The organism is Streptomyces hypolithicus (genome assembly GCF_052934925.1).
The window spans coordinates 1,707,491-1,820,473 of sequence record NZ_CM128811.1 but is presented as its reverse complement, the minus strand read 5'-3'; the positions used below and the strand labels follow the sequence as shown (position 1 = coordinate 1,820,473).

The 112,983-nt window shown below is 70.6% G+C and carries 101 protein-coding genes, 2 tRNA genes, 2 pseudogenes and 1 riboswitch (1 of these 106 running past the window's edge); of the genes and pseudogenes, 62 read left to right on the top strand and 43 right to left on the bottom strand.

What is annotated here, in order from left to right:
• Positions 1 to 7: 7 nt before the first annotated feature.
• A complete protein-coding gene (locus ACU6WZ_RS08335; protein WP_447032479.1) occupies positions 8 to 1,351 on the bottom strand; it encodes a magnesium transporter MgtE N-terminal domain-containing protein in 1,344 nt (447 codons plus the stop codon).
• A gap of 186 nt (positions 1,352 to 1,537) precedes the next feature.
• Between ACU6WZ_RS08335 and ACU6WZ_RS08330 the strand changes: the two genes are divergently transcribed.
• Positions 1,538 to 2,305: a hypothetical protein gene (locus ACU6WZ_RS08330; RefSeq protein ID WP_447032478.1), complete on the top strand. Its 768-nt coding sequence runs from the start codon at positions 1,538 to 1,540 to the stop codon at positions 2,303 to 2,305.
• A gap of 57 nt (positions 2,306 to 2,362) precedes the next feature.
• Here the strand turns inward: ACU6WZ_RS08330 and ACU6WZ_RS08325 are convergent, their stop codons facing one another.
• Positions 2,363 to 2,905 carry a hypothetical protein gene (locus tag ACU6WZ_RS08325; RefSeq protein WP_447032477.1) on the bottom strand — a complete coding sequence of 181 codons (543 nt, stop codon included), beginning with the start codon at positions 2,903 to 2,905 and terminating at the stop codon, positions 2,363 to 2,365.
• Between the two features lie 77 nt (positions 2,906 to 2,982).
• On the opposite strand from ACU6WZ_RS08325, the gene ACU6WZ_RS08320 reads away from it, so the two are divergent.
• A complete protein-coding gene (locus ACU6WZ_RS08320; RefSeq protein ID WP_447032476.1) occupies positions 2,983 to 3,927 on the top strand; it encodes a DMT family transporter in 945 nt (314 codons plus the stop codon).
• On the opposite strand, the gene ACU6WZ_RS08315 is transcribed toward ACU6WZ_RS08320, so the two are convergent.
• Complete coding sequence (locus ACU6WZ_RS08315) at positions 3,905 to 5,020, bottom strand: magnesium and cobalt transport protein CorA (RefSeq protein WP_447032475.1); 1,116 nt, start codon at positions 5,018 to 5,020, stop codon at positions 3,905 to 3,907. The genes ACU6WZ_RS08320 and ACU6WZ_RS08315 overlap by 23 nt on opposite strands.
• A gap of 460 nt (positions 5,021 to 5,480) precedes the next feature.
• Here ACU6WZ_RS08315 and ACU6WZ_RS08310 point away from each other — a divergent pair, with 460 nt between their 5' ends.
• A complete protein-coding gene (locus ACU6WZ_RS08310; protein WP_447032474.1) occupies positions 5,481 to 6,065 on the top strand; it encodes a suppressor of fused domain protein in 585 nt (194 codons plus the stop codon).
• Positions 6,066 to 6,073: 8 nt separating this feature from the next.
• On the opposite strand, the pseudogene ACU6WZ_RS08305 reads toward ACU6WZ_RS08310, so the two are convergent.
• A pseudogene (locus tag ACU6WZ_RS08305) lies at positions 6,074 to 7,048 on the bottom strand (MFS transporter); the annotation flags it as partial.
• Between the two features lie 122 nt (positions 7,049 to 7,170).
• Here ACU6WZ_RS08305 and ACU6WZ_RS08300 point away from each other — a divergent pair.
• The 3 genes from ACU6WZ_RS08300 to ACU6WZ_RS08290 all read left to right on the top strand — a co-directional run bounded on the left by ACU6WZ_RS08300 (position 7,171) and on the right by ACU6WZ_RS08290 (position 9,474).
• Positions 7,171 to 7,809: a DUF6758 family protein gene (locus tag ACU6WZ_RS08300; RefSeq protein WP_447032473.1), complete on the top strand. Its 639-nt coding sequence runs from the start codon at positions 7,171 to 7,173 to the stop codon at positions 7,807 to 7,809.
• Positions 7,810 to 7,959: 150 nt separating this feature from the next.
• Positions 7,960 to 8,823, top strand: coding sequence for a PHP domain-containing protein (locus ACU6WZ_RS08295; protein WP_447032472.1), 864 nt, complete (start codon positions 7,960 to 7,962; stop codon positions 8,821 to 8,823).
• 45 nt (positions 8,824 to 8,868) lie between these two features.
• The gene (locus ACU6WZ_RS08290; protein ID WP_447032471.1) at positions 8,869 to 9,474 is read left to right on the top strand and encodes a MarC family protein; all 606 of its coding nucleotides are present in this window, start codon (positions 8,869 to 8,871) and stop codon (positions 9,472 to 9,474) included.
• A 47-nt stretch (positions 9,475 to 9,521) separates the two neighbouring features.
• Here ACU6WZ_RS08290 and ACU6WZ_RS08285 read toward each other — a convergent pair whose 3' ends face one another.
• Positions 9,522 to 9,674, bottom strand: a complete 153-nt coding sequence (locus tag ACU6WZ_RS08285; protein ID WP_447032470.1) for a DUF8834 family protein — start codon at positions 9,672 to 9,674, stop codon at positions 9,522 to 9,524.
• A gap of 207 nt (positions 9,675 to 9,881) precedes the next feature.
• On the opposite strand from ACU6WZ_RS08285, the gene ACU6WZ_RS08280 reads away from it, so the two are divergent.
• Complete coding sequence (locus tag ACU6WZ_RS08280) at positions 9,882 to 10,799, top strand: NYN domain-containing protein (protein ID WP_447032469.1); 918 nt, start codon at positions 9,882 to 9,884, stop codon at positions 10,797 to 10,799.
• Between the two features lie 26 nt (positions 10,800 to 10,825).
• On the opposite strand, the gene ACU6WZ_RS08275 is transcribed toward ACU6WZ_RS08280, so the two are convergent.
• Together ACU6WZ_RS08275 and ACU6WZ_RS08270 are read right to left on the bottom strand one after the other, a co-directional pair.
• Complete coding sequence (locus tag ACU6WZ_RS08275) at positions 10,826 to 11,668, bottom strand: alpha/beta fold hydrolase (protein WP_447032468.1); 843 nt, start codon at positions 11,666 to 11,668, stop codon at positions 10,826 to 10,828.
• 267 nt (positions 11,669 to 11,935) lie between these two features.
• Positions 11,936 to 13,450: a DEAD/DEAH box helicase gene (locus ACU6WZ_RS08270; RefSeq protein WP_447032467.1), complete on the bottom strand. Its 1,515-nt coding sequence runs from the start codon at positions 13,448 to 13,450 to the stop codon at positions 11,936 to 11,938.
• A gap of 458 nt (positions 13,451 to 13,908) precedes the next feature.
• On the opposite strand from ACU6WZ_RS08270, the gene ACU6WZ_RS08265 reads away from it, so the two are divergent.
• On the top strand, positions 13,909 to 14,649 hold the full coding sequence (locus ACU6WZ_RS08265; RefSeq protein ID WP_447032466.1) for a ferritin-like fold-containing protein: 741 nt from the start codon (positions 13,909 to 13,911) through the stop codon (positions 14,647 to 14,649).
• A 176-nt stretch (positions 14,650 to 14,825) separates the two neighbouring features.
• On the opposite strand, the gene ACU6WZ_RS08260 is transcribed toward ACU6WZ_RS08265, so the two are convergent.
• The 4 genes from ACU6WZ_RS08260 to ACU6WZ_RS08245 form a co-directional block, all read right to left on the bottom strand.
• Positions 14,826 to 15,092 (bottom strand): hypothetical protein, encoded by a 267-nt coding sequence (locus tag ACU6WZ_RS08260; protein ID WP_447032465.1) that lies wholly within the window; start codon positions 15,090 to 15,092, stop codon positions 14,826 to 14,828.
• Between the two features lie 180 nt (positions 15,093 to 15,272).
• Positions 15,273 to 15,500, bottom strand: a complete 228-nt coding sequence (locus tag ACU6WZ_RS08255) for a DUF3107 domain-containing protein (RefSeq protein ID WP_189715631.1) — start codon at positions 15,498 to 15,500, stop codon at positions 15,273 to 15,275.
• Positions 15,501 to 15,668: 168 nt separating this feature from the next.
• Entirely contained in the window at positions 15,669 to 16,328 is a 660-nt protein-coding gene (locus ACU6WZ_RS08250; protein WP_447032464.1) for a TetR/AcrR family transcriptional regulator, read from the bottom strand.
• A gap of 157 nt (positions 16,329 to 16,485) precedes the next feature.
• Positions 16,486 to 16,722, bottom strand: coding sequence for a hypothetical protein (locus ACU6WZ_RS08245; protein ID WP_447032463.1), 237 nt, complete (start codon positions 16,720 to 16,722; stop codon positions 16,486 to 16,488).
• 123 nt (positions 16,723 to 16,845) lie between these two features.
• Here ACU6WZ_RS08245 and ACU6WZ_RS08240 point away from each other — a divergent pair, with 123 nt between their 5' ends.
• From ACU6WZ_RS08240 to moeZ, 7 genes are all read left to right on the top strand, one after another.
• Positions 16,846 to 17,808, top strand: coding sequence for an alpha/beta fold hydrolase (locus ACU6WZ_RS08240; protein ID WP_447032462.1), 963 nt, complete (start codon positions 16,846 to 16,848; stop codon positions 17,806 to 17,808).
• 8 nt (positions 17,809 to 17,816) lie between these two features.
• Entirely contained in the window at positions 17,817 to 19,193 is a 1,377-nt protein-coding gene (locus ACU6WZ_RS08235; RefSeq protein ID WP_447032461.1) for a DUF3152 domain-containing protein, read from the top strand.
• Positions 19,194 to 19,411: 218 nt separating this feature from the next.
• Entirely contained in the window at positions 19,412 to 21,271 is a 1,860-nt protein-coding gene (locus tag ACU6WZ_RS08230; protein WP_447032460.1) for a DUF3492 domain-containing protein, read from the top strand.
• A gap of 156 nt (positions 21,272 to 21,427) precedes the next feature.
• On the top strand, positions 21,428 to 22,819 hold the full coding sequence (locus ACU6WZ_RS08225) for a hypothetical protein (protein ID WP_447032459.1): 1,392 nt from the start codon (positions 21,428 to 21,430) through the stop codon (positions 22,817 to 22,819).
• A gap of 189 nt (positions 22,820 to 23,008) precedes the next feature.
• Positions 23,009 to 24,019 carry an SDR family oxidoreductase gene (locus ACU6WZ_RS08220; protein ID WP_447032458.1) on the top strand — a complete coding sequence of 337 codons (1,011 nt, stop codon included), beginning with the start codon at positions 23,009 to 23,011 and terminating at the stop codon, positions 24,017 to 24,019.
• Complete coding sequence (locus tag ACU6WZ_RS08215) at positions 24,007 to 24,762, top strand: spherulation-specific family 4 protein (RefSeq protein WP_447032457.1); 756 nt, start codon at positions 24,007 to 24,009, stop codon at positions 24,760 to 24,762. The genes ACU6WZ_RS08220 and ACU6WZ_RS08215 overlap by 13 nt, the downstream gene beginning before the upstream one ends.
• Before the next feature lie 63 nt (positions 24,763 to 24,825).
• Positions 24,826 to 26,004, top strand: a complete 1,179-nt coding sequence (gene moeZ / locus ACU6WZ_RS08210) for an adenylyltransferase/sulfurtransferase MoeZ (RefSeq protein WP_447032456.1) — start codon at positions 24,826 to 24,828, stop codon at positions 26,002 to 26,004.
• Positions 26,005 to 26,092: 88 nt separating this feature from the next.
• Here moeZ and ACU6WZ_RS08205 read toward each other — a convergent pair whose 3' ends face one another.
• From ACU6WZ_RS08205 to ACU6WZ_RS08185, 5 genes are all read right to left on the bottom strand, one after another.
• A complete protein-coding gene (locus ACU6WZ_RS08205) occupies positions 26,093 to 26,983 on the bottom strand; it encodes a ParB/RepB/Spo0J family partition protein (RefSeq protein WP_447032455.1) in 891 nt (296 codons plus the stop codon).
• Positions 26,983 to 27,750, bottom strand: coding sequence for a nucleotide-binding protein (locus ACU6WZ_RS08200; RefSeq protein WP_447032454.1), 768 nt, complete (start codon positions 27,748 to 27,750; stop codon positions 26,983 to 26,985). The genes ACU6WZ_RS08205 and ACU6WZ_RS08200 overlap by 1 nt, the downstream gene beginning before the upstream one ends.
• Before the next feature lie 45 nt (positions 27,751 to 27,795).
• On the bottom strand, positions 27,796 to 28,356 hold the full coding sequence (locus ACU6WZ_RS08195; RefSeq protein WP_447032453.1) for an alpha/beta hydrolase: 561 nt from the start codon (positions 28,354 to 28,356) through the stop codon (positions 27,796 to 27,798).
• Positions 28,284 to 29,849, bottom strand: coding sequence for an alpha/beta hydrolase (locus tag ACU6WZ_RS08190; RefSeq protein WP_447032452.1), 1,566 nt, complete (start codon positions 29,847 to 29,849; stop codon positions 28,284 to 28,286). Before ACU6WZ_RS08190 ends, ACU6WZ_RS08195 begins: the two co-directional genes overlap by 73 nt.
• Positions 29,850 to 29,949: 100 nt before the next feature.
• A complete protein-coding gene (locus tag ACU6WZ_RS08185; protein WP_447032451.1) occupies positions 29,950 to 32,622 on the bottom strand; it encodes a lysylphosphatidylglycerol synthase transmembrane domain-containing protein in 2,673 nt (890 codons plus the stop codon).
• Positions 32,623 to 32,789: 167 nt separating this feature from the next.
• Here ACU6WZ_RS08185 and ACU6WZ_RS08180 point away from each other — a divergent pair, with 167 nt between their 5' ends.
• The 5 genes from ACU6WZ_RS08180 (at position 32,790) to nudC (ending at position 43,032) form a co-directional block, all read left to right on the top strand.
• Entirely contained in the window at positions 32,790 to 33,176 is a 387-nt protein-coding gene (locus tag ACU6WZ_RS08180) for an MGMT family protein (protein ID WP_447033928.1), read from the top strand.
• 442 nt (positions 33,177 to 33,618) lie between these two features.
• Positions 33,619 to 36,852 (top strand): ATP-dependent helicase, encoded by a 3,234-nt coding sequence (locus ACU6WZ_RS08175; RefSeq protein ID WP_447032450.1) that lies wholly within the window; start codon positions 33,619 to 33,621, stop codon positions 36,850 to 36,852.
• A gap of 99 nt (positions 36,853 to 36,951) precedes the next feature.
• Positions 36,952 to 40,563: an ATP-dependent helicase gene (locus ACU6WZ_RS08170; protein ID WP_447032449.1), complete on the top strand. Its 3,612-nt coding sequence runs from the start codon at positions 36,952 to 36,954 to the stop codon at positions 40,561 to 40,563.
• Between the two features lie 10 nt (positions 40,564 to 40,573).
• Positions 40,574 to 42,019: a dipeptidase gene (locus ACU6WZ_RS08165; protein WP_447032448.1), complete on the top strand. Its 1,446-nt coding sequence runs from the start codon at positions 40,574 to 40,576 to the stop codon at positions 42,017 to 42,019.
• A 56-nt stretch (positions 42,020 to 42,075) separates the two neighbouring features.
• The gene (gene nudC / locus ACU6WZ_RS08160) at positions 42,076 to 43,032 is read left to right on the top strand and encodes an NAD(+) diphosphatase (RefSeq protein WP_447032447.1); all 957 of its coding nucleotides are present in this window, start codon (positions 42,076 to 42,078) and stop codon (positions 43,030 to 43,032) included.
• Positions 43,033 to 43,186: 154 nt separating this feature from the next.
• On the opposite strand, the gene ACU6WZ_RS08155 is transcribed toward nudC, so the two are convergent.
• The gene (locus tag ACU6WZ_RS08155; RefSeq protein ID WP_447032446.1) at positions 43,187 to 43,441 is read right to left on the bottom strand and encodes a mycoredoxin; all 255 of its coding nucleotides are present in this window, start codon (positions 43,439 to 43,441) and stop codon (positions 43,187 to 43,189) included.
• 175 nt (positions 43,442 to 43,616) lie between these two features.
• Between ACU6WZ_RS08155 and ACU6WZ_RS08150 the strand changes: the two genes are divergently transcribed.
• The 5 genes from ACU6WZ_RS08150 to ACU6WZ_RS08130 all read left to right on the top strand — a co-directional run bounded on the left by ACU6WZ_RS08150 (position 43,617) and on the right by ACU6WZ_RS08130 (position 47,531).
• On the top strand, positions 43,617 to 45,824 hold the full coding sequence (locus tag ACU6WZ_RS08150) for an ATP-dependent DNA helicase UvrD2 (RefSeq protein ID WP_447032445.1): 2,208 nt from the start codon (positions 43,617 to 43,619) through the stop codon (positions 45,822 to 45,824).
• Between the two features lie 113 nt (positions 45,825 to 45,937).
• Positions 45,938 to 46,303 carry a hypothetical protein gene (locus tag ACU6WZ_RS08145; protein ID WP_447032444.1) on the top strand — a complete coding sequence of 122 codons (366 nt, stop codon included), beginning with the start codon at positions 45,938 to 45,940 and terminating at the stop codon, positions 46,301 to 46,303.
• Positions 46,304 to 46,461: 158 nt separating this feature from the next.
• The gene (locus ACU6WZ_RS08140) at positions 46,462 to 46,830 is read left to right on the top strand and encodes a WhiB family transcriptional regulator (RefSeq protein ID WP_447032443.1); all 369 of its coding nucleotides are present in this window, start codon (positions 46,462 to 46,464) and stop codon (positions 46,828 to 46,830) included.
• Positions 46,827 to 47,150, top strand: a complete 324-nt coding sequence (locus tag ACU6WZ_RS08135; RefSeq protein ID WP_447032442.1) for a putative WhiB-interacting protein — start codon at positions 46,827 to 46,829, stop codon at positions 47,148 to 47,150. The genes ACU6WZ_RS08140 and ACU6WZ_RS08135 overlap by 4 nt, the downstream gene beginning before the upstream one ends.
• Positions 47,151 to 47,297: 147 nt before the next feature.
• A complete protein-coding gene (locus tag ACU6WZ_RS08130) occupies positions 47,298 to 47,531 on the top strand; it encodes a hypothetical protein (RefSeq protein WP_447032441.1) in 234 nt (77 codons plus the stop codon).
• 9 nt (positions 47,532 to 47,540) lie between these two features.
• On the opposite strand, the gene ACU6WZ_RS08125 is transcribed toward ACU6WZ_RS08130, so the two are convergent.
• Both ACU6WZ_RS08125 and ACU6WZ_RS08120 read right to left on the bottom strand, forming a co-directional pair.
• Positions 47,541 to 48,959, bottom strand: a complete 1,419-nt coding sequence (locus tag ACU6WZ_RS08125) for an ABC1 kinase family protein (RefSeq protein ID WP_447032440.1) — start codon at positions 48,957 to 48,959, stop codon at positions 47,541 to 47,543.
• 41 nt (positions 48,960 to 49,000) lie between these two features.
• On the bottom strand, positions 49,001 to 50,152 hold the full coding sequence (locus ACU6WZ_RS08120) for a ThiF family adenylyltransferase (protein WP_447032439.1): 1,152 nt from the start codon (positions 50,150 to 50,152) through the stop codon (positions 49,001 to 49,003).
• A 224-nt stretch (positions 50,153 to 50,376) separates the two neighbouring features.
• Here ACU6WZ_RS08120 and ACU6WZ_RS08115 point away from each other — a divergent pair, with 224 nt between their 5' ends.
• The 4 genes from ACU6WZ_RS08115 to ACU6WZ_RS08100 all read left to right on the top strand — a co-directional run bounded on the left by ACU6WZ_RS08115 (position 50,377) and on the right by ACU6WZ_RS08100 (position 54,179).
• On the top strand, positions 50,377 to 50,955 hold the full coding sequence (locus tag ACU6WZ_RS08115; protein WP_447032438.1) for a M48 metallopeptidase family protein: 579 nt from the start codon (positions 50,377 to 50,379) through the stop codon (positions 50,953 to 50,955).
• 107 nt (positions 50,956 to 51,062) lie between these two features.
• Positions 51,063 to 52,712, top strand: a complete 1,650-nt coding sequence (locus ACU6WZ_RS08110; RefSeq protein WP_447032437.1) for a TerD family protein — start codon at positions 51,063 to 51,065, stop codon at positions 52,710 to 52,712.
• Positions 52,713 to 52,723: 11 nt separating this feature from the next.
• Complete coding sequence (locus ACU6WZ_RS08105) at positions 52,724 to 53,404, top strand: AIM24 family protein (RefSeq protein ID WP_447032436.1); 681 nt, start codon at positions 52,724 to 52,726, stop codon at positions 53,402 to 53,404.
• A 19-nt stretch (positions 53,405 to 53,423) separates the two neighbouring features.
• Positions 53,424 to 54,179 (top strand): AIM24 family protein, encoded by a 756-nt coding sequence (locus tag ACU6WZ_RS08100; protein ID WP_447032435.1) that lies wholly within the window; start codon positions 53,424 to 53,426, stop codon positions 54,177 to 54,179.
• Positions 54,180 to 54,260: 81 nt separating this feature from the next.
• Here ACU6WZ_RS08100 and ACU6WZ_RS08095 read toward each other — a convergent pair whose 3' ends face one another.
• Together ACU6WZ_RS08095 and ACU6WZ_RS08090 are read right to left on the bottom strand one after the other, a co-directional pair.
• Complete coding sequence (locus ACU6WZ_RS08095) at positions 54,261 to 54,782, bottom strand: NUDIX hydrolase (protein ID WP_447032434.1); 522 nt, start codon at positions 54,780 to 54,782, stop codon at positions 54,261 to 54,263.
• Positions 54,779 to 56,263 (bottom strand): zinc-dependent metalloprotease, encoded by a 1,485-nt coding sequence (locus ACU6WZ_RS08090; protein WP_447032433.1) that lies wholly within the window; start codon positions 56,261 to 56,263, stop codon positions 54,779 to 54,781. Before ACU6WZ_RS08090 ends, ACU6WZ_RS08095 begins: the two co-directional genes overlap by 4 nt.
• Before the next feature lie 191 nt (positions 56,264 to 56,454).
• On the opposite strand from ACU6WZ_RS08090, the gene ACU6WZ_RS08085 reads away from it, so the two are divergent.
• From ACU6WZ_RS08085 to ACU6WZ_RS08075, 3 genes are all read left to right on the top strand, one after another.
• Positions 56,455 to 57,588, top strand: a complete 1,134-nt coding sequence (locus ACU6WZ_RS08085) for an SDR family oxidoreductase (RefSeq protein WP_447032432.1) — start codon at positions 56,455 to 56,457, stop codon at positions 57,586 to 57,588.
• A gap of 80 nt (positions 57,589 to 57,668) precedes the next feature.
• Positions 57,669 to 58,127, top strand: coding sequence for a molybdenum cofactor biosynthesis protein MoaE (locus ACU6WZ_RS08080; RefSeq protein WP_447033926.1), 459 nt, complete (start codon positions 57,669 to 57,671; stop codon positions 58,125 to 58,127).
• A gap of 399 nt (positions 58,128 to 58,526) precedes the next feature.
• On the top strand, positions 58,527 to 59,615 hold the full coding sequence (locus ACU6WZ_RS08075; protein WP_447032431.1) for a YlbL family protein: 1,089 nt from the start codon (positions 58,527 to 58,529) through the stop codon (positions 59,613 to 59,615).
• A gap of 131 nt (positions 59,616 to 59,746) precedes the next feature.
• On the opposite strand, the gene ACU6WZ_RS08070 is transcribed toward ACU6WZ_RS08075, so the two are convergent.
• Positions 59,747 to 60,313, bottom strand: a complete 567-nt coding sequence (locus ACU6WZ_RS08070) for a PPA1309 family protein (protein ID WP_447032430.1) — start codon at positions 60,311 to 60,313, stop codon at positions 59,747 to 59,749.
• Positions 60,314 to 60,440: 127 nt separating this feature from the next.
• Here ACU6WZ_RS08070 and ACU6WZ_RS08065 point away from each other — a divergent pair, with 127 nt between their 5' ends.
• The 4 genes from ACU6WZ_RS08065 to ACU6WZ_RS08050 all read left to right on the top strand — a co-directional run bounded on the left by ACU6WZ_RS08065 (position 60,441) and on the right by ACU6WZ_RS08050 (position 66,127).
• Positions 60,441 to 63,380: a UPF0182 family membrane protein gene (locus ACU6WZ_RS08065; protein WP_447033925.1), complete on the top strand. Its 2,940-nt coding sequence runs from the start codon at positions 60,441 to 60,443 to the stop codon at positions 63,378 to 63,380.
• 42 nt (positions 63,381 to 63,422) lie between these two features.
• Positions 63,423 to 63,496, top strand: a tRNA-Met gene (locus ACU6WZ_RS08060).
• 213 nt (positions 63,497 to 63,709) lie between these two features.
• On the top strand, positions 63,710 to 65,941 hold the full coding sequence (locus tag ACU6WZ_RS08055) for a tetratricopeptide repeat protein (RefSeq protein WP_447032429.1): 2,232 nt from the start codon (positions 63,710 to 63,712) through the stop codon (positions 65,939 to 65,941).
• Positions 65,942 to 66,053: 112 nt separating this feature from the next.
• A tRNA-Met gene (locus ACU6WZ_RS08050) sits at positions 66,054 to 66,127 on the top strand.
• 151 nt (positions 66,128 to 66,278) lie between these two features.
• Here the strand turns inward: ACU6WZ_RS08050 and ACU6WZ_RS08045 are convergent.
• Positions 66,279 to 66,695 (bottom strand): Fur family transcriptional regulator, encoded by a 417-nt coding sequence (locus tag ACU6WZ_RS08045; protein ID WP_447032428.1) that lies wholly within the window; start codon positions 66,693 to 66,695, stop codon positions 66,279 to 66,281.
• A 126-nt stretch (positions 66,696 to 66,821) separates the two neighbouring features.
• Between ACU6WZ_RS08045 and ACU6WZ_RS08040 the strand changes: the two genes are divergently transcribed.
• Positions 66,822 to 68,291 carry a catalase gene (locus tag ACU6WZ_RS08040; protein ID WP_447032427.1) on the top strand — a complete coding sequence of 490 codons (1,470 nt, stop codon included), beginning with the start codon at positions 66,822 to 66,824 and terminating at the stop codon, positions 68,289 to 68,291.
• A 64-nt stretch (positions 68,292 to 68,355) separates the two neighbouring features.
• On the opposite strand, the gene ACU6WZ_RS08035 is transcribed toward ACU6WZ_RS08040, so the two are convergent.
• Together ACU6WZ_RS08035 and hisN are read right to left on the bottom strand one after the other, a co-directional pair.
• Complete coding sequence (locus tag ACU6WZ_RS08035; protein WP_447032426.1) at positions 68,356 to 68,757, bottom strand: CBS domain-containing protein; 402 nt, start codon at positions 68,755 to 68,757, stop codon at positions 68,356 to 68,358.
• Positions 68,758 to 68,893: 136 nt separating this feature from the next.
• Positions 68,894 to 69,688 (bottom strand): histidinol-phosphatase, encoded by a 795-nt coding sequence (gene hisN / locus ACU6WZ_RS08030; RefSeq protein ID WP_447032425.1) that lies wholly within the window; start codon positions 69,686 to 69,688, stop codon positions 68,894 to 68,896.
• Positions 69,689 to 69,904: 216 nt separating this feature from the next.
• Between hisN and ACU6WZ_RS08025 the strand changes: the two genes are divergently transcribed.
• Positions 69,905 to 70,588 carry a TetR/AcrR family transcriptional regulator gene (locus ACU6WZ_RS08025; RefSeq protein WP_447032424.1) on the top strand — a complete coding sequence of 228 codons (684 nt, stop codon included), beginning with the start codon at positions 69,905 to 69,907 and terminating at the stop codon, positions 70,586 to 70,588.
• On the opposite strand, the gene ACU6WZ_RS08020 is transcribed toward ACU6WZ_RS08025, so the two are convergent.
• The 4 genes from ACU6WZ_RS08020 to ACU6WZ_RS08005 form a co-directional block, all read right to left on the bottom strand.
• Positions 70,554 to 70,877, bottom strand: coding sequence for a DMT family transporter (locus ACU6WZ_RS08020; protein WP_447032423.1), 324 nt, complete (start codon positions 70,875 to 70,877; stop codon positions 70,554 to 70,556). The genes ACU6WZ_RS08025 and ACU6WZ_RS08020 overlap by 35 nt on opposite strands.
• Positions 70,878 to 70,970: 93 nt before the next feature.
• Complete coding sequence (rsgA, locus tag ACU6WZ_RS08015; protein ID WP_447032422.1) at positions 70,971 to 71,981, bottom strand: ribosome small subunit-dependent GTPase A; 1,011 nt, start codon at positions 71,979 to 71,981, stop codon at positions 70,971 to 70,973.
• A gap of 12 nt (positions 71,982 to 71,993) precedes the next feature.
• The gene (gene aroA, locus ACU6WZ_RS08010; RefSeq protein WP_447032421.1) at positions 71,994 to 73,337 is read right to left on the bottom strand and encodes a 3-phosphoshikimate 1-carboxyvinyltransferase; all 1,344 of its coding nucleotides are present in this window, start codon (positions 73,335 to 73,337) and stop codon (positions 71,994 to 71,996) included.
• 94 nt (positions 73,338 to 73,431) lie between these two features.
• A complete protein-coding gene (locus tag ACU6WZ_RS08005) occupies positions 73,432 to 74,145 on the bottom strand; it encodes a M50 family metallopeptidase (protein ID WP_447032420.1) in 714 nt (237 codons plus the stop codon).
• Positions 74,146 to 74,194: 49 nt separating this feature from the next.
• Between ACU6WZ_RS08005 and ACU6WZ_RS08000 the strand changes: the two genes are divergently transcribed.
• The 9 genes from ACU6WZ_RS08000 to ACU6WZ_RS07960 all read left to right on the top strand — a co-directional run bounded on the left by ACU6WZ_RS08000 (position 74,195) and on the right by ACU6WZ_RS07960 (position 82,671).
• Positions 74,195 to 75,010 carry an SOS response-associated peptidase gene (locus tag ACU6WZ_RS08000; protein ID WP_447032419.1) on the top strand — a complete coding sequence of 272 codons (816 nt, stop codon included), beginning with the start codon at positions 74,195 to 74,197 and terminating at the stop codon, positions 75,008 to 75,010.
• Between the two features lie 25 nt (positions 75,011 to 75,035).
• The gene (locus ACU6WZ_RS07995) at positions 75,036 to 75,668 is read left to right on the top strand and encodes an alpha/beta hydrolase family protein (RefSeq protein ID WP_447032418.1); all 633 of its coding nucleotides are present in this window, start codon (positions 75,036 to 75,038) and stop codon (positions 75,666 to 75,668) included.
• 259 nt (positions 75,669 to 75,927) lie between these two features.
• Entirely contained in the window at positions 75,928 to 76,587 is a 660-nt protein-coding gene (locus ACU6WZ_RS07990) for a sigma-70 family RNA polymerase sigma factor (protein WP_447033923.1), read from the top strand.
• Complete coding sequence (gene rsrA, locus ACU6WZ_RS07985) at positions 76,584 to 76,910, top strand: mycothiol system anti-sigma-R factor (RefSeq protein ID WP_447032417.1); 327 nt, start codon at positions 76,584 to 76,586, stop codon at positions 76,908 to 76,910. The genes ACU6WZ_RS07990 and rsrA overlap by 4 nt, the downstream gene beginning before the upstream one ends.
• A gap of 149 nt (positions 76,911 to 77,059) precedes the next feature.
• The gene (locus ACU6WZ_RS07980) at positions 77,060 to 78,475 is read left to right on the top strand and encodes an HD-GYP domain-containing protein (RefSeq protein WP_447032416.1); all 1,416 of its coding nucleotides are present in this window, start codon (positions 77,060 to 77,062) and stop codon (positions 78,473 to 78,475) included.
• Positions 78,476 to 78,596: 121 nt separating this feature from the next.
• The gene (locus ACU6WZ_RS07975; RefSeq protein WP_447033922.1) at positions 78,597 to 79,886 is read left to right on the top strand and encodes an HD-GYP domain-containing protein; all 1,290 of its coding nucleotides are present in this window, start codon (positions 78,597 to 78,599) and stop codon (positions 79,884 to 79,886) included.
• Positions 79,887 to 80,001: 115 nt separating this feature from the next.
• Positions 80,002 to 80,988, top strand: a complete 987-nt coding sequence (locus ACU6WZ_RS07970; RefSeq protein ID WP_447032415.1) for a tetratricopeptide repeat protein — start codon at positions 80,002 to 80,004, stop codon at positions 80,986 to 80,988.
• Between the two features lie 91 nt (positions 80,989 to 81,079).
• Complete coding sequence (def, locus tag ACU6WZ_RS07965) at positions 81,080 to 81,712, top strand: peptide deformylase (protein WP_447032414.1); 633 nt, start codon at positions 81,080 to 81,082, stop codon at positions 81,710 to 81,712.
• A 218-nt stretch (positions 81,713 to 81,930) separates the two neighbouring features.
• Positions 81,931 to 82,671: a D-Ala-D-Ala carboxypeptidase family metallohydrolase gene (locus ACU6WZ_RS07960; protein ID WP_447032413.1), complete on the top strand. Its 741-nt coding sequence runs from the start codon at positions 81,931 to 81,933 to the stop codon at positions 82,669 to 82,671.
• A gap of 34 nt (positions 82,672 to 82,705) precedes the next feature.
• Here ACU6WZ_RS07960 and ACU6WZ_RS07955 read toward each other — a convergent pair whose 3' ends face one another.
• Entirely contained in the window at positions 82,706 to 83,674 is a 969-nt protein-coding gene (locus ACU6WZ_RS07955; protein ID WP_447032412.1) for a helix-turn-helix domain-containing protein, read from the bottom strand.
• Between the two features lie 81 nt (positions 83,675 to 83,755).
• Here ACU6WZ_RS07955 and ACU6WZ_RS07950 point away from each other — a divergent pair, with 81 nt between their 5' ends.
• Complete coding sequence (locus tag ACU6WZ_RS07950) at positions 83,756 to 83,959, top strand: hypothetical protein (protein ID WP_447032411.1); 204 nt, start codon at positions 83,756 to 83,758, stop codon at positions 83,957 to 83,959.
• A gap of 315 nt (positions 83,960 to 84,274) precedes the next feature.
• Here the strand turns inward: ACU6WZ_RS07950 and ACU6WZ_RS07945 are convergent, their stop codons facing one another.
• The gene (locus ACU6WZ_RS07945; RefSeq protein ID WP_447032410.1) at positions 84,275 to 85,288 is read right to left on the bottom strand and encodes a ribonucleotide-diphosphate reductase subunit beta; all 1,014 of its coding nucleotides are present in this window, start codon (positions 85,286 to 85,288) and stop codon (positions 84,275 to 84,277) included.
• Positions 85,288 to 87,714 carry a ribonucleoside-diphosphate reductase subunit alpha gene (locus ACU6WZ_RS07940; RefSeq protein ID WP_447032409.1) on the bottom strand — a complete coding sequence of 809 codons (2,427 nt, stop codon included), beginning with the start codon at positions 87,712 to 87,714 and terminating at the stop codon, positions 85,288 to 85,290. Before ACU6WZ_RS07940 ends, ACU6WZ_RS07945 begins: the two co-directional genes overlap by 1 nt.
• 142 nt (positions 87,715 to 87,856) lie before the next feature.
• Positions 87,857 to 87,980: riboswitch (cobalamin riboswitch) on the bottom strand.
• Between the two features lie 113 nt (positions 87,981 to 88,093).
• Between ACU6WZ_RS07940 and ACU6WZ_RS07935 the strand changes: the two genes are divergently transcribed.
• Positions 88,094 to 88,531, top strand: a complete 438-nt coding sequence (locus ACU6WZ_RS07935; protein ID WP_447032408.1) for a hypothetical protein — start codon at positions 88,094 to 88,096, stop codon at positions 88,529 to 88,531.
• Positions 88,532 to 88,671: 140 nt separating this feature from the next.
• A pseudogene (locus ACU6WZ_RS07930) lies at positions 88,672 to 89,037 on the top strand (Uma2 family endonuclease); the annotation flags it as partial.
• A gap of 54 nt (positions 89,038 to 89,091) precedes the next feature.
• Here the strand turns inward: ACU6WZ_RS07930 and ACU6WZ_RS07925 are convergent.
• From ACU6WZ_RS07925 to ACU6WZ_RS07915, 3 genes are all read right to left on the bottom strand, one after another.
• The gene (locus ACU6WZ_RS07925) at positions 89,092 to 89,295 is read right to left on the bottom strand and encodes a YbdD/YjiX family protein (protein ID WP_447032407.1); all 204 of its coding nucleotides are present in this window, start codon (positions 89,293 to 89,295) and stop codon (positions 89,092 to 89,094) included.
• Positions 89,292 to 91,514, bottom strand: a complete 2,223-nt coding sequence (locus tag ACU6WZ_RS07920; protein WP_447032406.1) for a carbon starvation CstA family protein — start codon at positions 91,512 to 91,514, stop codon at positions 89,292 to 89,294. The genes ACU6WZ_RS07925 and ACU6WZ_RS07920 overlap by 4 nt, the downstream gene beginning before the upstream one ends.
• Positions 91,515 to 91,896: 382 nt before the next feature.
• Complete coding sequence (locus ACU6WZ_RS07915; protein WP_447032405.1) at positions 91,897 to 92,664, bottom strand: GntR family transcriptional regulator; 768 nt, start codon at positions 92,662 to 92,664, stop codon at positions 91,897 to 91,899.
• 284 nt (positions 92,665 to 92,948) lie between these two features.
• Between ACU6WZ_RS07915 and ACU6WZ_RS07910 the strand changes: the two genes are divergently transcribed.
• The 4 genes from ACU6WZ_RS07910 to ACU6WZ_RS07895 all read left to right on the top strand — a co-directional run bounded on the left by ACU6WZ_RS07910 (position 92,949) and on the right by ACU6WZ_RS07895 (position 97,773).
• On the top strand, positions 92,949 to 94,235 hold the full coding sequence (locus ACU6WZ_RS07910) for an extracellular solute-binding protein (protein WP_447032404.1): 1,287 nt from the start codon (positions 92,949 to 92,951) through the stop codon (positions 94,233 to 94,235).
• 128 nt (positions 94,236 to 94,363) lie between these two features.
• A complete protein-coding gene (locus tag ACU6WZ_RS07905) occupies positions 94,364 to 95,386 on the top strand; it encodes a carbohydrate ABC transporter permease (RefSeq protein ID WP_447032403.1) in 1,023 nt (340 codons plus the stop codon).
• A 5-nt stretch (positions 95,387 to 95,391) separates the two neighbouring features.
• On the top strand, positions 95,392 to 96,243 hold the full coding sequence (locus ACU6WZ_RS07900; RefSeq protein ID WP_447032402.1) for a carbohydrate ABC transporter permease: 852 nt from the start codon (positions 95,392 to 95,394) through the stop codon (positions 96,241 to 96,243).
• A gap of 9 nt (positions 96,244 to 96,252) precedes the next feature.
• A complete protein-coding gene (locus ACU6WZ_RS07895; RefSeq protein ID WP_447032401.1) occupies positions 96,253 to 97,773 on the top strand; it encodes a glycoside hydrolase family 3 protein in 1,521 nt (506 codons plus the stop codon).
• 79 nt (positions 97,774 to 97,852) lie between these two features.
• On the opposite strand, the gene nagB is transcribed toward ACU6WZ_RS07895, so the two are convergent.
• A complete protein-coding gene (gene nagB / locus ACU6WZ_RS07890; protein WP_447032400.1) occupies positions 97,853 to 98,638 on the bottom strand; it encodes a glucosamine-6-phosphate deaminase in 786 nt (261 codons plus the stop codon).
• Positions 98,639 to 99,050: 412 nt separating this feature from the next.
• On the opposite strand from nagB, the gene ACU6WZ_RS07885 reads away from it, so the two are divergent.
• On the top strand, positions 99,051 to 100,517 hold the full coding sequence (locus ACU6WZ_RS07885) for a sensor histidine kinase (protein ID WP_447033920.1): 1,467 nt from the start codon (positions 99,051 to 99,053) through the stop codon (positions 100,515 to 100,517).
• Positions 100,518 to 100,761: 244 nt separating this feature from the next.
• Here the strand turns inward: ACU6WZ_RS07885 and ACU6WZ_RS07880 are convergent, their stop codons facing one another.
• Both ACU6WZ_RS07880 and ACU6WZ_RS07875 read right to left on the bottom strand, forming a co-directional pair.
• Positions 100,762 to 101,019, bottom strand: a complete 258-nt coding sequence (locus tag ACU6WZ_RS07880) for a WhiB family transcriptional regulator (protein WP_004937597.1) — start codon at positions 101,017 to 101,019, stop codon at positions 100,762 to 100,764.
• 318 nt (positions 101,020 to 101,337) lie between these two features.
• Positions 101,338 to 102,306, bottom strand: coding sequence for a diacylglycerol/lipid kinase family protein (locus ACU6WZ_RS07875; RefSeq protein ID WP_447032399.1), 969 nt, complete (start codon positions 102,304 to 102,306; stop codon positions 101,338 to 101,340).
• 113 nt (positions 102,307 to 102,419) lie between these two features.
• On the opposite strand from ACU6WZ_RS07875, the gene ACU6WZ_RS07870 reads away from it, so the two are divergent.
• Positions 102,420 to 102,860 carry a hypothetical protein gene (locus ACU6WZ_RS07870; RefSeq protein ID WP_447032398.1) on the top strand — a complete coding sequence of 147 codons (441 nt, stop codon included), beginning with the start codon at positions 102,420 to 102,422 and terminating at the stop codon, positions 102,858 to 102,860.
• Between the two features lie 50 nt (positions 102,861 to 102,910).
• On the opposite strand, the gene ACU6WZ_RS07865 is transcribed toward ACU6WZ_RS07870, so the two are convergent.
• The 3 genes from ACU6WZ_RS07865 to ACU6WZ_RS07855 form a co-directional block, all read right to left on the bottom strand.
• Entirely contained in the window at positions 102,911 to 103,969 is a 1,059-nt protein-coding gene (locus ACU6WZ_RS07865; RefSeq protein WP_447032397.1) for an RNA polymerase sigma factor SigF, read from the bottom strand.
• Complete coding sequence (locus ACU6WZ_RS07860) at positions 103,966 to 104,379, bottom strand: ATP-binding protein (protein ID WP_447032396.1); 414 nt, start codon at positions 104,377 to 104,379, stop codon at positions 103,966 to 103,968. The genes ACU6WZ_RS07865 and ACU6WZ_RS07860 overlap by 4 nt, the downstream gene beginning before the upstream one ends.
• A 226-nt stretch (positions 104,380 to 104,605) precedes the next feature.
• Positions 104,606 to 104,866: a UBP-type zinc finger domain-containing protein gene (locus ACU6WZ_RS07855; RefSeq protein ID WP_447032395.1), complete on the bottom strand. Its 261-nt coding sequence runs from the start codon at positions 104,864 to 104,866 to the stop codon at positions 104,606 to 104,608.
• 47 nt (positions 104,867 to 104,913) lie between these two features.
• Here ACU6WZ_RS07855 and ACU6WZ_RS07850 point away from each other — a divergent pair, with 47 nt between their 5' ends.
• Complete coding sequence (locus tag ACU6WZ_RS07850; protein WP_447032394.1) at positions 104,914 to 106,512, top strand: Na+/H+ antiporter; 1,599 nt, start codon at positions 104,914 to 104,916, stop codon at positions 106,510 to 106,512.
• Here the strand turns inward: ACU6WZ_RS07850 and ACU6WZ_RS07845 are convergent.
• Both ACU6WZ_RS07845 and ACU6WZ_RS07840 read right to left on the bottom strand, forming a co-directional pair.
• A complete protein-coding gene (locus ACU6WZ_RS07845; RefSeq protein ID WP_447032393.1) occupies positions 106,491 to 107,462 on the bottom strand; it encodes a 1-aminocyclopropane-1-carboxylate deaminase/D-cysteine desulfhydrase in 972 nt (323 codons plus the stop codon). The two genes, ACU6WZ_RS07850 and ACU6WZ_RS07845, sit on opposite strands and share 22 nt — an antisense overlap.
• A 22-nt stretch (positions 107,463 to 107,484) precedes the next feature.
• The gene (locus ACU6WZ_RS07840) at positions 107,485 to 108,075 is read right to left on the bottom strand and encodes an N-acetylmuramoyl-L-alanine amidase (protein WP_447032392.1); all 591 of its coding nucleotides are present in this window, start codon (positions 108,073 to 108,075) and stop codon (positions 107,485 to 107,487) included.
• A 215-nt stretch (positions 108,076 to 108,290) separates the two neighbouring features.
• On the opposite strand from ACU6WZ_RS07840, the gene ACU6WZ_RS07835 reads away from it, so the two are divergent.
• The 5 genes from ACU6WZ_RS07835 to ACU6WZ_RS07815 form a co-directional block, all read left to right on the top strand.
• Complete coding sequence (locus ACU6WZ_RS07835) at positions 108,291 to 109,703, top strand: family 2B encapsulin nanocompartment shell protein (RefSeq protein WP_447032391.1); 1,413 nt, start codon at positions 108,291 to 108,293, stop codon at positions 109,701 to 109,703.
• 139 nt (positions 109,704 to 109,842) lie between these two features.
• On the top strand, positions 109,843 to 110,886 hold the full coding sequence (locus tag ACU6WZ_RS07830) for a family 2 encapsulin nanocompartment cargo protein polyprenyl transferase (protein ID WP_447033919.1): 1,044 nt from the start codon (positions 109,843 to 109,845) through the stop codon (positions 110,884 to 110,886).
• A gap of 172 nt (positions 110,887 to 111,058) precedes the next feature.
• Positions 111,059 to 111,655, top strand: a complete 597-nt coding sequence (locus ACU6WZ_RS07825) for a GNAT family N-acetyltransferase (RefSeq protein WP_447032390.1) — start codon at positions 111,059 to 111,061, stop codon at positions 111,653 to 111,655.
• A 128-nt stretch (positions 111,656 to 111,783) separates the two neighbouring features.
• A complete protein-coding gene (locus tag ACU6WZ_RS07820) occupies positions 111,784 to 112,362 on the top strand; it encodes a dihydrofolate reductase family protein (protein WP_447032389.1) in 579 nt (192 codons plus the stop codon).
• Between the two features lie 64 nt (positions 112,363 to 112,426).
• On the top strand, positions 112,427 to 112,983 hold the 5' portion of the coding sequence (locus tag ACU6WZ_RS07815; RefSeq protein WP_447032388.1) for a DUF6304 family protein. 46 nt of this gene lie beyond the right edge of the window; the window shows 557 of its 603 coding nt (coding positions 1-557); the start codon lies at positions 112,427 to 112,429; its stop codon lies beyond the right edge, outside the window.

The window sequence follows — 112,983 nt, the reverse complement described above, 5'->3', positions numbered from 1 at the left end:
CCCCTTGTCACTGCCCACGGACGCCCTCCCCTTCCCGCTCCGGACCCTGCTCGGCACCCTGTTCTTGCTCGGCGCCGTGTTCCAGCTCGTGCGGGCCGGGCCGCTCGTGGAACTCCGTCTCGCGCCAGTCGTCGGGCAGCAGGTGGTCGAGCACGTCGTCGACGGTCACCGCGCCGAGCAGCGAGCCGCCCGCGTCCACTACCGGGGCGGCGACCAGGTTGTACGCCGCGAGGTAGCTGGTCAGGGTCGGCAGCGCGGTGCCCGGCGACAGCGGCGGCAGGTCGGACTCCACGACCGAGCCGACGAGCGTGCCGGGCGGCTCCCGCAGCATCCGCTGGAAGTGGACCATCCCGAGGTACTTGCCGGTCGGCGTCTCGTCGGGCGGCCGGCACACGTACACCTGCGCGGCCAGCGCGGGGGACAGGTCCTGCTGTCGTACGCGGGCCAGCGCGTCCGCGACCGTGGCGTCCGGCCGCAGCACGATCGGCTCAGTCGTCATCAGGCCGCCGGCCGTCCGCTCCTCGTACGACAGCAGCCGCCGCACATCGGCCGCGTCGTCCGGCCTCATCAGCGCCAGCAGCCGCTCCTTGTCCTCCTCGGGCAGCTCGGAGAGCAGGTCGGCGGCGTCGTCCGGGTCCATCGCCTCCAGCACGTCGGCGGCCCGCTCCTCCTTGAGCTTGCTGAGGATCTCCACCTGATCGTCGTCGGGCAGCTCTTCGAGTACGTCGGCCAGCCGGTCGTCGTCCAGCGCCGCGGCCACTTCGGCGCGGCGCTTGGGCGTCAGATGGTGCAGCGCGTTCGCGAGGTCGGCCGGGCGCAGCTGCTCGAAGGTGGCCAGCAGGCTCTCCGCGCCCTGGCCGTGCTCCTCCAGCGAGAAGCCGCTGACCGCTGACCACTCCACGGTCAGGGTCTCCCCGCGGCGCCGCAGCGCGCCGCTCTTGCCCTTGCGTACGAAGACCTTGTCGATCTCCCAGTCGCGGCGGGCGGGCAGCTGCGACACCGACACGTCGAGGACGGTGACCTCCTCGTCGCTGCCCGTCAGGCGCACCCGGCGGTCCAGGAGTTCGCCGAGGACCAGGCGTTCGGTGGGGCGCTGCTCGAAGCGGCGCATGTTGACCACGCCGGTCGTGATGACCTGTCCCGACTCGACGCCCGTCACGCGCGTCATGGGCAGGAAGATGCGCCGCCGGCTCACCACCTCCACGACCAGGCCGAGCAGTCGCGGCGGCCTGTTTCCCACCCGTAGCATCGCCACCAGGTCGCGCACCCGGCCCACCTGGTCGCCGCCGGGGTCGAACACGGCGACGCCCGCTAGGTGCGAGACGAAGACCCGGGGGGCGCCTGAGGCCATGGGATGCGCCTTACTTTTCGTGAGCAATTCGTGAGCAAACAGCGGCCGACAACGGGTTCAGGCTAGCCCGTGCCGGTCCGGGCCGCCGCCATGGGACGTCCGGACGGCTCTCTGCCGGGCGGCCCGGAAGGCACAGGTACGCTGCCTGCTGCCACCCCGGACACCCGTATGAGAGGCAGTGCGCTTGTGACTGCATTTCCCCCGGCCGCCCGAGCCCGCCGGGCCGCCCTGCTCGGCGTCGTGTGCGTCGGGCTGACCGCGGCGCTCACCGCGTGCGGTGAGGAGCCGCCGCCACCCGATCCGGACCGGGGGACGAACGGCGTGGGGAAGCTCTCCGCCAAGGCCATCGAGGCCAAGGCGCTGGGTGCGGCGCGCGGGGCGCAGGCGGTGCGGCTGTCGGGCACCGTGGTCAGCAAGGGGCGCTCGTACAAGCTCGACATGCGGCTCAAGGAGGACGGCGCCGCGGGCTCCGTGACGTCCAAGGGCAGCGAGTTCGAGCTGCTGCGCATCGGCGACGCGCTCTTCATGAAGGCCGGGGCCGACTTCTGGGACCACGAGGCCGAGCCGACGAAGTCCGACGAGACGGCGGCGGGCAAGCTGGAGGACAAGTACGTCAAGGTCCCGGACGGCGACGCGTCGTACGGTCAGCTGCGTGGATTCACGGAGATGAACGTCCTCCTCGACGGCCTGCTGGGGCTGCACGGTGAGCTGGGCAAGGGCGAGCGCGCCGAGGTCGGCGGCGTCCGCACGATCGAGGTCACCGGGGGCAAGGGCGCGGGCGGCAGCCTCGCGGTCTCGCTGCTCGGTACGCCGTATCCGCTGAAGCTGGAGAGGGCGGGGGGCGCGGGGGTGGTGCGGCTGGCCGACTGGGACGAGGAGTTCGCGCTGCGGGCGCCGGGCAAGGACGAGACGGTGGACTACGGCGGGCAGTTGCCGAGGTCTTCTGGCGGTTGAGTGTCCGGCGGGGCGGGGCGGGGGCGCGGTCCGGGGCGGAGGGCGGAGCCCCGAGCGCTACCGCTTGCGGCCACGCTTCAGCAATAGACGGGGGAGCGCCGCCGGGGCCGGCCGGCGGGTCGTGGCCGGCGTGGGCAGCGGGGCCGCGGCCAGCGACCCGTCCGGCAGCGACGTCGTCACCGCACGCGGAGCCAGCCGCACCACCCGGCACTCCCGCCCCCACCGCTCCGTCATCCGCTCCCCGTCCGGCGCGTTCAGGCGCTTGCCCTTGAGCTCGGCCACTGCCGCCTCCCACGCCTCGGACCCCGCCGCCAGCTCGGTGACCGCCGCCGTCCAGGCGACGAGCCGGCCGCCCTTGTCCTTGCTGCGTACGGTGACTTCCGCGCTCCCGCCGTCGGCCAGCCCGGGGAAGGGCTGCTCTCCCGGCCCGTCCCCGACGACGTATGCCGCGCCCTCGTGCCACACATGCCACAGCGTCCTGGCGGGGCCCGTGCCCCGCACCCAGATGAGCCCGGACTTCTTGGTGGCTTCCTCGACCAGCGCCCGGTCGAGCAGGGCGTCACAAGAGGAGCCGGGAGAGGTCTGCGTGATGGCCGTCATGGCCAAAGGGTAGGCCCCGCGCGCGCCGCCCGAGAATGACAGTTCCATAACCGGCGTACGGGCCTTACATTGAGCGGGTGCCCGCAACAGCCCGCCGCCGCACGGACGGCGAAACCAGCCCCATCGCCGCGCCGCCCCCGCACCCCGGCCTGCACGCCGCGCCCCGCATCGACCTCGTGCTGCTCGGCGTCGCCGTCGCCGCCGTGTCGTTCTCAGCGCCGCTCATCGCCGCGACCGCCGCCCCCGCGCTCGCCATCGCGTTCTGGCGCAACGCCATGGCGGTCGGCGTGCTGGCGCCGGTGGCGCTGCTGAGGCACCGCACCGAGCTGCGCCGCATCGGCCGCAGGCCGCTGCTGCTCGCCGTCGCCGCCGGGGCCCTGCTCGCCCTGCACTTCGGGCTCTGGCTGCCCAGCCTGCGGATGACCTCGGTCGCCTCCTCCACCGCGCTGTGCACCACCACACCCATCTGGACGACTCTCCTGCTGCGCATGCGGGGCCACCGCCCGCCCCGCACGGTGTGGGCGGGCACCATGCTGGCCGTCGTCGGCGTCGTCATCCTGACCGGCGTCGACCTGACGCTGTCCCCCCGCGCCCTCGCCGGTGACGCGCTGGCGCTCGGCGGTGGCATGGCGGCCGCCGGCTACGTGCTGCTCGGGGCCGAGGTGCGGCGCACGGTGAGCACCACGGCGTACACCTTCGTCTGCTACTCGACGACCGCGCTGGTCCTGCTGGTGACCTGCCTGGCCTCGGGCGCCGAGCTCGGCGGATACGACGCCACGACCTGGCTGATGCTCGCCGCGCTCACCGCCTCCGCCCAGCTCCTCGGGCACTCCCTGCTCAACCGCGTCGTGAGCACCCTCGGCCCCTCCGTCACCTCGACCGCGATCCTGCTGGAGACGCCGGGCGCCGCCCTGATCGCGGCGCTCTGGCTTGGGCAGCAGCCGCCCCTGGGCGCTTACCCCGCCCTGCTGGTGATCATGGCCGGGCTGGCGCTCGTCGTCAGAGCCAGCCGTTCCGCTTGAGCGTGCGGTGGATGCTGACACAGACGACGACGATGCTCGCGAGGACCAGCGGATAGCCGTAACGCCATTTCAATTCGGGCATGTGGTCGAAGTTCATGCCGTAGACACCACAGATCATCGTTGGTACGGCGATGATCGCCGCCCAGGACGTGATCTTGCGCATGTCCTCGTTCTGGGCGACGGTCGCCTGCGCGAGATTGGCCTGGAGGATGGAGTTCAGCAATTCGTCGAATCCCACGACCTCTTCGTGCACCCGCGCGAGGTGGTCGGCGACGTCACGGAAGTAGTTCTGGATGTCCGGGTCGATGAGCCGCATCGGCCGCTCACTGAGCTGCTGCATCGGCCGCAGCAGCGGCGCGACCGCCCGCTTGAACTCCAGCACCTCACGCTTGAGCTGATAGATCCGCCCCGGGTCCGAGCCCCGCGAGCTCCCCTTGGCGGGCGCCGAGAAGACATCGATCTCGACCTCGTCGATGTCGTCCTGGACGGCCGCGGCGACCGCGATGTACCCGTCGACGACATGGTCGGAGATCGAGTGCAGCACCGCCGACGGCCCCTTGGCGAGCAACTCCGGGTCGTCCTCAAGCCGGTGGCGCAGGGCACGCAGGGAGCCCTTGCCGCCGTGCCGCACGGTGATGACGAAGTCCTTGCCGGTGAAGCACATCACCTCACCGGTCTCCACGACCTCGCTGGTGGCGGTCAGTTCGGTGTGGTCGACGTAGTGGATCGTCTTGAAGACGGTGAAGAGGGTCTCGTCGTACCGCTCCAGCTTGGGCCGCTGATGCGCGTGCACGGCGTCCTCGACGGCCAGCGGGTGCAGCCCGAACTCGGCGGCGATACCGGCGAACTCGGCCTCGGTCGGCTCGTGCAGACCGATCCAGGCGAAGCCGCCGCCCTCCCGGACGCGGGTCATCGCCTGGTGCGGGGTCAGCGACTCCGAGTCCTTGAGCCGGCGTCCGTTGCGGTAGACCGCGCAGTCGACGACCGCGCTGCTCGCGGACGGGTCACGGGTGGGGTCGTAGCTGCTGTACGCGGCGCTGCTCTTGCGCAGGGACGGACGGACCGCTGCGCGCAGGTCACGGATCATCGACATGGCAGGCTCCTTCACGGAGAAGCCGTCCTGCGGGGCGTGGCACTGCCCGGAATGGAGACGTGCGGGCCACAACGACGGGGCGCGTACGTCGGCAAAGCGGGCGGCACCGCGGGGACGCGGTGACGGCGTTCGCTCAGACACGGATCAGGCAAAAACGAAGTGCTCTTCCGTCGTGCGAAATGCCGTGATCCCCTGAGGTTTCACCGGTTGGCGGCCGGGTACGAAGGGCTTCAGGCCCCGGGGAACACTGACGGTGCGAAAGAGCGGTTGGTACTGCCGGGACGACTTCGATCCATCGCAGCCCCACCTCCTCCGGCCGGTCCCCCGTGGGGGACGACGTGATGTCGGGGCTCGAAAGCCACGCTTCTGCGTGCTGCCCTGACCAGCGGCCAAGACTATCAGCCCACCGGTGTGTCAAGCGCTCTCTTTGCGCCATCCGTACGCGTCCTATGCTCACGGCATGGGAGATGTTCTTGCGCTGGTCGAAGCCCGGTTGCGTACGACGCTGGGCGAACCGGACGCGCGCGCCGCGGTCACGTTCCTCGGTACGGACCGCATGGAGGTACTGCGTTTCGTCGACGGCGACGTCGTGCGCTACGCCACACTCGGCATGTCGGCCCAGCCGATGGCCGACCCGACCGCGGCCCTCGCCGACCCGGTGAAGGGGCCCCGCGCCGAACTGGTGCTGTCCGTAAGGGCCGGGGCGGCCGACACCGACAAGGTGCTGCGCCCGCTCGCGGTCCTCGCCGCGTCCCCGCAGGTCGAGGGCGTGATCGTGGCCTCGGGGGCGTCGCTGGACGTGGGGGAGCCGCTGTGGCCGGGGGCGCCGTACAGCTCCGTACTGGTCGCGGAGTCCGGCGGTCTGATCGAGGACCTGGAGCTGGACGCTCCCATGGACCCCGTGTGCTTCCTGCCACTGCTGCCCATGACGCCGAACGAGGCGGCGTTCAAGCGGGTCAAGGGCGCGCAGGAACTCCAGGAACGCTGGCTCGCGCACGGCACGGACCTGCGCGACCCGCTGCGCGTGTCCGTGCCCCTGGACTGAGCCCGACGTCAGTTGGCGAAGGCGGAGACCCCGTCCTCGGTGGCGTGGACGGGCTCCAGCTCCTCGGCCCGGTGGACCAGCGACGTACGCCGCACCCCTACGACGAGGGCCCCGGCGAGCGCGGCGACGGCGGCCACCACGAACGGGATGTGGATGTCGCTCCACTCCTCGATCTTCGGGGCGAGGAAGGGCGCGGCGGCCGCGGCGAACCAGCGCACGAAGTTGTAGTCGGCGCTGGCGACCGGGCGCGGGGCGTCCGAGACACCCAGGGCGAGCTCGGTGTAGACGGTGTTGTTCATGCCGATGAAGGCACCCGAGACGATCGTGGCGACCACGGCCACCGTGTGGTTCCCGTACCCGAGGACCAGCAGGTCGGCTGCGAGCAGCAGCAGTGAGCCGCCGAGCACCTTGAGGGAGCCGAGGCGCTGCTGCAGGCGCGGGGCGACGAGCACCGAGAAGACGGCGAGCAGCAGGCCCCAGGCGAAGAAGACCGCGCCCGACGTGTACGGCGTCATGTCCAGCACGAACGGGGTGAAGGCCAGCACCGTGAAGAACGCGTAGTTGTAGAAGAACGCGGACGCCGCGACGGAGGCGAGCCCGCTGTGTCCGAGTGCCTTGACCGGATCGAGAATCGATGTCTTGCGGGCCGGTGTGGGCTGTTCCTTCAGGAAGACGGCGATGGCGATGAAACCGACGGCCATCAGTGCGGCCGTGCCGAAGAAGGGGTAGCGCCAGCTCGCGTTGCCGAGCACCGCGCCCAGCAGCGGGCCGCAGGCCATGCCGAGGCCGAGCGCCGACTCGTACAGCAGGATCGCGGCCGCGCTGCCGCCGGCCGCGGCGCCGACGATGACGGCGAGCGCGGTCGAGACGAAGAGCGCGTTGCCCAGCCCCCAGCCGGCCCGGAAGCCGACGAGTTCGCCGACCGATCCGGAGGTGCCGGACAGGGCGGCGAAGACGACGACCAGGGCGAGGCCGGCGAGGAGGGCACAGAATAAGTTAGAGATGCTAATAACTGCAAACTACACTTACATTGCTCAGGTCAGGCGCACACCGGACGGGTGATCGTCCTTGACGCGGGGACGGCCGGGGAGGACCGTGGAGCCCTATGAGGGGCGAACCCAGTTGCCCGAAGTGCGGTGGCCGGGTCAGGGCGCCCGGTCTGTTCGCCGACGCCTGGCAGTGCGACCTGCACGGCACCGTGCACCCGCTGCAACCGGTGATCCCGCCCAGCGTCGAGGCCCTCACGGTCGCGGTGAAGCGCGCCAAAGTCCCGGTGTGGATGCCGTGGCCGCTGCCCGTCGGCTGGCTCTACACCGGCGTGGCCTGCGCGGGCGATGATCGCGGCGGCGCCCGCTCGGTCGCCGTGGCCTGCTCGGGCCCCGGTCCGCTCGGGGGCCTCGGAGAACTGATCCTGGTGGCCGAGGAGCTGGGTGTCGGCCTCGGTGCGCGCTACGCGGGCGTGGACGGCCCCGACCCCGGGACGTACATCAGCGTGGACAAACCGCCGCAGGCCAAGGTCCACGCGGCCGGCCGGCCCACGCCGCTGTGGCATGTCGCCGCCGCCCCGGCCGACCGGGCGGTCTTCGCGGGCGAGGCCCGCGGGCTGTGGCTGTGGGCGATCGTCTGGCCGGAACAGACCGGCCTGCTGATGTACGACGAACTGGTCCTGACGGATCTGCGCGAGGCGGGCGCCGAAGTGGACCTTGTGCCGTGCGGCGCGCTGTCCCCGCGGATCCTGTCCTGAACCGGACCGGCAGTAGGGGACCGGCAGCAGTGGAGCGGCAGTACCGGACCGGCAGCAGGGGAGCGGCGCCGCGGGTTCTGAACCGGACAAGTTCGATTCCCCGTTATCCTGGACCGATCCCCGTCCCGCCGAGCCCCGGAGTCAAGCAGCGTGCGCATCGACCTGCACACCCACTCCACGGCATCGGACGGCACGGACACCCCCGCCGAGCTGGTGCGGGCCGCCGCCGCGGCCGGACTCGACGTCGTGGCGCTCACCGACCACGACTCGACGCGCGGCCACCCCGAGGCGCTCGCCGCGCTTCCCGAGGGCCTGACGCTGGTGACAGGCGCCGAGCTCTCCTGCCGCCTCGACGGCATCGGCCTGCACATGCTGGCGTACCTCTTCGACCCGGACGAGCCCGAGCTGGCGCGCGAACGCGAGCTGGTGCGTGACGACCGGGTGCCCCGGGCGCAGGCCATGGTCGTCAAGCTCCGGGCGCTGGGCGTACCGATCGAGTGGGACCAGGTGGCCCGTATCGCCGGCGACGGCTCGGTCGGCCGCCCGCACATCGCGTCCGCCCTGATGGAACTCGGCGTCGTCGAGACGGTCTCCGACGCCTTCACGCCCGACTGGCTGGCCAACGGCGGACGGGCGTACGTCGACAAGCACGAGCTCGATCCGTTCGACGCGATCCGCCTGGTCAAGGCGGCAGGAGGCGTCGCCGTCTTCGCGCACCCCGGTGCCTCCAAGCGGGGCGAGACCGTCCCGGAGCGCGCGATCGGGGAACTCGCCGCTGCGGGCCTCGACGGCATCGAGATCGACCACATGGACCACGACGGCCCCACCCGCGCCCGCCTGCGCGCCCTCGCGGGGGACCTCTCCCTGCTGCCCACCGGATCCAGCGACTACCACGGCAGCCGCAAGGCCGTACGGCTCGGCGAGTTCACCACCGACCCCGAGATCTACGGCGAGATCACCCGACGCGCGACCGGTGCGTTCCCGGTGCCGGGCGCGGGCGGACGCCGCCCGTAACGCCGCCTGCCCTCCGTACGACCCCTCTTCTCGCAAGGCCACACTGTGCTCGACTTCGCCGTTTTCGGATCCCTCTTTCTCACGCTTTTCGTGATTATGGACCCCCCGGGGATCACCCCGATCTTCCTCGCCCTGACCTCGGGCCGACCCGCCAAGGTGCAGCGCCGGATGGCCTGGCAGGCCGTCGCCGTCGCGTTCGGCGTGATCGCGGTCTTCGGCCTCCTCGGCCAGCAGATCCTCGACTACCTGCACGTGTCGGTCCCGGCCCTGATGATCGCGGGTGGCCTGCTGCTCCTGCTGATCGCGCTCGACCTCCTCACCGGCAAGACCGATGAGCCGACGCAGACCAAGGACGTCAACGTCGCCCTGGTACCCCTGGGCATGCCGCTGCTCGCGGGTCCGGGTGCGATCGTCTCCGTGATCCTGGCCGTCCAGCACGCCGAGACGGCGACCATGCAGGTCTCCGTCTGGGCCGCGATCGTGGCGATGCACGTCGTCCTGTGGCTGACCATGCGCTACTCGCTGCTGATCATCCGCGTCATCAGGGATGGCGGCGTCGTTCTGGTGACGCGGCTGGCGGGCATGATGCTGTCCGCGATCGCGGTGCAGCAGATCATCAACGGCGTCACCCAGGTGATCCAGGGCTCCTGACACACTGATGCCCCCGCACACCGGGTGCGGGGGCATCTCACTGACCCCTACACGGCCGAGCTTTCGGCCGGGCGGATGTAGATGCGTCGGCCGACGGCGGCGGCCTGCTGCACCATCCGGTTGACGGAGGCGGCGTCCACGACGGTGCGGTCAACGGCGGAGCCGTCGACGTCGTCCAGGCGCATGATTTCGAAGCGCAAGGCTTCTCCCTTCGTCTGATCCTCCTGGTGGAGAACTGGTGTGTCTGTCTCTCGTTCAACGGGCTGCACCCGCAAATCATTCCCTAAGCTAAGGAAAATTTTCGACTGGCTAACGGCCTGGTCCGCGATAGGGGACCAGGCCGTAAATACTCGCTGAAGTCGGACCGGTTGTGCCCGCCCCGTCACGCCACGGACAATGGCATCCGTATGGACGACGCACAGCCTTCGGGCCTCACCGACATCGCCAGGATCGAAGCCCGCCTGGGCCGCACCAACGACCTCCTCCAGCGGATGCTCGTCGAGGTGGCGAAGACCCCTTCCACCCACGCGATCTTCGTCGACGCCGGATACGTGTACGCGGCGGCCGGTCTCCTCGTCACGGGAACCGAGGACCGCAGGTCCTTCGACCTCGACGCTGAGGGGATCATCGAGGCCTTCATCGACATGGCCCGCAAGATCTTCGCCGACAGCCGGCTCCTGCGCGTCTACTGGTACGACGGGGCCAGGCGCCGCATCCACACCACCGAGCAGCAGTCGATCGCGGAGCTGCCCGACGTCAAGGTGCGCCTCGGCAACCTCAACGCCAACAACCAGCAGAAGGGCGTCGACTCCCTGATCCGCACCGACCTGGAATCACTCGCCCGCCACCGCGCGATCAGCGACGCGGCGCTCGTGGGCGGCGACGAGGACCTGGTCTCCGCGGTCGAGGCCGCCCAGGGCTACGGCGCGCGCGTCCACCTGTGGGGCATCGAAGCGGGCGAGGGCCGCAACCAGGCGGAACCGCTCCTGTGGGAGGTCGACAGCCAGCGCACCTTCGACCTCGACTTCTGCAAGCCGTACGTCACACGGCGCCCGGTGACGACGTACGAGAACGAGGGCGCCCCCCGCCCCACCCGCGAAGACGTCCGCTTCATCGGCGCGCAGATCGCGGCGACGTGGCTGGGTGCCCGTGGCCGCGACTCGCTGGCCGACCTGCTGCCGAGCCACCCCTATCTGCCGGGTTCGGTGGACCAGGAGCTCCTCGTCGAGGCCGAACGCCTCCTCCAGCGCTCCCTGCGCGGCCACGCGGACCTCCGCCGGGCCCTGCGCGACGGCTTCTGGCAGCACCTCCAGGCCCAGTACTGAGACCGACGCGGTCTTCTGAACCAGGCCTATGGGGCCAAGCCCTCCCAGAACCCCACCAGCGCCTTCACGGTCTCCAACGGCCGGTCGGTGTTCGGGGAATGCTGGGCACCTTCGATCACCGACCGCCGGGCGCCCAGCCGCTCGGCCATCGAATCCAGCAACGGCACCGGCCATGTGTCGTCCACCGCCCCCGACACCACATGAACTGGCAGCGCAAGCGCGGCCAGTTCACCCACGCGATCCGGCTCACTCCTCAACTGCTCGCCAGTTGCGACGAGTTGAGCCGGGCTGTGTCGCAACCAACGCGCTCGCAGCGAGGCGCCGTCGAGGTCGGTGTCCTCCGGCGGATCGAAAGCCTGCATGGCCTCCCACACCCGCCCCATCGTCATGATGCCAAGCGCCTCGGTCAGCAGCCCGATCTTCTCCCGCTGCGCATCGGACACTTCGGCCGGCCCGGACGACATGAGCGTCAACGAAACGAACGGCCCGGCGTCGAGCAGAACGGCGGCCCGGGCGATCTGCCCCCCGAGCGAGTGCCCGACCAGATGCACCGGCGCCCCGGCGCTCTCCGCCTGCGCCAGCACATCGCGGGCCAACTCCTCCCGCGCGTAGGCCTCCTGCCGCAGGGGCCCGTCCGACTCGTACTGCCCGCGCCCATCCACGGCGACTGCGCGATAACCGGCGTCCGCCAACGGGCGGAGCATCGCGATGAAGTCCTCTTTGCTCCCGGTGTATCCGGGCAGCAGCAGCGCGGTACCCCGCCGCTCCCCTCGCGGCTCGGCTTCGAGGGCGGCGAACACACCCCGCGCCGTGTCCAGAGCGATGGGCTGGGTGCCGGGTGGCGGACTGAAGGTGGGCGGCCGACTCATGCCCAGAGGCTAACGGCCTGGTGCGCGATAGGGGGCGGATCAGCCCGCGGCGTCGGATGCGGTGCATCGCAAGGCGGCGGAGCGTCCTCATAGCGGAGCTATTAAGGAGTTTCGCCAACGCGGCGAGGTGCCGTAGCCGGCGTCGCGGGCCCGTCCCCTATCGCGCACCAGGCCGTAACCCCTGCCTACGCACCCACGCCCGCCGGCGGGAACGCCGCCGGCCCGGCCCCGCGACGCGGGACCGGGCCGGAAGGAAACCAGCGTCAATCAGCTGTCCGGCTGCGAAGCCTTGGTCCGCGTCCGCCGCCGCCGCCGAGGCGCACGCACCTCCGCCGCAGCCTCGGCCGACGCCTCAGCCTGAACCGGCGCCTCCGCACCCGACGTCACGGCCGCAGCCGCAGTCTCGTCCGCACCCACCGGCGCCCCGTTGCGCATACGCCGCCGCTGCCGAGGCGCCCGCGTCCGAGCCGGCCGCTCCTCCGCAGCCGCAGCCGCAGGCCCCGCCGCCGCACCGGCAGAAGCCGCCGCACCCGCAGAAGCCGCGGAACCCTTGCGCCCGCGCCCGCCGGTCTCGCCGAGGTCTTCGACCTCCTCGGCCCGAAGACCCGCACGCGTCCGGTCGGCCCGGGGCAGTATCCCCTTCGTACCGGCGGGGATGCTCAGGATCTCGTACAGGTGAGACGAAGTGGAGTACGTCTCCTCGGGCTCGTCGAACGGCAGATCCAGCGCCTTGTTGATGAGCTTCCAGCGGGGAATGTCGTCCCAGTCGACCAGCGTGACGGCAATACCCTTGGCCCCCGCGCGACCGGTACGGCCGACGCGGTGCAGGTACGTCTTCTCGTCCTCGGGCGACTGGTAGTTGATGACGTGCGTCACGCCCTCGACATCGATTCCACGAGCGGCGACATCGGTACAGACGAGCACATCGACCTTGCCGTTGCGGAACGCCCGCAGCGCCTGCTCACGCGCCCCCTGCCCAAGGTCACCGTGCACCGCGCCCGAGGCGAAGCCACGCCGCTCCAGCTGCTCGGCGATGTCCGCCGCCGTCCGCTTCGTACGGCAGAAGATCATCGCCAGCCCACGGCCGTCGGCCTGAAGGATGCGGGAGACGAGCTCGGGCTTGTCCATGGAGTGCGCACGGAAGACGTGCTGCGTGATGTTGGCGACGGTGGCGCCCGAGTCGTCGGGCGACGTGGCGCTGATGTGCGTCGGCTGTGACATGTACCGGCGGGCAAGACCGATGACGGCGCCCGGCATGGTCGCCGAGAACAGCATGGTCTGGCGCTTCGGCGGCAGCATGTTCATGATCTTCTCGACGTCGGGCAGGAAGCCCAGGTCGAGCATCTCGTCGGCCTCGTCGAGGACGAGCGACCGCACATGCGAAAGGTCGAGCTTCTTCTGGCCGGCGAGGTCGAGCAACCGCCCCGGCGTGCCGACGATGATGTCGACACCCTTCTTGAGCGCCTCGACCTGCGGCTCGTACGCCCGGCCGCCGTAGATGGCGAGGACGCGGACGTTGCGGACCTTGCCGGCGGTCAGCAGGTCGTTGGTGACCTGCTGGCACAGCTCACGGGTGGGTACGACGACGAGCGCCTGCGGAGCCTCGGTGAGCTTGTCGGCCTTGGCGCGCCCGGCTTCCACGTCGGCCGTGACGGTGACGCGCTCCAGCAGGGGCAGGCCGAAGCCGAGCGTCTTGCCGGTGCCGGTCTTGGCCTGGCCGATGACGTCGCTGCCGGAAAGCGCGACGGGGAGCGTCATCTCCTGGATCGGAAAGGGGGACATGATGCCGACGGCCTCAAGGGCCTCGGCGGTCTCGGGCAGGATGCCGAGCTCTCGGAACGTAGTCAGGGTGCTGCCTCTTCTGTGAGACGCGACGCGACGCGAACGAAGGGGGTCGTACCGTGCCTGTTTCTCGTCCGGCCGCTGATGGGCCGGGTGGCGCGGGACCACGTGCCGTCGCTCAAGCGCTCATGCCGCTGAGGGGGTCCCTCATCTTGCGGTCGTACGCCTTGGTACGCCCCGCGTGGAGGGCTGTCAGGTCGGAGCCGATCGGGCCACCGACCGGGCATCCTCATTCAATCGCGCCGCACATACCCCGGATATACCCGAGTACTCTGCAGGCGCATTACCACTGTACCCCGGAATCGCGCATGTGTGTTGGGACGATTCCCCGGATCGGTGTGACAGGGGTGCCCGACCAGGCCCTTACGTCCCCGGGCGAGCGGGCTATTGTGCGCTTCATGGAGACGCCTGACAACGCCACTGCCCCCGAAGAAACCCCCAGGACCGGCATCGCCGCCCAGGACTGGGACACGGCGTCCGCCGAGCCCGACTACCGCGCCGCCGTCGTGGATCTGCTGGGCGCGCTCGCCTACGGAGAGCTGGCAGCCTTCGAGCGCCTCGCCGAGGACGCCAAACTTGCGCCGACGCTCGGCGACAAGGCCGAGCTGGCGCACATGGCGTCGGCGGAGTTCCACCACTTCGAGCAGCTGCGCGACCGGCTGGCGGCCATCGACGAGGAGCCGACCGCCGCGATGGAGCCCTTCGCGAAGGCGCTGGACGACTTCCACCGCCAGACCGCGCCGTCGGACTGGCTGGAGGGCCTGGTCAAGGCGTACGTCGGCGACTCGATCGCCAGCGACTTCTACCGCGAGGTCGCGGCCCGCCTGGACTCCGACACCCGTGGGCTGGTGCTCGGTGTGCTCGACGACACAGGCCACGGGAACTTCGCCGTGGAGAAGGTGCGCGCCGCGATCGAGGCGGATCCGCGCTGCGGCGGCCGGCTGGCGCTGTGGGCGCGCAGGCTGATGGGTGAGGCGCTGTCGCAGGCACAGCGGGTCGTCGCGGACCGGGACGCGCTCTCCACGATGCTTGTGGGCGGCGTCGCGGACGGCTTCGACCTGGCCGAGGTCGGGCGGATGTTCTCGCGGATCACCGAGGCGCACACCAAGAGGATGGCGGCGCTGGGCCTCGCGGCCTGACGCCGGGGCGGCTTGGCTGCCCTTACGGCCTGGTGCGCGATAGGGGGCGGATCAAGCCCGCGGCGTATCGCAAGGCGGCGGAGCGTCCTCATAGCGGAGCTATCAGGGCGTTTCGCCAACGCGGCGAGGTGCCGTAGCCGGCGTCGCGGGCCCGTCCCCTATCGCGCACCAGGCCGTTACGCCGCCGAGGGGCGATGGATGCGGCCCCTGGGGCGGATGAGAAGCGAGAGCAGCACCGCTGCCACCGACACCGCACCGATCAGCGTCGCGACGACATGCCCGGGGCCCAGTGCGACATGTGTCACGTACGCCCCGAAGAGCGCAGCGAGTGGACCGGCCGTCAGAACCCGCTGTCGTGAAGGCAGCCGGTCGGCGAGCCGGTGGTCGGCCGCCCAGGCAAGGGCGAGGCCGAGGGCAATGGAGCCGAGAGCTTCCCAGATCACTTGGTGTCCTCCCGCGCAGCTCGGGTGCAAATGGGTCGTAGCCCGTCCTACCCCCGCCTCCCGGCACGCAACCATGCGCCCACAGAGGGAACCGGCAGATGGAACCCACAGATGGGACCGGCCCGGTGGGATCTCCCACCGGGCCGGTTCCATCTGTGGTGTTACCTGTGCCGCCGACGCCTAGAGTGCGCCGAAGCCCACCCTGCGCGTCGCCGGCTCACCGATCTCCACGTAGGCGATGCGGTCAGCGGGAACGAGGACCGTACGGCCCTTGTCGTCCTTCAGGCTGAGCAGCTGCGCCTTGCCGGCCAGCGCGTCGGATACCGCGCGCTCGACCTCCTCGGCGGACTGCCCGCTCTCCAGAACGATCTCCCGGGGTGCGTGCTGCACGCCGATCTTGACCTCCACGGCTATGTCCCTCCGACGGTCGGTGCTTCGGTGCGACGCTCGCCGCGCCGTACGCAGCACACATTAGCCCGGTGAGGGGACACCGATCGCGCCGACGCCGCACGCCCGCAGCGAACACGGTCCGGGAACCCGGGAACACCGCCTCGTCAGCCCCTCGACAGCACCTCGTCAGATCTCGCCTGCCGGGCGGTCGTGCTCGGTGCCGTGCAGCGGGAAGCCCGCGATGCCACGCCAGGCGAGCGACGTGAGCAGCTGCACCGCCGTGTCGCGCGGAATGGTGCTGCCACTGGAGAGCCAGTAGCGGGCGACCACCTGCGACACCCCGCCGAGCCCGACGGCCAGCAGCATCGACTCGTCCTTGGACAGGCCGGTGTCCTCGGCGATCACCTCACTGATCGCCTCGGCGCACTGGAGCGAGACCCGGTCGACGCGCTCACGCACGGCGGGCTCGTTCGTCAGGTCCGACTCGAAGACGAGTCGGAACGCGCCGCCCTCGTCCTGCACGTACGCGAAATAGGCGTCCATCGTCGCCGCCACGCGCAGCTTGTTGTCCGTCGTCGAGGCGAGGGCCGTGCGCACCGACTGGAGCAGCGACTCGCAGTGCTGGTCCAAAAGCGCGAGGTAAAGCTCCAGCTTGCCCGGGAAGTGCTGGTAGAGGACGGGCTTGCTCACCCCCGCGCGCTCGGCGATGTCGTCCATCGCCGCCGCGTGGTACCCCTGTGCGACAAAGACCTCCTGCGCCGCGCCCAGGAGCTGATTGCGTCGGGCTCGGCGGGGCAGGCGCGTGCCCCTTGGGCGTGCCGCCTCTGTCTGCTCGGTGGCTGTCACGCCGCCTCCCATGTCTTTCAGTGTCGCGGCCCTTCAACAGCACGGCCGTTCCGTGCGCCGGGTGCGCCGCGCCCGCCATCGTACTTTTGGGTAACCCGGCTGTGCGCGGTGCGGACGCAGAATTTCACGGACCGGACGGCGTGGGAAGGCCGACCGGTCATCGGTAGTCGTCTTCGTCGAGGGCGACGACGCGGGCCTGCTCGGCGGCGTCCGCCTCGTTCGCGGCGCCGGGATCGATGCCGGTCAGCGGGGCGTCGTGACGTTGCTGCCACTGCGTGCGCTGTTCGGCCGCGTCCGCTTCGGTGGCGTCCTCTTCGAGCGCGCCGGGTTCGAAGTCTCCGTCCAGGGGCGCTTCCTCTTCGAAGGTGTCCGGGTCGGTGGGATCGACTGGCATCGTGGCTCCCTGTGTGGGGATTCCGGGAAATCTGGGGACGGGCTCGCGTGCCCCATGCTCCGAGGGTAGATCTGTGACGGCGAACACACGATCCAGCGCGTGATCGTCTCGTAACATTGCCGCATGTCTTCGACCGAACTGCCCGGATCCAGCGTCGTCGCCGCCCCGGTGCCCCGGGTCAGCGCCGTGCGGGTCGCCGCCGGGGAGAAGCTGCGTTCGGTGGCGCTGCCGGGACTGACGCTCAATGTGCGTGCCCGGCCCCCGGCGCGTACGGGACTCGCGCCCGCTCTGTACGTACACGGCCTCGGTGGGTCCTCGCAGAACTGGTCGGCGTTGATGCAGCTGCTCGACACCCACGTCGACGGCGAGGCGGTCGACCTGCCCGGCTTCGGCGACTCGCCGCCGCCCGACGACGGCAACTACTCGATCACCGGCCACGCGCGCGCGTGCATCCGTCTGCTCGACGCCGGCGGGCGCGGTCCCGTGCACCTCTTCGGGAACTCGTTGGGCGGCGCCGTCGCCACCCGGGTCGCCGCCGCCAGGCCCGACCTGGTGCGTACCCTCACGCTGGTCTCGCCCGCACTCCCGGAGTTCCGGGTGCAGCGCTCGGCCGTGCCGACCGGGCTGCTCGCGGTGCCGGGCGTCGCCTCGCTGTTCGCCCGGCTCAGCAAGGACTGGACGGCGGAGCAGCGCACCCTCGGCGTGACGGCGCTGTGTTACGGCGATCCGGACTCGGTGTCGCCCGAGGCGTTGCAGCATGCGGTGGAGGAGATGGAGCGGCGGTTGCAACTGCCTCATTTCTGGGACGCCATGACGCGTTCGGCGCGGGGCATCGTCAATGCGTACACACTGGGGGGACAGCACGGTCTGTGGCGGCAGGCGGAGCGGGTGCTCGCGCCGACACTGCTGGTGTACGGAGGGCGGGATCAGCTGGTGTCGTACCGTATGGCGCGCAGGGCGGCGACGGCGTTCCACGGTGCGCGGCTGCTGACGCTGCCCGACGCCGGGCACGTGGCGATGATGGAATACCCCGAGACGGTCGCCGCGGCCGTCCGGGAACTGATCGATGACAGCGGTAGGAGCTGATCCGGCGCGTGGGACGTCACAGTCGCCGAGGCCCCGCAGCAAAGGGGGCCGCCAAGGCCCCAGGTCCGCAGGCACCGGGCGAGAGCAGCGCTGCACGGGCGGACGCGGGAGACGGGCGCCGCACGCGCGGCGCGGACACGGCGGTGCCGGTGTCCCAGCAGGCGGGGCGGTCACGCGAGCCACAGCAGACGTATCAGGCGCAACCGCCCCACGGTCGCCCCGAGCGGGATCAGCAGTACGGCGGCACTCCGGCTCGCGGGGTGCCGCAGGTGCGCGGCGGGCACCCCGAGCAGTGCGAGCCGGGGCGTTTCTCGGGCGGCGCGCGCATTCCGGGGCCCCGGCAGGAATTCGTCGAGGCCTTCGACCACCCCGACAGGCCGGACGGGTGCGACGTGTTCGACGGGTTCGACGAGTCCGGCGCGTGCAGCACCAAGACCGGCAACGGTCGGCCGGTCGATGCCGGTCGCGACCGCGACGTACACCGCCCGGGGGCCGTTGTTCCGGGCGAGGACGGTCCGAACGGAACTGACGGTCCGGGCGGACCCGGCGGTCCCGGAGACGACGGGCCTCCGGCCAAGACGGGCAGGGCCCGCTCCTTCACGGGGATCGTCGCGGCCGCGGTGACGACGGTGCTCGCTGTCGTCGTGGCCGGGCAGGTCGTGCAGGGCGGCGACCAGGACACGGCCTCGGCCCCGGCCGCCGGGGGTCGCAGCACCGCCGAGAGCGACGCGTCGCGTTCCGACGCCCGGCCCACGCCGTCCCGTCAGGCGGGCGCGGCCCCTTCGACGTACACGCAGGCGATGGCCAGGACGTACGCGGTCGACCCGAAACTGACGGCCGACGGCGACTTCGAGGCGATCGGCGGCTTCGACAAGGCGCCCGGCCGCGGGCAGAAGTTCTCCTACCGGGTGGATGTCGAGAAGGGGCTCGGCCTCGACGGCGCGCTCTTCGCCCGCGCGGTCCAGGAAACCCTCAACGACGACCGGAGCTGGGCACACAACGGCGCCAAGACGTTCGAGCGGATCTCATCGGGCCGCGCCGACTTCGTCATCACGCTCGCGAGCCCCGGGACCACGGGAGTGTGGTGCGCGAAGTCCGGTCTGGACACGCTCTCCGGGAACGTCTCGTGCGATTCGGCGGCGACCGAACGCATCATGATCAACGCTTACCGGTGGGCGCAGGGCGCGGAGTCGTTCGGTAAGGAAAAAATGTTCGCCTACCGGCAGATGCTCATCAACCACGAGGTCGGACACCGCCTCGGGCACGGGCACAAGAACTGCGAGACGCCGGGCGCGCTCGCGCCGATCATGCAGCAGCAGACCAAGTCGCTGGACATCGCCGGGATCAAGTGCAAGCCCAATCCGTGGGTATTTCCCGGTCGTTGAGGCCCGCAGGTTGCTGGCCGCAGCTTGACTCTCCGTAACGCAAAGGCCCTGTAGCGCGACAGAACGCTACAGGGGGGCGAAAGTTACGCGTGTTCACCCCTTCTGGTGGTGCGATGGACAACCGTCCGTCGCACCGCCGTCATGTCCGCATACGGTCGGTCCGCTGCGAGTCGCCGGACCAACGGCGGCCGCCGACAAGGGAGATCGGGGGTGTACTCGTGCGGATCGGACTGCTCACGGAGGGTGGCTACCCGTATGCGACAGGTGAATTCAGGCTCTGGTGCGACCGGCTCGTGCGGGGGCTCGCCCAGCACGAGTTCGACATCTACGCCCTGAGCCGCAGTGCGGGCCAGGAGGCGCAGGGCTGGATTCCGCTGCCGCCCCAGGTGCAGCGCGTGCGTACCGCGCCGCTGTGGGCACCGGAAGACGACGGCAGCACGTACGGCAGGCGCGAACGGCGTCGCTTCGCAGCGCACTTCAGGGAGCTGACCGCCGCGATCTGCGCGCCGGGCGGGGGCGGCGGAGGCGACCGGGGTGACGGGGGCGCTGCGGGCGGTGCGGGTGCTGCGGGCGAGGCTGGCAGCGGCGGTCCGAGCGAGGATTTCGCCGCCGGCCTGTACGGACTCGCCGAGCTGGCCCGGGAGCGCGGTGGTCTGCATGCCGCCCTCCGCTCCGAAATCGCCGTACGCGCCCTGGAATCCGCCTGCCGGGCGCGCGGCGCGAACCGCGCGGTGCACGCTGCCACCGTGCCCGACTACCTCGACTTCGTCGACCTGCTGGAGCGCGCCCTGCGGCCGCTGTCCCTCGACTGGTACGACGAGGAGAGCCTCGGCGCCGTCGACCTGTGCCACGCCGCTTCGGGCGGGTCCGCCGCTCTGCCCGGGCTGCTGGCCAAACGCTTCTTCGGGGTTCCGCTGCTGGTCACCGAGTACGGCGTACAACTGCGCGCCCACTACCTGGCCACCGGGGACACGCCCCGCAGCGCGCCGGTTCGGGCGCTGACCGCCGCCTTCCACGGCAGGCTCGCTGCCGAGGTGTACGAGCAGGCCACCCTCATCACCCCCGGCAATACACACGCCCGGCGGTGGCAGGAGCGGTGCGGCGCCGACCGCGCCAAGCTGCGGACGGTCTACCCCGGCATGGACGGCAGCCGGTTCGCCGCGGTGGGGGAGTGGGCGGACGGGCCGGTGGGGGAGCGGCGCGGCGGCGGTGACGCTGCGCCCACGCTGGTCTGGGTGGGCCGCGTCGAGCCCGCGAAGGACCTGATCTCGCTGCTGCACGCGTTCGCGGGCGTACGCAAGGAGGAGCCGACGGCCCGGCTCCGTGTCGTCCACAGCGCCCAGGGTCAGGGAGCAGGCGCGGCGGCGTACCTCGCCCACTGCAAGGGGCTCGCGGCCCAGCTCTTCCCTGACGAGGCGGCCGACGCACACGCCGTCGGCGACAATCCCGTCTCCTTCGAGGAGGTCGGCGGCCCCGAGGCGCCGGATCTGGCCGAGGTGTATGCGGCGGGCAGCGTGGTCGTGCTGTCCAGCGTCGTCGAGGGCTTCCCGGTCAGCCTGGTCGAAGCGATGTTCTGCGGACGCGCCACCGTTTCGACGGACGTGGGGGCGGTCGTCGAAGTCATCGGGGGTACGGGCCTGGTGGTCCCGCCGCGCAACCCGCGCGCCCTGGCCGATGCCTGTGTGGCCCTGCTGCGCGACCGGCAGCGGCGCGAACGGCTGGGCGCGGCGGCGCGGGCGCGGGCGCTCGAACTGTTCACCGTCGAGCAGAACCTCGCGGCATTTCGTGGCATCTACCTGGAGCTGATCTCGCACTGCCCGGTACGCCGTGAAGCGCTCGGCGCCGACGGCGTACCGCTGCCCTTCGCACACCCGGCCGAGGCGCACGTGCGGGGGGCCTGGGCGCGCGGTGGTGCGCGGGGCGTATCGGGGATCGCGTCCGCGTCGGTAGCTCTTTCCGGGGGGTCTTCGGGCCGCGCCGGGCCGTCTGTGCCCGGCTGGGCGGATGGGGCGGGTGGGTCGGCGGCGCGGGTTGGCGTCGGCTCGAACCGGGGGCCGGGAGGCCGCGATGCCTCCTGAGCCGTGCAACCGACCGTGCCACCGAGCGGACCCTGCGAGACCCCGGGCATCTGCCCCAACGCATATGGCCACGACTTCCACCGCCACTTCCACCGCCACTTCCACCGTGACTTCCGCCGCCACTTCCACCGCAACCGTCAGCGCAGGAGGCATGCCATGAGCGCATCCCGTACGCCGGCCGCCCCCGGCGGCCCCGCGCTGGACACCACCTCCACCGAGGCCCTCGGCGCCGCCGGTCAGGCGGCGGACGCGCCCCGCACGCCCGACAGCCCGGGGGGCTGGGACGACGCCCCGTGGGACCTGGGGACCGGGTCGGCGCAGGGTAAGGGCCGCGGGGGTGCGACTGCCGCAAGCCGGTACGCGGGTGTTGCCGCGCCCCCGGCCGCCGTCGCTGCCCCGACGCCGTCCGGAGACGGACGGGCCGGCTCCGCCCCGGCGCGGCGTGGCCCCGCCGACCCCGTGCGCGCGCTCATGCACCGGCACCGGGAGCTGTGCGAACGGGCCGTCGATCCGCTGGAGATCGCCGCCGGGCTGGAGGCGCACGGGGTGACCGACAGGACCGCCGCGCGCTTCCGCCACCGCGATGTCTTCGCGCTCGCCGAGGAGCTCTACGCGCGGGTGCCCCGCGTGGGGGAGTCGGGGAACGCCGGCCACACCGGCGGCCCGGCCGGCGAGCCCCCGGCGTACAAGTCGTCCGTACGCCTCGTACGCCCCGCGCGCACGGCGTACGCGCTGCTGCCGGGCGCCGCCTGCGCGCTGACCGCAGCCGGGCTCGAACTCACCGCGGGTGAGGCGCGGGCGGCCGTCGCTGCCGCGGGCGTCGTCGTCGTCGCTGTCGCACTCGCCGTATGCCTGCGGCACGGCCCCCTGCGCGTGGAGGGGCGTACGTCGCCGACCGCACGGCTGGCCGTGGCTTGGCTGCTCGCATACGCCGTGTTCGGTGACGTACTGCTCGGCCGGCTCGTCCAGGGTGGCCCCCAGGCGCCCTGGGCAGCGGTCACAGCCGCAGCGACCGCGGTGGCCCTCGCCGCCGCCCTGGCCCCCGCCACCTGGTGTGCCCACCTCTTCGCCGTGCGGGGGCGCCGCAAACTCGCCACGAGCCGCGGCACCGAGGAGTTCGCAGGCGCCCTGAGGCCGCTGCTGGCAGGAGTCACCGGACTGTTCGTGGCCGTACTCCTGTGTCTGCGTCTCGCGGCCGGCGGCGTGGTCGGCGGGGGAGCGGGGGCCGCCCTCGCGGGCGGTGTCGCCCTCGGCGCCCTGCTCTTCATCGCCAGGCTGCTCGCCGTCCACGGCTTCCCCGAACCTGCCCGCGCCGGCCTCCTGGCGGCAACTGCCTTACAGGTAGGCGCACTTGGGGTGCTACTGGTGGCTCGCCTGCCCGGCTGCGGCTTCCTCGCCGGGCCCGTCGAGGCACTCGTAGCGGTCCTCGTCGAGGCTGGCGGCGCGGGCGCCGTCACCTGCGCCGTGGCCGCCCTCGGCCTGTTCGTCCACGCCACCGCCGCCCTCTCCCGTTCCTCCGCGCACGGGGCCCGGCCCGGCTGTCAGTGAGCTTCGGCCATCGAGGTCCGGCTATCAGTGAGGTCCGGCCATCAGTGAGGTCCGAAGGGCCCCAGAACCTCCCGCGGAGCCGACGCCGCGGGCGTACACCGCAGCACTCACCGCAACATCCCCGAAGGAGAACGTGACCATGACCCCCCAACCCCCAACTTCCGCCGGTCGGCACCGAGGGGACGCACTATGAGGGTGCTGCTGCTGGGTGCCAACGGCTATCTCGGCCGGTTCGTCGCCGACCGCTTGCTCGCCGACCCCGCCGTCCAACTGACCGCCCTCGGACGCGGCGACGACGCCGACGTACGGTTCGACCTCGCCTCCGGCAGCCCCGGCGCGCTGACGCGCTTCCTGGACGCCGTCCACCCCGGGGTCGTCATCAACTGCGCCGGAGCCACTCGGGGCGGCGCCCGCGACCTGACCCGGCACAACACCGTCGCCGTCGCCACCGTCTGCGAGGCCCTGCGCCGCAGCGGCTGCGGGGCGCGGCTCGTACAGCTGGGGTGCGCCGCCGAGTACGGGCCCTCGCAGCACGGTTCGTCGACCGCCGAGGACGCGGTACCCCGCCCCGGCGGCCCGTATGGCGTGAGCAAGCTCGCCGCCACCGAACTGGTGCTCGGCTCCGGGCTCGACGCCGTCGTGCTCCGGGTCTTCTCCCCGGTCGGTCCCGGTACGCCGGCGGGCTCCCCGCTCGGCCGGCTCGCCGAGGCCATGCGGCGCGCGATGCAGTCGGGGGACGGCGAGCTCAAGCTCAGCGGCCTCGGTGTGCAGCGCGACTTCGTCGACGTGCGCGACGTGGCACGCGCCGTGCACGCCGCCTCGCTCTCCGCCGCGCAGGGCGCCGTCAACATCGGCACCGGCCGCGCGGTCCGGCTGCGCGACGCCGCCGCCGTCCTGGCCAGGGTCGCGGGCTACGGCGGCGCCCTCCACGAACTCGACGCCCCGTCCGGATACGCCCCGCCGACCGCCGCGGCGGTGGCCCGCAACGGCGGAGTGGGCGGCGTACTCGCCTCGGTGGGCGCCCCCCGCAGCGAGATGGCGCCCGAGCACGCAGGGACCCCGTACCCCTACCCGGACGGCTGCGGCAGCTGGCAGCAGGCGGACGTACGCACCGCCCGCGACCGGCTGGGGTGGCGTCCGCGGATCGCCCTGGAGGAGTCGCTCGCCGACATCTGGATGGAGGCGGCATGTCGCATCTGACCACGCCACGGCCGCAGTCGGCGGCCACCGCCGCCGACCGCATGGGCTTCGGCGTACCCGGCTACGCGCACCCTCTCGTCGCACCCGTCGAATGGGGCGAGCTCACCCGTCCGGGTACGCCACTGCACTGGGTGGCGCTCAACGTCGCCAACGGTCCCGGTGCCCGCCCCGACCCGCAGTGCCTGGAGGCCGCGGGCCGACTGCGCAACGCGGGTGTGTGGGTCCTCGGCCGGCTCGATGTGGCGTACGGGGCGAGGGCCTTCGCGGAACTGCTCTCCGACGCACACCGGTTCCGTGACTGGTACCGGGTGGACGGCTTCTATCTGGACCGCTGTCCCACAGAGCGGTCACATCTGTCCGAGGTGCGGCGGCTGTGCGGCAGCCTGTCGGGGCTTAGCGAGGGCGACGCCCATCTGGTGCTCGGCCACGGCACACACCCCCACCCGGGCTACGCCGAGACCGCCGACCAGCTGGTGACGTTCTCCGGTCCGTGGACGGACTACCGCTGGTCACAAGTGGCCGAGTGGACCGCGGACTACCCGCCGGAGCGCTTCTGTCACCTCGTGCACGGCCTGCCGCGCACGCATCTGGACGAGGCGGTGCGGATCGCCCGGTGGCAGGGCGCGGGGACGGTGTTCCTCACCGACCACAGCGACCGCGACGGACATACCGATCCATTTGAGGCGCTGCCCGGCTACTGGGACGAAATCGTCTCGCGGATCGGACCGGGTGTCTCGGAATGAGGAGGGGCGTGGCAGTGTTACGCGGAGAACAACCGTACTGATTGACCGACCTACGGAGTCCCCGTGTCGCTGCCACCCCTGGTCGAGCCCGCTTCGGAGCTCACCGTCGACGAGGTTCGCAGGTACTCCCGCCACCTGATCATCCCGGATGTCGGGATGGACGGGCAGAAGCGGCTGAAGAACGCCAAGGTGCTCGCCGTGGGCGCCGGTGGCCTCGGTTCGCCCGCGCTGATGTACCTCGCGGCGGCCGGCGTCGGCACCCTCGGCATCGTGGAGTTCGACGAGGTCGACGAGTCGAACCTGCAGCGCCAGATCATTCACAGTCAGGCCGACATCGGCCGCTCGAAGGCCGAGTCGGCCCGTGACTCGGTCCTCGGGATCAACCCGTACGTGAACGTCGTCCTGCACGAAGAGCGGCTCGAAGCCGAGAACGTGATGGAGATCTTCTCCCAGTACGACCTGATCGTCGACGGCACCGACAACTTCGCGACCCGCTACCTGGTCAACGACGCGTGCGTGCTGCTGAACAAGCCATATGTCTGGGGCTCGATCTACCGCTTCGACGGCCAGGCATCCGTGTTCTGGTCCGAGCACGGGCCCTGCTACCGCTGCCTCTACCCCGAGCCCCCGCCGCCCGGCATGGTCCCGTCCTGCGCGGAGGGCGGCGTGCTGGGTGTGCTCTGCGCGTCCATCGGGTCGATTCAGGTCACCGAAGCGATCAAGGTTCTTACCGGCGTGGGTGACGCGCTGGTCGGGCGCCTGATGATTTACGACGCCCTGGAGATGCAGTACCGCCAGGTCAAGGTCCGCAAGGACCCCGACTGTGCGGTCTGCGGAGAGAACCCGACCGTCACCGAGCTCATCGACTACGAGGCCTTCTGCGGCGTCGTGTCCGAAGAGGCCCAGGAGGCGGCGCTCGGCTCGACGATCACTCCCAAGCAGCTCAAGGAGTGGATCGACGCCGACGAGAAGATCGAGATCATCGACGTCCGTGAGGTCAACGAGTACGAGATCGTCTCGATCCCGGGCGCCAAGCTGATCCCGAAGAACGAGTTCCTGATGGGCACCGCCCTCCAGGACCTGCCGCAGGACAAGCGCATCGTCCTGCACTGCAAGACGGGTGTCCGCAGCGCTGAGGTCCTCGCGGTGCTGAAGTCCGCGGGCTTCGCGGACGCGGTGCACGTCGGCGGCGGAGTCATCGGCTGGGTCCACCAGATCGAGCCGGAGAAGCCGATCTACTAGGGCTTGCCGCATTGGGCTTGTCGAATGCGCGAAGGGGCCGACCCGCCACAGCTGTGGCGGGTCGGCCCCTTCGCGCGGTCCGGTCCGGTCAGCGGCCCCCGGCCAGCAGCTCGGCCACTCTTTCGAGCGCCGCGGGTGAAAGGTTGCGGCGCAGCGCCTCGACCAGTTCCTCCGGCGTGCCCCGGCTGTCGAGGGTGATTACACCGTAATCGCGGCGGCGCGCCTTGGGTACGGGTGCGAGCGCTGCCTCTGTGCTGCCCGGCAGCTGCTGCTGATCGTGCGGCAGCCGGGCGATCCGGCGGGCGTCCTCGACCGAGACCCGGCCGTCGGCCAGCGCCTCCTGAAGATCCTCGCGGAGCTTCATCAGCGACAGCCGTTGTGAGACGAAGCCCTGGGTCTTGCCGATGCGGGCGGCCACCTGGCGCTGCGAGTAGCCATACGAGGTGATCAGGCCCTGGATGGCCTGCGCCTGTTCCAGCTCGGTGAGATCGTCGCGCTGGACGTTCTCGATGAGTGCGTCTTCGTCGGTGCGGGTTGCGTCCTCGCGTACCAGGACCGGTACTTCGTGCAGCCCTGCGAGCTTGGCCGCCGCGAGCCTGCGGTGGCCGTGCAGTACGACGTAGGGGGCGCTGCCCACCGCCTCCTCGTGCTGGGGATGGGCGGCGAGGAACGCGCTGCGGGAGACGACGCCCAGTGCCTGGAGCACCCCGCGCTCGCGCACCGTCCCGGCCAGGCCGTCGAGGTCGCGCAGCTCGCGGCGCGGGTTGTCGGGGTTCTCGGCAAGGTCCGAGAGAGGGACGGTCAGCTGGTACGTATCGCGTTCGGTGCGCGGGGCCGGGGCTGAGCCGGAGGTCGCGGCCGGGGCCGCGGTGGTGGCCGTGGCCGTGACCGTGGCCTTGGTCGAGTCTGGGCCTTGGGTACCTTGGGTGCCCTGGGTGTCCTGTGTGAGGAGAGTCGCGAGGTCGATGCGGCGTCCCATCAGCGTGCCACCGCCTTCTTGCTCCTGCGGCGCGGACGCCTGGGTCCCGCGGGCGCCGGGATCACCGCGAGGCCGACCTCGAGGGCCAGTCGGAAGAAGTCCTCGCGGGCCTGGAGTGCGACCCGGTTGGCGCCGTACTGCGTGACGACAAGACCGTCGGCCGAGGCGCGGGTGTGCAGCTTGTAGTGGCGGACGACGGTGCGGGCGAGCGGCCAGCCCTGCGCTTCGACGAACGCCCGGGTCTGGTCCAGGTCCGCTTTGCCGTCACGCGGGTCCCAGTTGTTGATGACCACGCGGAACGGCAGTCCGCGCGGTTTCACGACCCGCTCGATCGTGCGCTGCGTGGGCTGGAAACCGAGGGGCTCGGGCTCGATCGGCACGATCACGTCGTGCGCGCTGTCGAGCACGGCGCGCAGCGCGTCGGCCGCGGCGCCCTTGCCGAGCGGGTCCTCGGCGTCGGTCTCCGCGAGGTCCAGCCAGCCCGGAGTGTCGACGAAGACGTGCTGGGCGGACGGGATGCGGGGGAGCGCGGTCAGCCCGTCGAGGTCATCATGCGCCTGTACGAAGTCGAACGGCAGCCCGTCGCCCACTCGTTCCGACCACCAGACTGCGGAGCCCTGCGGGTCGATCGACACAGCGACGACCGGCGACTGCTCGCCCTCGCGGCCGGCACCGAGCACATCGGCTGTGACGGCGGCGAGGTTGACGGCCAGCGTGGATTTGCCCACGCCACCCTTCTGATTGAGGATCACATGTACGTGTGCCACGACCACTCTCCCTGATTAACGCAAATCGGACATTCGGGATGTGTGTCACTGTGACAGCGGTCCGCGGGCCCATGGCGCGTACACGCCGGTAGAGCGGCCCCGATCCGCGCGAGCGGCGTTACGAACGAGTGCGCTACGGCAGCTCGTGTCGTTCGACGGGACTTCGCCGTCGAGGAAGTACGGGTCGACCGCGACGGTTCTGCAGGCGTTGCCCGTGAGGCGCGCGCCGTGGCCGCCGCCCCCGTAGGTGATCTGCACGCCCACTCCCTCGCCCAGCTCCTCGACTATCCGCACCGAATCCTCGTACGGCGTGGCCGAGACGCCCGTGCCGCCGATGGCCAGGAGCCGCGCCCGTCGGGGCGACCTCGGGGGTCTCGTGCTCGTCGGCGCCCACCCGTCGCCCGGAGTCCGCGCAGGATGTGGCGCGCTGGGCGTCGTGCGCCGTGCCGTAACGGCCCTTCGCGTCCCGGTGAGTGAGCGGTCCGTATCGGTCGGCAGCGGCTTCGGCAGTCCGCCTGACAGCCCGGCCCGGGCTATCCGCAGACTGTCCCGTCGGCCGGAATCTTGCCGTCCAGCAGATACGCGTTCACGGCGCGCTGGACGCACTTGTCACCGCCGTTATATGCGCCGTGGCCCTCGCCTTCGAACGTCAGCTCGACGCCTACGCCCTTGCCCAGTTCGTCGGCCATCTTCTTCGCGCCCTCGAACGGCGTAGCCGGGTCGCCGGTGGTGCCGACGACGAGGATGGGTGCCGAGCCGGGTGCGCTGACATCCGGGGTTTCCCACTCGCCGGGCACCGGCCACTTCGAGCAGCCCATCAGACCCCAGCCAAGGTAGTCGCCGAAGACGGGCGAGACCTTGCGGAACTCGGGCAGCCTCGCCTTGGTCTGCGCCATGTCGGTGCGCGCCTTGGTGTCGACGCAGTTGATGGCCGCGTTGGCCGCTCCGATGTTGCTGTACGAGCCGTCGGGGTTGCGGCCGTTGAGGGAGTCGGAAAGCGTCAGCAGAAGCTCGCCGTTGCCGCCGTCCGCCTCGTCAAGGCCCTGCTCCAGGTACGGCCAGTACTCCCGGGAGTACAGCGTCTGGGCGATGCCACTGGTGGCGTGGGTCTGGGTCAGCTCCCGGTCGCCGATGCCCTTGATCGGCTTCTTGTCGAGCTTCTTGAGCAGGTCGACGACGAAGTCCTCGATCTCCTTCACGGTGGCGCCGGGCAGCGGGCACTCGTCGCCGCGGTCGACGCAGTCCTTGGCGAAGTTGTCGAGCGCGCGCTGGAAACCCTCGGCCTGGCCGAGCAGGCTCTCCTCCGAGGGCTCGGTGGGGTCGACGACGGCGTCGAAGACGGCCCGGCCGACCTTCTTGGGGAACAGGTGTGCGTATACGCCGCCCAGTTCGGTACCGTACGAGATCCCGAAGTAGTACAGCTTGTCGTCGCCGAGCACCTGGCGCATCAGGTCCATGTCGCGGGCGGCGTTGGTGGTGCCGACGTACGGAAGTTCGTCGCCCGAGTTCTCCTTGCAGGCGTCGGCGTACGTGACGAGTCCGTCCGCGAAGACGTCCTCCTCGGCTTCGTCGTCCGGGGTGCTGTCCTCGGCGTAGTACGCGTCGAGCTGCTTGTCGTCCAGACACTGGACGCCCACGCTGCGGCCGACGCCCCGCGGGTCGAAGCTCACCAGGTCGTAGCGCGAGCGCAGCCGCTCGAAATCGCCCCCGAACGACGGCAGACCGGTGACGCCGGAGCCACCCGGGCCGCCGAAGTTGAAGATCAGGGAGCCGATGCGCCGGTCCGTGTCGCGGGCCTTCGCGCGGATCAGCGCCAGCTCGATCGTCTCGCCACCTGGCTCGTCGTAGTCGCGCGGGACGTCCATGTACGCGCACTGCCAGGTAGTGCCGCCGGCCAGGGGGGAGGGCGAGGCGCCGCCGCCCTCCGCGGCGGACGGGGCGGGACAGGCCTTCCAGTCCAGTTTCTGGGCGGCGAGCTCCTGTGCCGCGTTCGCGTTCGCGTCTTCGTCGTTGGGGGCGCTGTCGGAACAGCCGGCGAGGGACACGAGAAGGACTGCGGAGAGAGCGGCCGTGGCGCGCAGGGTGGCGGAAGTCGGCATGGTTCCATCGTGTGCCGGGGCGCCGGAGCGTGCGCCTCGGGAGCGCCATTCGAGAGGCCGTCCGCTCGGCGTGACCGACCTGCCGGGCCCCGCCGGCCTGCTAGAGCTCGCCCTTGCGGGTCAGGTGGTTGAAGCACAGCCAGCCGGGCAGCACCGGCAGCCAGAACGTCAGCAGCCGGTACAGCAGCACCGCCGGGGTAGCGATCTGGGTGTCCAGTCCCGCGACCGACAGCGCGGCGATGAGCGCACCCTCGACCGCGCCGATGCCACCGGGCGTCGGCACCGCGGAACCGAGCGCGTTGGCCGTCAGGAAGACCACTGCCACGGTCGCGTAGCTCAGCTGTGTGTCGCTCTCACCGCCGAACGCGCGGATCGAGGCGTCCAGGCACATCACGAACACGGCCGTCAGCAGCAGCATCCCGCCGATGCCGGTGACCAGCTTTTTGGGGCGCTGGAGTACGTCGAGCATGCGCGGCACGACACCCGCGAACAGTGACCGCACCCGGGTGACCACGAACTTGCGCAGGAACGGCACCGCTGTCACGACCATCGCCAGGACCGCCGCGGTCAGCAGACCGGCGATCACCGTCCTGGACGGGGAGACCGAAGGCGTCCTTTCGGTGCCGGTCACATAGCCGAAGACCAGCAGCAGCGCGATATGGCTCCCGAGACCGAAGAGCTGCGAGGCGCCGACACTGGCCACCGCGAGCCCCGGACGTACCCCGGCACGCTGGAGGAAGCGAGTGTTCAGGGCCACTCCGCCGATCGCGGCGGGCGCGACCAGCTTCACGAACGAACCTGCCACCTGCGCCTGCACCGTGCGCCAGAACGACACCTTCTCGGGAACGAACCCGAGCAGGCTCATCGCAGCGGCCGGATAACTCAGTGCGGAGAACAGTGCGGCCACCCCGACCCAGCTCCACTGCGCCTGTGCGATGGCTTCATTAAGAGGGTTCTGGAGAAGCGTCGAGACCAGGAAGTACGCGGCGAACGCACCCGCGATCAGACTCACCAGGGTGCGTGCCTTGATGCGCTCCAGGCGGGCGGGCTCGACAGGCGCCTGCGGGCGGATGAGCAGCACCTCGTGGCGGATCTGCGTCAGCAGGTCCTCCTCGCGCGCCTCCTCGATCGCCTCGTCGATGGCTTCCTTCTCCGCCTTCTTCTCCGCGCGTACCGCCTTGCGGCCCGCTGCGGCGGCCTCGGTGGCGGTGGCGCACTCCTCGTCGGGCTGGGCCGCCTTCGCGTCGTGGGACGCGTCGATGACCGCCTCGCGCTCGCGCTGCGAGCGTTCACGGGCGAGCTTGCGCAGCGTGGCGCGGGTGGAGCGGCTGAGCGCGATCGGCTGGAGCAGCGGCAGGCTGTCGGCGACCGCGTCGGGGCCCATGACGTCCACGGCGGAGGCCACAGCCCGCTCCGCTCCCGCGCGCAGCCCGAGCGTGGTGAGGAGCTGCGCGACGTCCATGCGCAGGACGACGTCGCCTGCGGCGATCTCACCGCCGCGCAGATCCGTGACGATCACCCTGCCGGAACGATCCACCAAGATCGCGTCGCCGACGAGTCTGCGGTGCGCGATGCGACGCGACTGGAGCGCCTTCACCTGGCGCCAGCTGCCGCGCAGCAGCTCGTCGGTGATCTCGTCGTCCGGTAGCGAATCCAGCGAGCGGCCACCCAGGTGCTCGTACACGAGCATCACGGCGTCGGGGCCGAGCTCGGAGGTGGCGATCAGCTTCGGGGCGTTCGCGCCGGCGGCGATGGCCGCGTACGCGAGCAGCGCCTCCTGCTCCAGAGCCTGGCGCAGCGACTGGATCGAGCGCCGCTGGGTGATGCCCCGCAAGGTCACCTGGCGCCACACCCGGTAGAAGAACCCCTGCGCCTGCTGCTCGCGGTCGACGACGGTGACGTCGAGGGGCGAACCCTCCTCCAGCGCTACGAGGTAGCGCCGCCCCCGGTCGCCCTGTTCCGCGGAGTCGGGGGAGTCCTCCGCGCGCATGGCGGTCACGGGACGGAAACCGACGTGCCGCAGTCCGGCGAGGAGGGTCTGGCCGGTGGGCCTTACGTTCGGGGAGCCGACGGCGTACAGCGTCCCGTAGGCGACGGTCCAGCCGATCAGCACCGTGACGATGATCGAGAACGGTGTGGTCTGGCGGCCCACGAGAACCGCGAACGAGTTGAGCAGCAGCACCGCCCACAGAGCCACCCGCCACCGGGGCCTGCGGGCCATCCCCACCGCGGTCATGTAGGCGATGACAGGCGCCAGATAACCGTGCACGGGATCGGTCAGGTCGCCGTTCGCGGTGGACTGGGTGAGGGCCTCTCTGATCGTGTCGGGTGCGGCCTCGGAGACCCACAGGTCGGTGGCGAGAGCGACGCCGTGAGCGAGCACGGCCGCGAGGACGCCGTCGGCGATGCGCAGCCCGTCCCGTTTGACCAGCCGCTCGATCGCGAAGGCGACCGGCAGGATCAGCACGGCGATGCTGGAGACGAGCCCGGCCAGTTTGATGAATACGTCGGGGGTCTGTCCCGTGCCCTTGCTGATGTCCTGCTCGAGGCCGGAGGCCGTGCCGTGGGCGAAGGCCGCGATGCCCAGCACGCAGATGATGCCGAGCACGCCGACGAGCAGCCGCAACAGGTCGGAAGGACGGTGCACGCGCGCGGAGAGCAACGGTTCGTCGCCGGACACGCGGTCGGGTGTTCCAGGGCCGTCCCCGCGCTCCTCGGGCGTGTCAGAGCGTGACTCGGCGCCAGAGGTGCTCGCCGCCGGGGGAGGCTGCACGCCCTGCTCCTTCGTCGTCTCTTCTTGATCTCGTATCACCAGTCACCGCCCGGATGATGGTGGCATGGCCGGAAGAAAGAGGGGGGCATCAGGGTGCATTGCGGGGGCGTGCGGTGTTTTGGGTACGCCCCGTGGAGCAGCCGCCGCTGTCGGTGCCGTGGTGCAGGATGGGCCGGATGAGCGACGAGCAGCACGTCCCCGGACTCCCCGAGTACGCCGAGCGCGTGCTGGAGGTGGCGGAGGCGATCCCGCCCGGCCGGGTGCTGACGTACGGAGACGTCGCCGAGTGGCTGGAGGAGGGCGGACCCCGCCAGGTGGGGCGCGTCATGGCGCTCTACGGCGGCGCCGCGCCGTGGTGGCGCGTGGTGCGCTCCGACGGCGTACTGCTGCCGGGGAGCGAGCTGCGCGCGCTGGGGCACTACCGGGCGGAGGGCACTCCCCTGCGCATCTCCCGGCGGTCCGGGACCAGTGCGCCGCGCCTCGACATGAAGCGGGCACGGTGGGACGGCGGACCCGCGGATACATGTGCACAACCTCACACCGCTCACACCTGACAGCTTCCGCCATGCGGCGACCCGGCGGGCGGCGCGAGGAGCGCACGGGGCATCGGGCGGGGCCGCGCACGGGGTACCAGCCGGACTCGCTGCGTCCCCGCCGCCCACTGGCGTAGCGTCGTCAGCGCGCCGCACGCGCGTCATACCGCTCATCCCGCATCCACCTCGTCCCGTTCGTCCGCTCGTCCCGTTCACCCGTCCGACCCGTTCACCCGTCCGACCCGCTCTTCCGTCCGACCCGCTCTTCCGCTCGACCCGGTCTTCCGTTCGACCGCTCATTCACTCGTCCCGCGGCCCCCGCGCCCCCGTGCGCGGCAGAGCAGGACAACCCGTACACCCACCAGGACCGGCGATCCACGTGAGTTCCTCCACACCCCCAGGTTCCTCCTGGAACCCGCCGCGCCGTCAGGCGCGGCCGCGGACCCCGGGCGCGTACCGCCTTGTGCGTACTCCGCCCGGTCCTGTGGACCCCCCTCTCCTGGACGCACAGCAGCGCGCTGTGGTTGACCATGCGGGCGGCCCGCTGCTGGTCCTCGCGGGGCCGGGCACCGGCAAGTCGACGACGCTGGTCGAGGCCGTCGCCGCCCGCGTCGCCAAGGGCGCCGACCCCGCGCGCATCCTGGTGCTCACCTTCAGCCGCAAGGCCGCAGTGGAACTGCGCGACCGGATGGCGCTGAGGCTCGGCGGCGCGCAGGGGCCGCAGGCGACGACGTTCCACTCCTTTTGCTACGCACTGGTCCGCGCCCATCAGGACAGTGACCTCTTCAGCGAGCCACTGCGGCTGCTGTCGGGCCCCGAACAGGACGTGGCGGTCCGCGACCTGCTGGCCGGCCATGTCGACCTGGAACGCACCGGACTCCCCTCCGGCGTCCGCTGGCCGGACGAGCTGCGCGCCTGTCTGACGACACGCGGCTTCGCCGACGAGGTCCGCGCAGTGCTGGCGCGCAGCCGCGAACTCGGGCTCGGACCGGACTCCCTGGGGGCCTTCGCCCGGCGTACGGGACGGCCCGACTGGCAGGCAGCGGCGGCTTTCCTGGCCGAGTACCTCGACGTACTCGACATGCAGGGTGTCCTGGACTACGCCGAACTCGTGCACCGCGCGGTGCTGCTCGCGGAGCGGGCGCAGACGACGGGCAGGCTCAGCGCGCAGTACGACGCGGTCTTCGTGGACGAGTACCAGGACACCGACCCGGCGCAGGTCCGTCTGCTGCGCGCGCTGGCCGGGTCCGGCCGCACCCTGGTCGCTTTCGGTGACCCGGACCAGTCGATCTACGCGTTCCGCGGTGCGGACGTGGGCGGCATCCTCGACTTCCCCGACACGTTCCCGGGAACGGACCAAAAGCCTTCCCCGGTGGAGGTGCTGACCACGTCGCGCCGTTCCGGAGAACGCCTCCTCGGTGCCACCAGGCAGCTGACGCGCAGGATGCCGCTGACGCGCCTGCCGGCCGAGAAGGTACGGGCGCACCGCGACCTGAACCCGGTCAGGGACGGGGGGGACGCGGAAGTCTTCACGTACCCGACAGCGGGCACGGAACTCGACAACATCGCGGACATCCTGCGTCGCGCCCATCTGGAGGAGGGCGTGCCGTGGAACGAGATGGCGGTACTGGTGCGCGCCGGCGGCCGCACCATACCGGTCGTACGCCGCGCCCTGACCTCGGCCGGCGTCCCCCTGGAGATCGACGGCGACGACGTCCCCCTGCGCCATGAGCCGGCGGTGACGCCCCTCCTGACGGCGTTGCGAGCGGTCGCCCAGGCAGTGACAGCCCCGGCGGCCGGCCCGGACAACCCCGGCGCCGCCTGGCTCCGCACTGACGCCGCCGCCGAACTGCTGGCCTCGCCCCTCGCCGGCATGGACACCGCCGACCTCCGCCGCCTCGGCCGCGCCCTGCGCGACGAGGAGCGTGCGGCGGGCAACCGCCTCCCCGCGCCGTCCGACGAGTTGCTGGCCCGCGCGCTGGCCGAGCCCGAGCGCCTGACCACGCACGACCCGGCGTACGCCCGCGGCGCCCAGCGCCTCGGGGCGCTCCTCGGCCGGACCCGCGCACTCCTGGAAGCGGGCGGCACCGCCGAAGAGGCACTGTGGGAACTGTGGGACGGCACCCCCTGGCCTCAGCGCCTGGAGCGGGCCGCCCTGCGCGGCGGCGCTGCCGGGCGCAACGCGGACCGCGACCTCGACGCCGTCTGCGCGCTCTTCGACACCGCGGCACGGGCCGAGGAGCGCTCCGGCGGCCGCGGCGCCCTCAACTTCCTCGAAGAACTCGAAGCCCAGGACATCGCTGCCGACACCCTCAGCAAGCGCGTGGTGCGCCCCGACGCCGTACGCCTGATGACCGCGCACCGCTCCAAGGGCCTCGAATGGAGCCTCGTCGTCGTCGCGGGCGTACAGGAGGGCCTGTGGCCCGACCTGCGCCGCCGCGGTTCGCTTCTGGAGGCGGACAGGATCGGCCGTGACGGACTCGCCGAACCTCTCACCCCGGGCGCGCTCCTCGCCGAGGAACGACGCCTCTTCTACGTCGCCGCTACCCGTGCCCGCGACCGCCTCGTCGTCACCGCCGTCAAGGCACCCGCCGACGACGGCGACCAGCCGTCCCGTTTCCTCAGCGAGCTGGGCGTCGAACCCAAGGACGTCACCGGCCGCCCACGCCGTCCCCTGGCCGTGGCCGCGCTCGTGGCCGAACTGCGCGCCACCACCGTCGACCCGGCAGCCACCCCCGCACTGCGCGACGCCGCCGCCCGCAGGCTGGCCCGCCTGGCAGCGCTGGCGGACGGCGACGGACAGCCGCTGGTGCCCTCCGCACATCCGTACCGCTGGTGGGGCCTGTACGAGCCGACGCACAGCGGCGTTCCGCTGCGCGACCACGAGCAGCCAGTGGCGCTCTCAGGAAGCGCACTGGACCAGCTCGCGAACACCTGCTCACTCCAGTGGTTCCTGGGACGCGAGGTCAAAGCGGACGCTCCCGCGACCGCCGCCCAGGGCTTCGGCAACGTCGTGCACGTCCTGGCCGACGAGGTCGCGTCCGGCCGTACACCCGCAGATCTCGCCGTGCTGATGGAACGCCTCGACTCGGTCTGGGACGCCCTCGCTTTCGACGCGCCCTGGAAGTCGCAGCAGGAGAAGGAACACGCGCGGGTCGCCCTGGAACGCTTCCTCCAATGGCACGTCATGGACCGGGGAGGGCGTACCCCGGTCGCCACCGAGCACGACTTCGACGTGACCCTCCAAGCGGGCGGATCGTACGAAGTGCGTATCCGCGGCTCGATGGACCGCGTCGAGAAGGACACCGAAGGACGGGCCTACGTCGTCGACTTCAAGACCGGAAAGGTGTCGCCCACGCGTGAGGAGGTCGCCCACCACCCGCAGCTCGCGGTCTACCAGCTCGCCGTACGGGAAGGCGCGGTCGACGAGGCGTTCGGGGGAGCGCGCCCCGAGCCGGGTGGCGCCGAACTCGTGCACCTGCGGCAAGCGGCGGCCAAGAAGGAGGGAGGGGAGGCGCTTCCCAGGACGCAGGCACAGCAGCCGCTCGCCGGAGAGTGGGTCGGCGACCTGCTCGCCACCGCGGCCGGCCGCGTCCTCGACGAACGCTTCAGCCCGGCGACCGGGCAGCACTGCACGCACTGCGCGTTCCGGTCGTCCTGCAGCGCACAGCCTGAGGGCCGCCACATCGTCGAGTAGCGCGGCCGCCACATCGTCGAGGACCCGGGCCGCTACATCCCCGGCAGCCGGAACGGGAGCCGGCCGCCGTTGTCAGTGGGGCCCGTTAGCCTCTCTGGGGTGTCAGCTCGAATCACCGACCCCGAGCAGCTCAAAGAGCTCCTCGGCATTCCGTTCACCCCGGAGCAGATGGCGTGCATCACCGCACCGCCTGCCCCGCAGGTCATCGTGGCCGGAGCCGGCTCGGGCAAGACGACCGTCATGGCAGCCCGCGTGGTGTGGCTGGTCGGCACCGGCCGGGTCGCCCCCGAGCAGGTGCTCGGCCTGACCTTCACCAACAAGGCCGCCGGCGAGCTCGCCGAACGCGTCCGCAAGGCGCTGGTGCGCGCCGGGGTGACCGACCCCGACGCCATCGACCCGGACAACCCGCCCGGCGAGCCCAGGATCTCGACGTACCACGCCTTCGCCGGGCAGCTCCTCACCGACCACGGCCTGCGCATCGGGCTCGAACCGACCGCCCGCCTCCTCGCCGACGCCACCCGCTACCAGCTCGCCGCCCGCGTCCTCCGCGAGGCGCCAGGCCCCTACCCGGCCCTCACCAAATCGTTCCCGTCCCTGGTCAGCGACCTTCTCGCGCTGGACGCCGAGCTGGCCGAGCACCTGGTGAAACCCGCGAGTCTCGCGTCGTACGACGCCGGACTCCTGCGTACGCTCGCGTCCGTCAAGCTCTCCAACGCAGACCTGCGCAAGGTCCCCGAGGCCGCCGCGGGCCGCCTGGAACTGCTCGACCTCACCACCCGCTACCGAGAGGCGAAACGCAGCCGCGACCTCCTCGACTTCGGCGACCAGATCGCCCTCTCCGCCGAGCTCGCGCTCACCAGCGACGAGGCCGGCCGGATCCTGCGCGACCAGTTCAGGGTGGTGCTGCTCGACGAGTACCAGGACACCTCGGTCGCCCAGCGTCTCCTGCTCTCCGGCCTCTTCGGCGGCGGCACCGGGCACGCGGTGACGGCCGTCGGCGACCCCTGCCAGGCCATCTACGGCTGGCGCGGCGCCTCCGTCGCTAACCTCGACGACTTCCCCGCGCACTTTCCATACGCCGACGGGAGCCCGGCGGCCCGCTTCTCGCTCAGCGAGAACCGCCGCAGCGGCGGTCGCCTCCTCGACCTCGCCAACGGCCTCGCCACCGAGCTGCGCGCCATGCACGAAGGCGTCGAAGCGCTGCGCCCGGCGCCCGGCGCGGAGCGCGACGGCATGGTCCGCTGCGCCCTGCTGCCCACCCACGCCGAGGAAATCGGCTGGCTCGCCGATTCGATCGCCCACCTGGTGCGCACCGGCAAGGAGCCCGGTGAGATCGCCGTCCTGTGCCGAACGGCGGGCGACTTCGCCGAGATCCAGGGTGCTCTCGTGGCCCGCGAGGTCCCGGTCGAGGTGGTCGGCCTGTCCGGGCTGCTCCACCTCCCGGAGGTCGCCGACCTCGTCGCGGTCTGCGAAGTCCTTCAGGACCCGGGTGCGAACGCCTCGCTCGTACGCCTCCTCACCGGCCCCCGATGGCGCATTGGCCCGCGCGACCTGGCGCTGCTCGGGCGCCGGGCACGGCTGCTCGTCCACCGCGCGAGCGGCGCCGACCCGGACGCCGACCCCGACGGGAGGCTGGCCGAAGCCGTCGAGGGGGTGGACCCGGCGGAGGTCATTTCCCTGGCGGACGCCCTCGACACGTTCCTCGAATCGGGCGGCGGCCCGGACGACGGCCTGCCCTTCTCGGCAGACGCCCGGGTCCGCTTCGCCCGCCTGGCCACCGAGCTGCGCGACCTGCGCCGCTCCCTCGCGGACCCGCTCATGGACGTGCTCCACCGGGTACTTGCCACCACGGGCCTCGAAGTGGAACTGTCCGCCTCACCGCACGCCCTGGCCGCCCGCCGACGCGAGACGCTGGGCAACTTCCTGGACACTGCGGCGGGCTTCGCCGCGCTCGACGGCGAGACGAACCTGCTGGCCTTCCTCGCCTTCCTGCGTACGGCGGCCCAGTACGAGAAGGGCCTGGACAACGCCCTGCCCGGCGGCGAGAACACCGTCAAGGTCCTGACCGCACACAAGTCCAAGGGCCTGGAGTGGGACGTGGTGGCGGCGCCCGGTCTGGTCGCCGGCCATTTCCCGAGCGAGCAGTCCCGCGAGTCCTGGACCTCGCAGGCCAAAGTCCTGCCGCACGCGCTGCGCGGCGACGCGAAGACACTCCCGGATGTGGGGGAGTGGGACGCCAAGGGCATGAAGGCGTTCAAGGACGACATGAAGGCCCACCAGCACACCGAGGAACTCCGCCTCGGTTACGTCACCTTCACGCGCCCCCGCTCGCTTCTCCTCGGCTCGGGCCACTGGTGGGGCCCGACGCAGAAGAAACCGCGCGGCCCCTCCGGCTTCCTGGCAGCGCTGTACGAACACTGCGAGGCGGGGCTCGGCGAGATCGAGGCCTGGGCCGACGAGCCGGAGCCGGACGCGCAGAACCCGTCCCTGCACAAAGCGGCAGCAGACCACGCCTGGCCGCTGCCCTTGGACGCGACCTCGCTCGCCCGTCGCCGCCGGGCCGCGGAGACGGTCATGGCCCACCTCAAGTCCCTGGCGACGGCTCCGGCCGACGCTGAGCCCCTGGAGGCGGACTTCGAGGAAGAGGTCGGCGAAGTCCTGGACGCCGACCCCGCGGACTGGGAGGCCCTGCTCACGGAACGCCCCGCGGCGGCCCCGGACAGCTCCGCCGCCGAGGAGGCTCGCGGCGCCGTACCCGGACCCCGTACGCACCCGCAACCCGAGCCTGCGGAGATCGCAGCGTCTGTGCCCCAGCACGACCAGTCCGCTCAGCACGACCAGCACGACCAGCACGACCAGCACGACCAGTCCGCTCCCGGCACCCCGGGCCACGGCATCGAGCCTGGGCGCCCCCACCCGACGGACCCGGTCGTGTCCGGCGGGCGCGAGGCAGGGGGGTCTGCTGCACGGTTCCCGGAAGATCCGGGCTACCCAGACTCCGCCCTCCCCCCCGAGGAGGCCCGCGCCATCGCGTCCTGGGACCGTGACCTGGACGCCCTCGCCGGGGAGCTCCGTCGTGCCCGCGCCACCACCCGCGACGTAGCCGTGCCGCCCTCCCTCACCGCCTCGCAGCTGCTGCGCCTCGCCGCCGACCCGGACGGCTTCGCGCAGGAGCTCGCCAGGCCCATGCCCCGCCCGCCCCAGCCGGCCGCCAGGCGCGGCACCCGCTTCCACGCCTGGGTGGAGAGCCGCTTCGAGGAGCTGCCGCTGCCCATGCTCGGCCCCGACGAGCTGCCTGGCGGCGAGGAGAGGGAGACTGACATCGCGGACGAGCGCGACCTGGCCGCGCTCAAGGAGGCGTTCGAGCGCACGCCGTACGCCCGCCGCACCCCGTACCGCATCGAGGAGCCGTTCCATCTCACCCTCGCGGGCCGCGTCATCCGTGGCCGTATCGACGCCGTGTACCGCGACGAGGACACCGGCACGTACGAGATCATCGACTGGAAGACCACCCGCCACCACACCGCCGACCCCCTGCAGCTCGCGATCTACCGGCTCGCCTGGGCCGAACAGCACGACCTGCCGCTCGACTCCGTCGCGGCGGCCTTCCTCTACGTCCGCACCGGCGAGATCGCGCACCCCGCCCGCCTCCCCGGCCGCGCAGAGCTCGAGCGGATCCTGCTGGACGAGCCCGGTTCGGCGGCCGGATAGGCTCAGGGGCATGAGCGACACCCCGGACAGCGTCGTCCGTACGTACATCGACACGCACCGCGCCACCTTCCTTGGCGACCTCGCCGACTGGCTGCGCATCCCGTCCGTGTCGGCCCAGCCCGCCCACGCGGCGGACGTACGGCGCAGCGCGGAATGGCTGTCCGAGAAGCTCAGCGAGACCGGCTTTCCGGTCACCGAGATCTGGCCCACGGACGGCGCCCCCGCCGTCTTCGCCGAGTGGCCGAGCGGCGACCCGGCAGCCCCCACGGTCCTCGTCTACGGACACCACGACGTGCAGCCCGCGGCCCGCGAGGACGGCTGGCACACCGACCCCTTCGAACCCGAGACCGCAGGCGGCCGGCTCTACGCACGTGGGGCCGCCGACGACAAGGGCCAGGTGTTCTTCCACACCCTTGGGGTACGCGCCCACCTCGCCGCCACCGGCCGCACCGCCCCCGCCGTGAACCTCAAACTCCTCATTGAGGGCGAGGAGGAGTCCGGATCCCCGAACTTCCGGGCCCTCGTCGAAGAGCGCGCGTCCCGCCTGGCCGCCGACGCGGTGATCGTCTCCGACACCGGCATGTGGTCCGAGGACACCCCGACCGTCTGCACGGGTATGCGCGGCGTGGCCGACTGCGAGATCGACTTGTACGGGCCCGACCAGGACATCCACTCCGGGTCCTTCGGCGGCGCCGTCCCCAACCCGGCCACCGTCGCCGCCCGCCTCGTCGCGGCACTCCACGACGAGAACGAGCACATCACGATCCCCGGCTTCTACGACGGCGTCGTGCCCCTCACGGACCGCGAGCGCGAGCTGTTCGCCTCGCTCCCGTTCGACGAGGCCCAGTGGCTGCGAACGGCCAAGTCCCGCGCCACCTCGGGGGAGACCGGCCACACAACCCTGGAGCGCGTCTGGGCCCGCCCGACCGCCGAGGTGAACGGCATCGGCGGCGGCTACCAGGGCCCCGGGGGCAAGACGATCGTTCCGTCGTCCGCCCGCCTGAAGCTGTCCTTCCGCCTGGTCGCGGGCCAGGAGCCGGACAAGATCGAGCAGTCCGTACGGGACTGGATCGCGTCCCGCGTCCCGGCCGGGATCCGCCACGAGATCACTTTCGGCGCCGCCACCCGCCCCTGCCTGACGCCCCTGGACCACCCCGCGCTGCAGTCCGTCGTACGGGCGATGGGCCGCGCCTTCGGCCAGGAGATCCGCTTCACGCGGGAGGGCGGCTCGGGTCCCGCGGCCGACCTGCAGGACGTACTCGGCGCACCTGTTCTCTTCCTTGGCATCTCCGTCCCGTCCGACGGCTGGCACGCGCCCAACGAGAAGATCGAGATCGACCTGCTTCTCAAGGGTGTGGAAGCCACCGCCTATCTGTGGGGAGACCTGGCAGCGCACTGGCGCCCCGCCACCACGACGTCAAGCACTTCGACCACCGGCACCACCGGCACCACCTGAATGATCCGGGCCTGCCGGAGAACGTCCGAATCCACCAGGGGGAGTAGGAAGCACCTGTGAGCACCTCGACCGACCACACGGACCTGACCGCGGAGCGGGCGATCGGGCTCACCGCCCCGAGCGGCATCGACCGCGCGGCGAACCACCGTCTCGACGAGGCCTGGCTCGCCGCCGCCTGGAGCCACCCCACGACCCGCGTCTTTGTCGTCTCCGGCGGCCAGGTCCTGATCGACGACACCCCGGACGGGCGCACCGAACTCGTGATGACCCCGGCCTTCGAGGCCCCGGTCACCGAGACGCACCGCTATTTCCTCGGTACGGACGAGGACGGCGTCAGTTACTTCGCGCTCCAGAAGGACGCCCTGCCCGGCCGCATGGACCAGTCCGCGCGCCCCGCGGGCCTCCGCGAGGCGGGCCTCCTGCTGGGACCGCGCGACGCCGGACTGATGGTCCACGCGGTGGCACTGGAGAACTGGCAGCGGCTGCACCGCTTCTGTTCGCGCTGCGGCGAGCGCAGCGTCATCGCGGCGGCCGGTCACATCCGCCGCTGCCAGGCGTGCGGCGCCGAGCACTACCCGCGCACCGACCCTGCTGTGATCATGCTCGTCACCGACGAGGAGGACCGCGCGCTTCTCGGCCGCCAGGTGCACTGGCCGGAGGGCCGGTTCTCGACGCTCGCCGGTTTCGTCGAGCCCGGCGAATCGATCGAGCAGTCGGTGGCCCGAGAGGTCTTCGAAGAGGCCGGCATCACTGTCGGTCAGGTCGAGTACGTGGCCAGCCAGCCATGGCCGTTCCCGTCCAGCCTCATGCTGGGCTTCATGGCCCGCGCTACGTCCTCGGAGATCAACGTCGACGGCGAGGAGATCGAAGAGGCGCGCTGGTTCTCCAGGGACGACCTGCGAACCGCGATCGAGTCCGGCGAGATCCTGTCGCCGTCCGGCATCTCCATCGCGTCCCGCCTGGTGGAGCTCTGGTACGGCAAGGCGCTGCCGAAGCCGCTGCACAATCCGTAGCCGCGACCGCAGGTACCCGTGACAGCGCAAGACTCCCGGGCTCCGTGACAGCGCAAGACTCCCGCGCCCCGTGACAGCGCAAGACCCCCGCGCCCCGTGACAGCGCAAGACCCCCGGGCCGCAGCTCGGGGGTCTGTAGCTTCGGAGTGCCGGATCAGACGGCCAGCGCCTGCTTCACCTGGGCGAGGCTCGGGTTCGTCATGACCGACTGCTCACCGGAGGCAGGGATCACCAGAACGGTGGGGACTGTCTGGTTTCCGCCGTTCGCCTTCTCGACGAAGGCGGCGGACTCCGCGTCGTGCTCGATGTTGATCTCGGTGTACGCGATTCCCTCGCGGTCCATCTGGCTCTTGAGCCGACGGCAGTAGCCGCACCACGTAGTGCTGTACATCGTCACAGTGCCCGGCATGTCGTTGCGCTCCTCTGGTCCTCTGGTTCGCTGGGGATCCGTACTCCCAGTGAGACGAACGTACGAGACCCCACCACCATTCCCGTACGCGTGCGACGCGTATTAGTACGACGAGTGCCCGCACCCTGTGGACGAGCCGACGCATCAGTCACGGCAGACCTGGCAGCATGGCGGGGTGACAGCAGCAACGCACTCCTCTCTCTTCTCACAGGCCCCGGACTCGGCGGACGCTGTGCTCGACGGGCTCGATCCCGAGCAGCGGGCCGTCGCGACGGCCCTGCGCGGCCCGGTGTGTGTGCTGGCAGGAGCGGGCACCGGCAAGACGCGAGCCATCACCCACCGCATCGCGTACGGCGTGCGCGCCGGAATACTGCAGCCCGCCAGTGTGCTTGCCGTCACCTTCACCAACCGCGCCGCCGGCGAGATGCGCGGGCGGCTCCGCCAGCTCGGCGCCGGCGGTGTGCAGGCGCGGACATTCCACTCCGCCGCGTTGCGTCAGCTCCAGTACTTCTGGCCGAAAGCAGTCGGTGGTGATCTGCCCCGGCTCGTGGAGCGGAAAGTGCAGCTGGTCGCCGAGGCCGCCGCGCGCTGTCGCGTCCGCCTCGACCGCAATGAGCTGCGGGACGTGGCCGGCGAGATCGAGTGGGCCAAAGTGACTCAGACCGTTCCCGCGGACTATCCGGCCGCAGCGCACAAGACCGGCCGTGACACTCCCAGGGATCCGGCGGAGATCTCCCAGATCTACGCGATGTACGAGCAGCTCAAGCGCGATCGATCCGTGATCGACTTCGAGGATGTGCTGCTGCTCACCGTCGGCATCCTCCAGGACCGACACGACATCGCCGACCTCGTGCGCAGCCAGTACCAGCACTTCGTGGTCGACGAGTACCAGGACGTCAGCCCCCTACAGCAGCGGCTCCTCGAACTGTGGCTGGGTGACCGGCAGAGCCTGTGCGTCGTCGGCGACGCCAGCCAGACGATCTACTCCTTCACCGGCGCCACCCCCGACCACCTGCTGAACTTCCGCACCCAGCACCCGGACGCCACCGTGGTGAAGCTGATCCGCGACTACCGCTCGACGCCGCAGGTCGTCCACCTGGCCAACGGCCTGCTTGGGCAGGCGCGCGGCCGGGCCGCCGAGCATCGCCTGGAGCTGGTCTCCCAGCGCGAGCCCGGCCCCGAGCCCGTCTACGCGGAGTACGCGGACGAGCCGGCCGAGGCCGAGGGCACCGCCCGGCGCATCCGTGGTCTGATCGCCGCCGGTGTCTCGGCCGGCGAGATCGCCGTGCTGTACCGGATCAACGCCCAGTCGGAGGTGTACGAGCAGGCCCTGGGCGACGCCGGGGTCCCGTACCAGCTCCGCGGCGCGGAGCGGTTCTTCGAGCGCCAGGAGGTGCGCAAGGCCATCGCGGGCCTGCGCAGCGCCGCCCGCTTCGGGGACAACGATCCGCTGCTCGACGACATCGTGGACCTGCCGTCCCAGACCCGCGCCGTACTCAGCGGCAACGGCTGGACCACACAGCCCCCGGCGGGCTCCGGCGCCGTACGGGACCAGTGGGAGTCGCTGGCCTCACTGGTCGGCCTCGCCGAGGACTTCGCCAAGTCCCGCCCGGCCGCGACGCTGGCCGATCTGATCACCGAACTCGACGAGCGCGCAGCCGCCCAGCATGCGCCGACCGTTCAGGGCGTCACTCTCGCCTCGCTGCACTCGGCCAAGGGCCTGGAGTGGGACGCCGTGTTCCTGGTCGGGCTCACCGAGGGCATGATGCCGATCAGCTTCGCCAAGACCGACGAGCAGGTCGAGGAGGAGCGACGCCTGCTGTACGTCGGAGTCACGCGTGCCCGGCAGCACCTTGCCCTGTCCTGGGCGCTCTCCCGTTCGCCCGGCGGCCGGGCCTCCCGGCGCCCGACCCGGTTCCTCAGCGGACTGCGGCCAGGCTCCTCGGTACCGGGCAGCCGGTCCACCGGCGGCGCAGGCGCGGTCGGTGGCGCGGGCGGGGGCGAGCGGGCCGGCGGCAGCCCGGTCGGCGGGGCCAGGCGCAGGCGACGCACTTCGGCCATGTGCCGTGTGTGCGGCAAGACCCTCACCGACGCCGGTGAAGTGAAGCTCATGCGCTGCGAGGACTGTCCCTCCGACATGGACGAAGCTTTGTACCAGCGGCTTCGCGACTGGCGCGCGGGCCAAGCACAGCAGCTCGGCCAGCCCCCCTACTGCGTCTTCACGGACAAGACGCTGATGGCGATCGCCGAGGCGGTGCCTGACGAGCCGGGAGAACTTGCCATGATCTCGGGCGTCGGCGCCCGCAAGCTGGGGCGTTTCGGAGCCGATGTGCTGGCCCTCTGTGCTGGTCAGGAGCTTGTGGGACTCGGCGGGGACGACTGATGCAAACTCGTCGAGAAAATAGTTTGCGCATGCCCCGGCAAGCCCCATAGGTTCTTCACCACGGGAACAGCGACTTCTCTGAAGCCCTGACTCCGTGCTGTACTTATCCGAATATGTTGGGACCGGCTTCGGCCATCAGGTCCCCGAGACGCCGAGAGGAGGCGAGCCCAGTGACCAGCTTCATGAACCCCACCAAAATGACCGATCGCTCGGTTGTCGCCATCTGCCCGCTCGGCTCCTCGCCCCGTGGCACCGGTATGTCCAGCATTTCCGCCGCCGGCCTTGTGTCCCTCCTGGGCCTTCCCGTTCTGGCGCGTAATGAGCGACCGACCGAGGCGCCGGAAGCAGCAGTAGCAGCGGCACGGGCCAAGGCCTATGCCTTTGCGGCGGCCGGTGCCGGATTCAAGAAGCAGACGACGACGCAGCACCACACGATGTGGGCCTTCCGTGGGCTCGAACCCTGGAGTGATCCAGCCTGATCCAGGATCAGGCAGGCGCCTTCAGGGCCGCGGAACCCCACCAGGGATCCGCGGCCCTTCTGTTTGTCCCGAACGGGAGAGACAGGGCGAAGGGGCCTCGGGACAGCAACCGCCACCCGGCCGACCGGCCGGAACTACTCGACGAGGAATCAACAACCGTGCACATCGAAACGCACGCCCCGTCCGTACCGCCTTCCCCAGCGATCACCCCGCCCGGTCTCACGGAGGACCCCGCCTTGACCCCCCTCACCGCGCTCACCGCGCTCGACGACGCCATCGAGAACCTCGGCGTGCCCGTTCCCTGCCGCTCGTACGACCCGGAGGTCTTCTTCGCCGAGACCCCGGCCGACGTCGAGTACGCCAAGTCGCTCTGCCGGACCTGCCCGCTGGTCGAGGCTTGCCTCGCCGGCGCCAAGGAGCGCCGCGAGCCTTGGGGCGTCTGGGGCGGCGAGCTCTTCGTCCAGGGTGTCGTGGTTGCCCGCAAGCGCCCGCGTGGGCGCCCCCGCAAGAACCCGGTCGCGGCATGAACGTCATCGGAACCATCGACCGCCCCCACACGCACGATCCCAAGAACCAGGCCCCAATGAACTCTCTGCCCAGCGAGCCCTCCGGCTCCGCCAACCCAGACGTGACCACCACCGGCGCGAACGACTCGCGTCAGAACAGGAACCGCGAGATGCAACTCATCCCAGAAGCCCTGGCCCGGGCTCATATGCAAGAACGCCGGCGTGAAGCCGAGGCGGAACACCAGGCCGTGCGCCTGGTCGCCGCCCGGCGGATGCAGCGCCGCGCCGAGCGCGTGTCCCTGCGCGCCCGCCGCGCCCTCGCCATGGCGGTCATGCAGTAACGACCTCCCCCACGAGAGTGAGCGGGTTCCCGATCGTGGGGGAGGTCGTAAGACGTAGTCAGCACACAGCGGGGGCCGGTTCGAACAGACCGGCCCCCGCTGTGCGTTCTACCGTCCCGCCCGCCGGAGCGGCGATATCGTCACGGGGTGCCGAGTTCTCCCCGGGAAGCCCCCCGGAACCACGAGCAGACTCCTCACCCCTCCCGGCCGGGTGCCGCCGCCGTCGTGTGCTCCCGCTGCGGCAAGTACTCCGAGAGCGAGAGCACTCCGCTGACCTGGACCTGCTCGGTGGAGAACGGCAGCCGTCAGTACTTCTGCGACGACTGTTCGCGCGCCAACATCAGATCGATCGAAGGCAGACTCGATTCATCCTGGTGGTGAGCAGCACCGCTACGCCCCCGGCATCTCGTCTGCAACCTCGTCCTGCTCCTTCTCGGGAGCGCCGACCTGCTCCTCGGCGAGGAACCCCGGCAGCCACTCCTCCAACTCGTGCCGCAGCCGCACCGTCGCACCCAGCTGGCACAGCACACCGATGGTGCTCAGGGTCACCCGGTGTATGAGCAGGTAGGCCGGCGGCAGATTGAGCTGCTTGCCCAACTGATGTGCGGGGGAACGGATATCGCCGATCCGCGCCGCCTGCTGGCGCATCCAGCCCCGGGTGAACGTGAACTCCTCCGCCTGCGCGGGCTCGATGATCGGCAGCAGGTACTCCAGCATCGCGTCCGGGTCGAGGTCGATGGCCTCCTTCACGAAGCCTTCGTCGCGCAGCAGCTCGTACACGCCGTCGGCCTGGCCCTCGATGGTCATCCGCAGCGACTCGCCGATGGTCGCGGGCAGTCCGCCGGGCAGCCGGTCCACGGTGCCGAAGTCCAGCACCCCCAGCCGCCACCGCGACGGGGCCCCCTCCGCTGATTCCGAGCCGTCATTGTCGTGCGGAGCCAGCAGACGGAAGTTGCCCGGGTGCGGGTCCGCGTGCAGCAGGCCCGTACGGGCCGGGCCCGAGAACAGGAACCGGGCCAGCAGCTGGCCCGCCCGGTCGCGCTGCTCCGTCGTACCGTCCGCGATCACATCGGCCAGCGGTATCCCGTCGATCCACTCGGTGACCAGCACCTGGTCGCTTTGGTGCACAACGTCGGGCACCAGCACATCGGGGTCGTCCGCGAACTCGCGCGCGTGCTCCCGCTGAGCCTCGGCCTCCAGTTCGTAGTCCAGCTCTTCCGAGACCCGGTCGCGCAACTCGGTGATGAGCGGCTTGATGTCCATCCCGGGAACCAGCGGACCGAGCAGCCGGGCGAATCTGCTCAGCTGGTTCAGGTCCGAAAGCAGGGCCTCGCCGGCTCCGGGGTACTGCACCTTGACGGCCACCTTGCGCCCGTCGTGCCATACGCCCCGGTGCACCTGGCCAATCGATGCGGCGGCGGACGGCTTGTCGTCGAACTCAAGGAACAGCTCTCGCCACTCCTCGCCCAGTCGCTCCTCCAGCACCGAGTGCACCGTGCGGGTCGGCATGGGGGGCGCCGCCTCCTGGAGCTTGGTCAGCGCTGCCCGGTACGGGCCCGCGACCTCCTCCGGAAGGGCGGATTCGAAGACGGACATGGCCTGCCCGAACTTCATCGCACCGCCCTTGAGCTCGCCGAGCACTTTGAACAGCTGCTCGGCGGTCCGCTGCTGAAGTTCGCGGCCGACTATCTCCGCCGACTTGCCACCGATCCGTTTGCCCAGGCCCCAAGTGGCCCGGCCCGCGAAGCCCAGTGGCAGTGCCGCCAGCTTGGCGGTACGGGTGACCGCCTTCCGGGGAAGATCAGACATGCGCCCCTCCAAATCCCAGACAGCCGTGCCGCCTACGACGGTCACCCGGCCATTGTGTCCTGTGGCTCCCCGGCGCCCGAGGCGCACTCCCCCTCACGCAGTCCGCGTGCACCGCAGACACAGTCGCGGTGTGGTGGGATCCGTTCCTGCCGCCACTCCAGCAGCGGCATCGAGACCTCCCATCGCACCCCCGTTGTGGCAGGCAGCTCACCGTCCAGGAACGACAGCGCATGCGCCGCGGCCAGTCCGGCCACCGCGGTCGCCAGACCGATGTCGCAAGCCGATACGTGTCTGCCCCGCCCCGAGCGCCACTGCGCCAGCATCCGCAGCCATGCCGGGTCCCGCTCCGTGTACTGAAGCGCCAGGCAGCCCGCGCACGCGCTCCCGCCGGGCAGCACCAGCGGTCCCACGACCCCCGTCGCCTCGACGACCCCCGCATAGATGTGCGGCGTACCGGAGCGCAACCAGGGCTCCGCCGCGGCCGGATCGGGCGCGTACGCAGCCGAGCCGTCTCTGGGGGCCACAACCACGAGCGACAGCGGTGGCTCGCTCCCCGCTCCGAAGCTCGCAGACTCGGGCTCGGCCGCCCGCGGAGGCCGGCCGGGGGCGGCCCGCCGCACCAGCTGCCGGGCCGCCACATCGCGCCGTTCACCTGCCGACTCCGCCGGTAGCCCGCCCGGACCTGCGTCCCAGAGCTCCACCCGCCCGCCGTCCAGCACCTCGACGCGTCCGACGCCCCCTGCCGCCAGGACCGACGCGATCGTCGCGCCGACCCGCCCAGCGCCCCGCACCTGAACTCTTATCGCACGCCGTGCCGCCAGCCGCCCGGCCCCGCCGCCCGGCTCGGCGTGCACCACAGAGAGCGACGCCAGGTCGGGTCGGAGCCGGTCGAAGACCTCGGCGCGGCTGCGCATGGCCTGCGCACCGGGGCCGCCCGCCGTCGCGTCGTCGATCAACCCTGCCGCGGTCAGTCGTGTGACGAGTTCGTCCGCCCGCCCGTCAGGCAGCCCCATCGCCCGTGCCTCGTCGCGTAGGAGAGGAAGGCCCCTCGTGCCGTCGAGGAGCCCCAGGAAACTGCCCGTCGCCGTGTCCACCGGCCCCACCGTCACCGCGTGCGCGGATGTCATGCCGAACTGAACGGTCTGCCGGTCCCGCCACGCTCGCCGCAGCGCGGGCTTCACCATCGGATGCATATCGCCGTCCCCCGTCGGTAGCTCTGTTGCGCGCTCGATGCGCTCTCGGAACTCACCATGCCCGGTGCGCCAACCCGGCGCGGGAAGTTATCCACAGGTGGGTGGCGATCGTCGTACCGGCCGAGGCGAGAGTGTGCGCGGCAATCGCAGCATCTCGGCAGCGGATCGCGTTCGGACCATCCTGAGGCGGGACTTCCGCCCCTGACAGCGGGTAACGTCATGGCGTGCCCGCCGACCCCCTGAACAGTGCGCCGAACACGCCGCCTCGCGGTTCGAGACCGAGCGCTGTCGAGGTCCGCAGGAGCGCCCGTCGCAGCCGGACGGTCTCCGCTTACCGGGAGGGCGACCGCACGATCGTGCTCATCCCCGACCGCATGTCCAAGGCGGAGGAGCAACGCTGGGTGACCGTGATGCTCGACAAGCTCGCCGCCCAGGAGAGCAAACGCATCTTCGGCGACGCGGAGCTCGCCGAGCGCGCCGGCCGGCTGTCGGCCCAGTACTTCGACGGCAGAGCCCGCCCCGCCTCGGTGCGCTGGGTGACCAACCAGAACACCCGTTGGGGCTCGTGCACCCCGGCCGAAGGCAGCATTCGTCTCTCGCACCGCCTTCAGGGCATGCCGGAGTACGTTGTCGACTACGTACTCGTCCACGAACTCGCGCACCTGCTCGTCCCCGGTCACGGCCCGCGCTTCTGGCGGCTGCTGGAGGCGTACCCGCGCACCGAGCGAGCCCGCGGTTACCTCGAAGGAGTGGTTGCCGCGGACCGCTTGCCACACCTTCCCGGTGCGGCGCGCCCCGAATGACGCGCGGTGATTCTGTACCGAAGTGTGTACCGACTTGGCCGGATGTCGGCGCGAGCGGCTAGCCTGACGCAACGCATTCACCTCGGGACGGGGGACGGTCGTTACGCATGGCCAGGGAATTCCAACGCGGCCACAAGGCCAAGATCAGTGACCTCACAGCGGGAACGGATCTGTACGTAGGTGTGCAGATCGCGGGACCCGGACTGACCTTCGACATCAGCTGTTTCGGGCTCGATGTCAATGAACAGCTCTCCGACGACCGCTACTTCATCTTCTTCAACCAGCCCAAGTCGCCCGAGGAGTCCATTCAGCAACTCGGCGCGCAGGCAGGCGACACCGAGTCGTTCCGCGTCACGCTGGACCGCATTCCGGCGAGCATCCACAAGCTGTCGTTCACCGCGACCCTTGACGGCGCGGGGCAGATGTCGCAGGTGGGGCCCGGCTACATCCGGATTGTCGCCGGCGGCGAAGAGGTCGTCAGGTACGCCTTCACCGGATCGGAGTTCACCACCGAGCGTGCGGTGATGCTGGGCGACTTCTACCTCAAGGACGTGTGGCGCTTCGCCGCAGTGGGCCAGGGCTTCGACGGCGGACTGGACGCGCTGCTGAAGAACTTCGGCGGGGAGGTGGCCGAGGAAGAGCCGGCCGCCCAGCCGCAGGCCGTGGCCGCGCCGTCCTTCGCCGCACCGCCCCAGGCGGCGCAGCCGGCGCCGTCCTTCGGGGCGCCCACAGCCTCAGCCCCCACTCAGGCCCCCACTCAGGCCCCCACTCAGGCCCCCGCGCCTCCGCCGGGCGGCCCCGCTCAGCTCGGCGGGCCCATTCCGGGGCAGTACGCCGCCCCCCAGATGCACGGGGCCCCGGCGGTCGCGGCGCCCGCGCCCATGCCGCAGCAGGGTGGCGCCGTACCGTCGGCCCCCGCGTCGCCGTACGGGCAGCCGCCCCAGCCGCAGTTCGGCCAGGCCCAGCCTCCGGGCGCGCCGGGTGGGTACGGACAGCCCGCCCCGTACGGACAGCCCGCCCCGTACGGACAGCCGCAAGGGGGCGTGCCGCAGGTCGGCGTGGCTCAGGGCGTGCCGCAAGGTTCCCCACCGGGCGGCGCCGGACTCACGGCCGCCCTCCAGCCGTACCGCGAGACGGCCGCCGGGCAGCGCTGGACCCCGCAGAACCAGCAGCTCATGCGCGTCGAACTCGGCTTGGGAGGCACCCCGGTCCTCGCCCGTCAGGGCAGCATGGTGATGTACCAGGGCAAGGTCGACTTCAGCTACAAGGGCGCGGGCTTCGCCGGCCGCCTGGTGGGCGATGCGACCGGCCAGGAAATGCAGCTCATGCGCTGCTCGGGACGCGGTCAGGTCTTCCTCGCGGAGAACGGCGCGAATCTGCACCCCATAGAGCTGCAAGGCGACGGCATCTGCGTCTCCGCCGAGAACGTTCTCGCGTTCGACGAGTCGCTCCAGTACGAGATCCGCCGCATCGAGGGCCATGGAATCCCCGGTGGCGCCCTGTTCACCATGCAGTTCCAGGGCACTGGAACGGTCGTGGTGAAGACGAACGGCATCCCGGTGGTCCTGCCGGTCACGCCGACGACCTTCGCCGACGCCAACGCCGTGGTCGCCTGGTCCTCGGCGTCCCAAGTGATCCTCTCCAGCCAGGTGCGTCTGCGCCGTAACGCCTACCCGGGCCACAGCGGAGAGACCGTCAACCTGCAGTTCCGGGGCGCTCCCGGCAACTTCATCGTCGTCCAGCCCTACGAGGTCTGAGGGAGCCCGTCATGAATCAGCAACTCGCGGGCTTCGCCCCGACCCCGACCGCCGCCCGCATGGAGAACCACGGGCGCGCGATGCTCAAGGTCGCCATGGCCACCGGCCACGAGCTGTACGCGCGCACCGGCTCGGTGGTGGCATACGAAGGCTTCGTCCAGTACGAACCGAATCCGCCGGCGGCTCGCCAGGTCGCCGCCCAGTGGGTCACCGGCGAAGGCGCACCGATAATGAAGTGTTCCGGTGACGGCCTGCTGTATCTCGCCGACTACGGCGCTGACGTCGTCGTCATCAACCTCAACAACGACTCGCTCTCCGTCAACGGCAGCAACCTGCTCGCCTTCGACGCGCAGCTTCAGTGGGGTGTGGAGAAGATCAAGGGCCTGGCGAAGTTCGCCGGGCAAGGGCTGTGGAACGTCGAGATCGCCGGCACCGGCTGGGTCGCCCTGACCTCGCGGGGCACCCCGATCGTGGTTGAGAGCGGTCGCGGCGAGGACGAGACGTACGTCGACCCGGACGCCCTGGTGGCCTGGTCCCCGAACCTCAAGGTAAAGGGCAAGCGCAGCTTCAAGGCGTCGGCCCTGGTCGGCCGGGGCAGCGGAGAGGCGTACCAGATGGCCTTCTCCGGCGAGGGAATCGTCGTCGTACAGCCGAGCGAGGACAGCACCGACCGCCTGCGGATCCGGGGCTGAGGGGGAGCGAGAACACATTATGCAGAGCCCGCTTTTCAGTCACACCGAACAGCAGTCCCAGGACCGGTACACCGTGCAGAACCCGCAGCTCCTGCGGGTCGCGCTGACCGGCGGCGACGATGTCCTCGCCCGCAAGGGCGCCATGGTCGCGTACCAGGGTCTGATGGAATTCGACGGCGAGCACCAGTCGCACGGTCGGCGGCGCGCCCGCGCCAACACCGGTGAGGGACTCGACCTGATGCGCTGCTCGGGACAGGGGACGGTCTACCTCGCCAACCTCGCGCAGTACGTTCACCTCGTCGACGTCGACCGCGAGGGCATGACCGTGGACAGCGCCTATGTCCTCGCGCTCGACTCCTCGCTGCACACCGAAGTCATCGCGGTGGACAGCCAGTACGGCATCTCCGGGACCGGCAAGTACCAGCTCAATATCTCCGGGCAGGGCAAAGTGGCCCTGATGACGTCTGGCCAGCCTCTGATGCTTCAGGTCACGCCGGAGAAGTACGTCAACGCCGACGCCGACGCGATCGTCGCCTGGTCCAGCTCCCTGCGCGTACAGATGCAGGCCCAGACACACTCGTCGAACATCCGCCGCCGTCGCGGCAACACCGGTGAGGGCTGGGAACTCAATTTCCTCGGGCAGGGCTTCGCACTGGTGCAGCCCAGCGAGGTGATGCCGCCGCAGGACGCGCAGATCGGGCAGGGCGCCGCCGCCCAGTTCGGGGTGGGCCAGCAAGGTGCCCATGCCCAGAACCAGAACAACGCCTGGAACTGACCGCTGCGCAAAGACGGGCGGGGGGCAGGCTCACATGAGCCTGCCCCCGCCCGTTTCAGCAGGTCCAGCCGGTCCCTACGACTACAGCGCCGCGCGCGTACGCTCCAGCAGCCGCACGACCGAGGCGTCGGCGACGCCGGCCACCTCGTCGTACGCGAACCAGCGCAGGTCCAGCGACTCGTCGCTGATCGCCGCCCGCGCACCGGCCGGGGCCAGCGCCGCGTACTGCACGTCCAGGTGCCAGTGGCAGGGCGCGGGGATCGCGTGCCGGTCGAGCCGCACCGGCCCGACCGGCAGCAGCGTGAGCCCGGGGACGCCGGACTCCTCGGTGGCCTCGCGCAGCGCCGCCGCCGCCAGCGTCGCGTCGCCCGGCTCGCAGTGACCGCCCATCTGCAGCCACATGTTGAGCTTTCGGTGCAGCGTCAGCAGGACACGCTCCCGCTCCGGATCGATCACCAGGGCGCTCGCCGTCAGGTGCCCGGCCGCGCAGGCCTTCCACATCCCGTCCGGGTACGCCGCCAAGTGGTCCAGGTAGGTCTGACGCAGGTCTTCCTGGTCCTCGTAGCTCTTCAGCACGAGGACCGCGTCGTCGTGCAGGCTCACTTGTCGGCGTCACCCTCGTCGTCGGGTGTCTCGGGGCTCTCGGGGCTCTTGGGGCCGCCCTGCTCCTCGTCCTTCGTCAGGTTCGGCTTCTGAGCACCGCCGCCCGCCGCCTCGCCGAGCATCTTGTCGATCTCGGAGAAGTCCAGGTGCTCGCGGTGCACGAACCCGTCCGGGTCGTCCAGGTCCTCGGCCGTCGGCAGCATGTCAGGGTGCTCCCACAGGGCGTCGCGCCCGTCCAGGCCACGCGCGTCGGTGAGGGAGGCCCACAGTCGCGCGGCGTCCCGCAGCCGGCGCGGGCGCAGCTCAAGACCGATGAGCGTCGCGAACGTCTGCTCGGCCGGGCCTCCGGACGCCCGGCGCCTGCGCAGCGTCTCACGCAGCGCGTCGGCCGACGTGAGCCTGGGCTTGGCCGCCTCGTGCACGACGGCGTCCACCCAGCCCTCGACCAGCGCCAGCGCGGTCTCCAGCCGGGCCAGCGCCGCCTTCTGCGCCGGGGTGTCCTCCGGCTGGAACATGCCCTGCTGGAGCGCTTCCTGCAGCTGCTCCGGGTGCGACGGGTCGAGCTGTCCGACGACGTCCTCCAGCTTCGAGGTGTCGACCTCGATCCCGCGGGCGTACCCCTCGACCGCGCCGAACAGGTGCGAGCGCAGCCACGGCACATGTGCGAACAGACGCTGGTGGGCGGCCTCGCGCAGCGCCAGATACAGCCGCACCTCGTCCTTGTCGACGCCCAGGTCCTTGCCGAAAGCCTCGATGTTCAGCGGCAGCAGGGCTGCCTTGCCGGCGGGGCCCAGCGGCAGGCCGATGTCGGTCGAACCGACCACCTCGCCCGCCAGCACGCCCACCGCCTGCCCGATCTGCTGACCGAACATCGCGCCGCCCATCGACCGCATCATCCCGAGCAGCGGGCCCGCCATGGCCTGCATCTCCTCGGGCAGTACGTCGCCCATGGCCGCGCCGACTCTCTCGGCGACCGGGTCGACCAGCTGCTTCCACGCGGGCAGGGTCGCCTCGACCCACTCCGCGCGGCTCCACGCCACCGACGTGGACGCCCCGGAGGGCAGCGAGGTCGCACCGTCCAGCCAGTGGTCGGCCAGGCGCACCGCCTCCTCGACCGCGGACCGCTCGCCGGGACTCACGCTGGAATCCTTCGTGCCGTCGGCGGTGCCCTGCGCCACCGTCTGACGCGCGATGTCCTTGGCCATGTCCCAGTTCACGGGCCCGCCCTCGTAGCTGAGCATCTGCCCGAGCTGCTGGAAGGCCGCACCAAGATCGTTCGGGTTCAGTGAACCGAACATCGCGGCGAACGGATTGTCTCCGCCCGCGCCACCGGCACCGCCCGGCAGACCGCCGAACCCGCCGAACGGGTTCGCCGGATTCTGGCCGCTGTGGCCACCGCCCTCGCCGCCCTTCTTCTTGCCGTCGTCGCCGTCCTCCGGCTCCTCCGGCGGAGGGCCGAATCCGAATGGGGTGTCACTCACGGGTTTCCTCGGCTCGTTGGGCCGCCGGCTCAGGCCGACGGCAGCTGCCCGACATCACCACCCAGCGTAGACACCGCGACCCGCGAAGGGCTCGGTGCTCCGCCGACTCACCGCCTGCGGCAGGATGGACGCCACCTGGTACGCACGCGCCACGGCGTGTACGTACTGAAGACAACCGCTGGAGACGCCCGGTGAGTTCCCCAGATCCGCAGGTTCGCGCAGCGCGCGATGCCGAAGTTCGCCAGAGGCGAAACCATCCAACCTCGAACCTCCGTGGTCCCGTAGTCGCGATCACGGGCGCCGCCTCGGGCATCGGAGCGCTGCTCACCCAGCGTCTCGCAGCGTCCGAGGAGATCAAGAAGGTCGTCGCCATCGATGAGCGCCGGGGCGAGGTGAGCGAGGCGCAGTGGCACATTCTCGACGTCCGTGACCCGGCGATCGCGGAAAAACTGCGCGGCGCCGACGTCGTGGTGCACCTCGCACTCGACCTCGACCTGGAGTCGGACCCCGCTGCCCGTACGGCGTACAACGTGCGGGGCACCCAGACGGTACTGACCGCGGCCGCGGCCGCTGGTGTCCACCGGGTCGTCCTGTGCACCTCGGCGACGGTCTACGGAGCGCTGCCCGACAACGACATCCCCCTGTCCGAGGACGCGGAGCTGCGCGCCACCGCGGAGGCCGCGGGCGTGGGCGACCTGCTGGAGATCGAGCGCCTTGGGCGACGGGCCCCCCGCGCGCACCCAGGATTGAACGTGACCGTGGTCAGGCCGGCCGTGCTGGTCGGCGGTACGGACACCGCGCTCACCCGGTACTTCGAGTCGCCGCGCCTCCTGGTCGTCACCGGCTCCCGCCCCACCTGGCAGTTCTGCCACGTCGAGGACCTGGTCAGCGCACTGGAGTACGCCGCTCTGGAGAAGGTCGAAGGTGAGCTCGCGGTCGGTTGCGACGGCTGGCTGGAGCAGGAGGAGGTCGAAGAGCTCAGCGGCATCCGCCGCATGGAGTTGCCGTCCGCCGTCGCCCTGGGCGCCGCGGCCCGACTGCACCGCATCGGCCTCACGCCGTCGCCGGCGGGAGACCTCGCGTACACGATGCACCCCTGGGTGGTGAGCGTCAGCAGGCTCCACGACGCGGGCTGGCGGCCTCGCTGGACCAACGAGGAGGTCCTCGGAGAGCTGCTGGAGGAGGTCGCCGGCCGGCACACCGTCGCGGGTCGCCGTCTCGGCCGCAAGGACGCCACGGCGGCGGGCGCCGCGGGAGCCACGGTGGCGTTGCTGGGCACGGCCGCCCTGGTGCGTCGCGTACGCAAGGCGCGCGGCCGCATGTAGGACCCTCCATACCGGTGGCCCGTACTGCCGGTCGAATGGGCAATTCCGCGATGTCGGTGCGGTACGGCACCATGGGCGGCATGGCAGGCACGTACTCTCACCCGGGCGAGCAGGCGGCACAGGACCCCATCCGGCTGCTGGCGATCCGCGACACCCCGCTCTCCGTCGACGAGATCTTCAGAGCCGTGGGGGACGACGCCGCGGGCGGCACAGCGCTGTTCGTCGGCACGGTGCGCAACCACGACGGCGGCACCGATGTCGACAGGCTCGGCTACTCCTGCCACCCGTCAGCCCAGGACGAACTACGCCGAGTGGCCGAAAAGGTCGCTGCCGACTTCCCCGTGCGCGCGCTGGCGGCCGTCCATCGTGTGGGTGACCTGGAAGTCGGTGACCTCGCCGTCGTCGTGGCGGTCTCCTGCCCCCACCGGGGCGAGGCTTTCGAGGCCTGCCGCCGCCTGATCGACGACCTGAAGCACGAAGTGCCGATCTGGAAGCACCAGACCTTCTCCGACGGCGTCGAGGAATGGGTCGGCGCGTAGGGGCCGCGCAGGGGCTGTGCGCCGCCCGCTGATTTGCGTAACCACCCCCCTGCCACGAGCGTTGGACTGACTGGTGGCTAATCTGCTGATCGGCCGGTTGCGGTTCGGTCCTGGGGTCGGGAGATCGAAATGGCGGCACTCGCGTGGTTGCTCATACCCCTCTTCGCTGCACTGGGTGCCGCGATATGGGGAAGCTGGGCCACCCGTAACCGAACAAGCGGCGACGTCTCGGAACTCGCCGGCTACGCACGCTTCCGTGAAGCGATGGAGAAGTCCGACACCGGCACCGACTCCGCTTGATCGCGTGGAGCGGCCCCGACCGGACGCCCGCGCCCGCCGTGGCCCCGTACGGACTGGCCCCAGGGGTGCACGGGCAGGCCAGTCCCGTACTGTCGTTCCATGCCACGCCGCACAGCGACGATGCTCGCCTCCACCCTCATCCTGATCGCGCTGCTGTGCGCGGGCGTATTCATCAAAGTCCCGTACGCGGAGATGTCTCCCGGCCCGACGGTGAACACCCTGGGTGAGGCCGACGGAGAAGCCGTACTGCAGATCTCCAGTCGCAAGACGTACCCCACCGCCGGCCATCTCAATATGACGACGGTCAGAGTCACCGGTGCGGACTACAGGATGAACCTCGTCGAGGCGGTCTACGGCTGGCTCGCGCACGACAGTGTGGTCGTGCCGCACGACACGCTCTACCCGGACGGCAAGACCGAGGAACAGTCCACGCAGGAGAACGCCGAGGAGTTCAGCCAGTCCCAGGAGAGTGCCAAAACCGCCGCGCTGCGGGAGCTGGGCATTCGCGTGAAGACCCGCGTCGTGGTCTCGACCGTTCTGAAGAAGAGCCCTTCCGAGGGCAAGCTGCACGCGGGTGACGTCATCAAGGCCGTGGACGGTACGCCGGTCAAGGACCCCAAGGACGTCGCGAAGCTCGTCACCCGGCACAAGCCCACGGAGAAGGTCGTCTTCACGATCGTCCCGGCCAAGGACGCGGCCGCGGCGGAGAAGGCGGGCAAGGAGCCCGTGGGCAGCGAGGACATCGCGATCACCACGCAGAAGGCCCCGGAGGGCGACCGTGCCATCGTCGGCATCCAGGCCGGCCCGGACAACACGTTCCCCTTCGGCATCGACATCAAGCTGGCGGACGTCGGCGGACCCAGCGCGGGCCTGATGTTCTCTCTCGGCCTCGTCGACAAGCTCACCCCCGGCGACCTGACCGGCGGAAAGTTCGTGGCCGGCACCGGCACGATCGACGAGGACGGCAAGGTCGGGCCGATCGGCGGCATCGAGATGAAGACCGTCGGCGCCCGCAACGCGGGCGCCGAGTACTTCCTGACCCCCAGCGCCAACTGCGCGTCCGCCGCCTCGGACGTCCCGGACGGCCTCACCCTGGTGAAGGTCGAGACCATCGACGACGCGAAGAAGTCGCTGGAGAAGATCAGCAAGGGAGACACGGCCGCCGTGCCGCAGTGCACGACGGGCTGACGACGGCCGCGCCCCGGGGAGGGGCTGCGACGCCGTTCCCCTCCTCCTGCCGGTCGGACTTACGGCCTCCCCCACGATAGGGAGTGGATCAGCGAGCGGCGGGAGCCCGCTCCGTATCGTGGGGGAGGCCGTTACGCCTCGAAGGTCGCGGACAGGGCCTCGGCGAGGCCGGGAACCAGCGACCCACCGGTGAGCACCTCGGTGGGTGAGTCCTTCTCCCGGAGCCGCAGCGCGGACTCCCGTACCCCGTCGCGCAGTACAGCCACCGTCATGCGGACCTCCTGACGGTCGGGGTGCGCTGCCACCCAATTCGCCAGCTCGGACTCGTCGAGCCCGTCGGGTACGGACGCCTCGGCTGACGGCGGCAGCATCAGGCGTTCCACGGTCAACGCGCAGCCGACCACCGCGTCGGGCCAGGCGATCGTGGCCAGGAACTCGTCGAGCGCGGTCCCCGAGGGGATCTCGTCCTGCTCGACCGGGGTGAGAGCTGCCGTCGATTCGCCGTCGGCGAGACCGAGCTGGGCCGCCAGGCCGGGCTCCTGGACACGCAGCTGAGCGGTGTCGACCAAGGCGAACAGTCTGGCCGGCTGGTCCCAGCCGAGCACGGAGGTGTAGTCGTCGATTTCGAGCACGGCTCGGGTGAGCGGGCTCGCGGCCATGGGGGGCCCGGAGGGGGAAACGTTGGACATGGTCGACATCCTGCCTCCTTGGGACCCGAAAGCGGGAACTGAGTAAAGCTTCAGTAAGTTGCACAAGTGGGCTCTACGATCGCGGAGCCTGCTTCTACGACAGCGAACTTTCGAGGTGCGCACCTTGGCTTTCCAGATGCCGGACCGCGGCGGAGGCCCCACCGGGCCACGGATCAGAGTCGGCCGGCCGTCCAGGCGTGCCCGGACCCTGCTCATGACATTGGGCGTCCTGGCCGTCCTGGCCATGGCGTTCGTCATGTTCGCCGGGTTCTGGACAGACTGGCTCTGGTACCGCTCGGTCAAATACTCCTCAGTTTTCACCACCACCCTGTGGACCAAGATCGGGCTCTTCGCCGTCTTCGGGTTGCTGATGGCCTCGGCCGTCGGCGTCAATATCTGGCTCGCGCACCGGCTCAGGCCGCCGCTGAGCGCGATGTCCCTGGAGCAGCAGAACCTCGACCGCTACCGGATGGGCATCGCCCCGTACAAGAAGTGGGTGCTCCTCGCGGTCACCGCTCTGGTCGGGCTGATCGCCGGAGCGTCGGCTTCCGGGCAGTGGCGCACCTGGCTCATGTGGGTCAACGGTGTGTCCTTCGGGGAGAAGGACCCGCAGTTCCAGATGGACGTGGCGTTCTACGCGTTCGACCTGCCCTGGTACCGCTTCCTGCTCGGCTTCGGCTTCGCGGCCGCCGTGCTGTCCCTGATCGCCGCCGCTCTCGTGCACTACCTGTACGGCGGCCTGAGGATCACCAGTCCGGGCACCAGGGCCACCGGGGCGGCGACCGGCCACCTGTCGGTGCTGCTCGGTGTCTTCGTGGCGCTCAAGGCGGTCGCGTACTGGCTCGACCGGTACGGGCTCGCGGTGAAGTCCAGCGACTTCAAGGCGACGGGAAACTGGGCCGGTCTGCGGTACGTCGACGCGAACGCCTACCTGCCGGCGAAGACGATCCTCTTCTGCATCGCCGTCATCTGCGCGCTGCTGTTCTTCGCGACACTGTGGCGCCGCACCTGGCAGCTGCCGGTGATCGGCTTCGGCCTGATGGTGCTCTCGGCGATCCTCATCGGCGGGCTCTACCCGGCGATCGTGCAGAAGTTCCAGGTCCAGCCGAACGAGCAGGCCAAGGAAGCGCCGTACATCAAGAAGAACATCGATGCGACGCGCAAGGCCTACGACATCGATGACGCGAAGGTGGACGACTACCGCGGTGTCGGCGACGTCAAGGACGACTCGCAGCTGCGCAAGGCCGCGGACGCTGCGGCCAGTTACCGGGTGATCGACCCGAACGTCGTACCGCCGACGTTCCAGCAGCTCCAGCAGGAGCGGAAGTACTACCAGTTCCCCGAGACGCTGGATGTGGACCGGTACAAGGGCCAGGACACGGTCGTCGGGCTCCGCGAGCTCGACCTCAGGGGCATCCCCAAGCGCAACTGGATCAACGACCACTTCACATACACCCACGGATACGGCGCCGTCGCAGCCAAGGGCACCGCGGTCAGGCCGGACACCGAGGGCGCCCCGGACTTCACCCAGTCCGGCCTGCCGACCAAGGGCACCCTCGGTGAGTACGAGCAGCGGATCTACTACGGCGAGAAGACGGAGCAGTACTCGATCGTCGGCGGTCCGCAGAAGGAGCTCGACTACGAGAAGAACGGCGAGCCCACCAAGACCACCAGCTACCAGGGCAAGAGCGGGGTCAATCTGTCGAGCCCGCTGAACCGTGCCGCGTATGCCGCGGCGTTCAGCGAGCCGCAGATCCTCTACTCGGGAGCCATCGGCGAGGGCTCGCGGATCCTCTACAACCGCACGCCCAAGGAGCGCGTCGAGGCGGTCGCGCCCTGGCTGTCCCTCGACGGCGACGCTTACCCGGCGGTCGTCGACGGCCGCATCCAGTGGATCGTCGACGCGTACACCACCACCAACGGCTATCCCTACGCCTCGCGTACGACGCTCGGCGACACGACGGCCGACTCGCTTTCGCGGAGCGACGACCAGCGTGCGGTGGTGGCCCAGCAGAACCAGGTCAACTACATCCGCAACTCGGTGAAGGCCACCGTCGACGCGTACGACGGCACGGTCAACCTGTACCAGTGGGACACCGAGGACCCGGTCCTCAAGACCTGGATGAAGGCGTTCCCTGACACGGTGAAGCCCAAGGGCGACATCACCCCGGCCCTGATGGACCACCTGCGCTACCCGCAGGACCTGTTCAAGGTGCAGCGCGAGCTGCTGACCCGCTACCACGTCGAGAACCCGTCGCAGTTCTACAGCGGCAGTGACGCGTGGCAGGTGCCGGACGACCCGACGACCGGCGAGCAGAGCTCGGTGCCGCCGTACTACCTGAGCCTGAAAATGCCGCAGGAGCAGAGCCGGAAGTTCTCGCTCACGACGACCTTCACGCCCAACGGCCGTCCCAACCTGGGGGCGTTCATGGCGGTGGACGCCGACGCGTCGAGCAAGGACTACGGCACGATAAGGCTCCTGAGAGTCACCGGGGACGTACCGGGACCTCAGCAGGTGCAGAACCGGCTCAACAGCAACAGCGAGGTCGCCGAGTTCGTCAGGAACCTCAAGGGCGCCAACTCCGACATCGAGTACGGCAACCTGCTGACAATCCCGCTGAACGACGGCTTCCTCTACGTCGAGCCGGTGTACGCCCAGGGCAACAACGCCTACCCGCTCTTGAAGAAGGTGGCCGTCTCGTACGGCAAGGAGACCGTCTTCAAGGATTCGCTGGGCGAGGCGTTGAACGCTGTCTTCGGCGAGGAGGGCGAGACCCCGCCACCGCGTGAGGACGAGGGTGACACCACCACCCCGCCGCCCCCAGCGGGCGACGGGTCGCTGCAGGAGGCGATCGAGGACGCCCAGAAGGCGTACGAGGACGGCGAGGAGGCGCTGAAGAAGCCGGACTGGACTGCCTACGACAAGGCACAGCAGAGGCTCCAGGACGCGCTTCAGCGGGCTGCCGACGCGGAGGAGAAGGCCGGCACGCAGCCGAAGCCCGGCAGCGACGCGAAGCCCGGCAGCGACGCGAAGCCCGAGGGCGAGGGCGAGAAGGGCGACCAGAAGGGCGGCTGAGCTGGGACGTCCCCGCGCCGTGGTACTGTTTGAACACAACGGCGCGGGGTGGAGCAGCTCGGTAGCTCGCTGGGCTCATAACCCAGAGGTCGCAGGTTCAAATCCTGTCCCCGCTACTGAAGAAGAAGACGAGGGCCCGGATCTCGAAAGAGATCCGGGCCCTCGTCGTATGTCCAGGCGTCCGCGCGGGCGTCCGAAGTGTCGTCCTGGCGGGTGGAGTTGGCGCTGAAGCGTTTGATGTGTCTCTCTGTGGGCATGTCGACAAAACGCTGAAGTGACCTCACGGGCTGCGGTATACCAGGTGTACGCGGGTTGCGGGTGGTGCGACGATGGTTTTTATGGGGGACAGGACAACTCTGTTGGAGACAGGGCGGTTTGTGCAGCGACATCAGGCCGACGATGTTGAAGCCGTGGACACCGCCGAGTCCGAGGCGCGGCATCGGAGCGCTGCGGAGAGCGGCGACACCGAGGCCATGAGCGTGCTCGGATCCCTGCTGCTGCGCCGTGGTGATCTCGACGGTGCGGAGCCGTATCTGCGTGCCGCGACCGCGGACGGCGACCGGGCCGCCGCGAACAACCTGGGTGTACTGCTCCACCAGCGCGGGTACGCCGACGAGGCGGCCGGCTGGTGGCGCATCGCGGCCGTGGCCGGGTCCGCGGCCGCCGGGCACGCGTTGGGCCGTCACTACCGCGAGCGGGGCGACGAGCCGGCGGCCGAGTACTGGCTGCGCCAGTCCGCCGAGCAGGGGCACGCACTGGGGGCCTACGCCCTCGCCGACCTGCTGGAACACCGCGGTGACGTGGGCGCCGAGCGCTGGCTGCGCGCGGCCGCGGAGCAGGGCCACAGGGAAGCGGCGTACCGCCTGGCCCGCGCGCTGGACCGCCGCGCCGCCGCGCGGAGGCGGGTCGGTGCGGACGACTCAGAGGCCGTCCCGCGCGGCACGGACGCGCGCGGCGGGGCTGGCGCGGGACGCCGCGCGGGTGTGGGCGGGCCGAACGCGGTCCGCAACGCGGGGAGTCTCACCGGAGCCGGCAGGGGTACGCGTCACCCCCTGACCGCGTTCGCTCTCGGCACCGACGCGTCGGGTGGCAGGGCGGGCACCGGTCGCGGCACCGACACCGACACCGGCATGGGTATCGACCGGCTCGACTTCGGCACGGGCCCCCGCCACTGCGGCCCCGGCGCCCGTGCTGGGACCGATACGGGCATGGGTACATCCCTCGGCACGGGCGTCGGCACAGGTTCCAGGCTGGGAGGCGCCAAGGCGGCCCCCACCGGCACCCACCGGGTCGGCCCCGTCGGCCCTGCCACCGGCACCCGGCACGCCGGGACCGGCGCCGGGGAGCCGGATCCCGCCGTCGAGGCGGAACAGTGGTACCGGCAGGCCGCCGCGCGCGGCCACCGGCGCGCCGCCCTGCACCTCGGGGCCATCCTGGAGGAGCGCGGCGAACTCAAGGAGGCCGGGCGCTGGTACCTGACCTCCGCCAAGGACGGCGAGGCGCGCGCCGCCTGTGCTCTGGGCTTCCTGCTGCGCGACGCCGGTGACGAGGAGAGCGCCGCCGTGTGGTGGCTGCGGGCCGCCCAGGACGGCGACGGCAACGCCGGCAACGCGCTGGGCGCCCTGCACGCGGCGCGCGGCGAGCAGCAGACAGCCGAGCGCTGGTACCGGGCCGCCCTGGACGCCGGTGATGTCAACGGGGCGTACAACCTCGGGCTGCTCTGCGCCGCGCAGGGGCGCACCGCACAGGCCGACCAGTGGTACCGCCGCGCCGCCTACGCGGGCCACCGCGAGGCCGCCAACGCGCTCGCCGTCCTGCTGCTCCAAGGCGGTGACGCGGCCGGCGCGGAGCCCTGGTTCTCCAAGGCAGCCGAGGCGGGCAGCGTCGACGCCGCGTTCAACCTCGGCATCCTGTACGCCGGCCGCGACGACGACCGCACGGCCTTCGTCTGGTACGAGCGCGCGGCCGCCGCCGGGCACACCGAGGCTGCGCTCCAGGTCGGCATCGCCCTGCTGCGCTACGGCGAGGAACAGGACGCCGAGCCCCACCTGCGCTGCGCTGCGGCCAGTGGCAACGCCGAGGCCGCCTTCCGGCTCGCCACGCTGCTCGACCGCCGGGAGCCGATGGCCGGGCAGCCCGCGCTGGGGGAGACGCTGTCCGAGAAGACCGAGTGCGAGGAGTGGTACGAGCGCGCCGCCGAGCAGGGTCACCGCCGTGCCCAGGTGCGCGTCGGCATGCTCGCGGCCGGCCGCGGCGACCTGGACGGCGCGGCGCGCTGGTACCGGGAAGCAGCCGAGGCGGGCAGCCGCAACGGCGCGTTCAACCTCGGGCTGCTCCTGGCTCGTGAGGGCAGCGAGCCGGAGGCCGCCCTGTGGTGGTCGCGCGCCGCGCACGCGGGCCACGGCCGGGCCGCGCTGCGCCTCGCGCTGCTCGCCGCCCGCCACGGGGAGCTGGACGAGGGCGAGCGCTGGTGCGTCCGGGCGGTGGAGCTGGGCCCCGCCGAGGTCGCGGAGCGGGCGGCGCGGCTGCGTGAGGCCCTGCACCAGGAGCTCACGGCGTAGCCGGGGGCAGCGCCGTGACGGTCGTGGGGGCGGCCGTGCGGGCGGCCTCGGGGCAGCCGGGGGAACTGATTTGCGCTGGTCGGGTGGGTCCACGTACAGTCAGGTTTACCGACGCGGGGTGGAGCAGCTCGGTAGCTCGCTGGGCTCATAACCCAGAGGTCGCAGGTTCAAATCCTGTCCCCGCTACTGAAGAGGTAGCCGAAGGCCCGGAACTCGAAAGAGTTCCGGGCCTTCGTCGTGTTCATGTGAGTCCACTGCACGTGAGTCCACTTCACATGAGTCCACCCGGGTGCGGAAAAGCCCGGCACCGCGGTGCCGGGCCCTTGCGTGCGAGGTGTCAGGCCGAGGCGCAGTTGGGGCACGTGCCCCGGTAGGTGACCTCGACGTCCGAGACGGTGAAGCCGAAGCGCTCGGAGTCAGGCAGGTCCGTGAGTGGATTGCCCAGCGGGTGCACGTCACGGATGGCGCCGCACTGCGCGCACACCAGGTGGTGGTGCGGGCGGTGCGCGTTCGGGTCGTACCGCTTGGCGCGGCGGTCCGTGGAGACCTCCAGGACCTCGCCGAGGGACACCATCTCGCCCAGCGTGTTGTATACGGTCGCGCGCGAGATCTCGGGCAGCCTCGCCACGGCCCTGGCGTGCACCTCGTCGGCAGTCAGGTGGATGTGGTCCCCGTCAAGGACTTCGGCCACGACACGCCGCTGAGCGGTCATCCGCCAGCCGCGTCCGCGCAGTCGTTCCAACAGGTCACTCATGCGGGCCAGCCTAACAGTGAGGGGACCCAGGTCCCGAACGGGTGTGACTTTGGATGCCTGCTTGACTTAGACAAGGTCCATTGTAGGATCGGGAACGGCAAACGCCAAGCGACAGGACTCGCAGGTATGACGCAGGAGGCGCACGTGACGCAGGGACCGCTCACCACGGAGGCCGGGGCACCGGTGGCCGACAACCAGAACAGCGAGACTGCGGGCGTCGGCGGTCCGGTACTGGTCCAGGACCAGGCGCTGCTGGAGAAGCTCGCCCACTTCAACCGCGAGCGCATCCCGGAGCGCATCGTGCACGCGCGTGGCGCCGGGGCTTACGGCACCTTCACCCTGACCCGCGACGTGTCGCAGTGGACGCGTGCCAAGTTCCTCTCCGAGGTCGGCAAGGAGACGGAAACCTTCCTCCGCTTCTCGACGGTCGCGGGCAACCTCGGCTCGGCCGACGCCGTGCGCGACCCGCGCGGCTTCGCGCTGAAGTTCTACACGGAGGAGGGGAACTACGACCTGGTCGGAAACAACACCCCCGTCTTCTTCATCAAGGACGCCATCAAGTTTCCCGACTTCATCCACACGCAGAAGCGCGACCCGTACACGGGCTCGCAGGAAGCCGACAACGTGTGGGACTTCTGGGGACTGAGCCCCGAGTCGACGCACCAGGTGACCTGGCTGTTCGGTGACCGCGGTATCCCGGCGACGCTGCGCCACATGAACGGCTACGGCTCGCACACGTTCCAGTGGAACAACGAGGCCGGCGAGGTCTTCTGGGTCAAGTACCACTTCAAGACCGACCAGGGCATCAAGAACCTCACCACCGACGAGGCCAACCAGCTCTCGGGCATGGACCCGGACAGTCATCAGCGCGATCTGAGGGAGTCGATCGAGCGCGGTGACTTCCCGTCCTGGACGGTGCAGGTGCAGATCATGCCGGCGGCCGAGGCGGCGACGTACCGCTTCAACCCGTTCGACCTGACCAAGGTCTGGCCGCACGAGGACTACCCGCCGATCGACATCGGCAAGCTGGAGCTCAACCGCAACCCGGAGAACATCTTCGCGGAGGTCGAGCAGTCGATCTTCTCGCCCGCGCACTTCGTGCCGGGTGTCGGACCGTCGCCCGACAAGATGCTCCAGGGCCGTCTCTTCGCTTACGGCGACGCCCACCGCTACCGCGTCGGCATCAACGCCGACCACCTGCCGGTGAACCGCCCGCACGCGACCGAGGCGCGGACGAACTCGCGTGACGGCGCCCTGTACGACGGTCGGCACCGGGGCACCAAGAACTACGAGCCCAACAGCTTCGGCGGCCCGTTCCAGACGGACAAGCCGCTGTGGCAGTCCACCCCGGTCACGGGCGCCACGGGCAACCACGAGGCGCCGCTGCACGCCGAGGACAACGACTTCGTGCAGGCGGGCAACCTCTACCGCCTGATGTCCGAGGACGAGAAGGGCCGCCTCGTCGACAACCTGGCCCAGTTCATCTCCAAGGTCTCGCGCGACGACATCGCGGAGCGTGCCGTCAACAACTTCCGTCAGGCCGACGGAGACTTCGGCAAGCGGCTGGACGCCGCCGTCCAGGCCCTGCGCGCCTAGTTCGGACCGCTTGTCGCAGGCAGAGGGCCGGATTCCCCGAGGGGAGTCCGGCCCTCTGGCGTGCTCATCCCACCAGGGCGGTGGGGTGCCTGCGGCTCGGTGCCCAGCAGCGGATGATGTCGCGTACGGAGACCACGCCCACGGGGCCGTTGCCGTCCAGAACGACGAGATGGCGGAAGCCTCCGTGTGCCATGGCCTCCGCCGCGTCCTCCAGCGTCCACGAGGGTGCGGCGAAGACGACATCGGTGGTGGTGTGGGTGCCGGCGGTCTCCAGGTCGGGGTCCTGGCCCGACCCGACCGAGATGAGGATGTCGCGTTCGGTCAGGATGCCGAGCCCGTCGGCGTCGGTGTCGAGGACGACCGCCGCCCCGACGCGGCGCTCCGCCATCAGCCGGGCGGCCTGGCGGAGGGTGTGGGTGGGGCCGATGGTGAGGACCACCGTACTCATGGCGTCACGGACCAGCATGGGCGGAGCCACCTCCTTCGTGAAGCGGTCCCATGAGAACCGATTCACAAGTTCACAAGTGGGGGGACTCTCAGGGTCGCACCCTCTGCGGGCGGCATCAAGAGGACGTGCGGCGCCGGTCGGCCGGGCGGTCAGGTCATCCGTGGAGGTAGCCCAGCATCTCCTCGTGCAGCAGGCCGTTGGAGGCCGCCGCGTTGCCGCTGTGCGGGCCCGTCGTCCCGTCGAGGCCGGTGAAGACGCCGCCCGCCTCCTGGACGATGATCGTATTGGCGGCCATGTCCCACAGGGAGAGCTCCGGCTCCGCACAGATGTCCACCGATCCTTCGGCGACCATCATGTACGGCCAGAAGTCGCCGTATCCGCGCGTACGCCAGCAGTCGCGCGTCAGATCCATGAAGCCGTTGAGCCTGCCCTGCTCCTCCCAGCCGCCGAGCGAGGAGTACGCGAAGGAAGCGTTCGCGATCGTGTCGACCTTGGAGACGTGCAGGCGCGTCGCCGACGTGAGACTGCGCCCGGTGTACGCGCCGCCGCCCTTCGCCGCCCACCAGCGGCGGCCCAGCGCGGGCGCCGACACGACGCCCATCACGGGCTGGAAGCCGTTCTCGCCGGCCTCCATGAGCGAGATCAGCGTCGCCCAGACCGGCACCCCGCGCACGTAGTTCTTGGTGCCGTCGATCGGGTCGATCACCCATCGTCGCGGGCCCGTGCCCTGGAGCCCGTACTCCTCGCCCAGCACGGCGTCACGCGGCCTGCCGCGGTGCAGGTGGCTGCGGATCAGCTCCTCGGCGGCCTTGTCGGCCTCGGTCACCGGTGTCATGTCCGGTTTGGTCTCGACCTTGAGGTCCAGGGCCTTGAAGCGTTCCATCGTCGTGGCGTCGGCGGCGTCCGCGAGGCCATGGGCAAAGCGCAGATCATCGTGATAGTCGGGCATGACCGAACAGTATCGAGCACGTTCTCCGCAAACCACACCGTCTCGCCCTGCGGCCGTGGTCCCCTGCCCCTGCCGTCCTCTGCCCCTGTCGTCCCGCGCCCCTGCCGTCCTGCCTCTGTCGCCTGTGCCATTGACAGCGCCCCGCGGTGCGTCAACTCTGAGAGCCGAGCAGCCGTGCACCGGTACGGCCCGGGAAAACACCCGGGAGGCAACGCAGTGGCCACCGCGCGAGAAGCCTTGTTGGAAGCTGCCTCCACCGCGCTCGCGGGCCGGCCGTGGCCCGGAGTGCGGATGGTTGACGTGGCCGCCGCGGCCGCGGTGTCCCGGCAGACCCTCTACAACGAGTTCGGCAGCAAGGACGGCCTCGCCCGCGCCCTGGTGCGCCGGGCGGCCGACGGCTATCTCGCGGGCGTGGACCGGGCCCTGACCGACCCGGCAGCGGGTTTCGACGACCGGCTGGTGTCCGTCGCCGAGTGGACCGTGGCCGCCGCCCGCAGCAACGCGCTCGTGCGCGCGCTGCTCACCGGCTGCTGGGGAGAGGATCTGCCCGCACCGCACCCGGCCCGGTTCGCCCTCGACATCGCGGTGTCACCGGTGCCGGCCCAGCGGCGCGCCGACGCCGGTGCGCCGGCCCCCGGCGAGCTGGCCGCCACCGTGTGCAGGCGGGCGCAGGCTGGGGCGCGTACGAGCGAGGAGGCCGCGGACCTCGGGCACCGCTGCGAGCTGGCGGTGCGCCTCGCGCTGTCGTACGTCGTCGCGCCCACCGGGTCCGGGGAGGATTTCGTACGGCTGCTGCACAGCGTCATCGGAGGCCGCGGCAGCGATGGCCGTGGCAGCGCCGGCGGCAACGGCGGCACGCGCGGGCTCAGCTGGCCGAGCCCGAGAGCTGGAGACCGATGACCCCGACGATCACCAGGGAGATCGAGACCAGTTTCAGCGTCGAAACGACGTCGTCCAGGAAGATCATCCCGTAGATGGCGGTGCCGGCTGCCCCGATGCCCGTCCACACCGCGTAGGCCGGGCCGACGTCTAGCTTGCGCAGCGCCAGGGTCAGCAGGCCGAAGCTGCCCAGCGCGAAGGCGCAGAAAGCCACCGTGGGCCACAGCCTTGTGAAGCCGTGGGACAGCTTCAGGCACACCGCGAAACCCGTCTCCAGCAGTCCTGCCACCACCACAAGCAGCCACGCCATGGTCGGTTCCTCCCGCGTCGGTGACTGCTTCGTCGCACTTGGTGCGATTATGCCCTTACCGGCGGTGGGTACGGGTAAACGCGGCGCGGCTGGTCAGTCGCCCTCGCGTCGCTCCCGGGTCGCGAGCAGCCGCCGCAGCGAATCCAGCCTGGTGGGGTCCGCGTGACCGTCGGCCGCCCACTGGTCGAGCGCGCACTCCGCCTCGTCGTGGCTGCAGCCCCGTGGGCACTGCTCCGTCCCCGGCTCCAGGTCGGGGAAGGCGAGGATCACCCGCGAGGGATCGACGTGATGCAGGCCGAAGGAGCGCACACCGGGGGTGTCGATCACCCAGCCCGGGGCGTCGGTGAGCGGCAGGGCGAGCGCCGACGTGGTGGTGTGCCGGCCGCGGCCGGTGACGGCGTTGACATGCCCGGTCGTACGCCGCCGCTCCTCCGGTACGAGGGTGTTGACCAGCGTCGTCTTCCCGACGCCGGAGTGCCCGACGAACGCCGTGACGTGATTGTCGAGGTGTTCGCGCACCAGCTCGGTCGCCGCCCCGCTCTCCAGCTCCTCGCGGCTGGTCACGATGTACGGCACCCCGAGCGGCCGGTAGGTCTCCAGCAGCGGCTCCGCCGACGCCAGGTCCGACTTGGTCAGCACCAGGAGGGGTGCGAGCCCCGCGTCGTACGCCGCCACCAGGCACCGGTCGATCATGCGCGGCCGCGGCTCGGGGTCGGCCAGAGCCGTGACGATCGCCAGCTGGTCGGCGTTGGCGACGACGACCCGCTCGAACGGGTCGTCGTCGTCGGCGGTCCGGCGCAGCACCGAGCCGCGCGGTTCGACCCGGACGATGCGGGCCAGGGTGTCCTTGTCGCCGGTCAGGTCGCCGACGATGGCGACCTTGTCGCCGACCACGACGGACTTGCGGCCCAGCTCGCGGGCCTTCATCGCGGTGACCGAACGGTCCTCGACGAGGCAGGTGATGCGGCCCCGGTCGACGGTCAGCACGAAGCCCTCGACCGCGTCCTCGTGCTTGGGGCGGGTGTGCGTGCGAGGCCGGTTGCCCTTGCGGTTCGGGCGGATCCGGATGTCGTCCTCGTCGGGGTTCTTGCCGTAGCGGCGCATGTCGTCGGCCCGTCAGTTTCCGTCGAGCATTGCGGTCCACATCTGCGGGAAGTCGGGCAGCGTCTTGGCGGTGGTCGCCACGTTCTCGATCTGTACGTCCTTCACCGCGAGCCCGAGCACCGCGCCGGCAGTCGCCATCCGGTGGTCGTCGTACGTGTGGAAGATCCCGCCGTGCAGCCGGCGGGGGCGGATGCGCAGGCCGTCCTCGGTCTCGGTGACATCGCCGCCCAGCGCGTTGATCTCCCGGGTGAGTGCCGCGAGCCGGTCGGTCTCGTGCAGCCGCAGATGTGCCACGCCGCGCAGCACGGACTCGGAGTCGGCCAGGGCGGCGACGGCCGCGATGCCGGGGGTCAGCTCACCGACGTCGCCCAGGTCGGCGTCGATGCCACGGACGGTGCCGGTGCCGGTGAAGGTCAGGCCCCGCTCGGTGAGTTCGCAGGAACCGCCCATCTCGGTGAAGATCTCACGCAGCGCGTCGCCGGGCTGCGTGGTGTGCTCCGGCCAGTCGGGGATGGTGACGCGGCCGCCGGTGATCAGGGCGGCGGCGAGGAACGGCTGGGCGTTGGACAGGTCGGGCTCGACGGTCAGGTCGCGGCCGAGCATGGCGCCGGGGGTGACCCGCCAGACGTTCGGCTCGCCGCCGGACTCCGGGGTGTCCACCTGCGCGCCCACAGCGCGCAGCATGTCGACGGTCATCCGGATGTGCGGCATGGAGGGCAGCACGGTTCCGGTGTGGCGTACCTCCACGCCCTGGTTGAAGCGCGGCGCGGACAGCAGGAGCGCGCTCACGAACTGCGAGGACGAGGACGCGTCGATCTCCACCGGCCCACCGTCCAGCGCGCCACCGCCGTGCACGGTGAGGGGGAGTGCGCCGCGGCCGTCGTCGTCGATACGGGCGCCCAGCGTGCGCAGCGCGCCGATGACGGCGCCGAGTGGGCGCTCGTACGAACGCGGGTCCCCGTCGAAACGCACCGGACCGTCGGCGAGGGCGGCCACCGGCGGCAGGAAGCGCATCACGGTGCCGGCGTTGCCGACGTCGACGGTGGCCGGGCCGTGCAGCCCGGCGGGGATCACGCGCCATGCCTCGCCCGTGACGCCCGCATCGTCCGTGGCGACGGAGCTGGACGAGACGGTTTCCTCGATGCCGACGCCCAGCGCGCGCAGCGCCTCGGCCATCAGCAGGGTGTCGCGGGAGCGCAGCGGCAGACGCAGCCAGCCGGGTTCGGCGGCGAGGGCGGCCAGGACGAGGCCACGGTTGGTGACCGATTTCGATCCGGGCACGGTGACGGTCGCGTCGACGGCTTCGCCCGCGCGCGGAGCGGGCCAGAGGGCGGGGTGCACGGTGCTTTCGGTCATGGCCTTCACTTTAGTGGTTGGCAGCGAATCCGGATCTTGATCAAATGCGGCGAAACCGGGGCGTAACCCAATGTTGCCGTGAGGTGGGTGTTGCTCAGAGCCCGAGCAGCCAGCGGCCGCCGCCGATCAGCGAGCAGAGTGAGACGGTGTGGAAGAGGAACAGCCACAGGGCCGGGGGTACGTGCGTCAGGCGTGAGAGCTGGTCTGCGTCGGAGTCGGGGGCCCCGCCGTGGCGGCGCTTGGACTGGAGCTCGAAGGCGGGACGGACACCACCCAGGAGCATGAACCAGACGGCGGCGTACGCGAAGACGGCCTGCACCTGCGCGGTCGTCAGCCAGGACACCAGGAGGAACGCGGCGCCAGTCACGATCACGGTCAGGGCGCCGTACGCGTTGCGGATCATCACCAGCATCATGAGCAGCAGGGCCGTCGCTATCCACAGGAACAGCGTGATGTGGTTCGCGGCGAGCAGCCAGGCGCCGCCGAGACCGAGGAGGGGCGGCGCGGTGTAGCCGGCGGCGGCGGTCAGGATCATGCCGACCCCGGTCGGCTTGCCCCGGCTGACAGTCAGGCCACTGGTGTCCGAGTGCAGGCGGATGCCGTCGAGACTGCGGCCCGTGAGCAGGGCGATCAGACCGTGGCCGCCCTCGTGGGCGATCGTGATGGCGTTGCGCGAAAGCCGCCACAGGACGTGCGGGACGACGACGGCGAGCGCGGGGAGCGCCGTGGCGATCACGAGCCACTGGTCGGGGTCGGGCTGCGTACCGAACACGCGGTCCCACAGGTCGCCGAAATGGGTGCTGTCCATTGTCCGGGCGGCTCCTTGAGGTCTGGGCAGTCGTGGCAGTGTGGCACTTATGTGCGGACGGTATGCAGCGAGCCGGAGGCCCGAGGACCTCGTCGGGCTCTTCGAGGTACAGAAGTGGGAGCCGGAGGAGGCGCTGGCCCCGGACTGGAACGTGGCTCCGACAAAGGAGGTCCACGTGGTTCTGGAGCGTCCGGTGAAGGACGCGGCGGACCGGCGTCCGGTTCGCCAGCTGCGGAAGCTGAAGTGGGGTCTCGTGCCCTCGTTCGCCAGGTCGCCCGAGGGCGGGGCGCGGATGATCAACGCGCGGGCGGAGACGGTGCACGAGAAGCCGTCGTTCCGGCGGCCGTTCGCCGCGCGGCGCTGCCTCGTTCCGGCCGACGGCTACTACGAGTGGGTCACCGGCGCCGACGAGCGGCAGCTGGAGGAGCAGGGGAGGAAGAAGCGGCCGCGCAAGCAGCCGTACTTCGTGACCCCGGCGGACGGCTCGGTCATGGCGTTGGCCGGGGTCTACGAGTTCTGGCGCGACGGGACGCTGCCCGACGACCACCCGCAGGCGTGGTGGGTGACGTGTTCGGTGATCACCACCGAGGCGGAGACGTCGCCGCTCGCGGTCGCCCCGGCCGCCGGGCCCGGGGCGCTTGCCGACATCCACCCCCGGATGCCGCTGATGCTCACGCCGGACCGGTGGGACGCCTGGCTGGATCCGGCGCGTACGGATGTGGAGGACGTACGGCCCCTGCTGGCGCCGCCGCCGCCCGGGCTCATGCGGGCCTACCCGGTGGGCACCGCGGTGAGCAACGTCCGCAACAACGGGCCCGAACTGCTGGAGGAACTGGCGGCGCCGGAGGAGGAGACGCTGTTCTGACGCCTCGGCGTGCAGGATGGGGCGCGTGACGCAGAGCGAGATCGTGGAGACGGAAGCCGGCCCGGCGCGCATCACCTGGGCCGGGCCGGAGCAGGCGCGGATCGTGCTGGCCGTGAGCCACGGCGCCGGCGCTGGCATCGGTGCACGGGACCTCCAGGGGCTCGCCGCCGCGCTGCCCGCGCGCGGGGTCACTGTCGCTCTGGTCGAGCAGCCCTGGCGGGTGGCGGGGAAGAAGGTGGCCCCGGCGCCGAAGACCCTGGACGCCGGCTGGCGCGGAGTCTGGCCGGCGCTGGAGAAGCCGGGGCTGCCGGTCATCTCGGGCGGACGCAGCGCGGGGGCGCGCGTCGCGTGCCGTACGGCGCGCGAACTCGGTGCGCACGCCGTGCTGGCGCTGAGCTTCCCGCTGCACCCCCCGGGCAGGCCCGAGAAGTCCCGCGCGCGCGAGCTGCTGGACGCCGGGGTCCCCACTCTGGTCGTACAGGGCGCGAACGATCCCTTCGGGAAGCCCGCGGAGTTCCCCGGCGGGGCGTACGACCTCGTGGAGGTGGCGTACGGCGATCACGGTTTCGCTGTGCCGAAGAAGGCCGGGATCTCCGAGGAACAGGTGGTCGAAGTGATCACGGGCGCGGTCGGACGCTGGATCGACGGGCTGGCGTGACGGTGCCGTGGTGACGCGGGAATGCCGAGCGCCGGACGGCTGTTGTCGCAGGCGTCGACATACGCAGCATGTACGTGGAGAGGGAGTCCGTCGCATGGGTTCGACCATCTGCCCGCGCCGCTCGAACACCGCTGACCTGGAATGGACGGTGCTCACCGCGGCCAAGACCGCCACCCGTCGGGCGGCGGCCGGGTCGGATCGTCGTCTATCCTCCGATTCGAGCGGGTCCGCATTCGGTCCCGACACGGCGTTGGAGGAGGTGGGTCCGGTCACTGGGACCGACACAGGGACCGACGACGGCCAGGCGGCGGACGAGACGACCGCCGAGCGCAACGCGCGTTTCGAGCGCGACGCGCTGGGCTTCCTCGACCAGATGTACTCGGCCGCGCTGCGTATGACGCGTAATCCGGCCGACGCGGAGGACCTGGTGCAGGAGACGTACGCCAAGGCGTACGGGTCCTTCCACCAGTTCCGTGAGGGTACGAACCTCAAGGCGTGGCTCTACCGCATTCTGACGAACACCTTCATCAACACGTACCGCAAGAAGCAGCGCGAACCCCAGCGCAGCGGCGCCGAGGAGATCGAGGACTGGCAGCTCGCGCGCGCCGAGTCGCACATGTCGACCGGTCTGCGCTCCGCGGAGTCGCAGGCGCTCGACCACCTGCCCGACTCGGACGTCAAGTCCGCGTTGCAGGCGATCCCCGAGGAGTTCCGCATCGCGGTCTATCTCGCGGACGTGGAGGGCTTTGCGTACAAGGAGATCGCGGACATCATGGGAACACCCATCGGTACGGTCATGTCCCGGCTGCACCGGGGCCGCCGTCAATTGCGCGGCATGCTGGAGGACTACGCGCGTGAGCGCGGGCTCGTCCCGGCGGGCGCCGGAGAGCCGAACGACCGGAAGGGCTCTGGCTCATGAGCTGCGGAGAGCCGCACGAGACGGACTGCTCGGAAGTCCTGGACCATCTTTACGAGTTCCTCGACCACGAGATGCCGGACAGTGACTGCACCAAGTTCGAGGTCCACTTCGAGGAGTGCTCCCCGTGCCTGGAGAAGTACGGCCTGGAGCAGGCCGTGAAGAAGCTGGTGAAGCGCTGCTGCGGCAGCGACGACGTACCGGCCGATCTGCGGGCCAAGGTCATGGGGCGCATCGATCTGATCCGCTCGGGGCAGGCCGTGCCCGACCAGGACGTGACGGCGACGACCACCGCCGACCTTCCGGCCGGCGCCAAGGAGGCGTAGCCGCCCCGTGGGGTGAGGCAGGCTGTGTGAGGTTTGGCCGATTATCACTCGAAGGTGCTAATCGGCTACTTCGCCGCCTCTCGCTTCGCTCAACTCGCTAGCCTGGCGCACTCATTGTCGGGTGACCCGGGACAGCAGGAGCGAGGCTGGTGAGAGCCCTACCCCTACCGGCGCGGACGTACATCCTGTGTGCGCTGCTCGCGGCCCTCTGTTGTGCGCTCCCAGCTCTGCGGGCCGGCGCCGGAGTCTCCTGGGGCATCGCCGCCCAGCTTGCCGCGCTCTACGCGGCCTGCGAACTGCTCGGCCGGCGGCCGTTTCTCGTCAGCGCGGTACGGGTGGGCTCCGGCTCCTTCTTCCCCGTGTTGTTCGCCGCCGTACTCCTGCTGCCGCCCCCGGCCGCCGCGCTCGTCGCCGTGCCCGCCGCGCTCGTCGGCCATGTCGAGCGGGGCCCGCACGTGGTGCGACGGGTGTGGCGGGCCGCCCAGCTCGCACTCGCCGCCTGCGCCGCCGCGCACGTCTGCACCTTGCTGGACGGGCGTGCGGCGCTGGGCGGCGGCGCAGGCGGTGGAGGCGGGGGCGGTGGGGTGGCGGCGCCCGATTTTCCGTACGCGCTGCTGCCCGCCGGGGCCGCCGTCCTCGCTTTCTGCCTGGTCCTGACCACACTGGACGGTGGCATCCTCGCCACCGCCGAACGGCTGCCGCCGCGCACCGCGTTCCGCGGCCTGCTGCTGCGCTCGCTGGCCCCGCACTGTGTGCAGGGGCTCGCCGGGCTGATGATGGCCGTCCTGTGGCGCAGCGCGTACGGGGCGGCCGCCGCGCTGTTCGTGCTGCTGCCCGTGTACATCTCCTGCTGGGTCTTCGCGCAGTACCACCGTGAGCGGGCCGCCCACCAGGCGACCATCCGGGCCCTGGTACAGGCCGTCGACATCAAGGACCGGTACACGCGCGGGCACAGCGAGCGGGTCGGCCGCGCGTCCGTGATGATCGCCCGCGAACTCGGCATGGCCGAGGACCGCGTCGAGGCCCTGCGTTTCGCCGGGATCCTGCACGACGTCGGCAAGCTCGGCGTGCCGACGCGGCTGCTGCGCAAGGACGGGCCGCTGACGCCCGAGGAGCGGCGCGTCATCGAGCTGCACCCGGAGTACGGGCACGAGATGGTGCGGGGCATCGGCTTCCTCGGGGAGGCGCGGTCCGCGATCCTGCACCATCACGAGCGGCTCGACGGAAGCGGCTATCCCTATGGACTCGCGGGTGACCGGATCCCGGAGTTCGCGCGGGTCGTCGCCGTGGCGGACGCCTTCGACGCGATGACGTCCACCCGGTCCTACCGGCGGGCGCGGCCGGTCGACGCGGCGGTGCGCGAGCTGGAGCGGTGCGCGGGGACGCAGCTCGATCCGCGGATGGTGGCGGCGATGGTGAGGGCCTTGTCGCGGCACGGGTGGCGTCAGGCGGCCGTGACGGCGGACGAGGAGCAGGCCCCGGTTCCTCGGGCGGATCGTGACCCGGTCGCGGCCGCGGTCGCCGCCGCCGTCTCGCGGTCGCGGGTGGTGGGGGGTCCCCCGTGAGGAGCGCGGCTGGGGCAAGCCCCAGACCCTGGACGCCGGACGGGCTGGATATCGCCGCTCGCGGCACCGTTCAGCCCCACCGCGCAGCGGTCCGCGCGCCGGCGGCGGGGCGCGCGGCATGATGAGCCGGGGCGGGGTGGGGCCGCCGGCGCCGGCCGTCGCCCTCGTGTACGGCGCCTCCGCCGCGCTCACTGTGTACGCCCTCGCCCACACCCTCTGGCACGGCGTCACCGAACCCCGCGTTGCCCTCGCCTTCGCCGGCCTTGTCGCCGTCGGCGAACTCGCCCGATGGGGCGTGCGGGGCAGCGCCGCCGCGACGGCCACCGGGCGCGAGCCCGCCCCGCTCGGTGCCGCGGGCGCCCTCGCCTACGCCCTGCTCGGGCATAACGCCGGGCAGCCCACCACCCACGGTGTCCTCCAGGTCGTCGCCGTCGTCGTCGCGGCCGCCCTCACCGGCGCTGCCCCGCACCTCGCCACCGGTCACCGGCCCGCCTTCGACCACGTCGCCCGCCGCGTCCTCACCGTCGCCTTCGCCGCCGTCTGTTTCCAGCCGCTTTACAACTCCGGCCTGTGGGGACAGCGGATCGGCCACGGCCCGTACCACGCCGTCTTCCTGCTTCTGCTACTCGTGCTGACCGCGCTGTGCGACGCCGTACTCGCAGCCGCCGTGGCCCGGGCGCGTACGGGCCATCCGTACGGGCCGCTGCTCCGCGACGAGCTGCGGGCGCTGCCCGGCATCGGGTCGGCCGTCTGTGCCACCGGGATCGTCATGGCGCTCGGGGTCGCCGTGGCCGGGCTGTGGGCGCTTCCGGTGTTCTGTGTGCCGCTGCTGCTCACCCAGCTGTCGTTCCGCCGCTACGCCGCCGTCCGTGCGACGTACCGCCAGACCATCGCCTCGCTGGCCCGCGCGACCGAGATCGCCGGCTGCACGGCTCCCGGTCACTCGCGGCGGGTGGCCGAGCTCAGCCGGGCCGTCGGGCGTGAGCTGGGGCTGTCGGAGCCCGATCTGACTGTGCTGGAGTACGCCGCCCTGATGCACGACATCGGGCAGCTGTCCCTCGTCGACCCGGTCCCGGCCGGGGCCACCGCCTCGCTGGCGCCCGCTGAGCAGCGCCGTATCGCCCTGCTGAGCGGTGCCGTCGTGCGCCAGAGCGGGGTGCCCGTCGCCGTCGCCGTGGTCGTGGAGCGGCAGGCGGACCCGTACCGGGAGCAGCCGCTGTCCGCCCGGATCGTCCGCACCGTCAACGCATACGACGATTTCACCGGGGAAAGCGGTGGGGGGCTGGGCGGACCGCTCGCCGCCCTGGAACAGCTGCGCCTGGGCACCGGCCGCGACTATCAGAGCGAGGTCGTGGAATCTCTGGCGCGTGTCCTGTCCCGAGGCGGTCTGACCCCCTCCCCACCTGGGTAACCCATGGGTAATGAGCGGCCCTGTGACCCGGCATGGTTGGATGCGAAGAAGAGGAAGACGAGGGTGTCCGGGGGCACTGACCTTCAGCGACCGGCAGGCGGGACAGGCGGGAATCGTGAAGATCTTCGGGAAGGTACGGCATCGGCCATCCGCCTCGTGGCGGCAGGCCACCGACCGCGCGTTCACGCTGATCGGCGACGGTCGGTACGAGGATGCGGGGGCGCTGCTGACGCGCGCGGCGGACCTCGAACCCTGGCTGTCCGAGTCCTGGTTCAACCTCGCGCTGCTGCACAAGTTCCGGCACGACTGGGAGCAGGCCAGGTCCGCCGGCCTGCGCGCCGTCGCGCTCCTGGACCGGGAGACCGGCGCCCCCGACTGGTGGAACGTCGGCATCGCCGCCACCGCCCTCCAGGACTGGCCGCTGGCCCGCCGTGCCTGGCAGGCGTACGGCCTGAAGGTGCCGGGCGAGCCGACGGAGAGCGGTGAGCCGCTGGGCATGGAGCTGGGCAGCGCCGCCGTGCGTCTGTCGCCGGAGGGCGAGGCAGAGGTGGTGTGGGGCCGCAGGCTCGACCCGGCCCGGATGGAGGTCCTGTCGATTCCGCTGCCGTCGTCCGGGCGGCGCTGGGGCGAGGTCGTCCTGCACGACGGTGTGCCGCACGGCGAGCGGGTGACCGCCGCCGGCCCGTCCTTCCCGGTCTTCGACGAGATCGAGCTGTGGGCGCCGTCACCCGTCCCCACCTGGGTGGTGCTGCTGGAGGCCGCGACCGAGGCCGACCGGGACGCCCTGGAGCGGCTGGCCGCCGACGCGGGCTTCGCGGCCGAGGACTGGTCGTCGTCCGTACGGCTGCTCTGCCGGTCCTGCTCCGAGTCGCAGATGCCGAGCGACGAGGGCGACGGCGAGCACCTCGACCCGCACGACCACAGCGAGCCGGGTCACCCCGGCCCGCTCGGCCACCGCACGGCCGGAGCCGGGGAACTGTGGCTTCCCGAGCGCGAGTGCGGCCTCGCGGCGCCCGCCGGGCTGGTGCGAGGGCTGCTCGACGGATGGGTGGCCGACAGCCCGGACAGCCGTGAGTGGCGGGATCTCGAAGAAGTCTGCTGACCGGGCCCCGTAGGCTGTACCGGCATCCGACTCGGTAATTCCGGGTTCTGGGTTTCGGGTTTCTCGGCTTTGAGGAAGGCGTACGGCGGACATGTCGCAGCAGGAGACGGACCAGCAGGTCATCAACGACGGGTTCGTCGTGGACACGGAGAACACGGACGAGCGCGAGCAGGCCCACCGCGAACGCGGCACCGCCCGCCCCATCACCGTCGTGGGGAACCCCGTCCTCCACAAGGAGTGCAAAGACGTCACGGAGTTCGACGACAAGCTCGCCGCTCTCGTCGACGACATGTTCGCCAGCCAGCGGGCCGCCGAGGGGGTCGGTCTCGCCGCCAACCAGATCGGTGTCGACCTCAAGGTCTTCGTCTACGACTGCATGGACGACGACGGCGTGCGCCACGTCGGCGTGGTCTGCAACCCCGTCCTGGAGGAGCTGCCGCAGGACCAGCGCAACCTCGACGAGGCCAACGAGGGCTGCCTGTCCGTTCCGACGGCGTACGCCGAACTGGGCCGCCCCGACTACGCGGTGGTGCACGGCCGGGACGCCGAGGGCAACGCGATCAAGGTCCGCGGCAGCGGCTACTTCGCGCGGTGCCTCCAGCACGAGACGGACCACCTGTACGGCTACCTGTACATCGACCGCCTCACCAAGCGCGACCGCAAGGACGCGCTGAAGCAGATGGCGGAGGGCACGGCGCGTTACGAGACCGTGCCGAACGACTGAGCGGCCTGTACCGCTGACGGCCTGTACGGCTGACCGTCCCCTACGACTGATTTCGCGTACGCCCCCGGAGAGGGCCCGCAACCGGTTCGCCGGTTCGGGTCCTCTTCGCGTTCACGCCGCCATTGGTTGGACAAATGGCCCTGGTCGCGACCCTGTTGACGCGGCTCGCCGGGCCCGACAGTCTCGGGTGTACCCCCGCTCCTCGGTATGGAGGTCCGATGCTCCGACGTACGACGAGAACCGTGCTCAGCATTGTCATGCTCATGGTTGCCGCCTTGGCCGGTACGGTCGCCACCGCCGGCCCTGCGCAGGCCGACGGCTGCTACACCTGGTCCCGCACCCTCTCCCAGGGCGCGAACGGCGCCGACGTCACCCAGCTCCAGATACGACTCGGCGGCTACCCCGGATACGGCTCGGTCCTGGCCGTCGACGGCGACTACGGACCGGCGACGACCGCCGCCGTGCAGCGCTTCCAGTCCGCGTACGGACTCAGCTCCGACGGCGTCGCCGGATCCGCCGTGTTCAGCAAGCTCTACGATCTCCAGGACGACGACTGCACGCCCATCCACTTCACCTATGGCGAGCTCAACAACTGCAACACCTCCTGGGCGGGCGGGGCGGTGAGCGCGTCCACCGCGAAGTCCAACGCCCTGCGCACCATGTGGAAGCTGGAGGCGCTGCGGCACGCGCTGGGCGACCAGCCGATCAGGGTCACCAGCGGCTTCCGCTCGCATGCCTGCAACGACGCGGTCGGCGGTGCGTCGAGCAGCCGCCACCTGTACGGCGACGCGGCGGACCTCGGCGTCAGTCCGCACTCCCTGTGCACCCTGGCCAAGCAGGCCCGTAACCACGGCTTCAACGGCATCCTCGGCCCGGGCTACCCCGGCCACAGCGACCACACGCACCTGGACCACCGCTCCAGCCGCTTCTGGTCGGCGTCCAGCTGCGGCGTCTCCTGACGCACGCGCATCGTTCCGGGGACCGGCACGGTCGCTACGCGGCCAGTGCCGGTCCCCGGAACGTTCGCCGGTAGGCATTGGGCGTGGTCCCCAGTGACCGTACGAACTGATGACGCAGCGCCGCCGCGTTCCCGAATCCGGCGCGGCCGGCGATCGTGTCCACGGTGTCGTCCGTTGCTTCCAGCAGTTCCTGCGCGAGCAGCACCCGCTGCCGCAGCAGCCAGCGGTAGGGCGTCGTGCCGGTCTCCTGGAGGAAGCGCCGCGCGAACGTCCGCGGCGACATGTGGGCCCGCTCGGCGAGCTGTTCCACGGTCTGCTCCTGGTCCAGGTGCCGCTCCATCCAGGCCAGCACCTCACCCACCGTGTCACAGCGCGCGTGGGCGAGGGGGCGCTGGATGTACTGCGCCTGGCCGCCGTCGCGGTGCGGAGGGACCACCATGCGGCGGGCGATGGTGTTGGCCACCTCCGGCCCGTGTTCCTCACGTACGAGATGCAGGCAGGCGTCGATCCCGGCGGCGGTGCCCGCCGAGGTGACGACCGAGCCCTCGTCGACGTACAGCACATCGGGTTCGACCCGCGCGCGCGGGTAGCGGCGGGCCAGCTCCGCCGCGTGCCGCCAGTGGGTCGTGCACCTGCGCCCGTCCAGCAGCCCCGCGGCGCCGAGTACGAACGCCCCCGAGCAGACGCTCAGCACGCGGGCGCCGCGGTCCACGGCCCGGCGCAGCGCGTCGAGCATCGGCTCCGGGTAGACGCGGGCCTCGCAGTGCTGGTCGGCCGGGATGCCGATGAGATCGGCGCTCTCCAGCCGGTCGAGACCGTGCGGTACGGAGATGGAGAACGCGCCGGAGCGGGCGGCGAGCGGGCCCGGTTCCATGGCGCACACGGCGAAGTCGTACACCGGGAGCCCCTGATCGCTCCGGTCGATGCCGAACACTTCGCACAGGACGCCGAGTTCGAAGGGGTTGACGCCGTCGACCAGGGCCACGGCCACATTCTTCAGCATGGGGCCAGTATGGCAGTAATTCGATGTTCCATGACAGTCCTGCCACTGACTTTTTCAGGCCGGGGCGACCACAGTGAAGCCATGGAAACCTTCACGAACTACCTCGCGGTCATCGTCGTCTTCGTCCTCCTCACCCTCCCGTCCTTCATCGGTCACGCCAGGGACCGCCGGATCGACCGGCAACTCCGTGAGGCTGAGAACCCCCGCCCGCGCCCGACCGGCACGGTGCGCAGCGCGTCCGGCCGGCGGCCGGCGACGCGGTCCGTGGCGACGAGCGGCTGCTAGCGTCCGCTGGCCCTCCGTACCCGGTTACGCCGCGCCCCCGGCCGCCGGCGCGACGACGCCGGCAGCCGGGTACGGCTTCCAGTGGCCCTCTCGGCAAGCTTTGCCCCGTCGCGTCGTCCAGCACGCACGCTCGCCGCGTTGACCGAAAGCCCTGGTAGCTCCTTCCCCAAGCGCTCGACTTCGTTCGAGCAGGGGGGACCCCATCCAAGGGCTTCCGGCCGCCTTGCGATCGCACGCACTGGACGACGCTCCTTGTGGGGCAAACATTGCCGGTCGCGGCACTAGCGCCGCGAGGGGCACTAGAGTCGCCGTCTTCTAGAAGTCGTCGTCGAAGGCGACCGAACCCTCGACCGCGACCTGGTAGGCCGACGGGCGGCGCTCGAAGAAGTTCGTCAGCTCCTGGACGCCCTGAAGCTCCATGAACGAGAACGGGTTCTGTGAGCCGTACACCGCGGGGAAACCGAGGCGCTCCAGGCGCTGGTCGGCGACGCACTGGAGGTACTCGCGCATCGACTCGGTGTTCATGCCGGGCAGACCCTCACCGCAAAGGTCGCGGCCGAACTGCAGCTCCGCCTCCACCGCCTCCCTCAGCATGTCGGTGACCTGCTGCTGGAGAGCCTCGTCGAACAGCTCGGGCTCCTCCTTGCGGACGGTGTCCACGACCTCGAACGCGAAGTTCATGTGCATCGTCTCGTCGCGGAACACCCAGTTGGTGCCGGTCGCCAGGCCGTGCAGCAGGCCCCGGGAACGGAACCAGTAGACGTACGCGAACGCTCCGTAGAAGAACAGCCCCTCGATGCAGGCCGCGAAGCAGATCAGGTTGAGCAGGAAACGGCGGCGGTCGGCCTTCGACTCCAGGCGGTCGATCTTCTCGACCGAGTCCATCCACTTGAAGCAGAACTGGGCCTTCTCGCGGATCGACGGGATCTCCTCGACCGCGTCGAACGCCGCCGCCCGGTCGTCCGGGTTGGGGAGATAGGTGTCGAGCAGCGTCAAGTAGAACTGGACGTGCACGGCCTCCTCGAAGAGCTGGCGCGAGAGATACAGGCGCGCCTCGGGGGAGTTGATGTGCTTGTAGAGGGTCAGCACCAGGTTGTTGGAGACGATCGAGTCGCCCGTCGCGAAGAACGCGACCAGCCGTCCGATCATGTGCTGCTCACCGGGTGAGAGCTTGGCGAGGTCGGTGACGTCGGAGTGGAGATCGACTTCCTCGACGGTCCAGGTGTTCTTGATCGCGTCCCGGTAGCGCTCGTAGAAGTCCGGATAGCGCATGGGACGCAGCGTCAGCTCGAAGCCCGGGTCGAGCAGGTTCTTGTCGGTGGAACTCATTACTGGCAGGCCTCGCAGGACTCGGGGTTTTCAAGGGAGCAGGCGATCGCGTCCGCGTCGGGAGTGACGGAAGTGACGGGAGCGACGGCGGGCGCTGCGGGGGCCTGCTGTACGGGGATGGTCGCGCCCGCCGACGCGCCGGAGCCGGCCGCGCGCGCGATGCGGGTGGCGGGGCGCGAGCGCAGGTAGTACGTCGTCTTGAGCCCCTTCTTCCAGGCGTAGGCGTACATCGAGCTGAGCTTCCCGATGGTCGGCGTCTCCAGGAAGAGGTTCAGCGACTGGGACTGGTCGAGGTACGGCGTGCGGGCGGCGGCCATGTCGATCAGGCCGCGCTGCGGGATCTCCCACGCCGTGCGGTACAGCGCCCGTACTTCCTGGGGGATCCAGCTGAAGCCCTGCACCGAGCCGCTCGCCTCGCGCAGCGCCTCGCGGGACTGGGCGTCCCAGACGCCGAGCTTCTTCAGGTCCTCCACCAGATAGGCGTTGACCTGCAGGAACTCACCGCTGAGCGTCTCGCGCTTGAAGAGGTTGGAGACCTGCGGCTCGATGCACTCGTACACGCCCGCGATGGACGCGATGGTCGCCGTCGGCGCGATCGCGAGCAGCAGGGAGTTGCGCATGCCGGTCCTGGCGATACGGGCGCGCAGCGCGTCCCACCGCTCCGGCCAGCTGACCTCGACGCCGTAGTGGTCGGGGTGCAGGACGCCGCGGGCCGCGCGGGTCTTCTCCCAGGCGGGCAGCGGGCCTTCGGCCTCGGCGAGGGCGCAGGACGCCTCGTAGGCGGCGAGCATGATGCGCTCGGCGATCTTCGTGGACAGGTCGCGGGCCTCGGCAGAGTCGAAGGGCAGCCGCAGTTTGAAGAAGACGTCCTGGAGGCCCATCGCGCCCAGGCCCACCGGGCGCCACTTGGCGTTCGAGCGGCCGGCCTGCTCGGTCGGGTAGAAGTTGATGTCGACGACCCGGTCGAGGAAGGTGACCGCGGTACGGACGGTCTCGTCCAGGCGCTCCCAGTCGATTTCGCCGTTCCCGAGAACGAACGCACCGAGGTTGACGGAACCGAGGTTGCAGACAGCCGTCTCGCCGTCGTCCGTGACCTCCAGGATCTCGGTGCAGAGGTTGGAGGAGTGAACCACGGAGCCCGGCTCCGCCGTTTGGTTCGCCGTACGGTTCGACGCGTCCTTGAAGGTCATCCAGCCGTTGCCGGTCTGCGCCAGGGTGCGCATCATCCGACCGTAGAGCTGGCGCGCGGGAATCGTCGTACGGGCCAGCCCGTCCGCCTCCGCCTTGCGGTACGCCGTGTCGAAGGCGTCGCCCCACAGGTCGACCAGCTCGGGCACGTCGGAGGGCGAGAACAGCGACCAGTCGGCGTCCGCGTCGACGCGGCGCATGAACTCGTCGGGGATCCAGTGCGCGAGGTTCAGGTTGTGCGTACGCCGCGCCTCCTCGCCCGTGTTGTCGCGCAGCTCCAGGAACTCCTCGATGTCCGCGTGCCAGGTCTCCAGGTAGACGCAGGCCGCGCCCTTGCGCCGGCCGCCCTGGTTGACGGCGGCCACCGACGAGTCGAGCGTGCGCAGGAACGGCACGATGCCGTTGGAGTGGCCGTTCGTGCCCCGGATCAGCGAGCCCCGGGCGCGGATGCGTGAGTACGAGAGTCCGATGCCACCCGCGTGCTTGGAGAGGCGGGCGACCTCGTGGTAGCGGCCGTAGATCGAGTCGAGCTCGTCGAGCGGCGAGTCCAGCAGGTAGCAGGAGGACATCTGGGGGTGGCGCGTACCGGAGTTGAAGAGCGTCGGCGACGACGGGAGGTAGTCGAGGCGGCTCATCAGCCGGTACAGCGCGGCGACCTCGTCGGCGGCCGTGGCGGAGTCGTCCTTGGCCAGGCCCGAGGCGACGCGGAGCATGAAGTGCTGCGGCGTCTCGATGACCTGACGCGTGATGGGGTGGCGCAGGAGGTAGCGGCTGTAGACCGTGCGCAGGCCGAAATAGCCGAACCGGTCGTCACCGGAGGCGTCGATCAGCGCGTCCAGGCGGGCCGCGTGGGCGGCCACGAAGCCGGCTGTGTGGTCGGCGATCAGGCCCTCGCGGTGCCCGACGGCGACCGAGTCGGAGAAGGTACGCACGCCCTGTGTCGCCGCCTCGTCGCGGATCGTACGAGCCAGGAGGCGGGCCGCGAGCCGGGAGTACGCCGGGTCCTCGGAGATCAGGCCGGCGGCGGCGTCGGTCGCCAGCCCCCGCAACTCCGCCGCGTCGGAAGCGGCGTTGCGGCCGCGCAGGGCGGCCGCGGCGACTCGGCCGGGGTCGGTGTCGGGGAGGTCGGCGGTGAGGTCGGTGAGGGTCCGCAGCAGTACGGTGCCGGGACCGCCCGACGGCTCGGCCGCCTCCGTCGAATCCGTGGCAGTTGCCGGATCGGCTGGCGCGATGGTCACGGGGTGCTCTCCTCGCTCGGCTCGGGGCCGGCGGGGGGAGAGGGGGACGTACGGGCACACCTCGCCCCTTGGGGGGCGGCACACCGCGTCGCATCCATCGGCCCAACCGCGAGGCCCGGACGTGTCGGTATCCGATTCGGTCGAATCGGATACGCCGTCGGCAGGTCCTCGGACTCCGGGGTGCGCAAAAGCGCACCGATCACACCGTTGCGGGACAGTTCCGGATTCGCACCGGATTCCCCTGCGGCGACAGCGAGGTTGAGCATACATGTGGGGGCGGTTGGATGATGCAGCCCCCACATGTTGTGTCGCGCGGGAAGAGTGACTGCCGCTGTCACAGCGCTCCGCTATCGTCGTGAACACAAAGGAGGTACGCCCCATGACAGCGATCACCGACCGGCCCCACCTGCTCCCCGAAGAGTTCGACGAGGCCACCCGCATACTGGCCCGCACGACTGAGGGCGTGCGGCTGGAGCTCATCGACGGGAGGCTGAGGAGCAGGGTCGTGCCGGACGGGGACCACGGGCGGATCATCGAGTGGCTGACGCGTATCTGTCTGCAGTCGCAGCCCGAGCTGTGGCTCTATCCCGATCAGGGGTTCACAACTGCTGGGCGAGCACATGGTTTTAGCGAACATGAACACGATGGGGTGGACGGTGTGACGTTCTGCGGGTGTGTCCGGTGGGGGGTGCGTGACGTTCTCGGTGCGATCTGGGACGCGGGGTGTGGCGTCAGCAGTCGGGGCCCCCGTTTCACCAGAGAGATGGCTCGGGGCCTCCCCGTCGCCTCTGGTCACACCCACATGGCCAGGTCGTAGGGATTCCGCCCGCCCGGGACGGACCGCATACACGATATGCGTCGCCACCCGGGACGCGAAAGCGGAGGACCAGTGCGCCCAAGACCGTTCGGGGCGTGCCGGCGAGACAGGACTCACTCCTGCTCACCGCCCAGGAACGGTTGAAGGTGCAGGCGTACCGGAAGGGCCGCACCCGGCCTGACGGTTCGCTCGCGCCCAGCGGCGCCTTCGTCGGCCAGGGCGACTGGGCCGATCCAGATTCCGTGCTGATGGTTGTCGAGGTCACGTCTTACGACACCGACACCGACCAGCGCGACCGGATGGCAAAGCCGCGTGCCTACGCCGAGACCGGCATTCCGGTCTACCTGCTGATCGACCGTGATACCTGCGAGGCGACCGTCTACAGCGAGCCCGACGGCGTCCGGTACGAGAACGCGCGCACCGTCCCCTTCGGGAAGCCCCTGGCGCTGCCGGGCCCGGTGGAAATCACGCTGGAAACCGAAGCACTGAAGGAGTGGGTGCGCTGACGGCGACGGGCCGCCGCACCCCGAAGGGGACGCGGCGGCCCGTGCGTGCGGCTCTCAGCAGCAGCGGAAGCCCTCGCGGGGGTCTGCCTCTCGGGCGTCTGTGCGGCTGCGTTCGAAGTCGCGGCGGGTCATCACCGAAGCACCGGGGTCGTGCGACCTCGCGTGCGCCACGTAGCGGTCGTACGCCGCCTCGCCGGTCAGCTCGCGGACGTACCAGCGGATCCGGCCGACCGCCCGGCGTACATCCGGCCCGGTCATTCCGGCTTCCCCGCTCCGACCTGGGCGCCTTCCTTGCGGACGCCGCCCTCGGAGCCGACGCCGGCTGCGACCAGCTCGGCCTTCTCCTCCTTGGTGGCGATGATCGACGCGGGTGCGACGATCTTGGACTCGACGTACTCGGACTCGTGGAGCTCCACGCTCTGCGGGTCGCGGACCGCCTTGACGCACACGCGGGCCGCGTCGACGAGCACCACCACGATCAGGATCGCGAAGAGCGCGCACAGCACGCCGTCGACCGTGGAGTTGGTGACGACGGTCCGCATGTCGTCCATGGACTTGGCGGGCGGCAGGACCTGGCCCGCGTCGATGCCCGTCTGGTACTTGTCGCGCTGGGCGAAGAAGCCGACCCTCACGTCGTCCGAGAAGATCTTCTGCCAGCTCGCGGTGAGCGTGACCGCCGCGTCCCAGGCGAGCGGGATCGCGGTGACCCAGGCCCACTTCAGGCGGCCGGACTTGACGAGCAGCGTGGTGCAGACGGCGAGCGCGACGGCCGCCAGCAGCTGGTTGGCGATGCCGAACAGCGGGAAGAGCTGGTTGATGCCGCCGAGCGGGTCGTGCACGCCGACCCACAGGAAGTAGCCCCAGCCGCCGACGACGACCGCGCTGGCGAACCAGACGCCCGGCTTCCAGCTGACCTGGCGGAACGGCTTGTAGACGTTGCCCAGCATGTCCTGAAGCATGAAGCGCCCGACGCGGGTGCCGGCGTCCACCGTGGTGAGGATGAACAGCGCCTCGAACATGATCGCGAAGTGGTACCAGAACGCCTTCAGGCCGGCGCCGCCGATCACCGCGGAGAAGATCTCCGCCATGCCGAGCGCGAACGTCGGCGCGCCACCGGTGCGCGACAGCAGGCTCTGCTCCTCGACGTCCTTGGCCGCCTGGGTCAGTGCCTCGGGGGAGATGGAGAAGCCGAGGTTGGTGACGGCCTCCGACGCGGCCTGGACGTTGTCGCCGATCACACCGGCGGGCGAGTTGATCGCGAAGTACAGGCCGGGGTCGATGATGCAGGCGGTGATCATCGCCATGATCGCGACGAACGACTCGGTCAGCATGGCGCCATAACCGATCATCCGGATCTGCGTCTCCTTCTGGACCATCTTCGGGGTGGTTCCCGAGGAGACCAGGGCGTGGAAGCCGGAGAGCGCGCCGCAGGCGATGGTAATGAAGACGAACGGGAACATCGAGCCGGCGAAGACCGGTCCGGCGCCGCTGGTCGCGAAGTCGGTGACCGCGGGCATCTTCATCGTCGGCAGGGCGATGAATACACCGACGGCGAGCAGTGCGATCGTGCCGACCTTCATGAAGGTCGAGAGGTAGTCACGCGGCGCCAGCAGCAGCCACACGGGCAGTACGGAGGCGAGGAAGCCGTACACGATCATCCAGATGACGAGCGTGCCCGGCTCCAGCGTGAACGTGTCGGCCCACGACGACTCCGCGACCCAGCCGCCTGAGACGATGGCGAGCAGCAGCAGCGCGACGCCGATGGCCGACACCTCGCTGACCCTGCCGGGACGCAGTACGCGCAGGTAGACGCCCATGAAGAGGGCGATCGGGATCGTCATGCCGATGGAGAAGACGCCCCACGGCGAGTGCGCGAGCGCGTTCACGATGACCAGGGCGAGCACCGCGAGCAGGATGATCATGATGGCGAACACGGCGACGAGGGCCGCCGCACCGCCGAACGGGCCGATCTCGTCCCGCGCCATCTGGCCGAGCGAACGGCCGTTGCGGCGCGTGGAGAAGAACAGCGTGACCATGTCCTGGACGGCGCCGGCGAAGATGACGCCGACGATGATCCATATGGTGCCGGGCAAGTAGCCCATCTGCGCCGCGAGTACGGGTCCGACCAGGGGTCCGGCGCCCGCGACGGCGGCGAAGTGGTGCCCGAACAGGACGCGGCGGTCGGTCGGGTGGAAGTCGACACCGTTGTCGAGCCGCTCGGCGGGTGTGGCGCGGTTCTTGTCGACCTTCAGGACGCGGTGCGCGATGAACCGCGAGTAGAAGCGGTACGCGATGGCGTACGAACCGAGGGCTGCCGCCAGCATCCAGGCGGCGGAGATCTCTTCCCCGCGCGACAGGGCGAGTACGGACCATCCGATGGCGCTGACGAGGGCTACCGAGCCCCAGATTGCGATGGACTTCGGGGACAACGCTCCCCGTCGTCCCTGTTCCTGCGCTGGTGCTGGCGATTCCGGCATGACGATCCGTCCCCTCGCGCGATCTTTCTCGTAACGTGCGCGAAATCTAGGTGCTGTGACCGCCGTCCGTAACCCCCTGTCCGCATATCGGTACGGACACGGCACGACCACCGCAGGTCAGGGCCGTACCATCCCGCTGACGATTAGTTAGCCGAGCACCCAAATCGCCGCGCCGACTCGGACCGCCGACTAGTCCGTCGGCCGCCTCAGTCCGTCGGCCGCTTCAAGTTCGCCACGCTGTGCTGTCCCGGGGGCAACCCCCGGACCCCCGGCCGCCCGTGGCTCGCCGCCGCCTCAGTCCGTCGGCCGCTTCAAGTTCGCCACGCTGTGCTGTCCCGGGGGCAACCCCCGGACCCCCGGCCGCCCGTGGCTCGCCGCCGCCTCAGTCCGTCGGCCGCTTCAAGTTCGCCACGAACTTGTAGCGGTCGCCGCGGTACACCGACCGCACCCACTCCACCGGCTCGCCGTTCCTGTCGATCGAGTGGCGGGAGAGCATCAGCATCGGCAGACCCACGTCCGTGCCCAGCAGCCCCGCCTCGCGCGGGGTGGCGAGCGACGTCTCGATGGTCTCCTCGGCCTCGGCCAGGCGTACGTCGTACACCTCGGCCAGCGCCGTGTAGAGGGAGGTGTACTTGACCAGCGAGCGACGCAGCGCAGGGAAGCGCTTCGCCGACAGGTGCGTGGTCTCGATCGCCATCGGCTCGCCGCTCGCGAGCCGCAGCCGCTCGATCCGCAGAACCCGTCCGCCGGTCGTGATGTCGAGCAGCCCGGCGAGGGTGTCGTCGGCCGTGACGTAACCGATGTCGAGGAGCTGCGAGGTGGGCTCCAGGCCCTGTGCCCGCATGTCCTCGGTGTACGAGGTGAGTTGCAGCGCCTGGGAGACCTTCGGCTTGGCCACGAAGGTGCCCTTGCCCTGGATGCGCTCCAGCCGACCCTCGACGACGAGCTCCTGGAGGGCCTGGCGCACAGTCGTACGCGAGGTGTCGAACTCGGCGGCCAGCGTCCGCTCCGGCGGTACGGGGGTGCCCGGCGGCAGGGTTTCGGTCATCTCCAGCAAATGCCGCTTGAGCCGGTAGTACTTGGGCACGCGCGCGGTACGGGTCGCCGCCGCTCCGCCCTCGGCTTCCGTGCCGCCCCCGTCCGTGGCCATGGCCCGCCTTCCCGACTTCTGTGCTGTTGCCGTCACCGGCTCCTCCGACTGTCGCGGCTCACATGGTGGCACGGCCTTGTCGCGGGTCGTCGCCCTTACTCAGGTGTCGGTCCGATAACGGACGCGAGAGCCCTTCTTATACACCCTTGACACCCCTAAAGGTCTAGGCCAAGCTCCCGGTACTGGTCTAAACCATTAAAGACCAGAACCCGGCCCCGGGCAGTACATCGGCGTAAGTCTTGGCGGTGGGCAGGGGGTTGCAGGCATCCCTGAGGAGTGATGGCGTGAAGCGCAAGCTCATCGCGGCGATAGGCGTCGCGGGCATGATGGTCAGCATTGCCGCGTGCGGTTCGGACGACGGCGGAGGCAAGAGCAACGCCTCCGGCGGAGCGAAGTCGGTCACGGTGTGGGTGATGGACGGCTCGGCTCCCGACGAGTGGATGGCCGGCGTCAACAAGGAGTTCAAGGCCAAGCACCCGGGCGTCAAGGTCAAGGTCGAGAAGCAGCAGTGGAACGGCATCCAGGAGAAGCTCACCACCGCGCTCTCCGAGGACACCCCGCCGGACGTCGTGGAACTCGGTAACACACAGACCGCCGGCTACGCCGTGACCGGCGGGCTCGCTGACCTCTCCGATGACAAGGCCGACTTGGGCTACGACGGCTGGAACAAGGGGATGATCCCTTCCGCCGAGCTCGACGGCAAGCTCTACGCCGCTCCGTGGTACGCCGCGAACCGTGCGGTCATCTACGACAAGAAGATCTTCAAGAAGGCCGGTGTCAAGCCGCCGACGACACGCGACGAGTGGGTCGCCGGGCTTGAGAAGATCAAGAAGTCGGACAGCAAGATCCAGCCGCTCTACCTCCCGGGGCAGAGCTGGTACGTCTACGCAGGACTCGTCTGGGACGAGGGCGGCGACCTGGCGGCGGCGGACGGCGACAAGTGGAAGGGCACTCTGTCGACCCCGCAGGCCGCGTCGGCGATGAACTTCTACAAGAAGCTGCAGTCGTTCTCCACTGCCCCCAAGGACAAGGACGAGGCGACGCCGCAGCAGTCCACCGACATCGTTCCCAAGGGCGGCGTCGCGTCCTGGATCGGCCTCGGCTGGGAGGCCGGCGGTGCGATCGCCGCCATCGAGAAGGCAGGGGACAAGGCCGACTTCGGCTACTTCCCGATCCCGGGCAAGACTGCCGACAAGCCGGGCAGCGTCTTCCTCGGTGGCTCCAACCTCGCCGTCACCGAGCGCTCCCAGAACAAGGACCTCGCCAAGGAGTGGCTGGCGCTCGCCGCAGGCAAGGACCAGATGACGAAGTACGCCGAGGCCACGGCCGGCGCGCTGCTTCCGAACAACGACGCCGCGCAGTTCAAGCCCGAAGCCGGTTCCTTCGCCGAGGCCATGGCGCAGTCCGCCTCCGTCGGCAAGGTCACCCCGGTCACGCCGGGCTGGGCGAACGTCGAGACCGAGCCGAACCCGATCAAGGACTACATGACGAAGGTCCTGAAGGGTGAGGACCCGAAGAAGGCCGGCGAAGCGGCCGACAAGGTCATCACCGAGCGCGTCAACCAGCAGTAGTCGCACCCGGTCGTGCGGCCGGCGGCCATCCCGTCGCCGGCCGCGCCGCCAGGTCATGCCGTTACGGCGGTCCCGGGTGGGCCGCAGGCCCGCCCGGTGCGGGTGCCCGAACCGCGAGGAAGAAGCCCATGACCGTGCACTCCCAGGGAGTGGCGGCCTCCGTACTGGAGGACGCCCCCCAAGACGCGGCCGGGAAGTCCCAGACTCCGCCGCCCGCCTCCGGATCCAGGAAAGCCCCGCAGCCTCCTCGTGGCAGGCGATCACTGCCCGCCGGGCTGATCCCGTACCTGCTGGTGGCACCGGCCGTCATCTGCGGCGCGGTGCTGTTGCTCTACCCGCTCGTCCGCAACCTGGTCCTCTCCTTCCAGGAGCTCGGCCGCAGGGAACTGATCACCCGGGAAACCGTGTGGGCAGGCTTCGACAACTACACCGGCCTGCTGACGGACTCCGAGTTCTGGACCGTCGTCCTGCGAAGCCTTCTGTTCACCACAGCCAACGTGGTGCTGATCATGGGCATCGGCTCGCTGATCGGCATCCTGCTCAATCGCCTCGGCAAGAAGATGCGCCTGGTGCTGTCGGTCGCCCTCGTCACCGCCTGGGCCATGCCGATCGTTGCCGCCGTCACGGTCTTTCAGTGGCTCTTCGACGAGCAGTTCGGCATCGCCAACTGGATCATGCGAGTCATCGGCTTCTCCGGTTACGAGCAGCACAACTGGTTCGAGACCGGCATGGCGACCCTCACCATCGTCACCGTTCTGGTCGTCTGGGGATCGATCCCGTTCGTCGCGCTCAACATGTACGCGGGCCTGACGACCATCGGCAACGAACTCTATGAGGCAGCGCGGATGGACGGCGCGAGCGGCTGGCAGACCTTCTGGGCCGTCGTCTTCCCCAGCTTGAAGCCGTTCTTCCTGATCACCACGTTCCTCGAGATCATCTGGGTCTTCAAGGCCTTCACGCAGGTGTACGCGATGAACGCCGGCGGCCCCGACCGCAGTTCCGAGACCCTCCCGGTCTTCGCCTACATCGAGGGCCAGGGCCAGTTCCACTACGGCGTCGCCGCGGCGATCTCGGTACTGACCATCGTGATGCTCGTCGCCATCATGTCCTTCTACTTCCGTCTGATCCTGAAGCAGGAGGAGGAGCAGTGAGCAACATGTCCTTTGGTTCGAGCCACACCAAGCGGCCGCTGCGGCCGGCCGTCATCGGCAAGAACGTCCTGGCGCTCGCGCTGGCGGCCGTCTTCCTCTTCCCCGTCTACTGGATGTTCTCGTCCTCGCTGAAGCCGCAGAGCGAAATCCTCTCCAAGGACCCCGTCTTCCTCTTCACGCCGACCCTGGACAACTACACCAAAGCGACGGGCGTCGACCTGTTCTGGACGTATGTCGTCAACAGCTTCACGGTCACCATCGGCGCGGTGCTGCTCGCCCTCGTCGTGGCCCTGGCCGCCAGCTTCGCGATCGCCCGCATGAGGTTCCGGGGTCGCAAGGGCCTGGTGCTGGCCGTGATGATGGCGCAGATGGCTCCCTGGGAAGTCATGGTCATCGTGATGTATCTGATCGCCCGCGACGGCGCCATGCTCAACAGCATCCCGCTGCTCACCGCGATCTACTTCGTCATGGTCCTGCCCTTCACCATCTGGACCCTGCGCGGCTTCATCGCCGCCGTCCCGGTGGAACTGGAGGAAGCGGCCCTGATCGACGGGTGCAACCGAGGCCAGGCATTCATCAAGGTGATCTTCCCGCTGCTCGCGCCGGGACTGATGTCCACCTCGCTGTTCGGATTCATCACGGCTTGGAATGAATTCGCCATGGTCCTGATCCTCAACAAGGACAAGGAAGCGCAGACGCTGACGCTCTGGCTCACCGAATTCCAGACGGCGTTCGGCAGCGACTGGGGCGCGACCATGGCCGCGTCCTCCCTGTTCGCCCTCCCCGTTCTCATCGTCTTCCTCTTCCTCCAGCGACGGGCCGTCGGCGGCATGACCGCCGGTGCAGTGAAGGGATAACGCGCCTCCATGACCACTTTCGCTCTGCACAACGACACGCTGACACGCGACGCGCTCGCCGTCCTCCAGCCCGGTTTCACCGGCACCACCGCCCCCGACTGGCTGCTCCGCCGGGTCGGCGAAGGCCTCACCTCCGTCGGTCTCTTCGGCCGCAACATCGCCTCACCGGCGCAACTGGCCGCGCTGACCGCCCAATTGCGCGCCGAGCGGGACGACGTGCTCGTGGCGATCGACGAGGAGGGCGGTGACGTGACCCGTCTGGAGGTCCGGGGCGGCTCCTCCTTCCCCGGCAACCTCGCGCTCGGCGCCGTCGACGACACCGACCTGACCAGGGATGTCGCCCGCGAACTCGGCCGCAGGCTGGCCGAATGCGGCGTCAACCTCAACTGGGCGCCGTCCGCCGACGTCAACTCCGATCCGGGCAATCCGGTGATCGGTGTACGTTCCTTCGGCGCCGACCCGCAGCTCGTGGCCCGGCACACCGCGGCGTACGTCGAAGGTCTCCAGGCCTCCGGGGTGGCCGCATGCACCAAGCATTTCCCGGGTCACGGCGACACGGCCGTCGACTCGCACCACGCGATGCCCCGCATCGACGTGGGCTTGGACACACTGCACGCCCGTGAACTGGTGCCTTTCAAGGCGGCGATCGCGGCGGGCTCCAAATCTGTCATGAGCGCGCATATCCTGCTGCCTGCGCTCGACCCGGCCCGTCCGGCCACGCTGAGCCCGCGGATCCTCACCGGTCTGCTGCGCGAAGAACTCGGCTACGACGGGCTGATCATCACCGACGGCATGGAGATGCAGGCCATCTCCGCGACGTACGGCATCGAGCGCGGCAGTGTCCTGGCGATCGCCGCCGGCGCCGACGCGATCTGTGTCGGCGGCGGGCTGGCGGACGACGAGACCGTGCTGCGGCTGCGCGACGCGCTCGTCGCGGCCGTGCGGGACGGCGTACTGCCGCAGGAGCGGCTGGCCGACGCGGCCGCGCGGGTGCGCGCGCTGGCGGGCTGGACGCAGCAGACGCGGGGGCCCCGGGGGGCTTCGGGGCCGGGCGCGGCTGCACAGGAGGGGACCGCGCCCGGCTCCGGTATCGGCCTGGTGGCCGCCCGCCGGGCGCTGCGCGTCACCCGCGGGCCCGACTTCGCGCCCGTCACCTCGGCCCCGTACGTCGCCGCCTTCACCCCCGTCGCGAACATCGCTGTCGGTGACGAGACGCCCTGGGGGGTGGCCGCCGAGCTGGAGCGCCTGCTGCCCGGCACCGGGACGGGCACGTACAGCAGCCAGGACTGCGCGCCCGAGCGGGTGCTCGACGCCGCGCAGGAGCGCCGGATCGTCGCGGTGGTGCGCGATGCCCATCGCCATCCGTGGATGGCCCTCGCCGTGGAGAAGCTGATCGCCGCCCGGCCGGACACGGTCGTGGTGGAGATGGGCGTGCCCCAGGCGCAGCTGCGCGCAGGCCTGTACATCGCCACGCACGGCGCCGCGCGGGTGTGCGGCCGGGCGGCAGCCGAGGTCGTCGCAGGCGTCTGACGTACCGGGAAGGGCCGAGATAAGGGCCGAGGACCCCCGGCCGGGGGTCCTCGGCCCTTGGCCGTGTGACAGGCAGCCTCTACAGGCCCTGCCAGGTCGGCTTGGCCGCGTATGTGGCGCGGAAGTAGTCGCCCAGCTTCAGCTTGGACGCGGCCGCCTCGTCGACGACGACGGTCACGTGCGGGTGCAGCTGCAACGCGGAAGCGGGCACCAGCGCGGCGACCGGCCCCTCGACGGTGTGCGCCACGGCCTCGGCCTTGCCCTCGCCGGTGGCCAGCAGCACCAGGTGGCGGGCCTCCAGGATGGTGCCGATGCCCTGGGTGATGACGTGGTGGGGTACCTGGTCGATGTCGTTGTCGAAGAACCGCGCGTTGTCGACGCGGGTCTGCTCGGTGAGCGTCTTGATCCGGGTGCGGGAGGCGAGCGAGGAGCACGGCTCGTTGAAACCGATGTGCCCGTCGGTGCCGATGCCGAGCAGCTGGAGGTCCACGCCGCCGGCCTCGCCGAGTGCCCGGTCGTACGCCTCGCAGGCGCCCTGGATGTCCTCGGCGGAGCCGTCCGGGCCCATGAAGGACGCCTCGGTCAGACCGAGCGGCTCGACGACCTCACGCAGGACGACGGAGCGGTACGACTCGGGGTGCCCTGCGGGCAGGCCCACGTACTCGTCGAGCTGACAGATCAGGGCCCGTGACGCGTCGACGACGCCTGCCCTGACCCTGGCCGTGAGCGCCTCGTAGATGGGAAGCGGGGACGAACCGGTGGCCACGCCCAGCAGCGCGCCGGGCTTGCGGCTCAGCAGATCTCCGATACCCGCCGCGATGAGCTCGCCGCCTGCTGTGGCGTCCGGAACGATGACAACTTCCACGCTGAGCCTGCCGATCTGGAGGGGGAGCCGCGATGTGGTATAGACCAATCTAGCAGAGGCGCGCCCTGATTCTCATGGTCGTCCGAGACTCGTGGAACGTCACTTCGGGAAACTCCGGGAGACTTTCCGGGTAGGGCAACTTTGTACGGCGCATCCATGGACACGGCAGAATGGTCTAGTCCACAATGAACAGGTAAAGCCTCCGCCCTCCCCGCACAGGAGGGTGGAACGAGGCGCCGGCGCACTCTGCCCTGACTGCGCCGGGCCTCCCGTCGGCCGCGCGGGACCGCACACCCGCCGGCCGCAGCAGCTCCGGGCTGCGGTGCCGGGCGGGCTGAGGGTCCCGCCCAGGCGCCGCGGCCATGGGGTCCCGTGGCCCCGACCGGCGGGTACGCTCGCACACGTGCCCTCCATGAACGATCTAGTCCGCCAGCACACCGCTCTGAGTGACACCGACCTCGAGTGGCTTCACCTGCTGGTCTCGGAGTGGCAGCTGCTCTCCGACCTCTCCTTCGCCGACCTCGTCCTGTGGGTCCCCACCCTGGACGGGACGCGATACGTCTCGGTCGCGCAGATGCGGCCCAACACCGGCCCGACCTCGTATCAGGACGACATGGTCGGCCACCTCGTCCCGCGCGGCCGCCGCCCCCTCCTCGACGCCGCCCTCGACGAGGGCCGGATCGTGCGCGAGGGCGACCCGGAGTGGCGCGAGGAGGTTCCGGTCCGGGTGGAGTCCATTCCGGTCCGCCGCGAAGGGCGCGTACTCGGCGTCATCGCCCGCAACACGAACCTGCTGACGGTACGCACCCCCAGCCGCCTGGAGCTGACGTACCTCCAGAGCGCCTCCGACCTGGCCCAGATGATCGCAGCCGGGTCCTTCCCCTTCCCCGGTCAACAAGTCGACATGGATGCTTCGCCGCGGGCCGGCGACGGGCTGATCCGGCTCGACGCGGACGGCATCGTCCAGTACGCGTCGCCGAACGCACTCTCCGCCTACCATCGCCTCGGCCTCGCGTCCGACCTCGTCGGTCACCACCTCGGCCAGGCCACCGCCGAACTCGCCCCCTCCCGCGGTCCGGTGGACGAAGCCCTGGTCAAACTGGCCAGCGGCTACGCCCCGCGCGAGACCGAAGTCGAGGGCAACAGCGGGGTGATCCAGCTGCGCGCGATCCCGCTCAAGCCCAAGGGAACCCGGATCGGCTCGCTCGTCCTGTGCCGCGACGTCACGGAACTGCGCCGCCGCGAGCGCGAGTTGATCACCAAGGACGCCACCATCCGGGAGATCCACCACCGGGTGAAGAACAACCTCCAGACCGTGGCGGCGCTGCTGCGCCTCCAGTCCCGCCGGATGGACTCGGAGCAGGGCCGCGAGGCGCTGAACGAGGCGGTGCGCCGGGTCGGCTCCATCGCGATCGTCCACGAGACGCTGTCGCAGAACCTCGACGAACGGGTCGAGTTCGACGAGATCGCCGACCGGGTCATCGCGATGGTCGCGGAAATCTCGCCGGGCGGGGTCGACTGCCGTCGTACGGGGCGCTTCGGCATCCTCGACGCCGAGGTCGCCACCCCGCTCGCGATGGTTCTCACCGAGGTGCTGCAGAACGCGCTGGAGCACGCCTTCGCACCGGGGGAGCGTGGATCGGTCGAGGTGGGAGCGGTGCGCGGGGGCGAGCGCAGGGACAGCCGGCTGCTCATCACCGTCCAGGACGACGGGTGCGGGCTGCCCGCCGGGTTCGACCCCAAGCGGGCCGGGAATCTGGGACTCCAGATCGTACGGACTCTGGTGGAAGGCGAGTTGGGGGGAACGTTCGACATGGTGCCGGGACCCGACGGCGGCACCCGCGTGGTGCTCGACGTGCCGGTACGGGCCGCCAAGTAGAGCAGGGGCCTCGCCTATGCCCCGCCTCTGTGCCCCGCCCCCTGTGACTTGCGCCCGTGAACCGCCCCTGTGACGTGCGCCTGACGGAAGCTGAGCAAAGCAGCGAGCCCCGGACCGTGGGTACGGTCCGGGGCTCAAAGCTCACGTTGCTGTGCGCATCGGGGGTACTGCGCGCTGCGGCTCGGGGGCGGGTGGTGCGTACTCTCTGTACGCGCCGCCAAGCTCAGGCTGTGTGCGGGGTGGTTCAGGCGGTCGCGTTGCGCGCCCGGTTGCGGGCGGCGCGGCGCTTCATCGCGCGGCGCTCGTCCTCGCTGAGGCCACCCCAGACGCCGGAGTCCTGGCCGGACTCGAGCGCCCACTGCAGGCACTGCTCCATGACGGGGCAGCGGCGGCAGACGGCCTTGGCTTCCTCGATCTGCAGCAGCGCAGGACCGGTGTTGCCGATGGGGAAGAACAGCTCCGGGTCTTCCTCACGACAAACGGCGTTGTGACGCCAGTCCATGGCTGCTACCTCTCCTTGGTATTACGTGCGGGTTGCTTGTGAATGTGAACGCTTTCACGAATCCCCCCGCAAGTGAAGGGCCGACTGCCAGTTGCCTGGTGTGGGTCCTGTGTATGTGGAGGGGTTCTGACTTTCAGTGGAGGCCGGTTTTGCGGGCCGTCCCGATCGCCATGTAGAGATTCCCAAACCTGGGCTGCGGATACAACCCCTTCCGGAAAGTTTTTTTTGATTCCTCGGTGTCGGGTAGGTCACAGCCGTACTTCCATGGGGTGTACCCCAGTCCGTACGTTCGAGTTAAAGGACTTTCGGCCCTTCCACTCACACAATCACACGCAGTGCACGGCGAACGCCTGTGAACGTCACGCTCGTACGCAGCCCCAGGTGGTCACCGTCCATCTGAAAGGGCAGGGGCGCCTTCGAATGCAAGGTGAAGTCGGTCAGGTCGTGCAGCGTCACCGCGTGCTTGCCGTGCGGCCCGCGCTCCGGCGTGGACGTCAGCAACTGGGTCGCGTAACGGGCCACGGCGGCGGTGGACAACCTGCTCAGTCCGAGCACGTCGAGGGCCGTGTCGAAAGAGGCGTCGGGGGACGCGTACATCGGCCGATTCCCCAGGTAGGTCCAGGGGGACGTGTTGCAGACTATGGACAGCACGAGATCTTCCACGGGGGCCCGGTCGGGCCGTTCCAGCGTGATTATTCCGTGCCGGCGGTGCGGTTCAGTCAGGAACTGCCGTACCACCTGGCGCACGTAGAGGGCGTGCGTCGAGCGCTTTCCGCGCTCTCTTTGCTGTTCGACCCGGCCGATCACTCCGGCGTCGAAGCCGAAGCCGGCGCAGAACGTGAACCAGCGGGACGGAACCGATTCGTCCGCCGTGCCGGGGGTACCCGCTGCCAGTCCGAGCCCCACGGTCCGCTCACTGCGCGTGCTCAGCGCGTCCAGGATGGCGCCGGTCGCTTCCACGGCGTCGTTGGGCAGGCCGAGGGCGCGGGCGAAGACGTTCGTGGAGCCGCCCGGGACCACGGCGAGGCGCGGCAGGCTCTCCGGGTCGGGGCCGTTGTGCAGCAGTCCGTTGACGACCTCGTTCACGGTGCCGTCGCCGCCCAGCGCCACGACCAGCTCGATGTCCTCGCTGTCGGCGGCCCGGCGGCCGAGGTCACGGGCGTGCCCGCGGTACTCGGTGGTCACGACTTCCAGCTTCATTTCGCTGGCAAGGGCATGAATCAGGACATCGCGGGTGCGTGCACTGGTGGTGGTAGCTGCCGGATTGACCACGAGAAGTGCGCGCATGCGCAGCAGGTTACCGGCCGGGAGTGAAGGGGGTGTCCCCCAGGGCGGCGGAGCGCCGCCAGGGGTACCAGGGCTGTACCCGGCCCGCATCGGTCGCCCGTTACGCTGCAAGGGTGAGCACTGAGCAGACTCCCGAAGCCGCAGCCGGCCCCCGCCCCGCCCGGCTGACCGCAGCCGCGGCGCTTGCCGCGCTGGAGGGGCTTGCCCTCGTCGTCGGAGGCGTGTACATGCTCGTGATGGGCCTGCTCGGCAGCCCCGACAAGCCGGAACAGGCGGAGATGGGCGGCCTGACGCTGATCGCCCTGGCAGTCCTGCCGCTGGCCGCCTCGCGCGGGCTCCTCGGGCGCCGCGCCTGGAGCCGCGGACCCGCCATCATCACGCAGATCATGGCGCTGCCGGTGGCCTGGACGCTGCTGCGCTCGCAGGGTTCGCTGCTGATCCCGGCCGGCATCGCGCTCGCGGTGGTGGCGGTGGCCGCACTGGTCCTGCTGGTCAATCCGGAGACGACGCGGGCCCTGGGCATCCGCGGCGCCCGCGGCGCTCAGTCCCCCTGACGCCGCAGGGTCCGCATACGTCGTACTCCCAGCCCTCGGCCACTCCGCGCCTACTCCTCGACCAGGAGCCGTTCGCGGAGCTGGGCGAGGGTGCGGGCCAGCAGCCGGGAGACGTGCATCTGGGAGATGCCGACCTCCTGCGCGATCTGCGACTGCGTCATGTTGCCGAAGAAGCGCAACAGCAGGATCCGCTTCTCGCGCGGCGGCAGGCCTTCCAGGAGTGGCTTCAGCGACTCCCGGTACTCGACGCCCTCCAGTGCCTCGTCCTCGGAGCCCAGGGTGTCCGCGACGGCCGGGGAGTCGTCGTCGGTGTCCGGCACGTCCAGCGACAGCGTGCTGTACGCGTTGGCGGACTCCAGGCCCTCCAGGATCTCTTCCTCCGAGATGCCGAGCCGTTCGGCCAGCTCGTGCACGGTCGGCGACCGGCCGTGCTGCTGGGAGAGCTCGGCCGTGGCCGTCGTCAGCGACAGGCGCAGCTCCTGCAGACGCCTGGGAACCCGGACCGCCCAGCCCTTGTCGCGGAAGTGCCGCTTGATCTCGCCGACCACGGTCGGGGTGGCGTATGTCGAGAACTCGACACCGCGCTCCGGATCGAACCGGTCCACCGACTTGATCAGGCCGATCGTGGCGACCTGGGTGAGGTCGTCCAGCGGCTCGCCGCGGTTGCGGAAGCGCCGGGCGAGGTGCTCCACCAGGGGTAGGTGCATGCGCACCAGCCGGTTGCGCAGCTCAGCCTTCTCGCCCGATCCGTCCGGCAGTTCGCGCAGCTCGACGAAGAGAGCGCGCGCACCGCTGCGGTCGTGCGGATCGTGACGTCCGTGTTCCCGGGAGTGCTGTCCGTGCTCGCTCATATGGCCCGCCCGCTCTGCCCGCTCTGCCTGCTCCGCCGCCACCGTGCCCCCCGGGCCGTCCACCGAATTCCCGGTCGGCCCCCCGGCCGGGGGGCCGACCCGGCCGGCCGCCGCCCCTTCGGCGTCGACGGGGTGCGGCCGGGCGTGCTGGTCTGGGATGCCGGAAGGTGCGGGCGCCGGCTCGGCCGGAACCGCGCGCCCCTTCGGCGCCTGCGTGCTGAGCTTCTCCTTGCGCACCGGCCCGTCCCCGTTCCTCACGCCGGCCCGGGTCCCGCGCCGCGCTGTTTGTACAGGCTGATGGTGACCGTACGGTCCTCGGCGACCGTCGAGTCCACCTTGCCGGCAAGCGCCGACAGCACCGTCCAGGCGAAGGTGTCACGCTCCGGCGCCCGCCCGTCGGTGGTGGGGGCCGAGACCGTGACGTCGAGTGCGTCGTCCACGAGCCGGAAGACACAGCTGAGGACGGAGCCGGGCACGGCCTGCTGAAGCAGGATCGCGCAGGCTTCGTCGACTGCGATGCGCAGATCCTCGATCTCGTCGAGGGTGAAGTCCAAGCGCGCCGCGAGTCCGGCCGTGGCCGTACGCAGCACGGACAGATAGGCACCTGCAGCGGGCAGTCGGACTTCCACGAAGTCCTGGGTCCCGGGCTCACCTGCGATCTGGGACACCCTCACCTCCAAGGTGGCACAAGCTCTTTCGGGGGCCAGGGAGGGTTTGCCCCCCGAGGCCACGCGGTACGTACTTCGCCGGTGACGCTATCGCGATCCATTCTGCCGTGTCGCCGGGGCCCCCGTCCGCGCCGTCACTCATGGTAAGCATATGAGTACGCACAGTGGCTAGGGGTCTGCGGCGCCCAATTGCAAAGAACCGGCGCCGGGTTGACGTACCCAGGCGTCAGACGATCGAACCGTCCACGAAGCACCAGCGCCAGTGGTCCCCGGGCTCGAAGCTGCGCAGCACCGGATGGCCCGTCTCCTTGAAGTGCTGGGAGGCGTGCTGGTGCGGCGAGGAGTCGCAGCACCCCACGTGGCCGCAGACCAGGCACAGCCGCAGCTGTACGGGATGACTCCCGGCCGTCAGGCACTCCCGGCAGGTGTCGCTCTGCGGGGCCGGCTGGGGGCGCGGCAGCTCGGCCAGGTGCGGGCACTCGTTCATGCTGGCCAGGTTACGACGTACGAGCGGATGTGGGGCGGCACCAACCGATGGACGCATTGCCACTGCTGGTCCTGGTCGCGGGGAGCGCGGCCGTCGCGGGAATCGCCCGGAGAACCCCGGTGCCCCCACCGCTGCTGCTGGTCGCCGCCGGGCTCGCGGCGACGTACATCCCGGCTGCCCCCGACTACACCCTGGACCCGGACATCGTGCTGCCGCTGCTGCTGCCGCCGTTGCTCTACACGGCGGCGGTGGACAGCTCGTACCTGGACCTGCGGGCGAACGTCAGGCCGGTCGCGCTCCTGTCCGTCGGCTACGTGCTGTTCGCGACGGTGGTCGTGGGCTACTTCGCGTATCTCGTCGTCCCGGGGCTCGGGCTGACGTCGGCGCTGGTCCTGGGAGCGGTGATCGCGCCGCCGGACGCCGTGGCCGCGACCTCCATCGCACGCAGGCTGGGGCTGCCGCCACGCATCACGGCGATCCTCCAGGGCGAGTCCCTGGTGAACGACGCCACGGCCATCACCGCCTTCAAGGTCGCCCTCGCGGCCGCCGCGGGCGAGGGCGCCAGCTGGATGGGCGGGATCGGCGAGTTCGCGGTGGCGGCGATCGGTGGGGTCGGCGTGGGGCTGCTGCTGATGGTGCCGCTGCACTGGCTGCGTACGCACCTCAGGGAGCCACTGCTGCAGAACACGCTGTCGCTGCTGATCCCTTTCGTCGCGTACGCCGCCGCCGAGCACGTGCACGCTTCGGGGGTGCTCGCCGTGGTGGTCGTGGCGCTCTATCTGGGGCATCGCTCCTGGCAGGTCGATTTCGCCACCAGGATCCAGGAGCACGCCGTCTGGCAGATGGTCGCGTTCGTTCTCGGGTCCGCCGTCTTCGCGCTTATCGGACTTCAACTGCCCTACGTACTGCGCGGACTCGGTCCCTACGGGATCGGGCAGGCGCTCTGGTACGCGGTCGCGGTGTTCGCGGCCGTCGTGGTGGCGCGGTTCGTGTGGGTGTTCCCCGCGACGTACCTGCCGCGGATCCTGTCGCAGCGCATCCGCACCCGGGAACCGGCCGTCGGCTGGGCCTCGCCCCTGGTCGTCGGGTGGGCCGGCATGCGGGGCGTGGTCTCGCTGGCCATCGCGTTCTCCATCCCGCTGACCGTCGGAGACGACGAGGCGTTCCCCGCACGCAACCTGGTGCTCTTCCTCACGTTCACGACGGTGATCGCCACCCTGGTCGTGCAGGGGCTCACGCTCGCACCGCTGATCCGTCTCCTGAAGCTGCCGAAGCGTGATGTGTACGCCGAGACGCTCGCCGAGGCGCAGGCCCAGAGCGAGGCTTCGGCGGCTGCCGAAGAACGCCTCGAAGCGCTCTTGGCCGATCCGGGCAACGCACTGCCCCAGCCGCTGGCCGACCGGCTCCGCAACGTTCTGGAGAGGCGCAGGAACGCCGTGTGGGAACGGCTCGGCGCCGTCAACGAGGACACCGGGGAATCGGCGGACGACACCTACCGGCGGCTGGCGGGGGAGGTGATCGCCGCTGAGCGGACGGTCTTCGTGGAACTGCGCGACCAGCGGCGTATCGACGACGAGATGCTGCGCACCCTGATGCGCAGGCTGGACCTGGAGGAGGCGGCGGCCTACCGCGCGGATTCCGGCTGACCGGTGATGACGGCGGCGACGGTGCTGCCGGGCGGGAAGGCACCCTCGGCGGCGAGGGTGGTCAGCCCGTACAGCATCTTGGCGACGTAGAGCCGCTCCACCGGCAGCTGGTGCCGGTCCTCGAAGTCCGCCGCGAACGCTTCGAGCTGCGGGGTCGTGCGGGCGTAGCCGCCGCAGTGGAAACGTTCGTCCAGAAACCAGTCGCCGGCCGGGCCGCCGAATGCCTCCCACTGGAGCGCGCGTATCTCGTCGCCCAGGAAGCCGCCCCTGAGTACCGGGAAGCCGATGGCTCGCTGCCCCGGTGCGAGGCCCGCCGCGAGCCCGGCGAGCGTCCCACCGGTCCCGCAGGCGACGCCGACGACGTCGGCCGCTCCGCGCAGCTCGCGCCCGAGCTCGACGCAGCCGTGCGCGGCGAGCGCGTTGCTGCCGCCTTCGGGGACGACGTAGACGCTCCCCGCCGCCCCGCGCCCCGGACACCCGGCGGGCGTGTCATGGGCGGCGGGGCGGGCCGGATCCACCGCATCCAGGATCCCGGCCAGCACCTGCGGGTCGCCCTTCGCGCGGTACGTCGCCCGGTCCACGAAGTGCAGCCGCATGCCGTCCGCCGCACAGCGGGCCAGGGAGGGATTCAGGGGACGCCCGGCCAGCTCGTCGCCCCGTACGACGCCAATGGTGGGGAAGCCCAGCAGCCGGCCCGCCGCGGCTGTGGCGCGCAGGTGATTGGAGTACGCGCCGCCGAACGTGAGCACCGTACGGCCGTGCGCCCGGGCCAGATTCGGGGCCAGCTTGCGCCACTTGTTCCCGGGCAGATCCGGGTGGATTCGATCGTCCCGCTTGAGCAGCAGCCGCACGCCTCGGCGGGCGAAGCGCTCGTCCTCGGCCGGCGACAGCGGCGACGGCAGCCGCGGCCGCAGATGGGCGAGGTCGAGCGCTACGGGGGGCCGGATCATGCCCCCATTGTGACCACGCGGGTCAGCTGAGGCGGCCCTGGATGCGCCCCCGCATGGTGTTCATCGAGAATCCGCGCGGGTCGATCTTGCCGGGCTGCCATTCGAGGTGGCCGATGACGGACCGGGAGTTCCACCCGTGGTGGCGGCAGATCGCCGCCGACGCCCGCTCGATCGCTTCGAGCTGCGCGTCGGGCCAGGGGTCCTTGCCGTCGCCGAGGTTCTCGCACTCGAAGCCGTAGAAGTGCCGGTTTCCGTCCGTGTTGGACTCGTTGTCCCGCGGCAGCGCCCGTTCGGCGATGACGGCCCGCAGCACGTCGTCGTCGCCCAGACCGGCGTGATTGGCGCGTCCGTAGCCGACCAGGTGGACGGAACCGTTCTTGGCGATCACGCCGTGGCAGAGGGGTCCCGGCAGGCCCGCGTAGCCGTCACGGCAGATACGGACGGTGTTGGCGGTGCCCTTGGTGACGGTGTGGTGGATCATCACTCCGTGCACGGGTCCCCAGGGGCCCTTGTGATTGCGGTTGTGCGTACGCCAGTCGCCGACCTGGATGACGTTGATGCCCTCGTCTCTCAGCATCTCGAGGAACCTGCCCGCGGACATGGGTGAGGCCATGGCCTCCTCCTTACGTGGGATACGGATCGTCTCGTACCACTTGAGTAGCTTCTACCCGCACACGACGGCCAGAACGACCGGTTCACACCCGCGAATTCGTGCGGCATGCCCCGCGCGCCGGTGATCCAGTCACACTCATTTGTGTAATGGCGCAACGACTCCCCGTGCTGGAAAGCTGTTTGGTGCAGGTCAGCTCATGATTGAGAGGGAGTCAGATGTCGGTCGAGGCAGGTTCCGAGATCCGCGAAGAGCAGGCACAACCGCAGCAGAGTCTCGGTACGGCTGCCGCGCGGAACTTGGCAACCACCACCAAGTCCGCCCCGCAGATGCAGGAAATCACCTCGCGGTGGCTGTTGCGCATGCTGCCGTGGGTCCAAGTCCAGGGCGGCACCTACCGGGTGAACCGCAGGCTCAGCTACTCGGTGGGTGACGGGCGCGTGACGTTCGTGCAGACCGGGGACCGGGTCCAGGTCATCCCCGCCGAGCTGTGCGAGCTGCCCGCGCTGCGCACCTTCGGCGACGAGGCGGTGCTCGGCGAGCTGGCGCAGCGGTGCGCGCAACGGGAGTTCGCGGCGGGTGAAGTGCTGGCAGCCGCCGGAGACACCGCCGACACGGTCTACCTGCTCGCGCACGGCCGGGTGGAGAAGCTCGGGGAGGGGCCTTACGGCAACGAATCGGTGCTCGGCGTCCTCGCCGACGGGTCGTACTTCGGCGACCAGGCGCTCGTCGAGGAGGACGGAACGTGGGGCTACACGGCCCGTGCCGCCACCGCGTGCACCGTGCTGATGCTGTCCCGCCAGGACGTGCTCACCCTGGCAGACCGGGCGGAGCCCCTGAGTGAGCATCTCGCCCGGCTACGGTCGCTGCCCCGCCAGCGCACCAACAGGTTCGGCGAGGCCCCCATCGACCTGTCCGCGGGCCACATGGGTGAGGCCGTCGTCCCGCACACCTACGTCGACTACGACGCGGCGCCCCGCGAGTACGAACTGAGCGTCGCGCAAACCGTGCTGAAGGTCCACAGCCGGGTGGCCGACCTCTACAACCAGCCGATGAACCAGACCGAGCAGCAGTTGCGGCTCACGGTCGAGGCGCTGCGTGAGCGCCAGGAGCACGAACTCATCAACCACCGCGAGTTCGGCCTGCTCAACAACTGCGACTACGCCCAGCGTTTCCAGCCGCACGACGGGGTGCCAGGCCCGGACGACATGGACGAGCTGCTGTCGCGCCGGCGGGGCTCGAAGCTCTTCCTCGCCCATCCGCGGGCCATCGCCGCCTTCGGACGCGAGTGCAACAAGCGCGGTCTGTACCCGGAGAGCGTCGAGATCGGCGGCAGCCGGGTGCCGTCCTGGCGCGGCGTCCCGATCTTCCCGTGCAACAAGATCCCGGTGAGCGACGCCCGTACCACCTCGATCATCTGCATGCGTACGGGCGAGGCCGAGCAGGGCGTCGTCGGGCTCCAGCAGAGCGGCATCCCGGACGAGATCGAGCCGAGCCTGTCGGTGCGTTTCATGGGCATCGACGAGCAGGCGATCATCTCGTACCTCGTCACGGCGTACTACTCGGCGGCGGTGCTGGTGCCGGACGCGCTGGGTGTGCTGGAGAACGTCGAGATCGGCAGGTGGCGCTGATCCCGGGAGCCCGTCCCGGCACTCGCCCGCAGGGCGCCCGTCCCGGGGGCGCTGCCTCCGGGACGGGGCGGCCCGGGCGGTTCGTGCCCCCGTCCCCGGGGGCGCCGTGCAAGCACCGCTGGAGGAAGCGACCGTGACCATGACCAGAACGGAGGCCGCCGCGCCCGAGGGGCACGAGGCGGCGACCCTCCTCGAACGCACCCGCACTGCCGTCGATCCGCAACTGCGCTCGGCGGTAGAGAGTCTGCCCGGATTTCTGCGCAGGATCGCGATGTATCACTTCGGCTGGGAACAGGCCGACGGCACCGCCGCCGCGGGTCGGTCGGGCAAGGCGATCAGACCTGCCCTGGTCCTCGCCGCGGCCCAGGCGCTCGGCGCGGAGCCGTACGCGGTGGTGCGGGCGGCGGCGGCCGTGGAGCTCGCGCACAACTTCACGCTGCTCCACGACGACGTCATCGACGAGGACCCAACCCGACGGGGCCGCCCCACGGCCTGGGCGGTCTTCGGTGTCCCCGACGCGATCGTGGCGGGGGACGCGATGTGCGCCCTGTCGCTGCGGCTGCTCGCCGAAGATCCGCATCCGGCTGCGGCCCGGGCGGCGGCGCGGCTGGCGGCCTGTGTGGTCGAGCTGTGTGCGGGGCAGCAGGCGGACTGTGCGTTCGAGAGCCGCGGGCCCGACGAGGTGTCGCTGGACGAGTGCCTGGCCATGGCCGAGGCCAAGACCGGGGCTCTGCTGGGCTGTGCCTGTGCGCTGGGGGCGCTCTACGCGGGTGCGGGCGACGAGGAGGTGGCTGCCATGGACGCCTTCGGGCGGGAGGCCGGCCTGGCGTTCCAGCTCATCGACGACCTCATCGGGATCTGGGGCGACCCTTACCACACGGGCAAACCGGCGGGCGCGGACCTCGCCGCGCACAAGAAGTCGCTGCCGGTGGTGGCGGCGCTGACTTCGGGCACCCGAGCCGCCGCCGAACTCGCCGCGCTCTACGGCGGGCCGCTGGACGGGGCAGCCGTGCTGCGTGCGGCCGATGCCGTCGACCGGGCGGGAGGCCGGGACTGGGCGCAGGGGCAGGCGGCGGACCGGATGGCCAGGGCGGTGGACCACCTCGCGCGCGTGGTGCCCGACCCTGCGGCGGCGGGGGACCTGCTCGCGCTGGCTGAATTCGTCACCCGCAGAACACGCTGAAGCACCCCTGACCAGGGGGGAGGAGGGGGCGGAAGCCGCGCGCCCGAGGGGGCACGCGAGGGGGTCACCCGAGGGGAGCGAGGGGAGATCGAAGGGGCCGCCGGGCGTTCGTCGGTATCAACTCTAGGATCGCAGCGTTGAGTTCAGATGATCCTGGGAGAGAGGCCGGACCATGGGCATGGAGATACGCCAGGCGGGGAAGAGCGACCGCGAGGCGCTGGTGCGGCTGCTGGACGCTGCTTTCATAGACGATCCCGTGAGCAGTTGGGTATTCCCCGACCGTGCGCACCGGGGCCGCATGCACGGCACGTTTCTCGGCGTCTTCCTCGACATGGCCCTCAGTGAGGGGCGGGTCGATGTCACCGAGGACGGGTCGGCCACCGCCCTGTGGCTGCAGGTGCCGGCGGGGCCGCCCCCGCCGGACGACGACACTCCGGTCCGGCTGAGGGAGGCAGCCGGCCGGGACAATGAACGCGCCGAGCAGATCAGCCGGATGACGGGCGAAGTCCACCCGCACGACCGGGCGCACGAGTATCTGATGCTGATCGCGGTCTCCCCGGACCGTCAGGGGGAGGGACTCGGCGCCGCCCTGATCGCGCCGGTTCTCGAACGCTGCGACCGGGACGGCGTACCCGCGTACCTGGAGGCGAGCAGCGCGCGCAGCGGCAAGCTGTACGAGCGGCTCGGATTCGCCTTTACCGGCCGGACGGTGGACCTGCCCGACGGTCCTCACATGTGGCCCATGTGGCGCGAGCCGGTGGTCCAGTAGCTCAGGCGGAAAGGGGCTTGCGCTACCACTATGGGTGGAGCACTATGGACGTAGTGGTTGAGGTGCGGGGCTGCGATCCCTGCCGTGCCCGCGTCTCTTCCCTCCCGTCTGTCGATCAAAGGATCAGTTTGCGCAAGCTCACGTACTACGTCGGGATATCCATCGACGGCTTCATCGCGGCACCCGACGGCGCCATCGACTTCTACCCGATGGGCGAGTCGTACCTGAAGGACTTCCTCATCGGCGAGTACCCGGACTGCCTGCCGACCCACGTGCGCCGGCACCTGGGCGTCGACAGCGTGGAGAACAAGCACTTCGACACGGTTGTCCAGGGCCGGGCCACCTATGACCCGGCCCTGGAGATCGGCGTCACCAGCCCGTACAAGCACCTGCGCCAGTACGTCGTCTCCCGCAGCATCAGCCCCTCGCTCGACCCGGACGTCGAGATCATCTCCGGTGATGTCGCCGCGAAGGTCCGCGAACTCAAGCAGCAGGACGGCCTCGGGATCTACCTCGCGGGCGGAGGGAACCTGGCAGCGCAGTTGCTGGAGGAGATCGACGAACTGGTCCTCAAGGTCTATCCGGTCGTCATCGGCTCGGGAGTGCCAGTGTTCTCCGCCGAGTTCGGCGTCTTCAACTTCGCGCTCGACTCGACCCGGACGTACGACAACGGTGCGGTCGTCCTCACCTACACCAAGAAGATCTGACGGCAAGGAGGCCTGATCGAGGGGCCGTTCGAGGACGGGATGCGCACGGGCTACAGTCCGGGCCATGATGGAAGAGCCATGGGCCGGCTGGTACCGCGACCGTGAAGGTTCGGTCGCCGTCACCTTCACGGTGAACGGGCGGCGGCTGCGCACCCGTATCAGGGAATTCGACTTCGAGGGTGACCACTTCAACGCCCTCGCACCGGTCGCCGGGATGCCGTCGGACGGGGCCCGGTACACCCTCTCGGACGGAGCGCTGTGCGACTGCGTACTCGAGTGGGACATCCCTGTGCCGGTGGACGACGCCGACGGCCGGGTGCGCCAGGCCACCCTCAGCTGCCTGCTCGCTCTCGGCCGGCCGCTGCCCGATGGGACCATCGACCGTGAACACCTGGCACTGACCCTGCACTTCGACGGCGCGGCGTACGAGTCGCGGCGCGCCGAGCGGGACTTCGGCCATGCCCTGGCCGCGATCCAGCAGCGCCTCCCGGAGGGGGCGTATCTACGGGGGATGTCCGACGGGCGCGAGTCGGCCGACGGTGCGGGCAGCGGCGGGGACGCGGGCGAAGACAGCCTGGTCGCAATGCTCGGGCCGTGGATCCTGCGCTCAGGTGCCGGACA

Coding starts and splice junctions, on each gene's coding strand:
- ACU6WZ_RS08335 (WP_447032479.1), bottom strand. CDS start 1,351: ATGGCCTCAGGCGCCCCCCGGGTCTTCGTCTCGCACCTAGCGGGCGTC.
- ACU6WZ_RS08325 (WP_447032477.1), bottom strand. CDS start 2,905: ATGACGGCCATCACGCAGACCTCTCCCGGCTCCTCTTGTGACGCCCTG.
- ACU6WZ_RS08315 (WP_447032475.1), bottom strand. CDS start 5,020: ATGTCGATGATCCGTGACCTGCGCGCAGCGGTCCGTCCGTCCCTGCGC.
- ACU6WZ_RS08310 (WP_447032474.1), top strand. CDS start 5,481: ATGGGAGATGTTCTTGCGCTGGTCGAAGCCCGGTTGCGTACGACGCTG.
- ACU6WZ_RS08300 (WP_447032473.1), top strand. CDS start 7,171: ATGAGGGGCGAACCCAGTTGCCCGAAGTGCGGTGGCCGGGTCAGGGCG.
- ACU6WZ_RS08280 (WP_447032469.1), top strand. CDS start 9,882: ATGGACGACGCACAGCCTTCGGGCCTCACCGACATCGCCAGGATCGAA.
- ACU6WZ_RS08275 (WP_447032468.1), bottom strand. CDS start 11,668: ATGAGTCGGCCGCCCACCTTCAGTCCGCCACCCGGCACCCAGCCCATC.
- ACU6WZ_RS08270 (WP_447032467.1), bottom strand. CDS start 13,450: ATGTCCCCCTTTCCGATCCAGGAGATGACGCTCCCCGTCGCGCTTTCC.
- ACU6WZ_RS08265 (WP_447032466.1), top strand. CDS start 13,909: ATGGAGACGCCTGACAACGCCACTGCCCCCGAAGAAACCCCCAGGACC.
- ACU6WZ_RS08245 (WP_447032463.1), bottom strand. CDS start 16,722: ATGCCAGTCGATCCCACCGACCCGGACACCTTCGAAGAGGAAGCGCCC.
- ACU6WZ_RS08240 (WP_447032462.1), top strand. CDS start 16,846: ATGTCTTCGACCGAACTGCCCGGATCCAGCGTCGTCGCCGCCCCGGTG.
- ACU6WZ_RS08225 (WP_447032459.1), top strand. CDS start 21,428: ATGAGCGCATCCCGTACGCCGGCCGCCCCCGGCGGCCCCGCGCTGGAC.
- ACU6WZ_RS08220 (WP_447032458.1), top strand. CDS start 23,009: ATGAGGGTGCTGCTGCTGGGTGCCAACGGCTATCTCGGCCGGTTCGTC.
- ACU6WZ_RS08215 (WP_447032457.1), top strand. CDS start 24,007: ATGTCGCATCTGACCACGCCACGGCCGCAGTCGGCGGCCACCGCCGCC.
- ACU6WZ_RS08205 (WP_447032455.1), bottom strand. CDS start 26,983: ATGGGACGCCGCATCGACCTCGCGACTCTCCTCACACAGGACACCCAG.
- ACU6WZ_RS08190 (WP_447032452.1), bottom strand. CDS start 29,849: ATGCCGACTTCCGCCACCCTGCGCGCCACGGCCGCTCTCTCCGCAGTC.
- ACU6WZ_RS08180 (WP_447033928.1), top strand. CDS start 32,790: ATGGGCCGGATGAGCGACGAGCAGCACGTCCCCGGACTCCCCGAGTAC.
- ACU6WZ_RS08165 (WP_447032448.1), top strand. CDS start 40,574: ATGAGCGACACCCCGGACAGCGTCGTCCGTACGTACATCGACACGCAC.
- ACU6WZ_RS08155 (WP_447032446.1), bottom strand. CDS start 43,441: ATGCCGGGCACTGTGACGATGTACAGCACTACGTGGTGCGGCTACTGC.
- ACU6WZ_RS08145 (WP_447032444.1), top strand. CDS start 45,938: ATGTTGGGACCGGCTTCGGCCATCAGGTCCCCGAGACGCCGAGAGGAG.
- ACU6WZ_RS08135 (WP_447032442.1), top strand. CDS start 46,827: ATGAACGTCATCGGAACCATCGACCGCCCCCACACGCACGATCCCAAG.
- ACU6WZ_RS08125 (WP_447032440.1), bottom strand. CDS start 48,959: ATGTCTGATCTTCCCCGGAAGGCGGTCACCCGTACCGCCAAGCTGGCG.
- ACU6WZ_RS08120 (WP_447032439.1), bottom strand. CDS start 50,152: ATGCATCCGATGGTGAAGCCCGCGCTGCGGCGAGCGTGGCGGGACCGG.
- ACU6WZ_RS08110 (WP_447032437.1), top strand. CDS start 51,063: ATGGCCAGGGAATTCCAACGCGGCCACAAGGCCAAGATCAGTGACCTC.
- ACU6WZ_RS08105 (WP_447032436.1), top strand. CDS start 52,724: ATGAATCAGCAACTCGCGGGCTTCGCCCCGACCCCGACCGCCGCCCGC.
- ACU6WZ_RS08100 (WP_447032435.1), top strand. CDS start 53,424: ATGCAGAGCCCGCTTTTCAGTCACACCGAACAGCAGTCCCAGGACCGG.
- ACU6WZ_RS08080 (WP_447033926.1), top strand. CDS start 57,669: ATGGCAGGCACGTACTCTCACCCGGGCGAGCAGGCGGCACAGGACCCC.
- ACU6WZ_RS08075 (WP_447032431.1), top strand. CDS start 58,527: ATGCCACGCCGCACAGCGACGATGCTCGCCTCCACCCTCATCCTGATC.
- ACU6WZ_RS08070 (WP_447032430.1), bottom strand. CDS start 60,313: ATGTCGACCATGTCCAACGTTTCCCCCTCCGGGCCCCCCATGGCCGCG.
- ACU6WZ_RS08065 (WP_447033925.1), top strand. CDS start 60,441: ATGCCGGACCGCGGCGGAGGCCCCACCGGGCCACGGATCAGAGTCGGC.
- ACU6WZ_RS08055 (WP_447032429.1), top strand. CDS start 63,710: ATGGTTTTTATGGGGGACAGGACAACTCTGTTGGAGACAGGGCGGTTT.
- ACU6WZ_RS08045 (WP_447032428.1), bottom strand. CDS start 66,695: ATGAGTGACCTGTTGGAACGACTGCGCGGACGCGGCTGGCGGATGACC.
- ACU6WZ_RS08040 (WP_447032427.1), top strand. CDS start 66,822: ATGACGCAGGAGGCGCACGTGACGCAGGGACCGCTCACCACGGAGGCC.
- ACU6WZ_RS08035 (WP_447032426.1), bottom strand. CDS start 68,757: ATGCTGGTCCGTGACGCCATGAGTACGGTGGTCCTCACCATCGGCCCC.
- hisN (WP_447032425.1), bottom strand. CDS start 69,688: ATGCCCGACTATCACGATGATCTGCGCTTTGCCCATGGCCTCGCGGAC.
- ACU6WZ_RS08020 (WP_447032423.1), bottom strand. CDS start 70,877: ATGGCGTGGCTGCTTGTGGTGGTGGCAGGACTGCTGGAGACGGGTTTC.
- rsgA (WP_447032422.1), bottom strand. CDS start 71,981: ATGCGCCGCTACGGCAAGAACCCCGACGAGGACGACATCCGGATCCGC.
- aroA (WP_447032421.1), bottom strand. CDS start 73,337: ATGACCGAAAGCACCGTGCACCCCGCCCTCTGGCCCGCTCCGCGCGCG.
- ACU6WZ_RS08005 (WP_447032420.1), bottom strand. CDS start 74,145: ATGGACAGCACCCATTTCGGCGACCTGTGGGACCGCGTGTTCGGTACG.
- ACU6WZ_RS08000 (WP_447032419.1), top strand. CDS start 74,195: ATGTGCGGACGGTATGCAGCGAGCCGGAGGCCCGAGGACCTCGTCGGG.
- rsrA (WP_447032417.1), top strand. CDS start 76,584: ATGAGCTGCGGAGAGCCGCACGAGACGGACTGCTCGGAAGTCCTGGAC.
- ACU6WZ_RS07975 (WP_447033922.1), top strand. CDS start 78,597: ATGAGCCGGGGCGGGGTGGGGCCGCCGGCGCCGGCCGTCGCCCTCGTG.
- def (WP_447032414.1), top strand. CDS start 81,080: ATGTCGCAGCAGGAGACGGACCAGCAGGTCATCAACGACGGGTTCGTC.
- ACU6WZ_RS07960 (WP_447032413.1), top strand. CDS start 81,931: ATGCTCCGACGTACGACGAGAACCGTGCTCAGCATTGTCATGCTCATG.
- ACU6WZ_RS07955 (WP_447032412.1), bottom strand. CDS start 83,674: ATGCTGAAGAATGTGGCCGTGGCCCTGGTCGACGGCGTCAACCCCTTC.
- ACU6WZ_RS07950 (WP_447032411.1), top strand. CDS start 83,756: ATGGAAACCTTCACGAACTACCTCGCGGTCATCGTCGTCTTCGTCCTC.
- ACU6WZ_RS07945 (WP_447032410.1), bottom strand. CDS start 85,288: ATGAGTTCCACCGACAAGAACCTGCTCGACCCGGGCTTCGAGCTGACG.
- ACU6WZ_RS07935 (WP_447032408.1), top strand. CDS start 88,094: ATGACAGCGATCACCGACCGGCCCCACCTGCTCCCCGAAGAGTTCGAC.
- ACU6WZ_RS07925 (WP_447032407.1), bottom strand. CDS start 89,295: ATGACCGGGCCGGATGTACGCCGGGCGGTCGGCCGGATCCGCTGGTAC.
- ACU6WZ_RS07920 (WP_447032406.1), bottom strand. CDS start 91,514: ATGCCGGAATCGCCAGCACCAGCGCAGGAACAGGGACGACGGGGAGCG.
- ACU6WZ_RS07915 (WP_447032405.1), bottom strand. CDS start 92,664: ATGGCCACGGACGGGGGCGGCACGGAAGCCGAGGGCGGAGCGGCGGCG.
- ACU6WZ_RS07905 (WP_447032403.1), top strand. CDS start 94,364: ATGACCGTGCACTCCCAGGGAGTGGCGGCCTCCGTACTGGAGGACGCC.
- ACU6WZ_RS07900 (WP_447032402.1), top strand. CDS start 95,392: ATGTCCTTTGGTTCGAGCCACACCAAGCGGCCGCTGCGGCCGGCCGTC.
- ACU6WZ_RS07895 (WP_447032401.1), top strand. CDS start 96,253: ATGACCACTTTCGCTCTGCACAACGACACGCTGACACGCGACGCGCTC.
- ACU6WZ_RS07885 (WP_447033920.1), top strand. CDS start 99,051: ATGAACGATCTAGTCCGCCAGCACACCGCTCTGAGTGACACCGACCTC.
- ACU6WZ_RS07880 (WP_004937597.1), bottom strand. CDS start 101,019: ATGGACTGGCGTCACAACGCCGTTTGTCGTGAGGAAGACCCGGAGCTG.
- ACU6WZ_RS07875 (WP_447032399.1), bottom strand. CDS start 102,306: ATGCGCGCACTTCTCGTGGTCAATCCGGCAGCTACCACCACCAGTGCA.
- ACU6WZ_RS07855 (WP_447032395.1), bottom strand. CDS start 104,866: ATGAACGAGTGCCCGCACCTGGCCGAGCTGCCGCGCCCCCAGCCGGCC.
- ACU6WZ_RS07850 (WP_447032394.1), top strand. CDS start 104,914: ATGGACGCATTGCCACTGCTGGTCCTGGTCGCGGGGAGCGCGGCCGTC.
- ACU6WZ_RS07845 (WP_447032393.1), bottom strand. CDS start 107,462: ATGATCCGGCCCCCCGTAGCGCTCGACCTCGCCCATCTGCGGCCGCGG.
- ACU6WZ_RS07840 (WP_447032392.1), bottom strand. CDS start 108,075: ATGGCCTCACCCATGTCCGCGGGCAGGTTCCTCGAGATGCTGAGAGAC.
- ACU6WZ_RS07835 (WP_447032391.1), top strand. CDS start 108,291: ATGTCGGTCGAGGCAGGTTCCGAGATCCGCGAAGAGCAGGCACAACCG.
- ACU6WZ_RS07830 (WP_447033919.1), top strand. CDS start 109,843: ATGACCAGAACGGAGGCCGCCGCGCCCGAGGGGCACGAGGCGGCGACC.
- ACU6WZ_RS07825 (WP_447032390.1), top strand. CDS start 111,059: ATGGGCATGGAGATACGCCAGGCGGGGAAGAGCGACCGCGAGGCGCTG.